Raw genomic sequence first — 115343 nt, 5'->3', positions numbered from 1 at the left:
TTTGATGTATTACATCAATGACAAAAGATTAAATCCAAATCCTATAACCAAGTTTTTGGTTGTAGTGTTACTGGGGTTTACTGTATTACATTCTATAAATCACTATTTGGAAGTAGCTGTTGTATTAACGATATCTATTATGTACTTTATGAATGGGTTTAGAAGAGAGGCAATAAAAAATATACTGGTATTTGGCGTATTGTTCTTTGTACCGAGTTTTAGTGCTTTGGCAAAGCTTCCCATATTTATAATGATGATGCTTTCATTACCTGCTATATTTCGTATGTTTTATCTTCCTTTTGCAGCAGGTGAATTTATGATAAAAACATCTGACGTCGGAAGTATTATCTCATCAATGGATGCTTTAAAAATACCGAAGGAGGTTTCCATCCCTATTGCGGTTATGTTCAGATTTTTTCCGTCTTTTGTAGAGGAGAAAAACAGTATCAAAATGGCAATGAAAATAAGAGGAATAGAAACAAAAAATCCTGTTAAATACCTCGAGTATGTAGCAGTTCCGCTGCTTATTATTTCATCAAATATTGCTGACGATATTTCAAAAGCTGCAGAAACAAGATGTATTGCAAATCCTATAAAGAAAACAAGGTATGTAAGCGTGAGAATACATTTGATCGATTTTATTTATGCCGTAACAATCAGTGTTATAGTAGCAGGAGGAATTATATGCTCACATTAGAAAATTTATCACTGTTTTATGAACAGGACAAAAAGATTCTTGACTGTATAAACTTAACTGTGGCAGACGGTGAATGCATATTGCTTACAGGAGAGAGCGGAAGCGGAAAATCCTCTATTATAAATTCTATAAACGGATTGGCTTTTGAATATGAAAATGCCAAAATTAGCGGCAGCTTAAAGGTTGACAATAGAGAATTAAAGGGAATGGAGCTGTATGAAATATCACTGTTGATATCAAGTGTTTTCCAAAATCCCAAGACACATTTTTTTAATGTTGATACAACACTTGAGCTTTTATTTTATCTTGAAAATATAGGGCTTAGTAAACAGGAAATGGAAAGCCGTATTGAAGATATGCTGAAGCTTTTTCCGATAAAGCATTTGCTTGGACGTAGTATATTTGAACTCTCGGGTGGTGAAAAGCAGATACTTTGTGTGGCGGCCTGCTATATTTCCGGTTGTAAGATAATAGTACTTGATGAACCTTCATCAAATCTTGATGATAAATATATTGATATATTAAAAGAAATGCTGCAGATACTAAAGAATAAGGGAATAACACTTATCATTGCAGAGCATAGGATTTATTATTTGACGGATGTGGCAGATAGAATTATTACGGTAAAAAATGGAAAACTTGGGGTGGAACTTACAAAAACAAACCTGCTAAACAATGAAAGGTTAAGGGAACTGGGACTTCGCTCTGCAACAAAAACAGACTTAAAGGTCCAAAGGAATTCCGTCGGAAATGATTTGACAGTTAAAAAACTCGAGTACAACTTTAAAGACGGTTCCGGGTTAAAGATAGATGATATTTCATTTGGTCTTGGAAATATTTACGGTATTACCGGAAAAAACGGCTGCGGTAAATCTACATTTATAAGAGTAATGACAGGCCTTGATGATAAGGGAAAGAGTGAGATAATATTTAACGGGAAAATCCTAAACAAAAAAGACAGACTGAAAAATTCATCCTTGGTTATGCAGGATGTTAATCACCAGCTTTTCACAGATTCTGTAGAGGAAGAAATAAAACTTGGGGTTAAAGATTTGTCACAGGATAGATTGGATAAGGTGCTATATGGTCTTGAACTTACAGAATTTAAGGACAGACATCCTATGAGTCTTTCAGGTGGACAAAAACAAAGAGTGGCCATTGCTTCAGTTCTATGCAAAAACTCAAAATTTATATTTTTTGATGAGCCTACAAGCGGTATGGATTATAAGAATATGATAAGAATTTCAAAGCTGATAAAGGAGATGAGTACTGAAGATAATATTATATTTATTGTTTCCCACGATATTGAATTTTTAAATGAAACCGCAGACAGTATACTTTGCCTTGAGGAATTTACGACCCCGGCATCCAAAAATGAAAGTAATAGAATCATTTATTATTAAAGAAAACTTTAAGAACTGTAGTTTAATATATGATATAATCAAAAAAAACATCGGAGGATACTTTATGGATCGTTTCAAGAAAGTTTACAGACAGGGAGTAATAGAAGTACTTGAAGTCTGGGTTGATACGGAGACAGGTGTAAACTATTTGTTTAAGGCAAACGGATATGCAGGAGGTCTGACAGCTTTACTTGATAAAGACGGAAAGCCTGTAGTAACACATGACATTAAAGAAGATTTATAAATAAAAACTGTAGCGGAAGGGTAGCTTCTACTACAGTTTTTTGTGTCTATTCCCATATTGTATGCTGTGCTCTCACACCATATTTATCAGGTTTATAAAATGAATCAAAATCAGCTTCTACACTGTATCTTTTCCATATAACATAGTCGGAAGTCTGAATCTTAAGTGTAAATGAAATATCATTCTTTATTTCTTCATATTCAATCGGATGTAGTGAAAAAATATCCGTCAAATCTTTTTCTCTAAAGTCATCTATACTCAGTTTTGACAAGTCGGTATTATTAAATTTAACTTCCGGTAAAGCCTCACTGTCTGCCGGAATCCTGTAATAAGTTATTGTACAGTTTTTTAGTTTATCGCTATCTTTTAATGTAGGAGTGACACTTACAAAACCGTAGGATTTATCATCACGAAATATTTCCAAAAGTTCACCATAATAAAAGTGGTCATTACGATTATTTACTATTTCACTGTCTGCAGACTTTTCCGAGAAGTAAAAGCCGTTAGATAAAAGTGTGGATGCCTTTGTTTCACCTACAATTATATTGCTTGTATTTATTTGTACTACGACCGGCTTTTCGGGAAAACCTATCATAGATATAAAAAGGGTAAGAGTAAAATTTGTTATAAACAGTCCGGCTATAACAGCATTTGAAGCTGAGTAGAGTCGAAATATTTTATTTTTATGATTGCTTATAAGTCCTGAAATAAGCTGAATGAGATGATAAATTATCAAGCTTATTACTGCAAGTCCAAGCTGAAATCTTAAACATCTATAAAGTGACAATGTAAAATTATTCGTCATGTAAAACATAATGCCTATGCAGGAAATATTTGCCAAAATATACACGAAGAAAAATAATAATGCAGCTTTCAACGCAGCAGATTCGGTAATATCATCATAGTCTATATGTATTCTACCTTGAAAGCCCTGTCCGATATTGTACATCCATTTTGGAACTTCCTTACCGGCAGCTACTGCAATTATCAGCCTTAAAAACATATATATTGTTAATATAAAGCATAGTAAAACCAAAAGACCAAAAATTAATGCGAATACAGTAAATCCCATTTTATTCCCCCATTATTCCCAAATAGTATGCTGTGCCCTTACACCATAATGGTGTACTGAGCCATTTTCAAAAAAATCCGCCTCAATGCTATAACTTTTCCACAGTGAGTACCCTACAGTTTGCAGTTTTAAGGTATACAAAGGACTGCGTTTATACTGATGATAATTATAAGGCTTTAGTGAAAAAATATCAGCCATATCTTTGTATTCAAAATCCTGAATGCTCAATTCGGACAGAGTTGCATCACTAACTTTTACCTGAGATAAAACCTCACTGTCACCCGGTATCTCATAATATGTTATAGTGCAATTTTCAAGTTTATCGGAATTCTTAAATGTCGGAGTAATACTCATAAATCCATAAGATTTTCCGTCACGAAGCAATTCTACAAGTTCACCATAGTGAAGTTGGCTGTTTCGTTTATTTACAATTTCACTGTCTGCATCTTTACCGTAAAACTCAAAGCCGTCTGCTAAAATAGAGGAGGCTTTTGTTTCGCCTATTACCACAGTGCTGTTATCTATTTGTATATTTATAGGTTTTTCAGGAAATCCTACCCTGAGCATCCATAGAGTATAGACAAGTGCAGTTACAAATATTCCTGCCATTACAGCATTTGTTGGTGAGTAGAGTGGCCTGTAATTACCCGATATATGAGATACAAAAAATAAAATCAGTTTTACTATAAAGTAGAATAACATTGCTATCAAAACAACAACGACCTGCAAGCCTACACATATATAAAATGCTTTCTTGGAATTTTGTGTTTGATAATACATTACAAAATAGAAAAAAATATTGGTTAAAATAAAAAAAAGGATAAAAAAATTGGTATCCAATAATGCCGCAGGTTCTGTAAAATCCTCGTAATTGATATTGATCTTACTTTTAAATGCCTGTCCAATCTTGTACATCCAATTCGGAACCTCAGTATAAGTACTTACAGCTATTACCAGTTTTATGTACATATAAACTGTAAACGTAAGGAGTATCAATATAAGCATAGCGAGTGCTATGGAAATTATAAAAAAGGCCATTGTAGCTCCCCTTTTCAAATTAAAAGTTGTATACTCGTATTATATCATTTTGTTATAAAATTTACGATATTTAATACTTTTATGGGGAGGAATATGGCTGTTTCATATTTTATTTATGTGACTGATAAAGAAAATACCGGTTTTAATTTGGAGAAGTTTAATAATGACATTAAACAAAGATTTCCAGGAGTCAGTGTAGAAGTTAAAAGCGATGAAAACTGCAAATATAATGTTCACTTTGAATATTATGGGGATGAATGCGAGTTTGAACTTTGGATAAATAGAGACCGGAGTGTTTTAGTGATAGATTATTTTAACTCTGAAAACAGGCTCTATGATTATGCAAAATATATTATATGGCTTAGAAGCTACTTCCCTTATGAGAAGGAAGTTTTATTATGTGATGAGGGATATAATAAAACTATTGTATTAAGTGAGGGAGTAGAGATAGAGGATATTTTGGAGATATTGGAGTAGGAGCATTATTGTTAAAACATACCGGATATATGGAATGTTACATATAGGTTTGTAGTTGAGAAATTCAGATATATAAAGTATGATAGGAATGTAGATTAATATATAAATAAGATTAAATTAATAAATTTATAATGGAGGTAATGGGAATGGAAACAGGCTCTGTAAATGATTTGAAAACTTTTGTTGAGGTGAAATCTTTCGGTGACATTTTACCTAAGAACGGAACGAATATAAGGAGTCCTTATGAGCATCAGAAAAAGGCTATGGAAGCACTTGATAAGATAAATAAAGAAGAATCTTATAGCACTTTGGTAGTTCTGCCGACAGGAGGCGGAAAGACTTATACAGCTTCTATGTGGTTATTAAAAAATGCTATTGATAAGAAAAAGAAAATCCTTTGGATAGCACATCGTCAGATGCTTCTTGATCAGGCTGCGGAGTCATTTCAAAAGTTTGCGTATACGGAAGTTGTACCGCATATTTCTTCTTTCAGATTCAGAATTGTGTCAGGTGCATCAAGTCATGACAGAACAATAGATATCAAGGCGGATGATAATTTATTGATTATAAGTAAGGACAGCATAGGCAGAAATATTGAAAGACTTGATAAGTGGTTGGAAGGAGAGAAAGAGCTGTACCTGGTTGTAGATGAAGCACATCATTCAACTGCAAAAACCTATAGAAAAGTTATCAACTATGTAAAGGACAAGGTTCCGAATTTAAAGTTAATAGGTCTTACAGCAACACCATTCCGTACAGCAGAAGAAGAGCAGGGACTTTTGGGTAAAATCTACTCTGACGGTGTCAGTGACGGTCAGGTTGTACGTGGAGACATAGGAATAACATATCAAATAGGATTAAAAGAACTTATAAACAGACAGATTCTTTCAAAGCCTATTTTTGAAAGCTACTTTACCGAAGAAAATTATGGAGATTCTCTGGGGCTTGAGTCATGGGAAAGGATTCAATATCTTGATAATTTGCCGGATGATATTGCGAGTCAGATGGCGGAGAGTGCCGCACGTAATAAACTGATTGTTGAAACATATAAAGAAAAACAGGATGAATATGGTCAGACAATTGTATTTGCGGTCAATGTAATACATGCTATTCAGCTTAGTGCACTTTTTAATAAAGCGGGAATTAAGTCTGATTTTGTTGTATCTGATATCAGAGACGGTGTTACAGGAGTGACAGTAAGCAGAGAGGATAATGAGAGAAAGCTTGAAGCCTACAGAAAAGGAGAATTACAGGTACTTGTTAATGTAAATATCTTGACTGAGGGTGTGGATTTACCAAAGACAAAAACAGTGTTTTTGGCAAGGCCTACAGTATCATCTATTTTGATGACACAGATGGTAGGTAGAGCATTAAGAGGAACTGCAGCGGGAGGTACATCAAGTGCATATATTGTTTCATTTATAGATCATTGGAATGAACATATTGCATGGGTAAATCCGGAAAGCTTGTTTGCAGGGGATAATGATTTCCAGGATAGTGATGATTCCGAGCGTATCAAGAGAGATATTCAACTGATTGCAATCTCAAAGATTGAGGAGTTTGCAAGAATACTTGATAATTCGGTAGATACAATAGATTTGGAAAGAGTTGCTTTTGAAAAAAGAATTCCTATAGGAATGTACGCATTTAATTATCTGGAAGAAAACGGAATGGACCATTCATATCAGGTAATGGTATATGACAGTACACAGGAAGCTTATAAGAATCTTATGGAGTCACTTCCTTCATTATTCAAGTCATTTGATGTAACAGAGGAGTATTTAACAAAAGAACAGCTTGATGAAATGGAGGCACAGTGCAGGGATTCATTCTTCTGTGGTGAAATGATACCGCCATATGAGAGCAGAGATGTGATAAATATTATAAAATACTATGCACAATATGAGGAAGCACCAAGATTCTATACATTTGAAGAGGTGGATAGAAATAAGCTGGATATATCAAAGATTGCGAGGCATATTTGGGATGAAGATATGGGGGTACGTAAAAAAGCTGAATACATTGATGAGCTATGGAATTCCGGTGATGATAATATGCTTAGATTGTTCTTTGGAAGAAAGATATACTTTTTAAAGCAGCTTGATATTGAATTGATGAAATTATCAGATATTGAAATATATGGTGGTGGGGAAAGAAAACAAGTAGGGTACGGTTCTAAGGAGCTGGAAGATTTACCGCTCCATATAATTCGTAAGATTAACCCTGATTATGAAAAATATTTAAGAGATGAAACCTTTAAAAAGTATACTGATGAAGCCGGTAATTATCGCTGTGCCTGCTGTGGATTTACAGACAGATCCAGAGTTCCTTTCCAAGTAGACCATATTATTGCCATGAATAATGGCGGTAAATCTGTTGTGGAGAATTTACAGATTCTTTGCCGCAGTTGTAATGCAAGGAAGAGTGACAAATAATGTATGGATTGTTTTATTCGGCAATCGATATTGCATTTATCTTACAGGATTTAAAACTTGGTTGTAGAGAGGAAAGTAAAGTTCTTGATTCAATATGGGAAAATGAAAAGAGCTTACTTTCCGAACAGTACAGAGATAATAAGAGAAAATTTTTGCTGGATATATATCAATGGAGTCATTATATATTGGATAAGGATGCAATTGATAAAGAACTTGTTGCTATACAGAGAGATTTGAAGCATTCAGATAGAACATTGCAATTAGAACAGTTAAGTGGTTATTTTTCTGACTTTGATATTTTCTTTAAAAGTTGTCGTATAAAAATATTATATGGCAGTAAAAGTTATGTAAAAATAAAGCTTAGAACTTTATTAGAAAGATATGGCTATAAACGTAGATCATCATTGATCGTTCAGTATATAAAACATTGTTTAACATTTTATAATTTGCAAGTGGCTGTACGTGGTGGTGACATTTGCGATATAGAAACAGTAGGTATTGATGAAATGCTGATGTTTAGAGTAATAAGTTAGTGTATTAAGATAATAAAACAGTCACAAGTTTAGAATAAGCAGGTGAAAAATGATTACAGGTATCGACTACATCTTATATACTGATAAAGATAAGGATGCTTTTATAGAAAAAATAAAAGAAAGTATTACGTTTTGGAAAAATCCATATATTGCCATTGATAATGAAGATGAAACAACGGATATTTTTGTCTCTCGAGATGAAGAGATGTTTCGGTTGATGGACGAAAAGGGCTTTTACGTGGAGGAATTGTCCGGTGAAGGACCATTTTTATTGATTTTTAACAGTGGATATTCATCAAAGGAAAATAGAGTGACTTTGGTGCTTTCTGAAGAAATTTACGAGTCAAAATTCTCCAAGCTGGTATTCAACACGATTAAATCTATTTTATAATGTGGAAGGACGGTGAGTTACATTATGGAGAAAAAAGTAGAATTAAAAGAAATTATAAATAAACAAAGAGATTTCTTTAACACAAATGCAACTAAGTCGGTTAAATACAGGATAAAGATGTTGGAAAGGTTAAAGGAGGCAATCAGAAATAATGAGGTAGCAATTCTTTCCGCTCTATATAAGGATCTTTTAAAGTCTAGAGCTGAGGCATATATGAGTGAACTTGCAATAGTTTATGCGGAGATAAATGAGGCTTTAAAAAATGTAAGAAAGTGGAGCAGACCGGAGAAGGTAAAAGGAACTATATCCACATTTCCGGCAAAGAATTATGTATACTCTGAGCCTTATGGAGTAGTGCTTATTATATCACCTTGGAATTACCCCTTCAATTTGACGATAGCACCGTTGATAGCGGCAATAGCGGCAGGAAACACAGCAATAATCAAATGCTCAAAAGAGAGTGTTTATACTTCAAAAGTTATTAAATACATTATAAATAAAGCTTTCGGTTCAAATTATATTTTCTGTGTGGATGAAGATATAGATTATGATGAGCTTCTACATCAAAGATATGATTATATATTCTTTACAGGAAGTCAAAGAGTAGGAAAGATTGTAATGAATATAGCGAGCAATAACCTTATACCGGTTTCTTTGGAGCTTGGAGGAAAGAGTCCTTGTATTATAGATGAGACAGCCGATATTAAACTTGCTGCAAGGCGAGTACTGTGGGGGAAACTGCTTAATGCCGGACAGACCTGTGTGTCTGTTGATTATGTGTTAATACATAGCAGTGTTAAGGACAGATTTATAAAGTATCTGCAAAAAGAAATAAAGAGAAGATATCCTAATGCATTAAATAATGATACTTATCCGAGAATAATAAATGAGCATCATTATAAAAGACTGATGAATTTAATAAAATCAGAGGAGAGTATAATAGGTGGCAGAGGTGATGATGTAGTTCGTAGATTAGAGCCTACTATTTTACCTGATGTGGATTTCGACCATGAAATTATGAAAGAAGAAATATTTGGGCCGGTGCTTCCAATCATAGAATATGAAGATATAGATAAGGTAATAAGGATAATAAAAGCACATGAGAAGCCTTTGGCATGCTATGTATTTACAAGGGATAAATATATTGCAAAGCATATTATAAAGAGTATTTCGTACGGTTGTGGATGCATAAATGATGTTATTCTGCAAGTATCAAATCATTATATGCCGTTTGGAGGAGTAGGAAGTAGCGGAATGGGTTCGTATCATGGGAAGTTCGGATTCGACACATTCAGCCATAAAAAGAGTATTGTTTGGAGTGAAACAATGATTGATTTGCCGATTAGATATGCACCGTTTAACCAACTAAAATTTAGAATATTGAAAAAAATATTGGAATCATTTAATGATTCAAAAAAATAGAAAGTCGGAGACAAAATATGGCGTATACCAAGGAAAACTTTGAAGAATGGATAATTCTTATAGACTCTAAAATGGAGTATTTTACAGATTCATTTGCAAAAGAAAATAATTTAAAACTTGACTACAGTATAGAGTCATTGGACGAGATTGAAAATTGGATCCTAACTAATTACAGTGAGATAAAGGATTTGATAGGAGATACTAAGACCTTAGACTATTTGACGGTATATATAGGCGAGACTTTCAGGAAACATATAGGTGGAGAGTGGTTTATAGATTTAAAAAATAAAAAGAATGCATACTATTCCATGCCTGTTTTGACAAGTCCTGATTACATAGGAGAGAGATATATAGCACCGATGACATTTGCAACTGCATGTATCAACAGAAAAAAGGGCAATTATATAAGTACGATACTGAAAAACTGTCTGGAAGACATGGGAAAGTAGAGTATAATACTTTAGAAGATATATTGCTACCGGAGCCTTACGTGATCCACATGGGTCGCGTGCGACTCCGGCAGTATTTATATCTTTAATTATCTAATATAGTGCTAAATGAAATTGTATTATTTTTTACAAAGCCCTTTACATCACTGTCTATATCCTTAAGTTCTCCATTTAAATATTGTTTTAAAGTACCTGCTCCTTGTGTTTCGTCATAATCCGTTAAGAAATATGTTTTTTCGAATTTATTCACATATGGTGTATATCCGGAATAATCCTTTATATTTTTTACAATTTCAGTATCCTTACCGTTTTCCCAAATATGATATGTATCATTATCATCTTCATATGAAGTCTGTGATAGAGTATCAGCGTATATTATATAACTCTCAGTACCGATATTTTCTAAATGTGCTGACGGATAATATTTGCCTACATTTTCATTGATAATATTTTTATCCAAGAATAAAGAATAGTAGTCGTTTCCTTCGATTTTTGCTATATACAATAAACTATTATTTTCCTTCTTAGAGTCCTGTGAGTAAGCAAAATCATAAAAAGCACTTATATTTGTATTTAAAAGTTCAATTTTACCTTTTTTACTTCCTTCTAAAACAACCTTCCAAAGCTTCATATTTTCTTCAGAGTAAAAATACCAATGTTTTGATTTGGAAGGCAATGCTTCACTTAGTTTGTCACGGTTTCCCTGTATATCTTCATATTCTCCCAGTATTTTACCGTTTTGTTTAATTGTTAGAATATTTTCACCTTTGGAATTTTTTTCAGTATATGCCAGTAAATCTTCTTCTTTCTTAAATTCTACAAAGTCTACAAATGTATCACTGACTAATTCCTCATTACCGTTAAAGTCAAATCTATAGAGAGATGCAGGCTCATTAGTCTTAGAAGCGTAGATGACTTTATCAGAAGAAAAAGTAATGTAATTATATGGTTTTTCAATACCCTTTACTATTACTTTTGAGTTTCCGTCTTTTAACTGATATAATGTATTATTCTTAATATAGCATATTTTATCAAAATCATAAGAATAATCTAAAGAATTAATGTTAACATCTGAGTACACTGTATTAGTACCTTTATATATATCAATTAAATATACATTTGCCAAGTCCTCTTTGCCATAATTACGACTATTGGGAATAATTAAAAGCTTATCCTGAGCCTTAGAAAGTATGTATCTCGTTTCTTCCTTTTCTTTAAATAGACTGATGGATTTACCTTTTTTATTTAAAAACAACTCTTTATTTGAAATATAGAGTATGTCACCGTTTTTTAAGATATGATGTACTGTGACTTTTTCGGCTACCTTGGTTCGCTTGGTAGGTGATTTTGATGTAGATGTATAAAGTGTATAGGTTTCTCCATCATAATCTGAAAATGAACAGAATAAATCGGTATCTTTACTGTGTGGTGCTATAGAAAACTTTTTCATAACACTTCCGTTAGTTGTACAAGGTCCCAAGTCTATAATTTCAGAGTTATTATAGCGAGCCATATACAAATTGTCTCCCTTTAAATAAAGAGAAAACTTATTGGAACTTGTACTTTTTTGAGATTCCGCCTTGGATTTTTTACCTGATGAGCAGGCTGATGCGAATACAACAAAAAGACATGTTACTAAAAAACAGAAAATAACGGGAAGTTTCGATGTGATTTTTTTGAACATAAATTTCACCTCCATAAATTTTAATTTAATTTTACTATATATTTGTACAAAAATCTATTTATAATTTTGCTAAATATACTTAAAAATTTTGAGTTTATAAATTATATTTACCTTAATCTAATGTATAAGAAATATATTGTATTTACATCTATGTATGATTATACTAAATAGGAATATATATTCAATTATAGAGTATTGAGTGAGTTGGAGAATATTTATATAAATTAAGAAAGTTGGATATAAAAATGGCTTATACCGAGGAAAACTTTGAAGAATGGATTATTCTTATAGACTCTAAAATGGAGTATTTTACAGATACATTTGCAAAAGAAAATAATTTAAAACTCGACTACAGTATAGAGTCGCTGGATGAGATTGAAAATTGGATTCTCACTAATTACAGTGAGATAAAGGACTTGATAGGTGATGCCAAAACTCTGGACTATTTGACAGTATACATCGGCGAGACTTTCAGGAAGTATATAGGAGGAGAATGGTTTATAGATTTGAAAAATAAAAAGAATGCGTACTATTCCATGCCTGTTTTGACAAGTTCCGATTATATAGGAGAAGTATACAAAGCTCCAATGACATATGCGACTGCATGTATCAACAGAAAAAAGGGCAATTATATAAGCACAATACTGAAAAACTGTATGGAAAATATGAATATTATATAATCTGATATAAAAAAGGAAAGCCGCTTAAGCTTTCCCTTTTTTTATTCCCATATAGTATGTTGTGCCATAACATTGTAGTATGAAAGACTGTTATCGGAGTTAAAATCGGCTTCTATACGATAGCGTTTCCACATAGAATAGTCCTGAGTTTGTAATGTTAGTACAAAGTAATAAGGACCTTTCATCTCATCATAATCTATAGGATGCAGTGAAAAAATATCTGTCAAATCTTTATTTTCAAAGTCGTTAAGATCTAAGTCCGACAGCGCTACATTGTTAATCTTCACGGCAGATAAATCCGTATCATCGGGTGTAACCTTAAAGGATGTTACAGTACAGTTTTTAAGTTCATCCGAGTCCTTCCATGTAGGTGTGACACAAACATGACCGAAAGATTTGTCACCAAGATATAATTCCAAATATTCTCCATAGGAAAAGTGGTCACTTCGAGTATTTATGATCTCACTGTCTGCATTTTTGTCTTTAAAGGTAAAGCCGTTATCAAGAAGAGCGGATGCCTTTGTTGTTCCGATAATCACATCAGTTCCTGCTATCTGCACATTTACAGGCTTAGCAGGAATACCTGCTATAGATATAAAAAAAGTAAATGCAAATGAGTAGAAAAACATAAGTACATCCAACGCATTGGTAGTTGAGTAAGAATATTTTGTACGGTATGAGGGTATCAAAAAACGTATAAACGGTCTGATAATTCCGGAAAGTATTATTGCAGCTATAATTACAGCAAACTGCATTTTTAAACAGGAAAAAATTGCTTTTCCAATATTGTGTAATTTGAAATAATTCACACCGGTAACTATTATATTAACTAAAATAATACACACCATAAAAACGCTCGCCTCTATAAGTGCGGGCTTATCGGTGATATTATCAAATTGAACAGACCTCCTTGTAATCTGTATATATTGTCCTAAAGCATATATCCAATTAGGGAGCTTCTTAAAAGTACAAACAGCTATCAGCAGTCTGAAGTATATAAAAACAGCTAAAATAAAGCATAGCAGTGAAAATATACCAAAGACTAATGTAGATATAAAAAATCCCATAATATCCCTCCTGTTTGATTACGGATAAACGGTTATATTATATCATTTTACATAATAATTTGCGATATATTATTGATATTATATATTTAATGGAATAGTATATGATATTAAGGGTAAGAGTATAATAGCTGTTGCAAAAATAATAGGAATCTATAATCAGTTTGCCGGTGAGTCTTAGACGGAAAGGAATTAAAGTATGAATATATTATTACAGGAAAGTGCCGATATTTTAAAAGAGTATTTTGAAGAGAGACTGGATAAAATGGTAGTTGAAAGGGCGGTGTTCGGACTGTTCTTTTCAGGAGTAAAATTAAGTACAGGTCATGGAGGGCTTTGTTTTACTCCTGTTAAGGAGATTCCTGAGGCTGTATGCTGTCCAAGCTCCGCAAAGGCTATGCCTTTATCAGGTAAACTTGGCGGAAGGAGTGTAAAAAGTTATTTGGACGATCTTTCACATGCAAATATTCTCAGAAAGACATTGGCTATTGCAACACTTAATGCACTTTCGGCTTGTTACTGGGAAGAAAATAAGAATTTGGAGTATAAAATAGAGACAGATGTAGATTCTTTTGATGTTATGGAAATCCCTCAGGGTAAAAAAAGTGTTGTAATAGGTGCTTTGGTACCGATGCTTAAAAAGTTACTTGCAGCAGATGCCGATTTTAAAGTTCTGGAGATGGACTCATGTACTCTAAAGGGAAAGGAGCTGGAACATTTTGCACCTGCAAAGGATGCTGATTTGTATCTGCCGGATTCCGACCTTGATGTTATTACAGGTGTTACTATACTTAATGATACATTACCGGATTTACTGGCTATGTGTAAACCCGGTGCCGATGTTTTGGTTACAGGTCCTACAGCAGGTATGATACCTGATGCATTCTTTAAAAGAGGAGTGACTGTAATGGGCGGTATCTTGGTGACAAAACCTGATGAGCTGCTTGATGTTATAAGTGAGGGAGGCTCAGGTTATCATTTCTTCGGCAAGAGCGCCGAAAGAATAGTAATCTACAATAAGCAGGGAATGTAAAAAAAATTTAGATTTATAAGCAGAAAACGATTTTACAGCCTTAAAAGTGTAGTAAATTGCATTTTTATGGCCTTAAAAGTGTAATAAATTACATTTTTACGGCCTTAAAAATATTGACGAAATGCTTTTAAACCTCTAATATATAAAAAAGAGTATTTTTTTATAGAAGTATTTTGGGAGGTAGACCTTATGAAGCGTTTTGCACTTGAAAAACTTATAGAATGGAAGGATAAACAAAATAGAAAGCCTTTGATTATCAGAGGGGCAAGACAGGTTGGAAAAACCTGGCTGATGAAGGAGTTCGGAAGAACATGCTTTGAAAAAGTTGCTTATGTAAATTTTGATAATAATAAAAGGTTGGAGCAGGTATTTGATGGCGATATCAATATAGACAGGATTTTATTGGCAATCAGTATAGAAACAGGAGTTTCTATTGATGCAGAAAATACTTTATTGATATTTGATGAAGTACAAGAGGTACCAAAGGCTCTATCTTCATTGAAATACTTTTGTGAGAATGCACCGGAGTATGCAATAGTAGCAGCAGGTTCATTATTAGGCGTAGCTCTTCATAAAGGAACATCATTTCCTGTAGGCAAGGTTGACTTTATGGATCTTTACCCATTGACCTTTCTTGAGTTTTTATATGCTTTAGGTGAAGAACGTTTTGCAAATGTACTCCAAAGTGATGATACAGATATGATAACAATGTTTAAGACTAAATATATAGAAAGACTTCGTGAATACTACTATGTAGGTGGAATGCCTGAGGTTGCAAAAACTTATGTTGACAGTAAAGATTTTAAACAAGTGAGAGAAATACAGAAAAACCTTTTGAATTATTATCAACAAGACTTTTCAAAGCATGCAGAAGTTTCACTTGTTCCAAGACTGAATCTTGTGTGGGATTCTATTCCAATGCAGTTGGCAAAAGAAAATAAAAAATACATCTATGGACAAGTCAGAAAGGGTTCAAGAGCAAAGGACTTTGAACTTGCATTACAGTGGCTTTTAGATTGCGGGTTGATCCATAAGGTACAAAGAGTTGGAAAAGTAGCGCTTCCATTGAAAGCTTATCTTGACCTTGATGCATTTAAAGTGTATCTGCTTGATATCGGTTTGTTGATAGCTATGACAGATTTGAATGCTCAAGTGATTATTGACGGCAACAGAATTTTTACTGAATTTAAGGGAGCATTGACAGAGCAGTATGTTTTGCAGCAACTTATTGCATCGGAAGGTATAGAGCCTTATTATTATTCCGCATCTAATTCAGGTGGTGAGATAGATTTTATGATTCAAGGCAAAACATCTATAATTCCACTGGAGGTTAAGGCGGAAGAAAATTTGAGAGCAAAGAGTCTTAAAGCTTTTTGTGAAAAGTATCATCCAAAGTATGCTGTTCGTACATCTATGTCAGATTATCGTGAGCAGGATTGGATGACAAATATTCCTTTGTATAATATTTATAAAATTAGAGAATACGCAGATAAATAGAAATGAGGAGAGTAAAAATATGGGCTATACTAGGGAAAACTTTGAAGAGTGGATAATTCTTATACCTTTTAAAATGGAATATTTTACAGACACATTTGCTAAAGAAAATAACTTGAAACTTGACTACAGTATGGGGTCATTGGATGAACTGGAAAAATGGATCTTAGCTAATTATAAAGATGCCGAAGGGCTGATAAAAGATAAGAAAACGCTTGATTACTTGACAGTATATATTGGAGAGACTTTCAGAAAATATATAGGTGGTAAGTGGTTTATAGATTTGGAGAATAAAAAGAATGTATTCTATAGTATGCCTGTTTTAAAAAGTCCTGAATATAAGGGAGTTACATCCAAATCACCCTTGACATATGCGACAGCATGCATAAGCAGGAATAAGGGGGATTATATAAGTACAATCCTAAGGAATAATATGGAACATTAGATATATAATTTAAAACATATATGTATTTTTGACATAAGAATTTCAAGCTTATAATATGTTTGATTTTTGTATACATAAGTATTGTACACCATATTTTGTCTGTGCTATCATAAAATTACATAGTTCTAAGAGTAAATACTCAATTTTTTAGGACTTAAGGGAGGAAATGTGGACTTAAGTTATATAAGACCCAAGATTTTTGAAGCATTAAAAGGTTATACCGGAGAGCAGTTTGTAAAGGACTTGATTTCAGGTATCATAGTTGCAATTATTGCAATGCCGCTGTCGATAGCGCTGGCGATTGCATCAGGTGTAAATCCCGAGCAGGGGCTTTATACGGCAGTGGTTGCAGGATTTTTTATCTCATTTTTAGGTGGAAGTATAGTACAAATAGGTGGACCGACTGCGGCATTTGTTATAATAATCTATGGTATAGTGGCTCAGTATGGAATGGCAGGACTTACAGTTGCCACCATAATGGCAGGATTTATGCTGATACTTATGGGAATCTTTAGACTTGGAGATTTGATAAAGTTTATACCGAAGACTATTACGGTAGGATTCACCTTTGGAATTGCTGTGAGCATAGTGGCAGGACAGATAAAAGACTTTTTCGGACTTGATATGGGAGCGGTGCCGGCAGAATTTGTGGAGAAGATGATTGCTCTTTTTAAGAACTTTCACACATTAAATATCGCAACCTTTTTAATAGGTCTTTTGGCGCTTCTTATTCAGATATTCTGGCCAAAGGTATCAAAAAAGATTCCCGGCTCTTTGATTGCAATTATAATTACAACTCTAATTGTAAAGTTCGGAAATCTCCCTGTAAAAACTATAGGGGATTTATATACCATAAAAGCCGGACTTCCAAAGTTCAGTGTGCCTCATATATCACCTGAGCTTATCTCCTTGATGGTTTCACCGGCATTTACCATAGCAATATTGGCTGCCATAGAATCTCTTTTGTCCTGTGTGGTTTCAGACACAATGACGGAGAGTCACCACAGTCCCAATGCAGAGCTTATAGGACAGGGAGTCGGTAATATAATGTCGGCGCTTTTTGGAGGAATACCTGCTACAGGAGCTATTGCAAGAACCGCTGCAAATGTTAAAAACGGTGGAAGAACACCGATTGCAGGTATGATTCATGCAATTACACTTATGCTGATATTGTTATTCTTGATGCCATATGCATCTCTTATTCCTATGAGCTGTCTGGCTGCAATTCTTATTATAGTCGGCTACAATATGAGCGGATGGAGAAATGTGTTACATATAATAAAAACAGCGCCTAAAAGTGATATTGCGGTTTTATTGATTACTTTATTTTTAACGGTACTTTTTGACCTTGTAGTGGCTATAAAGTTCGGTATGATTCTTGCGGCATTTCTTTTCCTAAAGCGTATGTCCGATATTACAAATGTACGCCAATGGGTGGATAAATCAGACTCGGATGAGTATGCACTGAATTCCGACCTTAAGGCTGTACCTGAAAATACAATAGTCTATGAGATTTTCGGAGCATTATTTTTTGGTGCTACAAAAGATTTACTTAATATATCAAATGAAGCCGAAAAAAATGTACTGGTTCTTCGTATGAGAAATGTACCGGCAATGGATATTTCAGGACTTGAAGCTTTGGAAGAATTACTTGGGATTTGCAAAAAAAGAAATATGACTTTGATATTATCCCATGTAAATGAGCAACCGATGAAAGTAATGGAAAAGGCAGGATTTATAGAAAAAGCGGGAAGAGAAAACTTCTGTGAGAATATAGATAAGGCACTTGAGAGAGCAAGGACCTTGGATAAGTAGAAAAAATCAATGCTCAAATATATTGATTGAAATTAAGTAAGAGGAGAATATATGAACGAGAACTTAAAAAAGAGAAATGAAGTGTTGGCAGATACCGTAATCAAGGGTCTTAAATCCAGAAATATGACAGGGTATTATGCAAAGGATAAGGAAGAAGCACTTAAGATTGCTCTTGAGCTTATCCCTGAAAACAGTAAGATTGCAATGGGCGGATGTATGAGTGCGCATGAAATCGGTTTGATTTGTGCACTTGAGCATGGCAACTATAATTATATGGACAGAGCCAAAATGGAACCTAGAGAAGCTCTTTTGGCAGCTTACGATGCGGATATATTTCTTTCAAGCGCCAATGCTATGACAGATGACGGAGTGCTTGTAAATATTGACGGGAACTCAAACCGCGTATCATGTATCGCACAGGGACCGAAAAAGGTTGTGTTTATAGTGGGAATCAATAAGATATGTTCAGACATCGACAGTGCTATGAAGCGTGCCAGAAATGTTGCGGCTACAGCAAATACGCAGAGATTTGATATAAAGACTCCTTGCAAGATTACAGGAAAATGCTCAGACTGTAAATCACCTGATACTATCTGCTGCCAGTTTTTGGTAACAAGATACTCTCGTCACGAGGGAAGAATACATGTTATTTTGGTAAATGACAATCTGGGATTCTAAAAAAGAAAATCGGTATTAAAAATCCATACCGGAATTACAATAGATATATATGACTGATGACTACAGGTTATCAGTCTTTTTATTTTAGTGCAAAATAGACAAAGATAACTGTGAAATATTATATTGACATTTTTATTGTATATGATAAAATACATTTAAAGATATGGAACGCGTTCCACAAATGAGTTTCAGGAAAAAAAGTAGTATTTTATGTAAATATTTCAGGAGGTATATTCATGAAAAAAGTTTTGAGAACTTTAGGTGTTTTGGCACTTGGAGGTATGTTGGCGGCTTGCGGAAACAGTGCCGGTACAACAAAGCAGGCAGACTCAAGCAGTGCAGGTGATGGAAGCTCACAGGCTGCAGAAAGTAAGAGTGCAGACGGAGTTACCAACGTAACAATTTGGAGCCCTACAGATACGGCGGCTATCGAGGCATGGTGGGTAGAGAAGATCGATCAGTGGAACAAAGAAAATCCTGATATTCAGGTTAAGAGAGAAGCTATCGACAGAGCCGATTCATATGCATATGAGAACAAGATTACTACAGCTACCACATCCGGAAATCTTCCTGATATTTTGTATGTAGACGGACCTATGGTTTCATACTATGCGGCAAACGGAATCACAGTTCCTCTTGACAGCTACTTTACTGCGGATGATTTAAAGGACTTTATGCCAAGTACTGTTCAGGCTGATACATATGACGGAAAGCTTTATGCAATAGCTCCAACAGAGTCTTCAGTTGCACTGTTCTACAATAAGGATTATCTTGATAAGGCCGGAATAGAATATCCTTCAGACACAGATATAAAGAAAGCATGGACATGGAGTCAGTTCCTTGACAATGCAAAGAAGCTTACAACAGATGATTATGTAGGAACAAATATAATCATGGATAAGGGCGAGGGAATCATTTATGCTCTCGGACAGTTCTTTACAGAGGGCGGAGCCGAGTTTGTAAATGAAGACGGTTCAAAAGCTGACGGATATGTAAACTCTGATGCAAGTATAAAGACAGCAGAGTATTTAAACGAGTTTATAAAGAACGGTTATGCAAATCTTGATCCTGTAAAGGATGAGTTCCTTAACGGAAAAGCTGCTACATTACTTGGCGGTTCATGGAATATTGCAGATCTTGAGAAGTCAAATCTTAACTGGGGAGTATCATATTTCCCTGTAGCCGATGACGGCAAGGCCGCATCACCGACAGGTGACTGGGCTGCAGCTATTACAAGAGATTCAAAGAATCCTGATGCTGCAGGAAAGTTCTTACAGTGGGCAATGAACAGTGACAATATTGCATCTTATGCAAGTGCGGTTGCCAAGCCTGCATCAAGAACATCATCTTATGAGAAGATGGAAGGCTGGGACAGCGGTGCAAGAGCTCTTATGAAGTGGCAGTTACAAAATACAGGTGTTTCAAGACCTAGAACACCTTCATACTCAGTACTTTCAACTGATTTCTCAACAGCTATGTTAAATATCTTTGCCGGAGCGGATGCAAAGGAAGAGCTTGATAATGTAGCTAAGAACTTTGATGAAAATTACGAGATGTATTATAAGAAATAATTTTTAATAACGGTATGGTTTGAAAGGCTTGGCAAATTGCCAGGCCTTTTGTAGAAAGGATGTAATATGGCTACATTACAAAGAGTAAATAAGAAAGGCAAAAAAGAATACAGTGACAATCTTGCGGGATTTATAATGTCGTCACCGGCTATTATTCTTTTGGTTGCCTTTTTGATAATTCCTATAATATATACTATATACTACTCATTTTTCACATATCAGGTGGTGCGTCCGGACAATATAAAATTCAATGCAATAGGTAATTATGTAAAACTGTTTCATGATGAGAATTTCTATGTGGCATTGAAAAACACAGTGTATTTTACGGTGATAGTTGTGCCGGTACAGTGTACATTGGCATTGGTACTTGCACTGATGGTATCAAGTAAGAAAAAAGGTGTAGCTATATTCAGAACACTTTATTACAGTCCTCAGATAACTTCAATGGTAATTATCGCTGTACTCTGGACAATTCTTTATAATTCCAATGCCAATACAGGACTTATAAATGCCTTTTTAAAGAGTATAGGTATGCAGCCTATTGATTTTTTAAATAATCCGAAGACTGCCATGAATTCAATAATATTTATGTCGGCATGGCAGGGTGCAGGTTATCAGATGATGATTTTTATTGCAGGATTAAATGCAATACCTACAGAGCAGTATGAAGCCGCAAGTGTGGACGGAGCAGACTGGTTTGCAAAACTTATATATGTGACTATACCGGGACTTATAAATACAATTAAGTATGTACTTATGATAACACTGATACAGGCTATGAAGCTCTTTACCCAGCCGTATATTATGACAAAGGGCGGACCGAGAAATGCAACAAAAACACTGGTTTTCTATATCTATGAACAGGGCTTTCAGAAAGGAAACTTCGGTTATGCCTGCAGTATAGCCACAGTATTCTTCATTATAGTTGTTGCATTGTCAATTATAGTTAAAAAGATAAGCAAGACAAATTAGGAGGGATTATGAATAATAAGAAGATAAATAAAGTGCTTGGTAATGTTATTTTTTATCTTGGAAATATTATAGTAGGTCTTATATTTGTATCTCCACTTTTGTGGATGCTTGCTTCATCGTTTAAGCCTGAACTTGAGATATTTTCAAATCTGAACTCATTGTCTACATTTATTCCGAAGAACTTTACTTTGGCGAATTATGCAGAAGTATTTCAAAGAATAAAAGTATTTACCATATTAAAAAATACATTGATCTATATAGGCATTGTACTTATAGGTGATTTGCTTTTAGGGTCCATGTTCGGTTATGCACTTGCTAAGATGAAATACAGATTCAGAGGAATAAGTCTTACCATTGTAATAGCACTCATGTCAATGCCTGTAGAGGCAATAATTTTACCATTATACATAGAAATGGCTCAGTTAAACTGGGTGAACACAATGCTCGGACTTACAATTCCTTTTATGATGAATTGTTTTTCAATTTACATGTTCTATTCATACTTTATAGGAATTCCCGATGAGCTTATAGAAGCTGCCAAGGTGGACGGTTGCGGGCCTATAAGAACATATTTTAAAATAATTATGCCGATTTCAAAGACTGTTTTCGCAACGGTACTTATACTTGATTTCGTATCAAGATGGAATGACTTTATGTGGCCTTTCCTTATAACTACAGGAGAAGAAAAGAGAACGGTACAGCTTGCGGTACAGATATTTGTAGGAGTAAGCCCTATACATTACGGTGTTATTATGGCGGTTCTTACATTTGCATCCATACCTATGATACTTATGTATATATTTATGCAAAAATTCTACGTAGAAGGTATTGCATCTACAGGAATAAAAGGTTAGATTAACTGTAGTAATTTAGGCGGAGGGGTATATGTCGAGTATACAAGAGGTTGCTAAAAAAGCCGGAGTAGGAGTGGGTACTGTTTCCAGAGTAATAAATGACAGCGGATATGTTTCCGAAAAAACCAGAAAAAAAGTTGAAGAAGTAATTGAAGAGTTAAATTATAAACCGAATGAGCTTGCCAGAAATTTGTTCAGAAACAGGACAAATATAGTTGCGGTAATCACACCGGCTATAGGTAACCCATATTATGCTACACTTTACAGTGAAGTGGAAAAAAGGCTTAGAAAATACGGCTATAAAACAATGCTTTGCAATACTATAGGTGAAGCGACAAATGAAGAGGCTTATCTTGAGATGCTTGAGAGAAATATGGTGGACGGAATAATAACCGGTACACATACTTTGGATTACAGCAGTTATAAAAAGATAAAAGGACCGATTGTAGGATTTGATACTCCGAAACTCAATGATGATATTTTGATTGTAACTGTAGATCATGAGAAGGGTGGAATTCTTGCGGCAAAAGCGTTGATAGAGAGTGGATGCAAGGAAGTTTTGCAATTTACCGATGCGACTACAAAAAATTATCCTTTTATAAAGAGGCATAAGGCATTTGCAAAAGAAATAAAAAAAGCAGGGATTATATGTCGTGAGTATAAACCTAATATGGATAATTTTGAAGAAAAATTCATTCAGGAAAATATAGAGGAAGCTTTCAGCATGTATCCTAATGTGGACGGTGTTTTTGCAACGGATACCCATGCCTTATTATATATGAAAAAGGCTTTGAGTATGGGAAAGAGAGTGCCACAGGATTTAAAAGTGGTTGCATACGACGGAACCTTCATATTAAATACGGCATATCCGAGCCCAAGTGCTATAGTACAGCCTATCGATAAATTGGCAAAGGTTGCTGTTGACAGTCTGCATGCCATTATAAACGGTGAGAAGGTGGACAGAAAGACAAAGGTACTTGATATAGAATTCAGACAGGGCATGACTACAAATTAGAAAGACAAGTGGTAATAATATGAACAACAAAGAAAAAGCAAATGAATATTTCAGAGAGAACAAATCAACAATAAAAGATAGTGAAAGACCGGTCTATCATTTTACTCCGAATATGGGATGGATGAACGATCCGAACGGTTTTTCGTTCTTTGACGGTGAATATCATTTGTTTTATCAATATAACCCATATGATATAAAATGGGGTCCGATGCACTGGGGACATGCAAAGAGCAAAGATTTTGTAAACTGGGACAGATTACCTGTAGCATTGGCACCGGATGATGAAATAATGGGACAGTGCTTCTCCGGTACGGCACTTTGTGACGGAGATAAACATATACTTATTTATACAGTACATAATGACGGAAAAGAGGAGCAGGCTGTAGAAATCGGTGACGGTGTGGATTACAAGAGTATATCTAAAGAGTCTGTTATAAGGGTGGAACATTTACCGAAGGGATTTAGCGGTATAGACTTTAGGGATCCCAAAATTTGGAAGGAAGACGGCATATATTATTGTATAGTAAGTGCAAAGAATGAAAGAGGACTTGGCAGTATATTGCTCTTTGCTTCAAATAATCTGATTGACTGGGAATATAAGAATATTCTTTTTGAAAACAACGGTGATTACGGCAAGATGTGGGAGTGTCCGGATTTCTTTAAACTTAATGATAAGTATATATTGGTAGTCTCGGTAATGGAGATGCAGGCAAAGGGCAGAGAATACTTTAACGGACATCAGGTGTTGTATTTTATAGGTGATTATGACAAGAAAAATTATAGATTTGAACCGATTGATAATGCAAGAACTTTGGATTTCGGGTTTGACTATTACGCACCTCAAAGTCTGAGTGTTAATGAGAGAACACTTTCGGTTGCATGGCTGCATGATTGGGGAAATGATTTAACTCCTGACGGAGCAAAATGGTGTGGGCAGATGACCTACCCAAGGGAGCTTGAATTAAGGAAAAATATTATTTATCAAATGCCTGCAAAAGAGCTTGAAAAACATTATACAAACGAGTATAAAACAAGCTTTTGTTTGGAGAAGGATTATAAATTTCAAGATACAGAGTTAAATTCAAGAGTTGCAAGACTTGATTTGGATATTGAAAAGATTGATGCAAAGGAATGTATTATATATTTGGCGTCAGATCATAGATACAATTCTTTTATAAAGATAAATTTTAAAAAGAAAACTTTGAAGTTCTCAAGAAGATTTTCAGGGCTGATTAAGGATGCTGTTGATGAGAGAAAGATAGATGTGGATATCAAGTCCGGAAAGTTAAGTCTAAGTATATTACTTGACAGATTCAGCGTAGAGATATTTGTAAACGGTGGAAAAGAGGTGTTAAGTTCAAGAATCTATACTCCTGCCGAGGCAAATGAAATCAGTTTTATTGCCGATGGTGAAGTAAGGATAGATGCCTGCAAAAGAGATATAGTGGAATAATTTATTATACTTGAATATACAGAAACAAAAATGTTAATATATAACATAATAGTATTAAAGCCACTTTATAATGTTGGAGGTGTTTATGAATTTATTCAAAAGGTTAATGTGTTCCGTATCGGCAGTGGCGGTTTCAGCTTTTTTAGTGATACCTGTTATGGCTGCAAATGAAGCACAGTGGAAGAGGAATGATAAGGGATGGTGGTATGAAGAGGCGGACGGTTCATACCCTACAAATGCATGGAAGCTTATTAAGGATAAATGGTATTATTTTGACGGTATAGGCTATATGGTTGAAAACCGTTGGATAGGAAATTATTATCTCGGTGCTGACGGAGCTATGCTTGTAAATACTTCTACACCGGACGGCTACTATGTGGATGCCACAGGTAAATGGGTGGAAGGAGTAAGAAATACAGTTAATATAAGTAAAACAAGCGGATCAGGCACAAAGAGAAGCTCTTCAGTTGCCGGAAGCTCAAGGAGCGGAGGCTCCGGTGGTTCAGGCGGAAGCAGAAGAAGCGGCGGAGGCTCAGGCGGAAGCGGAAGAAGCAGCGGCGGTTCAGGCGGAAGCGGAAGAAGCGGCGGAGGCTCAGGTGGAAGCGGAAGAACCGGCAGAGGCGGAAGCGGTTCAGGTTCTTCATCGGGTAGTGGTGTAGGAACTGCAGGTACAACGGGAAATACAACAGCTTCAAATAACACAGCTTCAAACAATACTGCGGTAAACAATAATAATACAACACATTCAGTAAATAATAATGTTACCGTTCCTTCAGGAAACAACACTGTGGTGATACCTTCAGGAAATACCGGAAATAATACGGTAACGACTCCAAATACAACAACTCCGGCAGTTTCTACTCAGGAGACCCAGATAATTGAAGCATTAAAGGCAATGGGACTGACTGAGAAAGAGGCAAAGCTTTACTATAAGATCAATGCATATAGAGAAAGCCTTGGATTACCGAAGTTGTCATTCTCAAAATCTCTTACAGAAGTTGCAAGAGCACATGTACGTGATTCAAATACATACACACCTGAGAATCAGGTAGATTCCAGAGGTGAGCAGGGAAATCTTCACAGCTGGTCAGGAAACGGAAGTTGGACACGTTTAGTTTACACGGATGATCACCACTATGGAAACGGTATGTGGAGTAAGCCAAGAGAAATCACCAATTACACAGGAAACGGATATGAGATTTCTGCCAAATACAGTGGTATGATAAGCCCTGAGACAGCACTCAATCTTTGGAAGAATTCTCCGGGACATAATCAGGTAATGTCTACGCAGGGAATGTGGTCTGATTTAAAAACCATGGGTGTTTCAATAGACGGACATTATGCACATGTGTGGTTCGGCAGTGATGCGGATCCTGACGGATACTATGATGTAGCTAACTATGATGTAATTCATCCATAATAAAAATTAAAATACCTTTATGATTGTAGACAGGCTTTTCGCTGATGCGGAAGGTCTGTTTTTAAATATTAAAAGTATGATATAATCAGCATAGTTATTAAAAAAAGGAGACACAGGTATGAACAAAAATAAACAGATACTTCTTATTAATGATTTGGCAGGATATGGTAAAGTGGCACTTTCAGCTATGATGCCTATATTTTCAAATATGGGGTTTGAGATATTTACGCTTCCTACAGCATTGGTATCTAATACTCTTGATTACGGTAAGTTTGAAATTCTTGATACTAAGGATTATATTCTAAATACTGTAAATGTATGGGAGCAGCTTGGATTTACATTTGAATCTATAGCCCTCGGATTTATAGCTTCTGATGAAGAGGCAAGTGTTTTGGCGGATTTTTGTGCCAAGCAAAAAGAAAAAGGAAGTTTTATATTTGTGGATCCTATAATGGGAGATGACGGAAGCCTTTATAACGGTATATCAAAAGATGCTATAGAAAGTCGTAGAAAATTACTGAAATTTGCGGACCTTATAAAGCCTAATTATACAGAAGCCTGCCTTCTTACGGAAATGGAGTATAAAGACAGAGGGATTACAAATGAAGAAGAAGAACAATTACTTAGGAAATTGAGCGGAGAAAATAATGCTTCTGTGATTATTACCTCCGTACCCTTTAATGATAAGAAATGCTGTGTCGGATTTGACAGTAAAAATGGGACGAGCTTCAGAATTGAATATGATGAGATAGATGTTCGTTTTCCTGGAACCGGAGATATATTCTCGGCTATTTTGGTAGGAGATATATTGAACGGAAAATCACTTCCGGATGCAACATCACATTCAATGGAAGTTGTAAAGAAAATGATTGAATTAAATATAGATAAGGCAGATAAGTATCGTGGTATACCGGTGGAACAGTATTTGGAATTAATATAGTATGAATATATTTGATGAAGTAGATGAAAATCTGTTCAGACCTCTGACAGGCACAAATAAAAGAAAATATGTAGATATTCTTGCTCTTATTTGGGAAAAGTGCAAGCGAATGCCTATGTATGCTATAGAAAAAAGTACAATATTTGATATGGCGGAGGAATATCTCTTGGGACTTGATGAGAAGGTTGAACCGGATATGGAAGAGCAGGAATATACAAGTGGAAATATAGCAGATATGAGGACTATTTCCGGAAGCTTTTTAAAATATATTCCATGTTTGAACATATATCGAAACAAGGCAGCCCTTATGAGGGAGTCTGAAAAGAAGCTAGTTAAATCCGGAAACAGAAATGCAATGCAAATAGATATAAAAAAGAATTATCCGGCATATGTAGACAGATATGATCACAATGCGTATAAGGATATGATTGAGAAAAACAGAGAAAATCTTAAAGAGTATTCAGAGGTATTGGATTTTATGCTTTTAAATAATTGTAAGGTGGAGCAGGAGTCATTAAGGGCTGTACGATTACTTGAAAACAGTTAAAATATTACTTTAAATAAAAGTAGTATATAATTTTGCTGTCAAGTCTGAATTCTTAGATTTAAGAAGAAACAGCAAAGTGCATAAATTTTATGTTTTAAAAGACTTGTCAACATTATCCACATTTTTATCCACAAAAATAGTGGGTTTTACAGGTCTTAGAAAGCTGTTAAATAGGCTGTTTTCAAGTTATAAACGAAGTTATCCACAATTTAAGTATTTTATCCCCATAGAGTAAAGACTGCATTTGAGATAAATTTGTAGATTTTATGAGCTAAAATATATAAAAGTGCAATTTTGCTCGGAAAATACAATTGGATAAAAATTTAATAAAAATCATATTAGTTGAAAAATTTAATCAAATTGACAATACAATTATAAATTTAAATTGAATTTTTGTTGACAAAGTGGTATACTATAGACAAATAAAAAAGAAAAGGAGCTTATACATATGCGTTATACAATTACTGGAAGAAATATTGAAATTACTGATGGTTTGAAGAAGGCGGTAGAGGAGAAGCTTCAGAAATTAGAAAAGTATTTTACAGCTGAGACAGAGGCAAGAATTACATTAAGTGTGCAAAAGGAAGCACATAAGATCGAGGTTACCATTCCTACAAAGCAGGGGCTTATAAGAGCCGAGGAAGTCAGCCAAGATATGTATGTCAGCATAGATAAAGTTCAAGACATAATAGAAAAGCAGATTAAAAAGTTTAAAAATAAGCTTATAGATAAAAAACAGGCTGCAATGTCATTCTCGGATTTCTTTATAAACGATGAAGCTGCCTATGGAGAGGATGAAGACGAGATAAAAATCGTAAAGACAAAGCGATTCAGTATCAAGCCTATGGATCCTGAAGAGGCATGTTTGCAGATGGAACTTTTGGGACATGATTTCTATGTTTTCAGAAATGCAATCAGCGATGAGGTGTGCGTAGTTTATAAGAGAAAAGACGGAAAATACGGTATTATAGAGCCGGAAGTTTAAATTGGTTGCTAAGCTATTTTCCTTTTTAGCTTTTCAAACATACAATAGTTACAGGGAGTCTTAAGACTCCCTGTTTTTGTATAAAAAAATATTTTGAAAACATACACAACTTTTTTAATATATACTATAATATAGACGGGTGTTGAGGTAAATTTATTTGTTGAATTTACCATGATGTGGAAAGAGCGGAAATGAGTTTTCTATAAGGAGGAGAATGAGGCATAGAGATATTATTGAAAAAATGACATTAGAGGAAAAGTGTGCCTATCTTTCAGGTAAAAATGCTTGGGATACGAGGTCGTTTTCTTCTATAGGGGTTGATGTTCTTCACCATGCTGACGGACCTACAGGTGTAAGAAAACAGGCGGGAAAAGGTGACCATCTCGGATTGAATGCTTCCGTACCTGCAACATGTTTTCCGACTGCGGCTACTTTGGCAAACAGCTGGGATGTAAGGCTTCTTGAAAAAGTGGGAGAAGGACTGGGGCTTGAAGCGGCGGCAGAGGATGTAAATGTACTTTTAGGACCGGGAATAAATATCAAGAGAAATCCGCTGTGCGGAAGAAATTTTGAGTACTATTCTGAGGATCCGTATCTTAGCGGAAAACTTGCGGCTGCTATGATAAAGGGGATACAAAGTAACGGGATAGCCGCCTGTGTAAAGCATTTTGCTGTAAATTCGCAGGAGCTTCGCAGAATGGCCATGGACTCGGTACTTGATGAGAGAACACTTAGAGAAATCTATATCACCGCCTTTGAAATAGCTATAAAAGAGGGCAAACCGAAATCTTTAATGACAAGTTACAATATGGTCAACGGGGTATATGCCAATGAGAATGAGCACCTTCTTATGGAAATTCTAAGAAAAGATATCGGATTTGACGGTATGGTGGTTACCGATTGGGGAGCTTCTAATGACCATGCTTTAGGAGTAAAGAACGGTTCAAGCCTTGAAATGCCGGCTCCGGGACTTGACAGTGCAAGAGAGCTTATAGAGGCATTAAAGACCGGTAAGATAAGTGAAAGTGATATTGATGCAAGAGTGGATGAGTTGATAGATATCACATTGTCAACAAAGAATAAAAAAAAGCCTGATGATAGGGCAAAGATGTTTGAAGATAATAATGCACTTGCAAGAGAAGCTGCAAGAAAAAGTATTGTTCTTTTAAAGAATGAGGAAAACATTTTGCCGCTTGATAAGAGTAAAAAGGTAGCGATTATCGGTGACTTTGCTTTTAGTCCGAGATATCAGGGAGCGGGATCTTCCATGGTGAATGCAACAATAGTGGAGGATGCACAAAAGATTATAAAGAAGCTTGATCTTGATTCCGAAAAAGAGAAAAAGATTGAGTCTGCCATAGGAAATATTGAGGAAAAGCTTGAAAAATTGGATATTAATCCGACATATGAGGGAGCAGGGATTACGAATGTAAATGCGACCAATGTTGATACTGTGGAAAAAGTTATATCACAGTTTGATTTAAATATAATCGGTATGGCGCATGGTTATTCAAGAGCGGATAAAGAGGATGAGTCCCTTGTAAATGAGGCCATAGAGCTTGCAAAGCAGGCGGATATTGTACTTTATTTCTTCGGGCTTAATGAGGCGAGTGAATCGGAAGGACTTGACAGAACTCATCTTGGAATTCCAAACAATCAGATAACATTACTGGAAAAGCTTTCAAAGGCCAATGATAATATAGTCGGTGTAATCAGTGCCGGCTCATGTATTGAAATGCCTTGGGAAAATAATTTAAAGGGAATATTACACGGATATCTCTTCGGTCAGGCAGGTATGGGTGCTGTATTTGAACTGTTAAACGGTGAGTACAGTCCAAGTGGCAAGCTTTCTGAAAGTATTGTAAAAAAGTATGAGGATGTTCCGAATATAAGGTATTATCCTTCAAAAGAGAGGACTTCGGAATATAGAGAGAGTATATTTGTAGGCTACAGATATTTTACTACAGCAAGTGTACCTGTAATGTATCCTTTCGGATATGGACTTTCCTATACGGAATTTAAGTACAGTGATATGGAAGCAGACAGAGATAAGGTGAGCTTTTATATTGAAAATACGGGTAAGTTTGCAGGTGAGGAGATTGCACAGCTTTATATAGGATTGAAGGAGTCGAATATATTCAGGTCAAAGTTTGAATTAAAGGGATTTGAAAAGGTATATTTAAATCCGGGTGAAAGGAAAAAAGTTACTATTTTATTTGATGATAAATCATTCAGGTTTTATAATGTAGCGACAAATGCCTTTGAGATTGAGAGCGGAGAATATGATATATATATCGGAAGCAGTTGTGTAGATATCAGATTGCAGTCTGAAGTAAGTGTTGAAGGTAATGCAACAGTTTTTCCTTATAATAAGAATGATTTGCCTTCATACTTTGAAGGAAATGTAGAAAATGTAAGTGATGAAGAGTACAGAACTTTGCTTGGAAGGGAAATACCTGACGGACGCTGGAACGGTGAACTTGGTATCAATGATGCATTATGTCAAATGTATTATGCAAAAAGCTTTATTGCAAGACATGCCTATAAGGTGCTTGATAAAAGGCTGAAAAAGTCGCTTGAAGCAGGAGTACCGGATCTTAATACTCTTTTCCAGTTTAATATGCCTTTTAGAGCTATCGGAAAGATGAGCAACGGACAGGTAAGTATGGAGATGGTGGATGCCATATTACTGTTGGTAAACGGACGTTTTTTTAAGGGGCTTACAGGTATTATAAAGGGGTATTTCAAAAACAGAAAGGCCAATAAGATATATAAGGAAAAGTTTCTTCAAAGAGAAGATAGAGAGTAGTTATGAATGTAGTAAAAGAATGGATAGAAGCGCATCCGAATCTATGGGAGTTTATTAAATTTAATATTCTCTCAAATGTGGCAACGATTGTAAATTTTATAGTTATGTGGATCGGAACGGCTACATTTACAGGTTTTGGATGGCATCATATGCCGTTTAAATTTTTGATTTTTAATTATGCGGAAAATATTGAGCAAAATCTTGGAATGGCAGGTTTTTTAAGTTTTCTTGTGGCTACCGCACTTGCTCAGACTGTAAATTTCTTCGTTCAAAAACAGTTTGTATTTAAGTCTAATGCGGCATTTAAGGATGCTATACCGAAATATATTATGCTTGCCTGTGCATTGATCATTATTTCTGCGGCACTGCCTGCATACTCACAGAAATTTTTCAGAGATATAGGGGTTGGTGCAAGTCTTGTACCTACACTGGCTAATGCGGTAAATATCATTGTTCAGGTGGTTATCAGCTATCCGACAATGAAATACATTGTAATGCCGGAGAAAAAATAAATAGGAGGAGTATTATGTTAGCTGTTAATATGGCGGATGTAATAAGTGTTATCAAATCTATAGCTCCACATCTTGTGGCTATAGTGACACTTTTTGTGGCGGCCCTTGTGGTCATGTTTATCACAAGAAAGGAGAAGCCTGCACGTAAGAATCTTACAAGATCGGCTTCATGGCTTGTTTTCGGACTGGGAACACTTTTAAGTATCAATCTTATGATAAACGGTCCTTTAAAGACTATGATAACACTTGCTACAGGAAGGGGAGTTATAACCGAACAGTCTTTAAATGAGGCAAAGTCTTTAGGTGAGGAAATTTCAAGTGAGGGTATTGTACTTTTAAAGAATGACTCAACACTTCCACTTCAAAAGGGGTCAAAACTCAATCTCTTCGGGTGGTCGTCAACCAATCCTCTATACGGAGGTACAGGTTCGGGAGGACTTAACGATTCATTCCCTACGGTATCACTTATTGAAGGATTACAGAATGCGGGATTTGAGGTAAATGAGGAACTTGTAAAATTTTATACGGATTTCAGGCAGACAAGGCCTACAGTAGGAATGTGGGGCCAGGACTGGACCATACCTGAGCCTTCAATTGAACAATATAACGAGGCAAATATTCTTGATAATGCAAGAAATTATTCCGATAAAGCGGTAGTCGTTATTGCAAGATCCGGCGGTGAGGGCGCAGATTTGCCGAGAAGCCTTGATCCAAGTGTTGAAGATACATTTGTGGACGGAGGTACTTTCGGGTCAAAGGGTATCAGATACAGTGATCAAAAGGATGATCTGGATGCCGATAAGAGCTATTTGGAACTTTCAAACAGAGAAACAGCAATGCTTGATGCGGTAAATAAGAAGTTTAAAAACATTGTTGTAATCATAAACGCTTCAAATCCTATGGAACTTGGTTTTGTAAATGAATATGAGAATATAACAAGTGTGGTTTGGTGCCCGGGAGCAGGACAGACAGGATTTAATGCCCTTGGCAAGATTCTTGACGGAGAGGTAAATCCTTCAGGTAAGACAAGCGATATTTTTGTATATGACTTAAAAACAACACCAAGCTATAATAACTTCGGAGATTTCCGTTATACAAACATGGATGAGTTTGCCGTAGAGGACAGAGGAGTATCATATAACCCGAGTTTTGTAAACTACGCTGAAGGTATTTATGTAGGATACAGATTCTATGAGACTGCAGCTAAAGAAGGTGCTATAAATTATGCCGGATATGTACAGTATCCGTTCGGTTACGGACTTTCTTATACCAACTTCACAAAGGAAATGGGAGAGATAGTTGCAAATAACGGTAAGATAAGTATCGATGTCTTGGTGACAAATACGGGAAATGTTGCAGGAAAAGATGTTGTACAGTTATACTTTAATCCGCCTTATACAAACGGAGGTATTGAAAAGGCAAGTACAAATCTTGTAGGCTTTGCCAAAACAAAGCTTTTACAACCGGGTGAGAGTGAGACTGTAAAGATTACTTTTGCGGTTGAAGATATGGCTTCATTTGATGAAAAAATCAAAAAGGCTTATGTACTTGAAAAGGGTGTGTATGAAATCAGCTTACAGGAAGATTCTCATAATATACTTGATACAAGAACATTCCCTCTTGAAGATGATATAGTTTATGGTGATACAAATAAGAGAAGCAGTGATGATACTGTTGCTACAAGTAAGCTTGACGATATGAGAGGCGATTTTACAGTCCTTTCAAGAAAGGATAAATTTGCAAATCTTGAGGAAGCAACAAAGGCACCTACAAATTTTGTGCTTCCGGCAGATAAAAAGGCTGAATTCTTAAATAACAGTAATTATGACGGCAAAAAATTTGATATTGAATCAGATGAGATGCCGAAGACAGATGCAAATAATAAAATAAAACTTGCGGATCTTCGAGGACTTGACTATGATGATGAGGCATGGGATAGTCTTCTGGACAACATGAGCTTTGATGATATGTCAAAACTTGTAGCTTTGGGAGGATATCAGACCACAACAATAGGAAAAATAGGTAAAGTGCAGACAGTTGACTGTGACGGACCTTCTTCAATAAACAATAACTTTACAAAGAAGGGTTCAATAGGACTTCCTGCAACTATAATGCTTGCAAACACCTTCAATACGGACCTTGCACATTCATTCGGAGACAGTATCGGTAAAATGGCGGATGAGATGGAAGTTTCAGGCTGGTATGCACCGGCTATGAATACACATAGAAGTGCATTTGCAGGAAGAAACTTTGAGTATTTCTCGGAAGATCCTTTGCTTGCAGGAAAGATTGCTTCAGAGGCTGTAAAGGGAGCCGAAGAACATGGAGTATATGCATATATTAAGCATTTTGCTCTAAATGATCAGGAGACCAACAGAAACTATCAGCTCATGACTTGGGCCGATGAGCAAACTGTAAGAGAGATATATCTTCGTCCTTTTGAAATATGTGTAAAAGACGGAAAAGCAAAAGCTGTAATGAGCTCATTCAACCACTACGGAATAACACCTGCAGCCGCTTCAAATGAAGTTCTCAATAAGATTCTAAGAGATGAGTGGGGCTTTAGAGGTATGGTACTTACCGATTATTTCGGCGCAGGCGGATATGGTTATATGAATGCCGACAGATATATTAGAAACGGTAATGATTTCTGCCTAACAGCAATTGATACAGGTTATAATTATGTAAAGGATAAGAGCGCTACAGCAGTGATTGCACTCAGAAAAGCATCACATAATATATTGTATACAACTGTAAACAGTAGGGCATATGCACCTGAAAACCTGAACTTAGGTATGATGGGATGGCAGATTGCGACTATAGTGATAGATATTATATGTATAGTAGCGGCTGTACTTTTAGCTTTGAAGGCTTGGAAAAACTACGTAGCAAGAAAAGATACAGATAATGAATAAAAATTTTTTAGCATATAAATTAAAAGAATATGTCAGCTCCGGTATATTGCCTATGCATATGCCGGGGCATAAAAGAAGAGCGCCCAAAGAAATAGAAGAGATGATGACAGATATCTACGGTATGGACTTGACGGAGGTAGAGGGCACCGATAATTTACATGATGCCACAGGCATTATAAAAGACTCTATGGAGTTTACAAAAAATATATATAAAACTAATAAAACATACTACTTAATAAATGGTTCAAGCTGTGGTATACTTGCGAGTATAAGAGCCTGTGCATTTACAGGTGATTATAAAAATAAAAAATCATATATAATAGTAGCGGATAATGCACACTTTAGTGTATATAATGCTATTGAATTGTTAGATTTGATACCAATATATGTGAATATAGGGTATAATGATTTAGGCATTGCAAAAGAATGTGATGCAAAGAGTGTGAAAGCGCTTTTAGAAGCAAATAAGGAAAAAAATATAGTGGCAGCTCTGTTTACTTCACCTACATATGAGGGAGTTGTATCCGATATACAAGTGATTGCAAAAACTTTGCATGAGTATAATATCCCGGTTATAGTGGATGAAGCACATGGTGCCCACCTTACTTATATAGAAAAAACAACAGAAAAATACGCCGATTTGATAAATGCATATGATATGGAGTTTCCTTCATCGGCAGTAAGTTTGGGAGCGGATATTGTGGTACAAAGTCTGCATAAAACATTGCCTTCACTTACTCAAACGGCACTTTGTCATTTAAAGTCAAAGCTTATTGATGAAAAATGCCTGGAAGAGTCACTCCATATATTTGAAACCAGCTCGCCTTCATATGTTTTTATGTCAGGTATTGATGCCTGTATAAGGTATATGAGTGAAAGTTCTGCATATGTATCTCAGTATTTAAAGAGTCTGAAAGACTTCAGAGAAAAAGTTTCAAGCTGTAAAAGTATTCATTTATGGGAGGAAAATACAGGACTTGGATATGACTTTACAAAGCTTGTAATTTACTCCGATAATATTGACGGGGTTACATTGGCAAATATACTCAGAGAATCCTACAATATTGAAACTGAGATGAGCAGACCGGGATTTGTACTGGCTTACAGTACGGTTTGTGACGGCGAAGATGATTTTGACAGGCTTTATAGGGCCTTAAGTGATATTGATAAAAATTTCGTTTATATAGAACATGAGTCTACATCAAATCTTGATGAAAAATATCTAAATAAGATTGCGAAAAAAAACATATATATATATCCGCCCGGTGTGCCGGTTATAAAGAAGGGGGATATAATAGATCGAGCCGGTTTTGAGTTGTTGCAAGAATATATTAAAAGAGGAAAAAGGGTCTATGGACTGGACCCATAAGTAAAATGGGAAAAATTTATTATGTAATGGGAAAGAGTGCATCCGGAAAAGATACTATCTTTAAAAGACTGTATAAGGAGTGCCCGAGAACAAAGAGACTTATAACATATACCACAAGACCTATAAGGGACGGGGAAGAAAATGGTGTTGATTACCATTTTGTAGAGGAATCCGTTATAGAAGAATATAGAAAACAGGGTAAGCTTATAGAGATGAGGACCTATAATACAGTTAAAGGTCCGTGGATATATGCAACTATTGATGACGGATCATTGCATCTGGAAAGTAAAAACTATCTTATAATAGGAACTCTGGATTCTTATAAAAAAATAAAAGAGTACTATGGTGCGGAAAATGTCGTACCTATATTTATAGAGCTCAGTGACGGTATCAGACTGCAGAGAGCTATAAACAGAGAGATGGTGCAATCAGAGCCACAGTATGCCGAGCTTTGCAGAAGATTTTTGGCGGATGAGGAGGATTTCTCACCTATGAGACTTGAAGCTGCCGGAATCACAAAAAAGTATGTCAATGAAGATTTAAATAAGTGCATACTGGAAATAAAAAAAGATATGGGAATAAAGATACAGGATGAGTGATTTTATTCTTGGAAATGAAAAGATAAGGCATCATTTAAGGGAGTCAATAATAAAAAAGTCGATATCACATGCATATATCCTTGCAGGGGACAAGGGGATAGGAAAGTCTAAAATTGCAAGAGAGTTTGCTATGGAACTTATATGTGAGAAGCATACAGGATGTGGAGAGTGTCCTGCATGCAGGCAGTTTTTGGCGGATGCATACCCCGACTTTTTTTATATGGATGCCGATGGCAAAGAAAGTATCGGAATCGACAGGATTCGAGAAAATATAGTTAATGATGTTTCAATCAGACCGTATCATGGAAAAGTAAAGATATATATAATAGACGAGGCGGATAAGATGACTGTGGGGGCGCAGAATGCACTGTTAAAGACTATAGAAGAGCCGCCCGAGTATGTAGTTATCTTACTTTTGGTAAGAAATATGAGTTTACTTCTTGAAACAATAAGGAGTAGATGTATAAAACTTTTGTTGAGTGCGGTAAGTAATGACAGAATAAAGAGTTGGCTTGTTGAAAAGGGTATAAGTGAAGATGTGGCTACTGTGGTAGCTTCGTATTCAAACGGTGCACCCGGTATTGCAAAAGTAATGGCTGAATCTGAGGATTTTGCCGGTATGTATAATCAAAATGTAGAGTTTTTGAAAAAGATTTCAGAAGCATCTATAAATGATATACTTTTATTTATAGAAGAATTGAAAAAAAGAACCGGAGGATTTAAGGATTTTATAAATTTTCTAAGACTCTGGTATAGAGATATATGTATCTTAAAGCTTACAAAAAAGATAGATAAACTTGTATTTATAAGGGAGGAAAGCATTATACTAAGGCTTTCCAGAGAATATACACTTAAAAAGATTAACAGTATAATAGACTTAATAGATGAAACGGAGACTAGGCTAAACTCCAATGTAAGCGGAGATACGGTGATGGAATTGCTTTTTATTGGCCTTAGAAAATAGGAGAAAAAGATGAGAGTAATAGGCGTTAGGTTTAGAGATGTAGGTAACATCTGCTACTATGATCCTGATGATATTGATATAGATGTAAATGATAGAGTAATAGTGGAGACTGATAGGGGCATTGAATGCGGCAGAGTCATATTGGGTGCAAGAGAATTAAGTGAAGCTTATGATAACCCTCTAAAAAAGATAATAAGAAAGGCAAGTCCTGAGGATATTTGTATCTGTGAGGAAAACTGCAAGAAGGAAAAAGAGGCTTTTGATATTTGCAAGTCAAAGATTATTGAACTTAATTTGCCTATGAAACTAATTTCTGCAGAGTATACATTTGATAATGCAAAGGTTTTATTTTATTTTACCGCAGAATGCAGAGTTGACTTCAGAGAGCTGGTAAAGATACTTGCATCTATTTTCAGAGTAAGAATAGAACTCAGACAGGTAGGAGTAAGAGATGAAACCAAGATGGTAGGCGGCATGGGTTCATGTGGAAGAGCGCTTTGCTGTCACAGTTATCTGTCCGACTTTGTACCTGTGTCCATAAAGATGGCAAAGGAACAAAGCCTGTCTTTAAATCCTGCAAAAATCAGCGGTGTATGTGGAAGATTGATGTGTTGTTTGAAAAACGAATCCGATACATATGAGTATTTAAATAAAAAGATGCCGAGAGAAGGTGTTACGGTTTCCACACCTGCCGGAGAGACCGGTGTGATAGTTTCAACCAGTGTACTAAGGCAGACTGTAAAAGTGCTTGTTACAAAATCAGAGGATGCAAAGGAAATTGAAGAGTATTCTTTAAAAGAGATAAGGATACAAGCTTAAAATCATGAAAGATGAATTGATAAGGGAAGAATCGGGAGAGAGACTTGACGATTTGCAATGTGAGAATCTCTTCCTTATACAAAATCCGGACAAATTTTGCTTCGGTATAGATGCGGTGCTTTTGGCAAATTTTGTTAAAGTAAAAAGAGGCGGTTATGCTGTGGACCTTTGTACTGGAAGCGGCATTGTACCGGTGCTTCTGAGTGCGAAAACTCAGGCAAAAAAAATAACAGGTATTGAAATACAGGAATATATTGCCGATATGGCAAATAGGAGTGTAAAGTACAATTCTCTGGAAGAAAAAATTGATATTATAAATGATGATATTGCCAATGCTTTAAAATATATAAAGCATGGCAGTGTGGATACCGTCAGTGTGAATCCGCCATATATGAAGGATACAACAGCTATAAAAAATCCCGATTTACCGCTTGCAATAGCAAGGCATGAACTTCTTACAGATCTTGATAAAGTGGTGGAGATTGCAGGTAAGCTGTTAAAAGAAAACGGTAAGTTTTTTATGATACACAGGCCGAGTAGGCTTTCTGAAATATTTGCCGCATTAAAGAAAAACAGAATAGAACCTAAGAAAATAAGATTTGTACATCCCTATATGGAAAGTAAGGCAAATCTTGTTTTGATAGAGGGGGTAAAAGGATCCGGAGTATGGCTGGATGTGGAGCCGCCTTTGGCAGTTTATAAGGATAAAAATGTATATACGGATGAGGTGCTTAGAATATATGGCAGGTAAAATATATCTGGTGGCTACACCTATAGGAAATCTTTCCGATATCAGTATGAGGGCGATAGAAACATTGAAAAATGCAGATATTATTGCCTGTGAAGATACAAGAAATACTATTAGGCTTTTGAATCATTTTGAAATAAAAGGACATTTGACCTCATACCATGAATATAATAAAATAGATAAGGCATATGAGCTTTGTGAAAAAGTAAAAGAAGGTAAGAATATTGCCTTTGTTTCAGATGCAGGAATGCCTGCAATATCAGACCCGGGTTATGAGCTGGTGGAAATCGCATATAAAGAGGGACTGGAGGTTACCGTTGTTCCGGGAGCCAGTGCGGTAGTATCTGCGCTTGCAATAAGCGGTATAAGTTCAAGAAGGTTTGCCTTTGAAGGATTTTTGCCTGCGGATAAGAATGAGAAAAAGGAAATACTGACTGAACTTTCACAGGAAAGCAGAACTCTTATTTTATATGAAGCGCCACATAGATTGCTAAAGACCTTAAAGGAACTCTTTGAGTATATGGGGAATAGAAATATTGCCATAGTAAGAGAAATTACAAAGTTGCATGAAGAGGTTTTAAGAGGAAAACTGGCGGATATAATAGCTGATTATGAGTCTGAAAAGATTGCAATCAGAGGCGAATATGTACTGGTGATAGAGGGGAAGAGCCTTTTGGAGAAGAGGGAAGAGAGACAAAAGTCCTTTGAAGAAATCAGTATCAGAGAGCATTATGAAAAATATATAGCCGAGGGCATGGACAAAAAAGAGGCAATGAAGGCAGTGGCAAAAGATAGAGGAATACAAAAGAGAGATGTTTATAAGGAACTCTTGTAAATATAAGGAGGAAATATGAGAATCGGAATAGGAAATGACCATACGGCAGTTGAGCTGAAGGATATTATTACAGAGCATTTAACAGCGGCAGGCTTTGAAGTTGTGGATTTTGGAGCAAAGGCGGGGGAGAGATGTGACTATCCTGTACCGGGAAGAGATGTTGCGGAGGCTATAGTTTCGGGAGAAGTGGATAAAGGAGTACTTATTTGCGGTACAGGTATCGGAATATCTTTGGCTGCAAACAAGGTACCGGGAATCAGAGCGGCAGTTTGTTCAGAACCTTATTCCGCAAAGATGGCGGCACTTCACAATAATGCTCAGATTATTGCATTCGGTGCGAGAGTGGTCGGCTCTGAAATGGCTAAGATGATTGTTGACAGTTTCTTTGAGACTGAGTTTGAAGGCGGCAGACATCAAAACAGAATTGATATTATCAGTGAAATAGAAGAAAAGTACTCAAGGTAAAGACATGGGAATAGCAGATTGGTTCAGTTTTGAAACGGCAAAGCAGAAAAAGAAGAAGATGGATAGATATTATAAAAAACTCTATCCTTTCGGCGAAGAGCAAAAGAACTGGGAACAGGACAGGCTCAATGAAACCTTTCCCAATAATAAAAAGACAAAAAGTTATCATTTTGAACTTTTGATTTTGCGTGAAGGTATTGCAAATCTTTCAGACCCTGATGTATATGATGAGGATGAGGAGCGTCCAAGCGTTGAGGAAGTAATAAAAAACTGGAGAGACAAAGAGACGGTTTACAGATTAAAACCTGAAGAAAAGCAGCAGTTAATTGAAATTGCACTTGAAGAAATAGAAAAATTCAGTAAATAAAAATATATTTGTTGAGGTGGGTTTATGAATAAAAAAGTGTTAACGGTACAGGATATTTCATGTTTCGGACAGTGTTCCACAACGGTGGCATTGCCGATACTTTCAGCTTGCGGAGTGGAGACGGCTATAATGCCGTCTGCAATACTTTCCACCCATACAGGCGGTTTTAGCGGATTTACTTTCAGAGATTTGACAGAGGATTTGCCTAAGATTATGGAGCATTGGAAAAAAGAAGGTATAAACTTTGATGCAATATATACGGGTTATCTCGGAAGTAAGAGGCAGATTGAGATTGTAATTGATTTGTTTAACAATCTTTTAAAAGAAGACGGAATGAGAATAGTCGATCCCGCTATGGCGGACAACGGAAAATTGTATACAGGATTTGATGAAGATTTCGTAAAAGAAATGAGAAATCTTGTAGGTGCAAGTGATATTGTACTTCCGAATATGACTGAAGCCGCTTTACTTACAGGCAGTGAGATAGTACTTGATAATCAAAGCGGCGAATATATTATGAGCATTATATATAAGCTTAGGGATCTCGGTGCAAAAAATATAATATTAAAAGGTATCAGAAATATTGAAGGTAAGCTGGGAATAGCTGTATTTGAAGGAGATACTGAAAGTATTGAGATTTTTTACATTGACAGAATAGAAAAAGATGCACATGGTACAGGAGATTGCTATGCGGCGGCATTTACAGGCGGATTGATGCATGGGAAGAGCTTTAGAGAGGCTGCAAAGATTGCTGCCGAATTTGTTTCGGAAGCTATAACAAAGACAATTGACGATGATAATCATTGGTACGGAGTGAAATTTGAAAAAGCCTTACCGGTTTTAGTGAGAGAGTTGAATAAATGATACAAATAGATGTAGGAGATATACTTACATTGAAAAAGCCACATCCGTGCGGTTCTCATGAGTGGGAAGTGCTTAGGGTCGGTCAGGATTTGAGACTTAAATGTGTAGGTTGCGGACATCAGATGATGATTGCAAGAAAGAGTATAGAAAAAAATATTAAGGCAAAAGGAAAAGATGTATAATGAGTATTTTGAATGTGGAAAATTTGAGCCACGGTTTTGGTGATAGAGCTATTTTTGACAATGTTTCCTTCAGAATGCTAAAAGGTGAGCATATAGGACTTGTTGGTGCCAACGGAGAGGGTAAGTCTACATTCATGAGTGTAGTTACAGGAAAGCTGATGCCTGATGAGGGCAAGATAGAATGGGCGAAAAATGTGCAGATAGGATATTTGGATCAGCATTCTGTATTGGAAGAGGGAACCAGTATAAGAGATGCATTAAAGGGAGCCTATGATCATCTTTTTGATATGGAAAAAAGGATGAATGAGATCTGTGACTTGCTTACTACAGCTGATGAAAGCGTAATGGATGAGCTTATGGAAGAGCTCGGTACTATTCAGGAACTTTTGATGGCACATGATTTCTATACTATTGATGCCAAGGTCGAAGATGTGGCAAATGCGCTGGGACTTACAGATATCGGACTTGAAAGAGATGTAACGGAACTTAGCGGCGGACAAAGAACAAAAATCCTTTTGGCAAAGCTTCTATTACAAAAACCGGATATTTTACTTTTAGATGAGCCTACAAACTATTTGGATGTTGAACATATTGAGTGGCTGAAAAGATATTTACAGGATTATGAGAACGCATTTGTACTTATTTCGCATGATATACCTTTCCTTAATTCTGTGGTAAATATCATATATCATATGGAAAATCAGGAACTCAACAGATATGTAGGAGATTATAATAAATTCCTTGAGGTACATGAGGTAAAGAAAAAACAGCTGGAGGCGGCATATAATCGTCAACAGAAGGAAAGAGAAGAGCTTGCGGATTTTGTTGCCAGAAATAAGGCGAGGGTTGCTACAAGAAATATGGCAATGAGTAGACAAAAAAAGCTGGATAAGATGGATATCATAGAGCTTGCGGCGGAAAAGCCGAAGCCTGAGTTCAATTTTAAAGAGGCCAGAACACCGGGTAAGACTATTTTTGAAACTACAGATCTTGTAATAGGTTATGACTCACCGCTTTCAAAACCTATAAATGTAAGGATGGAAAGAGGAGAAAAGATAGCAATGTTCGGTGCAAACGGTATAGGAAAGTCAACTCTCTTAAAGAGTATACTTGGTCTTACACCGGCATTGTCAGGAAAAACTGTTCTGGGAGACTATCTTGAGATAGGCTATTTTGAGCAGGAAAGCGACAATAAGTCAAAAAATACCTGCATTGAGGAATTGTGGAGTGAATTTCCGGGGTACAGTCAATACGAGGTAAGATCAGCGCTGGCAAAATGCGGTCTCACTACAAAACATATAGAGAGTCTTTTCAGAGTACTCTCCGGTGGAGAGCAGGCAAAGGTGAGACTTTGTAAGCTTATTAACAGGCCTACAAATATTCTTTTTTTGGATGAGCCGACAAATCATTTGGATGTGGATGCAAAGGACGAATTGAAAAGAGCGCTGAAGGCATATAAGGGAAGTATACTGCTGATTTGCCATGAGCCTGTTTTTTACGAAGACTTTATAACAAGAACCATTGACTGCAGAGAGTGGTCACTGAGGGTATAAGATTTTATATGAATTTTTATGATTTAAGAGTAGAAGCGGCTGACGGAAGTACGGTCTCTATGAGTGATTTTAAAGGGAAGGTTGTGCTGGTAGTAAATACTGCTACAGGTTGTGGCTTTACACCACAATATAAATCGCTTGAAGAGATGTATGAAAGGTACAATGAGAAAGGTTTTGAAATAATTGATGTACCCTGTAATCAATTTCGTGATCAGACACCGGGTACAGATGAAGAGATACATGAGTTTTGCACATTAAACTATAATACAAAATTCCCACAGATGAAAAAGTCAGATGTAAACGGTGAAAATGAAATAGAACTTTTCAAATACTTAAAATCACAAAAGAGATTTGAAAGTTTTGGAACGGGCATTAAAGCTTTGGGTATGGCTGCAATGTTAAAGATTATGGATAAGGACTACAAGAATAACCCTGATATCAAATGGAATTTTACAAAGTTTGTTATTGATAGAGAAGGTCAAGTGGTAGCAAGATTTGAGCCTACTATAGATATGAAAAAGGTAGAAGAGTTTGTGGCATCTTTAATATAGAAAATTTAAAAAAACATAAAACAAAGGTTGACAGGACAGTGTGTAAGGTGTAGAATGATACCACTGTCCTAAAAAGATAGAAAAAATAAAATCAAATGTTTCTAAAAACAATAGAAAATACTCTTGACATGATTTAGAAAGTTTGATACTATATCAAAGTTGCTCAAAAAGAGCAAAGAAAGTTCAGAAAAACTTTTCAAAACAACTTAAAAAGTTATTGACAAGATAAAATGAACTTGATATAATGGCTAAGCTGTTTCAAACAGCGAAGCAAATGAACCTTGATAATTTAAGATTAAACAGTACATACAACCCTGAAAATAACTTAATTATTTATAAAATAATTGATGAGATTTCAGTAAAAAACAACGTTTAGATTCGAACAGAATTTAAAACCTTTAAAAAACAGTAGATCTGTGAAAACAGATGCAAGCTAGCGAGAAGGCTAGATTAAACTTTTATATGAGAGTTTGATCCTGGCTCAGGATGAACGCTGGCGGCGTGCTTAACACATGCAAGTCGAACGAAGCTGCCCAAAGGAAGTTTTCGGATGGAATTTAGGTAGACTTAGTGGCGGACGGGTGAGTAACGCGTGGATAACCTGCCTTATACAGGGGGATAACGGAGAGAAATTTCCGCTAAGACCGCATAAGACCACAGCACCGCATGGTGCAGGGGTAAAATATTTATAGGTATAAGATGGATCCGCGTCCGATTAGCTAGTTGGTGAGGTAAAGGCCCACCAAGGCGACGATCGGTAGCCGGCCTGAGAGGGTGAACGGCCACATTGGGACTGAGACACGGCCCAAACTCCTACGGGAGGCAGCAGTGGGGAATATTGGACAATGGGGGAAACCCTGATCCAGCGACGCCGCGTGAGTGAAGAAGTATTTCGGTATGTAAAGCTCTATCAGCAGGGAAGAAAATGACGGTACCTGACTAAGAAGCCCCGGCTAACTACGTGCCAGCAGCCGCGGTAATACGTAGGGGGCAAGCGTTATCCGGATTTACTGGGTGTAAAGGGAGCGCAGACGGCAATGCAAGTCTGAAGTGAAAGGCGTGGGCTTAACCCATGAACTGCTTTGGAAACTGTATAGCTTGAGTGTCGGAGGGGTAAGCGGAATTCCTAGTGTAGCGGTGAAATGCGTAGATATTAGGAGGAACACCGGAGGCGAAGGCGGCTTACTGGACGACAACTGACGTTGAGGCTCGAAGGCGTGGGGAGCAAACAGGATTAGATACCCTGGTAGTCCACGCAGTAAACGATGAATACTTGGTGTCGGGGAGGTAAACTCTTCGGTGCCGCAAGCTAACGCATTAAGTATTCCACCTGGGGAGTACGTTCGCAAGAATGAAACTCAAAGGAATTGACGGGGACCCGCACAAGCGGTGGAGCATGTGGTTTAATTCGAAGCAACGCGAAGAACCTTACCAAATCTTGACATACTCTTGAATAGCTTTGTAATGAAGCTAGTCTTTCGGGACAAGGGATACAGGTGGTGCATGGTTGTCGTCAGCTCGTGTCGTGAGATGTTGGGTTAAGTCCCGCAACGAGCGCAACCCTTGTCGTCAGTAGCCAGCAGTAAGATGGGCACTCTGACGAGACAGCCGGAGATAATCCGGAGGAAGGTGGGGATGACGTCAAATCATCATGCCCCTTATGATTTGGGCTACACACGTGCTACAATGGCGTAAACAAAGTGAAGCAAAGCCGCGAGGTCAAGCAAATCACAAAAATAACGTCTCAGTTCGGATTGTAGTCTGCAACTCGACTATATGAAGCTGGAATCGCTAGTAATCGCAGATCAGAATGCTGCGGTGAATACGTTCCCGGGTCTTGTACACACCGCCCGTCACACCATGGGAGTCATCAATGCCCGAAGTCAGTGACCTAACCGTAAGGAAGGAGCTGCCGAAGGCAGGGAGGATAACTGGGGTGAAGTCGTAACAAGGTAGCCGTATCGGAAGGTGCGGCTGGATCACCTCCTTTCTAAGGATAAAGTAGGGGTTGTGAGTACTGTTTAGTTTTGAATGATCAAGGCTAAAAAAAACTTAGCGGTGTCGATGCGTCCAGGGGACACACCCGTTCCCATTCCGAACACGATGGTTAAGACCTGGTCGGCCGATGGTACTATACTGGAGACGGTATGGGAGAGTAGGTGGATGCCGCTGCATTTTTAACTTAATATAAGGGCTTATAGCTCAGCCGGTTAGAGCGCACGCCTGATAAGCGTGAGGTCGGTGGTTCGAGTCCACTTAAGCCCATGCATTGTTTTCTTAGCGAAGACGAGAGAAAGCGAAGTTTGAGGTTAGAAAACAAGCACACCTTGCATAGCGAAGCGGAGCAATGGTGTTTCCATAAAGAGAGACTACATCAGATATTCCTTTGGAAAGGATGAAAGATGTTGAAGTTCGAATCTTTAAGTCTCATTTGCAGAGAAGTTCTCTGCATGATGTACCTTGAAAACTGCATACCAAACGAGAAATTATATAAATATTTTATAATTAGACATCCGAGGTACTAATTACTAAGTATAATTAGTGATTAGTATTTAATAACAAAAATAAATTTTTAAACATAGTGTATGATACACGCTAGTGTCATACATAACACTAAATCTAAATGATTTAAGAGGTTAAACATAAAGAGCGTAGGGTGGATGCCTAGGCACTGACAGCCGAAGAAAGACGTGACAAGCTGCGAAAAGCTGCGGGGAGAAGCACATATTCAATGATCTGCAGATGTCTGAATGGGGAAACCCACTTGGAAGAACTCCAAGTATCTGTACGCCAATACATAACGTACAGAGGGGAACCCGGTGAACTGAAACATCTAAGTAGCCGGAGGAAAAGAAAACAACAGTGATTGCGAAAGTAGCGGCGAGCGAAATCGTAAGAGCCCAAACCGTGGTGCGTGCACTGCGGGGTAGAGGACTGCAATACGAGTAAGATATATTACCTGAACCGTTTTGGAAAAGCGGGCCAAAGAGCGTGAGAGCCGTGTAAGGGAAAGTATATTGAATCCAGCAGTATCCGGAGTACCACGAGACACGAGAAACCTTGTGGGAAGCAGGGGGGACCACCCCCCAAGGCTAAATACTAGTCAGTGACCGATAGCGTATAGTACTGTGAAGGAAAGGTGAAAAGAACCCCGGGAGGGGAGTGAAAAAGAACCTGAAACCCTATGTTTACAAACTGTGGAACACCGAAAGGTGAACCGCGTACTTTTTGTAGAACGGTCCGGCGAGTTACATGTACAGGCGAGGTTAAGTATTAAAGATACGGAGCCGAAGGGAAACCAAGTCTTAATAGGGCGATAATAGTCAGTATGTGTAGACCCGAAACCGGGTGATCTATCCATGTCCAGGTTGAAGTTCGCGTAAAAGTGAATGGAGGATCGAACGCACATCCGTTGAAAAGGGTGGCGATGAGGTGTGGATAGGGGAGAAATTCCAATCGAACCCGGAGATAGCTGGTTCTCCTCGAAATAGTTTTAGGACTAGCCTCGTTATTAGTCTACCGGAGGTAGAGCACTGAATTTTTGCGGGGGCGTCAAAGCCTACCAAGAGATATCAAACTCCGAATGCCGGCTAGATGATTGACGGGAGTCAGACTACACGAGATAAGTTGGGTAGTCAAAAGGGAAAGAGCCCAGACCTACGGCTAAGGTCCCAAAGTGTGTGTTAAGTGGAAAAGGATGTGGGATTTCGAAGACAGCTAGGATGTTGGCTTAGAAGCAGCCATACATTAAAAGAGTGCGTAACAGCTCACTAGTCGAGAGGTCCTGCGCCGAAAATGTCCGGGGCTAAACACAACACCGAAGCCTAGGAATGTATTATATACATTGGTAGAGGAGCATTCTTAGAGGCGTAGAAGCCATACCGGAAGGAATGGTGGAGTAATAAGAAGAGAGAATGCCGGAATGAGTAGCGAGAAAGAGGTGAGAATCCTCTTGGCCGAATATCTAAGGTTTCCTGAGTAAAGCTGATCTACTCAGGGTAAGTCGGGGCCTAAGGCAAGGTCGAAAGACGTAGTCGATGGATAACAGGTACAGATTCCTGTACTACATATAATCAGAACTGTGGGGACATGGAGACTGAAACCGAACCCGGGAGGACAAAAACCGGGGCAAGCGAAGTACCTGTATGGGAGGAAAAACCACCATACAAGGGGAAAACGTGATGCGTACCGAAAATTAGTAGGGAAGTCGGTTAGGGAGCCGTCAAGAAAAGCCGCTATTGTGTTATATGTACCCGTACCGCAAACCGACACAGGTAGATGAGGAGAGAATCCTAAGGCCGGCGGGAGAAGCATTGTTAAGGAACTCGGCAAAATGACCCCGTAACTTCGGGAGAAGGGGTGCCACTAGCAATAGTGGTCGCAGAAAAAAGGCTCAAGCAACTGTTTAGCAAAAACACAGGTCTATGCGAAACCGCAAGGTGAAGTATATGGGCTGACGCCTGCCCGGTGCCGGAAGGTTAAGAGGAGAAGTCAGGAAACGAAGCTTTGAATTGAAGCCCCGGTAAACGGCGGCCGTAACTATAACGGTCCTAAGGTAGCGAAATTCCTTGTCGGGTAAGTTCCGACCCGCACGAAAGGCGTAATGATTTGAGCGCTGTCTCAACAATGCACCCGGTGAAATTGAAGTACCAGTGAAGATGCTGGTTACCCGCGCCAGGACGGAAAGACCCCATGGAGCTTTACTCCAGTTTGGTACTGGGATTCGGTAATACTCGTACAGGATAGGTGGGAGACTAAGAAGCATGGACGCCAGTTTATGCAGAGTCGCCGTTGGGATACCACCCCTGTATTGCTGGATTTCTAACCTGCGGCCGTTATCCGGCCGGGGGACAATGCCAGACGGGGAGTTTGACTGGGGCGGTCGCCTCCGAAAGAGTATCGGAGGCGCTCGAAGGTTCCCTCAGAATGGTCGGAAACCATTCAAAGAGTGCAAAGGCAGAAGGGAGCTTGACTGCGACACCGACGGGTGGAGCAGGTACGAAAGTAGGACTTAGTGATCCGGTGGCATAAAGTGGGATTGCCATCGCTCAACGGATAAAAGCTACCCTGGGGATAACAGGCTTATCACTCCCAAGAGTTCACATCGACGGAGTGGTTTGGCACCTCGATGTCGGCTCATCGCATCCTGGGGCTGTAGCAGGTCCCAAGGGTTGGGCTGTTCGCCCATTAAAGCGGTACGCGAGCTGGGTTCAGAACGTCGTGAGACAGTTCGGTCCCTATCCGGCGTGGGCGTAAGATATTTGAGAGGAGCCGTCCTTAGTACGAGAGGACCGGGACGGACTGACCGCTGGTGTACCTGTTGGAGAGTAACTCCATGGCAGGGTAGCTATGTCGGGACGGGATAAACGCTGAAGGCATCTAAGCGTGAAGCCCCCCTCAAGATGGGATATCTCATGTGAAAACAGTAAGACCCCTTGAAGACTACGAGGTAGATAGGGCCAAGATGTAAGTACAGTAATGTATTAAGTTGATGGTTACTAATAGGTCGAGGGTTTAACCAAAAGATAGGAAAAAATTTATAATAACTCGGAATTGGTAGGCAGTTTTGAAGGTATATGCGCGAGTGGCTCAGTTGGTGGAGTACGACCTTGCCAAGGTCGGGGTCGCGGGTTCGAGTCCCGTCTCGCGCTCTGAAAGAAGTCTTATTTTAAGGCTTCTTTTTTATTTTGTATACGATTGCTACTGAAAGATTTGCTGACTTTTTGAAAATAGAATACATGAATATGTATAAAAAAGCATACACTATATATTAAATGATATTTTTTCTTGACAATATATTATTAGATGCTATACTTAAACAGTAATGATTCTTATTTTTAGAAAGGGATATACATGAAGGATCTAAAATACAGTAGACAAAGGGAGGCTATCTTAGACAACTTGAGGTCTAGAGTCGATCATCCTACAGCTGATATGCTCTTTCAGTCACTACGAAAAGATGATCCTAAGATTAGCTTAGGCACTGTTTATCGAAATCTCGGCTTGCTCGCCGATCTTGGTCGTATAAACAAGATTTCCGCTCAAAACGGAATCGAAAGGTATGATTATAATACCAATGAACATTATCATTTTTCATGTAAGGCATGTTCAAAGCTCATTGACTTGCCGGCCGATATCGCAAAAGATTTAAATGACAAGGCAGTGCATAATGATATTGGAATGGTAGAAAATCATTCACTTATTTTTTATGGCTATTGTAAGGAATGCTATCAAAAAATGATTTATATGGATTCGAAAAAGGCTGTTTAGCCTTTGAATCTTTTAAGTCGGCATTTCATATCAATATAGTAATTTTTGATATTTATAAGGAGGAAATTTTTATGTCAAAGTACGCAGGAACAAAAACAGAGAAGAACTTAATGGATGCATTTGCAGGTGAGTCACAGGCTAGAAATAAGTATACATATTACGCTTCAGTAGCTAAGAAAGCAGGATATGAGCAGATGGCAGCTCTTTACCTTGAGACAGCAGAGCAGGAGAAGGAGCATGCAAAGATGTGGTTTAAGGAGTTCCACGGAATCGGAACACCTGAGGAGAACCTTGTAGATGCTGCAGCAGGTGAGAACTTTGAGTGGACAGATATGTATGCTCGTATGGCAAGAGAAGCAAGAGAAGAAGGATTTGAGGCTCTTGCAAAGAAATTTGAACTTGTAGCAAAGGTTGAGGCAAGCCACGAGAAGAGATATCTTCAGCTCCTTGAGCATTTAAAGAATGAAGGAACTTTCAAGGGAGACGCTCCTCTTGGTTGGAAGTGCCGTAACTGTGGATATATCCACGAGGGTGCTGACGCTCCTGCAGTATGTCCATGTTGTGCTCATCCACAGGCATACTTTGAGAGAATGACTGTAAACTATTAATATTTAGATTTACAAAACATCTTCACAATAGTGTAAAATCTTAAATTAGGTATATACTCCCCGACAGCTCAATCGGGGAGCTTTTTAATATTTACCGCAGCTATAGTCAAATGCGGTGAAGATGTGATATAATAATATCTATTGTTTTATGATAGAAAGAAAGCAAGGTTAAATTGCTATTATTAAAACGAAATAAAATATTTTGGAGGTCAACATGGCAGAAGAGACAATGAAGGATTTTGAGAAGGAGCTTGAAGAGTCATATAAAACTATGGATACAAAAGAAGATCCGGATGCAGGAAAGTGGGATGTCTTTGAAAAGATGTTAGCTGAGAAGACAGTTGCAAAGGTTAAGATTACAGAGGTTGTTAAGGGTGGATGTATCGCATTCTTAGAGGAAGTAAGAGCATTTATTCCGGCAAGTCAGTTATCAACACAGTATGTAGAGAATCTTGACGAGTTCCTCAGTAAGAGCCTTGAGGTTGTTGTAATCACATCCGAGCCTGCTAAGAAGAAACTTGTTCTCAGCCACAGAGCAATTGAGAAGGAAGAGGCTAAGAAGGAGAGACAGGCTAAGCTTGACAGTGTTAAGGTTGGCGATGTTCTTGAGGGTAAGGTTGATTCAATCAAGGATTACGGCGCTTTCATCGATCTTGGAGACGGAATCTCAGGATTACTTCATGTATCACAGATTTCAAACCAGAGAGTAAAGAACCCTGCAGCAGTACTCAAAGAGGGTGAGACTGTAAAGGTTAAAGTAACAGGTATTAAAGATGGAAAGATTTCACTTTCAAAGAAAGCACTTGAGGAGAATGTAGAACCTAAGGATCCTTCAAAGGGCTTTAAATATGTAGAAAAGGGAGTTGCATCTACATCTTTAGCAGGATTATTAAAGGATATTAAATTAGACTAAAGGAGTGTTCGTATGGCAGAAAGTAAAGCAAAAGCTCTGCAAAAAGAACTTTCATTTGAATATCCTCATATAGCAAAAGAGTCTCCTGAGCAAATTTCAAAAGCTCAGGAGTTTGCTGAAGGCTATAAGAAATTTTTAGATAAGTCAAAGACCGAGAGAGAAGTGGTAAAAGAAGCTGTCAGCTTACTTGAGGCAAACGGATATACAGTTTTTGACCCTAAAAAGAGCTATAAAGCCGGGGATAAGGTATATAAAGTAAACAGAAAAAAAGCAATACTTGCATCTACAATAGGTAGTGAGCCTATCACTGAAGGTTTAAGGATTAACGGAGCGCATATTGATTCTCCAAGACTTGATCTCAGACCTAATCCGCTCTATGAAAAGAGTGAGATATCATATTTCAAAACTCATTACTATGGTGGAATAAGAAAGTATCAGTGGGCAACCATACCGCTTTCAATGCATGGTGTTATATTTAGAAAAGACGGCAGTTTTGTTGAGATAAACCTTGGTGAAAAAGAAGAGGATCCGGTATTTTATATAAGTGATCTGCTTCCACATCTTTCAAGCAAGCAAGATCAAAGAAAACTGTCGGAAGGTATCAAAGGTGAGGAATTAAATATTTTCCTCGGAACATTGCCGTTTGATGATACCGATGATGTAAAAGAGGCTGTAAAGCTTAAGACACTTGAAATATTAAATAATATGTACGGTGTTACAGAGAGAGATTTTGCGAGAGCGGAGATAGAATTTGTCCCTGCAACAAAGGCAAGAGATATCGGCCTTGATCGTTCACTTGTAGGAGGATACGGTCATGATGACAGAGTCTGTGCTTATCCTGCGCTTATAGCGGAGATTGAAGCGAAGAATCCGAAGTATACAACACTTACAATACTTGCAGACAAAGAGGAGATAGGTTCAGCAGGAAATACAGGACTTCATTCTCACTTTGTGTATGATTATATAGAGTATTTGTCACAGAGCTTCGGTGCTGATGTAAAAGAAGTATGTGAGAAATCATCATGTCTTTCATCAGATGTAAATGCCGCATTTGATCCTACTTTCCCTGATGTGTTTGAGCCTAACAACTCATCATATCTGAACAGAGGTTGTGTACTTACAAAGTATACAGGTTCCAGAGGAAAGTATTCTTCATCAGATGCAAGTGCAGAGTTTATGAATAAAGTTATATCAATAATGGAAGAAAACAATGTACATTGGCAGATAGGAGAATTGGGCGCCCTTGACGTTGGTGGTGGCGGTACCATTGCTCAGTATGTCGCAATGATGAATATAGATGTAGTAGATTTGGGAGTTCCCGTAATCTCTATGCATTCACCATATGAGGTGATATCAAAATTAGATTTATATAATACATATCTTGCATTTAAGGCATTTTATTTATAATGTCGGATGCAGGGTGAGAGGTTTTTATTTATGAAATTAAAAAAGTTAGCTTTGATAGGAATGGTTGTTGTAGCTACAATGAGTGCATGTGGTATACAAAAAAAAGAGGCTACCGAGACTCAGACAACAGCAGAGGGAGAATCAAAGGCAAATGCAGATGTGAAAAGACCAAGTGATTACGGTACAGCCGAGCTTGGAAAGTATGTCGGTGTGGAAATACCTAATATCGATACAAGTGTAAGTGATCAGGATGTGGAAGCACAGATAAATACTGAATTAACGCAGGATCCTGATGTGGTTGAAGTAACAGACAGAGCCGTACAGGAAGGTGATACGGTAAATATTGATTACACAGGTACAAAGGACGGAGTTGCCTTTGACGGAGGATCTGCAACAGGTTATAATTTGGTAATCGGAAGCAACAGCTTTATCGAAGGATTTGAGGCAGGACTTATAGGTCACAGCATCGGAGAAGATGTAAAACTTGATCTTACATTCCCTAAGGATTACAATAATGCAGATTTAGCCGGAGCCGCAGTGGTATTTGACGTAAAAATAAATTCAATATCTGTGTCAACTCCTGCAACTCTTACGGATGAGTGGGTAAATAAGCATACAAACGGCGAGCAGAAAACAGTAGATGAGTTTAGAGCTGCCGTAAAGGCAAAACTTGAGGAACAAAGAAGTAAGAGCGCAAAGTCACAGGATCAGTACAATGCGATTGCTGCCGTAATTGCAGACTCAAAATTTGAAATGAAGGATGAGGCTATTGACTTTGAATATAACAATATCTACAAGCCTATCGATAATATGATTACACAGTACGGTATGGATCTTGATCAGTATGCTTCAGCTTACGGCATGAGTGCGGATGAACTCAAAACACAGATCAGAAATCAGGCTGAAAGCTATGTTAAGCAGGTTATTGTCACAAGAGAAATCTATAAGAAAGAGAAAATGTCTCTTACAGATGAGGATTACCAGGTAGTTGTAGATTTAAACGGTGGTTCTTTGACAAAAGATGAGCTTATACAGCAGTATGGTAAAGATGAAGTTGAAGAAACAGCCAAGACATATAAAGTTGTAAACTTTATCCTTGACAATGCCAAGAGAACAGATGTTACAGTAAACATCAACGGTGAGACTATGGGCAGTGAAGAGGGCGCAAGCGCTGAAGGTGCAAATGAAGAGACTACAGCTAAGGGAGAAAGCGAAGCTTCCGAGAGTGCAGCTGCTGAAGGCAGTGAGGCGGCACAATAATGAAAGCACTGTTCTTTGATATAGATGGTACCTTAATTGACAATGATACTAAACAGGTGCCGAAATCCGCATTAAAAGCCATAGAAGAAGCGAGAGCTGCCGGACATTTGACATTTATAAATACCGGAAGAGTAGAATGTATAATAGGAAATATTAAAAACAGATTTAATATGGACGGTTATATTTGTGGATGCGGAACACAGATAGTTGTCGGAGACAAGACCATCTTTGAGAAGAGGATAGATCATAACAGAGGCATTGAAATAAAAAAACTGTTAAAGAAATTTAATGTTGAAGGTATGCTTGAGGCGAGGCAGGGAATTTATTTTCCTGCCAAACCTTTTGCATATCCTGAGATTACAGAGAATATATTTGATGCGATATGTTCCACTGTAGAACCGTCTGTGGGAGAATTTGAAAAGGATGATTATGACTTTGATAAATTCTGTATTATAGACGATCCGAGATTTTCAAGGAGTGATCTGAAATCATTTTTTGCTGAATGCGATGATTTTGATATAATAGATCGAGGCGCAGGATTTTATGAATGTGTGCCATATCCTTGTTCAAAGGGAAAAGCTGTACTTCAAGTGCTGGATTATTACAATATAGCATTGGAAGATGCTTATGTATTTGGGGATAGTATGAATGATTTGCCGATGTTTACATGCGGAGCCGGGAACAGAATACTTCTTGGGGAGCATGATACCGCATTGGAAGAATATGCTACATACTTTGCAAAAAAAGTATCAGAAGATGGGATATATTTATCAATGAAAGAGCTTGGACTTATATAGTAACTTTCATTGACATTAGTATTTGGAGAGATTATGTTTTTCAAAGATGTTTGGAAAGATGTACAGGCTGTAAAGGACAGGGATCCGGCAGCCAGAAGTGCGTTTGAAGTTTTATTTTTATATCAAGGCGTACATGCATTGATTATGCATAGAATTGCACATTGGTTCTATAAAAAGCACATGTTTTTTATAGCAAGATGGATATCACAGATTTCAAGATTTTTTACAATGATAGAGATACATCCGGGGGCTGAAATAGGCAGCGGAGTACTTATAGATCATGGTGCAGGTATTGTAATCGGAGAAACAGCGGTAGTTGGTGACAACTGTACACTGTATCAAGGAGTGACTCTTGGAGGTGTAGGAACCGCCAAAGGGAAAAGACATCCTACACTTGGAAAGAATGTAATGGTCGGTGCCGGTGCGAAAATACTGGGATCATTTGAGGTTGGAGACAATGCATCTATAGGAGCAAATTCGGTTTTATTAAAACCTCTTGAAAGTGATTCTACAGCAGTGGGTATTCCCGCAAAGCCTGTAAGATTAAACGGTCAGGTTGTTGAAAAGAAGCATAAACTGGCACAGGTAAATGCGGATATTTCAAAGCTTGCCGAGACCATAGATATAATGAATGAGAGAATAAGAAAAATGGAAGAACTGCTGAATCAAAACGGTATTGATACAAGCTGTCTGGAAGACGGTAGAGATACCACAGAGTTTGCCGATTGGGTAATCTAATGAAAGCAGAATTAAATACAGTAAGCAGACGATTGGGAGTCGGTTATTCGACTTTCGATTTGTCTGCTTTTTTAGAAGAAAAAGCATTTGTATATCTTTTGCGCTGCAATGATAACAGTTTATATTGCGGATGGACATCCGATATACCAAAAAGAATCAAAGCTCATAATGCCGGAAAAGGTGCTAAATATACCAGAGCAAAATTGCCCGTGGAATTGGTATATTTTGAGGTATATGCAGATAAAGTAGCGGCAATGCAAAGAGAATATGAAATAAAACAGTTAACGAAGCTTGAAAAGGAAATGTTGATAGATGAATCTGAAGATATTGTATGAAGATAAAGATGTAATAGTGACAGTAAAGCCAAGGGGAATATCGAGTCAATCAAGTAACAGTTTTGAAGAGGATATGGTCAGTCTGTTAAAAAAGCATATGGGAAAAGACGCCTATGTAGGAGTGATACATAGATTGGATAAGCCGGTATACGGAATAATGGTATACGGTAAGAATAAAAAAGCCACAGAAATCCTTTGCAATGAGCTTAGAAAAAAGAATATAGAAAAGACCTATGAAGCTTTGGTAGACGGCTTTCCTGAAAGTGATGAAGGAGAGCTTATAGACTTTATAAAGAAACTTGATAACAATGTAAGTAAGGTTGTTGAAAAGAGCACTGCAGGAGCTAAAGAAGCTGTATTAAAGTATAAAGTACTGGAGTCGTATAAGAAGGACGACAGATATATTACAAGACTTAGAATAAATCTTATAACCGGAAGACATCATCAGATAAGACTTCAATGTGCAAGTCACGGTTTTCCACTGTATGGGGATCACAAGTATAATAAAAGACTTACAAATGTTAAGCTGGATGAGGATAAAGTACTCTCTTTGGCGGCTGTAAACTTAAGCTTTAAGCACCCTAAAACAGGTATGGAATTAAATTATAAAATTAATGCAGATTTCTGAAAAAAAGTATTGACAAAGAACGTATAAAATGATAAAGTTAGGGAGTACTAACCAAGGGAAATAAATTTTCTTTAAGAATAAAGAAAACGGAGGTAGGTATGCCCGTTGATATAGTAAAAAGGCTTGCATCAAGCAGTGATGACAGTGTGGAGCTGAGACTCATCATTCAAAATGCGGCGGTATTGAAGGGGAAAAGAATTTCCGGGATGCTCTTTTTAAATGACAAAGAGTTAGCCATAATAAGTGAGAAACTAAGGAAAACAAGTATCAGCTTGATGATTCTTTGCACTTGTAAGAAGAGACATTTGGTTTTGATATACAGAGCAAAAGAACTTGAAGAGTATCTTAAAAGATCAGAGGTTAGTGACTATTTAAGAGGGTTTGGATATAGGAGAGATGATTTCATATCAAATCTTATCAGACTGCATCAGAGGATGAACGGTTTTTATAATAAAATTAAAGAGTTTCCTCATGAGGTGGGAGTATTTTTAGGATATCCTATATGTGATATAAAGGGCTTCCTTGAAAACAAAGGAGAGAGGTATCTACATAGCGGGTATTGGAAAATATATGGCAACTTGGAAGAGACCAGGGAAAAGTTTTTAAGCTATGATGAGGCTAGAGAGATTGCTATTGACGAGTTTTTAGCCGGAAACAGGCTTGAGAATATAGCTTGTTGATAATGATTTATATGCCTATAAAAATATTCTTTTAAGGAGTAAAAATATGGAAAAAGCAATTATCGTTTATTGGAGTTCAACAGGAAACACAGAAGCTATGGCAAATGTGATAGCTGAAGGAGTAAAGGCAGCAGGCGGAACACCTGAGCTTGTATTTGTAGACAGTGTTAATGTAGATGAATTACTTACACAGCCTGCATTTGCTATCGGATGTCCTGCAATGGGTGCAGAGGAGCTTGACGAGTCAGTTGAGAGCTTTGTATCAGAGATAGAAGGCAAGGTATCAGGTAAAAACATTCTTTTATTCGGTTCATATGACTGGGGCGATGGAGAGTGGATGAGATTATGGGTTGAGCGTATGCAAAATGCCGGAGCAAATATTATCGGTGGAGAAGGCATTATAGCAAACCTTGAACCTGATGATGATGCAAAAGCTGCATTGGAAGCTGCAGGAAAGCAGTTAGCTGCATTTTAATTTTTTTTGGTCTTACATTAGGACAACCTAATTTAAGATATGACAGTGAAAGCTGTCATAATATATAGTGTTGTGACGAAAGTCATCACACAAACAATATGGTGGTGAAAACTATCATATACTATCAAGTAAGACTTGAGCAACCTTATTTGATAATATACAGTGTTACACATATTGAAATTTCCTCTTACTTAAAAGACAGGCCTTGAGCAAGCCTGTCTTTTTCTTTGGTAAAATATATCATAGTATAAATTTATTGCCTTCAATTAAAGTGTTTTCGCTTGACATAAACGGTATGTCATAGTATAATCTCACGGAACTAGTTAGATTAAGTATTGAATTCGCCACATACGCCGGTATAGTGGTTTTTTTCTAATCTTAAAGTTTGATTGAAGTTGAAGTTTTGGCTTCAAAAATGAAAAATTAAGGACGGTTTTACTTAGTAAGAGTGAAATAGAAGTCAAAATGGAGGAAATATGGCAGAAAAAAAGCATATATTAACTTATGAGGGACTTAAGAACTTAGAGGATGAGTTACAGGATTTAAAGGTAAATAAGAGAAAAGAAATTGCTGAAAAGATAAAAGAGGCAAGAGAACAGGGTGATCTCTCAGAGAATGCAGAATACGATGCCGCAAAAGATGAGCAAAGAGATATAGAGGCAAGAATAGAGCAACTTGAGAACCTTTTAAAGAATGCTGAAGTTGTTGTAGAGGATGAAGTAGATCTGGATACAATCGGTATCGGATGTATGGTAAAGATTCTTGATAAAGAATTTGATGATGAACTTGATTTTAAGATTGTAGGTTCTACAGAGGCCGATTCACTTGCCGGTAAGATAAGCAATGAGTCACCACTCGGTAAAGCATTACTCGGTAAAAAAATCGGAGAAACAGCAGTTGTAGAAACACAGGCAGGTGTTTCGGAATATATGGTATTAGGAATACAAAGAGTATCTTAAGGAGGAAATATGGCAAATAGCAATGAACCAATGACAACAGAGGACCTGAATCATATTTTAAAGGCAAGAAGAGACAAACTTGCAGAGTTACAGGCGGCAAACAACGACCCTTTCTTTATCACAAAGTATGATGTAGAAAAGCATAGTGCAGATATAAAGGACAACTTTGAGGAATTAGACGGAAAAAGTGTCAAGATTGCAGGTAGACTTATGTCAAAGCGTGTCATGGGTAAGGCGTCATTTTGTCATGTACAGGATTTAAAGGGAAGAATACAGGCATATGTAGCAAGAGATTCTGTAGGAGAGGACGAATACAAGGCATTCAAGAAGCTTGATATCGGTGATATCGTAGGTGTTACAGGTGAAGTTTTCAAGACACAGACAGGTGAGATAAGCTTGCACGCTACAAAGGTAGAGTTGCTTTCAAAGAGCTTAAAGCCACTTCCTGAGAAATTCCACGGACTTACAGATACAGATACAAGATATCGTCAAAGATATGTGGATCTTATAATGAATGAGGATGTAAAAGACACATTTATAAAGAGATCAAAAATAATAACAGAGATTAGAAAGTTCCTTGACGGTCAGGGATTCATTGAAGTTGAGACACCTATGCTTGTAAGCAATGCAGGTGGTGCTGCCGCAAGACCTTTCAATACACATTTCAATGCTTTAAATGAAGATGTAAAGCTTCGTATTTCACTTGAGCTTTACCTTAAGAGACTTATTGTCGGTGGACTTGAGAGAGTATATGAGATAGGTAGAGTATTTAGAAACGAGGGCGTTGATACAAGACATAACCCTGAGTTCACACTTATGGAGCTTTACCAGGCATATACAGATTACCACGGTATGATGGATCTTACTGAAAATATGTTCAGATACCTTGCAGAAAAAGTTTGCGGTACTACTACAATACCTTATGCCGAGGCAATGATTGACCTTGGAAAGCCTTTTGAGAGAATTACAATGGTTGAGGCTATAAAGAAGTACTCAGGCATTGATTTTGACAGTATAGAGACAACAGAGGAAGCAAAAGCACTTGCAAAGGAAAAAGGTATTGAGTTTGAAGAGCGTCACTCAAGAGGTGATATCATCAATCTCTTCTTTGAGGAGTTTGTAGAGGAGAAACTCATACAGCCTACATTTGTAATGGATCATCCTATAGAGGTGTCACCGCTTACAAAGAAAAAGCCAAGCGATCCGAGATATGTAGAAAGATTTGAGCTCTTTATTTACGGTAGAGAGATGGCAAATGCGTACTCTGAGCTTAACGATCCGATTGACCAAAGAGAGAGATTCCAGGCACAGGAAGAAGCATTTGCAGCAGGAGATGAGGAAGCAAATCATACAGATGAAGACTTCTTAAATGCTCTTGAGATAGGAATGCCGCCTACAGGAGGTATCGGATACGGTATCGACAGACTTGTAATGTTGCTTACAAACTCACCTGCTATCAGAGATGTATTGCTCTTCCCCACGATGAAGTCTTTAGAGAAGAAAGATGAGGGAAATAGGGCATCTAAGGGTAATGGAAACGGAATTTGCGACCAAGTTGCGACCGTTCCAGAAAAGATTGATTTTTCAAACGTGAAGATTGAACCTCTCTTCGAAGAACAGGTTGACTTTGAGACTTTCAGTAAGTCTGACTTCCGTGCGGTAAAGGTAAAGGATTGCTTTGCCGTTCCAAAGAGTAAGAAGCTCTTACAGTTTACCTTGGACGACGGAACCGGTACGGACAGAACGATTCTTTCCGGCATTCATGACTTTTATGAGCCGGAAGAGCTGATTGGAAAGACCTTGATTGCTATCACAAATCTTCCCCCAAGAGCAATGATGGGCGTAGAGTCCCGCGGTATGCTACTTTCCGCTATTAATCAGAAGAAGGATAGTGATGAGGAAGAATTGCATTTGCTGATGGCAGATAACCATATCCCGGCAGGAGCAAAGTTGTATTAGTATTTTGTTTGTTATTGAAATATTTTGAAGACAAAGAGATTATGCCTTATGGCGGATGAAGTTAACTTCATCCGCCATTTTATATAAAAAAAGAATTGATGATTTACAAAGACTTGTTTCATCCCGTGTGCTATTATAAACTTAGTAATCGTATGTAGATGAATAGATAGTTAATTAAAGAAAAGAGGTTGCCTATGAGAATACTATTTAAGCTTGTCTTGTTTCCTATTAGTCTTCTATTATCGGTTAGCACCGCTTTTCTAACATTTTTGCTAAGTATAGGAACGGCTATCTTGTATTTATTGATGATTCTTTGCATTTTTGTAGCAATAGGTTCTTTTCTATTCTTTCAGGACGGAAAAGTTGCATTGGAGGCATTAATTGTTGGCTTTATCCTCAGTCCCTATGGATTACCTATGATAGGTGCAACAATTATTGCTTTCCTGGAAGTGCTAAATCAGAGAATACGATCTTTTTAAGAAAAGAGAAGTGAAGTTATATGAAGAAGGCGATAGAAAGTTCTATCGTCTTTTTTTATACCTAAAATTATGTAAAAAATAAAAAGGAGAGAAGATGTGGAGTTTGATTATTTTTATAACCGAGATGGTGAGCGATTTAGTTACTATATGCTTCCTAAGATTCTTGTGACTGATAGAAAGTTTCAATCCTTATCTTCAGATGCCAAGATTCTTTATGCCTGTTTACTTGAGAGAACGGCTTTGTCCTTCAAAAATAAATGGATTGATCAAGAGAATAGAATATACATCATTTTTACGTTGGAAGAGGTTATGGAAGTATTAGGTAGATCTAATAAAACAGCTGTAAAAGTTTTAAATGAATTAGATAACAGTACAGGAGGACTAGGGCTCATAGAGAGAAAGAAACAGGGTTTAGGAAAGCCAAATATCATTTATGTAAAGGATTTTCTTAGTATCATTTCTTCCGGAGGTAAAAACTACAGTTCAGAAGTGAAGAATATACATACAAGAAGTGAAGAACCTACACTTCAGGAAGTGAAGAAAATACACGGAACTAATTCTAATATTAATAAACATGAGGGTAATTATCCTGATTTTAGTTTTGGAAAAAAATCATATGGGATTTTTCAAAACGTTTATTTAAGAGATGAGGAAATAAAAGAATTGAAAGAAGTTCTAGTTAAGGATTTTTCAAACTATGTGGAAAGGTTGTCAGCATATCTTAAGAGTACGGGAAAGACTTACAAAGACCATAAGGCAACTATCCTTTCATGGTTTTATAAAGATCAGGGAAATCGGAGGGGAATAAAAGCTTCCAACATTCCCAGTTTGGAAGAATACGATAAAGGAGAGCATTTATAATGAGTGAAATGAAAAGGACTTGGATTGAGGGCGTGGAGTATTCCTACGATGCAAATGAAGAATATGAAAAGGATGGACATGTTTACTGTAAGACTTGTCATGAAAGAAAAGACGGAAAGATTTTGGAGTTCTTTGGTGGGAAGATGATTTGTCGTGTATCTTGTCATTGCGACAAACAGAGAGAAGAAAAAGAAGCTAAGAGACAGAAGCAATTGGAAATAGAACGTCTCAAGAGTAGTTGTTTTAGTTCCAGAGCTGAATGGGAGTACAGCTTTGAGAATTATCAAGGAGAAGAAAATCAAAGTCTTCTTATTGCCAAGAACTTTGTGAAGGATTATCAGCAAATGAAGAAGGAAAATATAGGACTTCTTTTTTATGGTTCTGTTGGAAGTGGAAAGACTTATCTTGCCTGTTCTATTGCCAACGCTCTAATAGAGCAATATCAAATTACGGTGAAGATTCGGAACTTTTCGCAGATTATGAATGAAATGCAAAAGTGTGGTTTTGACTTTGATAAGAATGCCTACATTGAATCTTTGGTTAATACTTCCGTACTGATTTTAGATGACTTGGGAATTGAAAGGGACACAAGCTATGCAAAGGAGCAGGTGTACAACATTGTGAACAGCCGGTACTTAAGAAGGAAGCCGACCATATTTACCACAAATCTATCTTATGACACTATTCAAAACTGTATAGAAAGTGTGGAGTATCAAAGAATTTACTCAAGAATTATAGAGATGTGTATTCCGGTTATGGTTGTAGGGCATGATTACAGGAAGCAAATTCAAAAAGAGAAGCTTTCTCGAAACAAAGAGCGATTATTGAGCGGAGGTGAAGGAACATGATCAATGAAGAAGTATCCGATAAAACCCTTAACTTAGAAATAAAGGCAGCTAAAATCACTGCAAAACTGATTATTCAGCAGATAAAGAAATTACTAAAAGAAGCTAAAAAATTTGGGGGAATGGAGAAATTTGTCAGTGAAAAGGGTAATGAAGTGAAGCTGAAGGACTTGGTTCAGAAAGGACAACTGGAAGAAATTGCTATTAGAGAAGAAGAGCTTAAAAGCCTGAAAAAAGAATTGAATAAATATGGTGTTAAGTTTTCTGTTATGAAAGATAAGAAGACAAAGCAGTATTCCCTATTTTTTCAAGCGAAAGATGTAAAAATCATGGATAAAGCATTTAAAAAGGTCCTGGCAGACTTGGAGAAAAAAACAGAAAGGAAGGAGTCTATCCATAAGAACCTTGAGAAGTTCAAAGAATTGGTTAAAAATACTATTTTCAAAGATAAAATCAAGAATAAGCAAAAGGAGCAAAGCCTATGATTGAGGAGATACTAAAGGATATCAGAGGCTTATTTAAGGTGCAGGATAAGGCAATATTTGTAAAGCAAAATATTCCCTATCTTGCATTTTTCTATTTAGGGAATATTTTTTCTCATCATATCAGAAGCTATACCGGCGGTGATGTGATAGATAAAACCTTGCAAGGATTATTGGAGCTTAACAGAATGAGCTTTTTCCCAAGTCTTTATCTTATTGACATTATCATGGGAATAGGGACGGCAGTTTTAATCAAATTTATTGTCTATACCAAAGGCAAAAATGCAAAAAAGTTTAGACAGGGGAAAGAGTACGGATCAGCTCGCTGGGGAAATAGGAAAGACATTGAACCGTACATGGACGAAAAATTTCAAAACAATATATTGCTTACCAAAACAGAGAGATTAAGCATGAATGGAAGACCAAGCAATCCAAAGTATGCAAGAAATAAAAATGTTCTTGTGATTGGTGGATCAGGATCCGGGAAGACAAGGTTTTATGTTAAGCCTAATCTTATGCAAATGCATTCTTCCTATTGCGTAACAGACCCGAAAGGGACGATAGTTCTTGAGTGTGGCAAAATGCTGGAAGATAATGGGTATGAAATTCGGATATTAAATACCATTAACTTCAAAAAAAGTATGAAATACAATCCTTTTAGCTATATCCATTCAGAAAAAGATATTCTGAAATTGGTGCAGACCATTATTGCCAATACCAAAGGAGAAGGAGAAAAGGCAGGGGAAGATTTCTGGGTGAAAGCCGAGAAGCTTTATTACACGGCTCTGATTGCCTATATCTACTATGAAGCGCCAAAAGAAGAAAAGAATTTTGCAACACTGCTGGACATGATAGATGCTTCAGAAGTCAGAGAAGACGATGAAAATTATAAAAATCCGATAGATAGGCTTTTTGAGGCATTGGAAAAGAAAGAACCAAGGCATTTTGCAGTGAAGCAATATAAGAAATATAAGCTTGCAGCCGGAAAAACAGCAAAGTCCATTCTTATCTCTTGTGGAGCAAGGCTTGCTCCCTTCGATATACAAGAACTAAGGGACTTAATGAGCGAAGATGAATTGGAGCTGGATTGCCTTGGAGAGAGAAAAACGGCACTCTTTGTCATTATCTCTGATACAGATGATACCTTTAACTTTGTGGTCTCCATTATGTACTCTCAGCTTTTTAATCTTCTATGTGACAAGGCAGATGATGTCTATGGAGGACGATTACCTGTTCATGTCAGGTTTCTCCTAGATGAGTTTGCAAATATCGGCTTAATCCCAAAGTTTGAGAAGCTTATAGCCACAATTCGTTCCAGAGAAATTTCTGCAAGTATTATTCTACAGGCACAATCTCAGCTGAAAGCTATTTACAAGGATAATGCGGATACGATTATTGGAAACTGCGATAGTACTTTATTCCTGGGAGGGAAGGAAAAGACTACATTAAAAGAATTTTCAGAAACTTTGGGAAAGGAAACCATTGACTTATACAATATCTCGGAAACCAAGTCCAATCAGAACAGCTTTGCCATGAACTATCAAAAGACTGGAAAAGATCTGATGAGTCAAGATGAGATAACAGTGATGGACGGTGGAAAATGTATCTTTCAACTTAGAGGTGTCAGACCTTTTTTCTCTGATAAATTTGATATAACAAAACATAAGAACTATAGGTTATTAGAGGACTATGATAAGAAAAATAGGTTTGATATAGAGAGGTATGTAAAGAGGAGAGGAAAGGTAAAGCTATGTCGATTAACACCTATTATTCATTTATAGTTTTTGATATAATTAAATACAAGTTATTAGAAACAGAAGTAATATTTATCACGGAGGTTTATGATGGGGGGGCGTCTACAATGGATGGAAAAGAAGAATATGATAAAGGGTTAGAACTGTTTTATTCTAATGATGTGGAAAAACAAAGAGAAGCATTAAATCATTTTTGTTTAGCAGCAGAAAAGAACCATGATGAAGCAATGCTATATGCTGGATGCATATTATACTATGGATGGCATGGAAGCTTACAAAATACTTCGAAGGCATTTAATTATTTTAAGAAAGCAGTCGACTGTGGCATAGATGGAGCTAAATATTATTTAGCAGAATGTTATTATAAGGGAAAAGGTGTTGAACCAAATATAGAATTAGCTGTTCAACTATTCGAAGAAGTAGCTGCACTGGGGAATCCCATTGCTGCTTATGCTGCTAATACATTAAGTGCTATATATACAAATGGTTATGGCAATATTACAAAAGACGAAAATAAAGCAATGATGTACAATGCCCAAGCACTACAAGCAAACGTTCCGGGTGCTGAGATTCAGTTTTTAAATGATTTTCCATCACAATCCTAATTCCAATTTGTAGTATTAAAATTCCCTATATCTTACAAGGTGATAGATTTTTTCCTATCGCCTTTTTTATTACCTAAAAGGAGGAAAAATGATAAGGAATAGAAGCCCTACCTAAAAAAATAAATATTAAGTTGATGAGCGATTGGAAAGAAACACTTCCAGTCGCTTTTTTTATTTTAAGCAAGTATCGCTCGTAAAACGTGCGGTATCTCATAGAAAAGGAGAATTTCTAAATGAAGGAAGAAATGATTAACATTAATGCCAATCTGCTCGATGAACCAAGCTTTACAAGTTTTGAAAGAGATAGCGAGAGAGTAGAGGCTGTCAATTTCACGCTTGTAAAAAAGTATGGGAAGGGTAAGGAATACATCAATTGCTCAGCCTACGGTGACAAGGTGGAGAAAGCAAGAGATTTTCAGAAAGGCGATCTGATTCATGTCTTTGGCTATTTTAAGGAGCGTGAAAAAGAAGGAAAGAAATACAGGAATTTTCTTGTAAAGTCTTACAACAAGATTGAAAAGAAGGAAGAAAACGAGGAGGATTAAATATGGATTTTTTTGTTCAGGCAGTCAATGTATTACAGATTTTGGTTATGGCAGTAGGAGCAGGACTTGGGGCATGGGGAGTCATTAACCTTATGGAGGGATATGGAAATGATAATCCAGGAGCAAAATCCCAAGGCATTAAGCAGCTTATGGCAGGGGGAGGCATTGCCCTTATCGGATTAAAACTAATTCCGCTTCTTGCCAATGTGATTAAGTAAAAGGGAGAGAGTATGTTTGAGATATTAGACAAGATAGAAGAGTTTTTCAGAGAGCTTCTACTGGGCAGTATCCAAGCAAACTTAGAGTCTATGTTCCTTGATCTAAACGATAAGGTTGGGTCAGTGGCAACAGATGTAGGACAAACGCCAATGGGCTGGAATAGTGATGTGTTTCAATTCATTAAAAGCATTAACGATACCGTCATTATTCCGATAGCCGGGCTAATCATAACAGCAATCCTATGTATTGAACTTATCAACATGGTTATGCAGAAAAATAATATGCAGGATACCGATACCTTTGAGTTTTTCAAATACATTATCAAGATGTGGATTGCTGTTTGGTTAGTGTCTCATTCCTTTGAGTTTTCCATGGCGGTTTTTGATGTGGCACAAAATATGGTCAATAAGGCAGCGGGAGTCATCAATACAACTGCTGTTGTATCAGGAGATGAAATTATCGCTATGGTGGATTCCATAAAGGGAAAAACGCTAGGGGAGCTTATAACGATTCTTTTTGAAATCTCTTTAATCAAAGTTGCCATGCAAGCAATCTCTATATTAGTCATGGTCATTGTCTACGGGAGAATGTTTGAAATCTATGTTTATGCTTCTGTCTCGGCAATTCCCTTTGCCACTATGGGAAATAAGGAATGGGGACAGATTGGAACGAACTACATTAAAGGCTTGTTTGCCTTGGGACTACAAGGACTCTTTATTATGGTTTGCCTTGGAATATACGCAGTGCTGGTAAAAACGATAGAAATCACGGATATGCACAAAAGCACGATGATGATTCTTTGCTATGCAGTTTTACTCGGGCTCATGATGCTAAAGAGCGGAACATTAGCAAAGAGTGTATTGAATGCACATTAGGAAAGAGAGGGAAGAAGATGAACAAAAGAAAAACTGGATTTTTAGTAGGAACAATGGTTTTGGCAGGTTTGGCAGTTATCAAATGGATTAGCCTAAATCAAAGACTGGAAGATTTAGAGGAGGTGAAGGAGAGTCTAATTGCTTCTCAAAATAATCTCCAGCTAACGCAGGAAAGACACAATAGAAGGACGGAAGGGGATATTGCAAGAATTCAGGAAGAAATTGGAGCAGTATATGAGCATATGGAAGAATTATCCAAGGAAAGAGCAGAGAGGATCTAAGCCATGGCGTATGTACCGATTCCAAAGGATTTAAAGAGAGTGAAAACAAAAGTTGCCTTTAATCTTACGAAAAGACAGCTTATCGGCTTTTCCATTGCAGGATTGTTGGGCTTTTCAGCCTATATCTTTGTACGGAAACTGGTGCCAAACGATATTGCCGTCCTGTTTTTGATTACCGCCACCCTTCCGGTATTTTTTATTACGCTTTTTGAAAAAGACGGCTTGGTTTTCGAACAGTATTTTAAGCTCATATATCTTCATAGGTTTTATCAGCCGGGGAAAAGGGTGAGAAAGGAGGTTTACCTTGCAGAACAAAAGAAGATTGCAAACAATCATGCTAAAGAAAAATAAAAGGGCATTAAAAAGAAGGCTACAGGAGAAAGACCATAGTAAGTTGACAGTTTCTAAAGCGAGCAAAGGATTTTTAACGTCGGTTCTTAAGAAAGAGCCAAAGCGTTACACCGTAGAAGATACATTGCCCTATATCAGACTTCTAAAAAATGGCATTTGCCAGCTTGATGAAAGGCATTTTAGTAAGACTATTTCCTTTCAGGATATTAACTACCAGCTTGCCTTAGATGAGGACAGAGACTTGATTTTTAATCAGTTTGCCAATTTCCTAAATTCCTTTGATCCAAGTGTTGCCATAGAGTTTTCCTATATCAATCAGATTGGAAGAAATGAGGAAGTTCAAGCGTCTATGCAGATACCGGATCAGCATGATGGATTTGATGCCTTAAGACTGGAGTTTAGGGAAATGCTAAAAAGCCAGATTGTAAAAGGAAATAATGGACTGAAAAAGGCAAAGTACATCAGCTTTACCGTAGAAGCCGATAATTTGGAACAGGCAAGTGCCATGCTGGAAAGACTGGAAATTGACATTTTATCAGGCTTTAAAAATATGGGAGTTCGGGCAGAAAGCCTAAATGGAGAAGAGAGACTGAAGATTTTACATGATATGCTAAATCCGGATAAGAACTTTTCCTTTTCTTACAAGGATTTAAAGAAAAAGGAAAGCACGAAGTCCTATATAGTTCCCGATATGTTTAACTTTACACCGAACAGGTATTTTAAGTTTGGTAAGTTTATTGGGGCAACAAGCCATTTTCAAATCCTTGCCAGTGAGCTTTCTGACCGTATGCTTTCTGAATTTTTGGATATTGATGACAATATCACTGTATCATTCCACATTCAGGCGATTGATCAGTCGGAAGCAATCAAGATGGTAAAAAGAAAGAATACTGACCTTGATAAAATGCGAATTGAAGAAAATAAAAAGGCAGTAAGAAGTGGTTATGATATGGATATTTTGCCATCAGACCTAGTCACTTATGGGGAAGATGTAAAGAGCCTTTTAAAAGATTTACAGACAAGAGATGAGAGAATGTTTGTGGTAAGCATTGTCTTTTTTAATTTCGGAAAAACAGTGCAGAAGCTTGAGAATACAATCGCAAAGATTAGTTCCATTGCCAACAAACATAACTGTAAGATTAAGAGACTGGATCATGCTCAAGAACAGGGCTTAGTGAGTGTCCTTCCTCTTGGGCTAAATCAGATGGAAATCAATAGGAGCTTAACTTCTTCTTCCACGGCAGTATTTATTCCTTTTACAACGGAGGAGCTTTTTATCAATTCTGAAAATAGTCTTTATTATGGGCTGAACGCCCTTAGTCATAACCTGATTATGGCAGACAGAAAAAAGCTGAAGAACCCTAATGGACTTATCTTAGGAACACCGGGTAGCGGTAAATCCTTCAGTGCCAAAAGAGAAATGGCAAATGCCATTTTGATTACCAATGATGATGTGATTATTTGTGATCCTGAGGGAGAGTATGGAAATCTTGTGAAACAGTTTCATGGAGAGGTGATTAAGGTAAGCAGTAAGTCTAAAGACTATCTGAATCCCCTGGATATTAACATGAACTATGGAGACGGAGATGCACCATTAAAGGATAAGGCAAACTTCATTATGTCTATGCTGGAGCTTGTGGTAGGAGGGAGCGGGCTTACGGCAGAGGAAAAGTCGGTTATTGACCGTTGTCTTCCGAAAATCTATGAAAAGTATTTTGAAAATCCGTGTGCAGAGAATATGCCGATTTTACAAGACCTTTACGATATGCTGAAAGGGCAGGAAGAAAAAGTAGGAAAGAAACTGGCAACGGAAATGGAAATCTATGTATCAGGAAGCCTGAATGTCTTTAACCATAGATCCAATGTAGACTTAAACAAAAAGCTTCTTTGCTTTGATATTAAAGAGCTTGGCAGCCAATTAAAGAAAATCGGTATGCTGGTTATTCAGGATCAGGTCTGGAACAAAGTTTCTTTGAACAGAGGAAATAAGGCCACAAGATATTATATTGATGAGTTTCATTTACTGCTAAAAGAAGAGCAGACTGCTTCCTATTCTGTAGAGATTTGGAAGAGGTTTCGTAAGTGGGGCGGTATTCCGACAGGCATTACGCAGAATGTGAAAGATTTACTGATGAGTAAGGAAATAGAGAATATTTTCGATAATACAGATTTTGTTCTCATGCTTAATCAGGCTTCGGGAGATTTTAGCGAAGAAACTGAAAATTTCTGTACCGCAACTTCGTTATGTCACGAATTCCAATGAAGGAGAGGGGCTTCTTTTCTTTGGAAATACTATTGTGCCGTTTCTGGATAAGTTTCCAAAAGATACGGTTCTTTATAAGAAGATGACCACTAAGCCGGAAGAGCAGGGGTAGCCTATGAGGAAAAGAGCCGAAAAGGATTTTCGGGAGAAGATTCTTCATAATCATGAACGCTTTCAAGATAAGGTACGAAGAAAAGATAGTAAGTTGGTTTTAGGGAAGGATATTCCTAAAAAAGATAATCCAAAAGCTGAGGGAAGTTCCAATAAAAAGAAGTTAATTAAAGGTATTGGGAAAGAAAGACAAAAAAGAGCAGAGCATAAAAGGCGGAACTTTACCGAGAATCTCTATACAAGAAACAGGGAAGCAACGACAGGAGAAAAGCTTCCTTCTAAAGAAAAAGAAGACTCTGAGGCACTGAATGCAGTTAAAGAGAAACTTACAAAGACAGGGAAAAAACAAGTTTCGAAAAAGCCAAAGGCTGCAAAAAAGAAAAAGAATTTATCATATCTTAAAAGTTTTTCCAAGGGAAGTGAGGTGGTAAGAGACTACTTATCCCAGGGGAGTGAGGACAATCAAGGCGTTGAAACAGGAGAAAAGACAGCTGATTTTAGTGCAAAGCTCATTCGGGGGACAAGGCGATATGCAGAGAAGAAAAGAGATAGGAAAGCCTTTCGACTTGAAAAGTACAATAGGAAGACCAAAGAACGAAATTCCAAGCTTATTTTTGAAGAAAGTGAAGGTGCAAGGAAAGCTTCAGATGATTCTCAAAGGATAAATGCCTATAAGCGTTTTCAAAAGAAAAGGCAAATGAAAGAAAGCATACAGAGTAAATATAAGACAAGACTTAGGGATAGGCTGAAAGAAGGACTGCTCGGAGCGATTAAAAGCTCAAAAGAGGTCATGATAAGAAATGCCAAGGGCTTCATGCTTATCTTTTTAAGTCTTATTATTTTGGGGACATTCCTTATGAATTTTTCCGTAATGTCCTTGTCCGGCATGATGAATTCTTCCAGTGGTGTACTTAGTACAAGCTATTTATCGGATCCGAATGTCCTTACGGAAGTCAATCAGCAATTTGAAAGCATGGAAGAAGGATTGCAGGACGAGATGAATTCCGTGCAGAAGAATCACCCAGGCTACGATGAGTATATTATTCAGAAAGATAAAGAGATCGGGCACAATGTGCATGAGCTTTTATCCTATGTTACTTCACGATATGGAGAGGTAAAAAAGGCAAGAGATGTTGAAGATATCCTGAAGGATCTTTTTCAAAGAATATACAGTCTATCGTATCGGGAAAAGATAGAAATCAGATACAAAACAGTTAAGGAGACTTATGTAGACAGGGAAGGAAAAATACGAAGTAGAAGCAGGTTAGTGCCTTATGAGTATAAAAAGCTGTTTATAAGCTTAAAGAAAAAAGAGATGGATACTGTCATTAGGGAGATATTTGAAAAGCATCCGAATAATGTAAGCCACTATGAATCCTTACTTTCTGCAAAAGGAAATATGGAATCCTTTTTTGGCAGTGGAAATGCAAATACTTCCGAGTTGATTTTAAATCCTGATTTCGAAAATCCGGGAATTGCTTTCAATGAAGAGTCTATTAAAGCCTTATTTAGTGAAGCAGAGAAACATATCGGAAAGAAATATGTCTTTGGAGCAAATGGGCCGAACAACTTTGACTGTTCGTCCTTTGTGTGCTGGAGCTTTACCCATTCCGGGGTAAAAAATATGCCTAGGACAACGGCTTACGATATTTACAAATCCTACTGTAAGCCCATTTCCAAAAGTGAAGCAAAGGCCGGAGATATCATTTTCTTTAAAAACACCTATAAAAGCGGTACGCCCATTTCCCATGTCGGAATCTATGCAGGAGACGGCATGATGATTCATGCCGGAAACCCGATACGCTTTGTTAGTATCAATACACCATACTGGAAGGAGCATTTTTTTGGTTTTGGAAGAGTTCGTTAAGTGGAGAAAGGACGGATAAAGTGAATAAGGAACTTATTTTAGTGAAAAATAAAATACAAAGATTAAAGGATAAAAGGGCTCTAATTGATGAAAAATTAGAGCCTTTATTAATGGACTTTAGCCAGTATCGGAGCTGACATTTGAAAAATGTTAGCTCTGATACAAAAAACCACCCGCTATGCGGGTGGGAAACACTTGTTATACAAAAATCACCTTTCCTAATACAATAAAGTTGTTCAAGCTATATTGCAGAAAAGGAAGGTGATTTTATGGCGAAGAAAGAATATGCATTAGCACATACGAAATGGATGTGTAAATATCATATTGTCTTCACACCGAAGTATAGGCGAAAAATAATATATTATCAATATAAGTCAGATATTCGGGATATTATCAAGCAACTCTGCGCCTTTAAAGGAGTGGAGATTATAGAAGGGCATTTAATGCCGGACCATGTACACATTCTGGTTAGTATTCCACCTAAGATAAGCGTTTCTTCTTTTATGGGCTATTTAAAGGGAAAAAGTGCTTTGATGATATTTGATAAACACGCAAATCTTAAATACAAATTTGGGAACAGACATTTCTGGGCCGAAGGCTATTATGTCAGTACAGTAGGTCTAAATGAAGCCACAATAAAAAAGTATATCCAAGATCAAGAAAAACACGATATAGCTTTGGATAAACTAAGTGTTAAAGAATATGAAGACCCTTTTAAGGGTTAAAGTGCAGTAGTACCAATACCCCTTTATGGGGTAGCGACGAGTCAAACGCAATATGGCTTGAATGGAGCTGTGGGAAGGTGCAAAGCAAACTTCCCATAGCCCAAAATGAAAGCCAGCGCCTTTAGACGCTGGCCAGTAGCAGGGGCTTATAGCCTCGAGCAAACCACCCGTTTGACGGGTGGTAGTGATTTATTCGGGAAGAGGAACTTGAAAATGAAGAAATTATTGCGATATGCAGAAGCAATAAGATTACGATTGCTGACTTGATGGAAAAGCTAAGAAAAGAAAGAAGTGACGGGAAAATGCAAAGCGAAGAAAGAATGCAAAGTGAGATGTTTAAGGAAAGAATAAAGGAGAATGGCGATGAAAACTAAAAAGTGGAGAAGACTTATTGTGGCTACTGTACTTTCTACCATGCTGACCATGCATGGATTTTCCATGCTGTCCTATGCTCAGGTTAATGAGCAGGAGGCTACAGAGGGAAGCGTAGCTGCAGAGGGAAATAATGCAGAGACTACAGTCACCCAGGAAGTAAAGGAAGAAATAGAGAGAGAAGTACGCTTTCCCAACAAACTGGAGGCAAAAGATCCTGAAAATGGAAAGCAGGGGAGCAACGAAGAAAAAAGTACCAATAAAGGGATTGCCACCTTACCGGGAGAGGCTAGGGCAACAGTTACGGAGGATGTTGATAATGCCAACAATGCCTATCCGATTCATCATGGAAACGAAACAGAAGCGAATGACCAATTTTCTGCTGATGCCAGACAGTTTATTAGCTTTAAGACTAAGAGCGGAAAAGTATTTCATCTGATTATTAACCATGATGAGCAAGATCAAAATGTAATGCTTCTTACGGAAGTTTCGGAAGATGATTTGTTAAATATGGTAGAACAGAAAGAAAGCAAGCCGGCGATTACAAAAGAGGATCCGGAAAAAGAGGAAAGTAAGGAAGAGCAAAAGCCAAAGACAATGGAAGAAAACGGGAGCATGGGAAGCTATGTTTTACTGATTTTTGTAGTGGTTTTAGTTATGGCAGTTGCCTATTACTTTAAGGTAGTAAAAAAGAAAGAAGCAGAGGCGGTAGAAAGCCTTGAGGAAGAAGATGACTTCTTCTCAGAAGCAGATAGTAATGAAGAAAGCGAAATAGAGGATAGAGAAGGAGGAGTAATGGAAACAGAGTTAGAAGACATGGATAAGGAAGAAGCAGAGACGGAAGACTATGAGGAAGAGGAGTAAAACTTGGAACTTTAGTCGATACGTTTAGAAAGAATGTTTTATGGATTACAGGGTGGAAGAATAATCATACTTCCACCCTATTTTTTTGAAAAAAGGAGTAAGAAAAGATATGAAATTAGTGATTGCAGAGAAGCCTTCAGTTGCCCTGTCCATTGCCAAAGTCTTAGGAGTGAATGATAAAAAAGATGGTTATGTGGAGGGAAATGGATACAAAGTTTCCTGGTGTGTTGGGCATTTAATCCAAATGGCAAATCCTGATGCCTATGATAGTAGGTATGCAAAATGGAATATGGAAGATTTACCGATTTTCCCCCAAAATTATAAATATGAGGTCACAAAGACGACTAAGAAACAGTTTTCCATTTTGAAAAAGCTGATGAATGAAAGCAGTGTTGACACGATTATCAATGCCTGCGATGCTGGACGAGAGGGAGAAGCCATTTTCAGATTGGTTTACATTGAAGCGACTTGCAAAAAGAAGGTGGAAAGACTTTGGATTTCTTCCATGGAAGACAGTGCTGTTAGAGAGGGCTTTGCAAATCTAAGAAAGGGAGAGGGCTATGATTTCCTTTTTGCTTCAGCTCAGGCAAGAGCCATTGCGGATTGGCTGGTGGGCATGAATATCAGTAGACTGTATTCCTGCCTTTATCAGCAAAACTATTCCGTAGGACGTGTTCAGACACCAACCCTTGCCATGATTGTAAAACGAGACGATGAAATCGCTCATTTCAAAAAAGAAAAGTACTATACCGTGGAGCTTCTAGTCGATGGCTTTTCTTTGTCAAGCGAAAGAATAGATGATGTAGAGACTGCAAAGCGACTAAAAAACAAGGTCGGAAATACAATTCAAGTGAGTGATGTTACGCAGAAAGAAAAAATCACTAATCCGGAATTGCCATTTGATCTTACGACTTTGCAAAGAGAGTGTAACAAGTTCTTTGGATACAGTGCAAAACAAAGCCTTGACTATGCACAAAGCCTTTATGAGAAGAAGTTTATCACTTATCCAAGAACAGACAGCAGATGCCTTACAGAAGATATGATTACAAGTACCGTCAATAACATTTTGGGCAAAAACGATTTTGATGCAGGTCGTATCAAGACGGTATTTAACTCTAAAAAGGTTACGGATCACCACGCTATTATTCCAACTATTAGTTCCTTGCAAAAGGATTTATCGAAACTTCCTGAAAGTGAAGCAAAGGTATACCGGCTTATCCTAAACAAGCTTCATGCGAGCTTAGGATATCCCCTTAAAGAAAGTCTCACCAAAGTAGTAGCGGAAGTAGAAGGATTTTCCTTTAGCTGTACAGGGAAGGTAATTATAGAAGAAGGCTTTACGAAGTATCTGAAAGAATATAAGGCGAAGAAGAGCGAGGAACTTGTCTTACCAAGTGTTTCGAGTGGAGACATTTTACATCTTGAAAGTTCAGAGCTTAGAGAAAAATATACTGCAGCACCGAAGCATTATACGGAAGATACCCTTTTAAAGGCAATGGAACTTGCAGGGACGGAAATGATAGACAAGGCTGTAGAAGTAGAACGAAGAGGCTTAGGAACACCAGCAACAAGAGCAGGAGTTATTGAAAACCTAATTTATAAAGGTTTTGTGGAAAGAGATAAAAAGAACTTACTGGCTACGCATAAAGGCATTAACCTAATCACGATTGTTGCGGAAAAGTTCAAATCGGCAGAAACCACTGCGAAGTGGGAATTGGAGCTTTCAGACATTGCTTCCGGGAAAGAGAGTAAGGAAGAATTTCTTCGGAGAATTGAAAAAGAGATTCAAAGTCTGGTGGAACAATATAGAAACAGCATTTAGGGGAACGAGAGAAAATCTTGTTCCCTTTTTTATTGGAGGTGATGAAGATAGAAACATTGAATGTATTGGAGCTATTCGGAGGCATCGGAGCTATTCGAAAGGCATTGATTCGGCAAAAAATACCGCATAAAGTTATAGACTATGTGGAAATTGATAAGAATTGCGTGAAAAGCTATAACGCCTTGTATAATGCAGATTTTAAGCCAAAGAGCATTATTGGCTACAATCCCTCGAAGCAAAGAATTGATTTACTCATGCATGGAAGTCCATGCCAGGATTTTAGCAGAGCCGGTTTAAAGCAAGGAGGAAAAAAGGGGAGTGGCACAAGAAGCAGTCTTTTATTTGAGACGATACGGATTATTGAAGAAATGAATAGTAGACCTCGGATAGTCATCTGGGAAAATGTAAAGGGAGTTCTCGATAAGAATTTGAGGGCTTCCTTTTTTCATTATTTAACAGAAATGGAAAGTCTGGGCTATGAAAATATATATGCAATCCTAAATGCTATGGATTTTGGAATCCCTCAAAAAAGAGAGCGAATCTTTGTGGTAAGTATGTTCGGAAAAAATGATTTTGATTTTTCCAAGCTGAAGTCCGTTCCTACAAGAGATATATCCGAATTTTTGGAAGAAGGTGTTTCAGAGAAATATGAGGTAAGACAGGAGTCCATGCTTTGCTACTTAAGAGGACAGCCTAAAAATAAGAACTTCAAGGGTAAGCTTAATGTGATAGATAAATATGCTTATACCATCACTACAAAGCAGGTAAGAATCCCTAATTCCGGGATTGTAGATTTAAAGAATGGAAAGTATCGCTATCTTACAGAAAAGGAATGCTTCAGACTTATGGGCTTTGATGAAGAAGACTTTGAAAAGCTTAGGACGGTATTTCCTGAGAGAAAAGGTATGACTTCATCTATCCTATATAAACAGGCAGGAAATAGTATTGTGGTGAATGTGTTGGAGGGGATTATAAGATTGATTTTGCACAATTAAACTGCTATTATATATACACGCTTTGATATAAAATAGGAGAATACGAAATGTCAAATATTAATAATGACCCAAGGAAATCAGAAGCAGATTATCCTAATTGGAATGCAGAAATGATTTATCTGAAATACAGAGAAAAGTATAATCAAATAGTTAGCGATGGTCAAAAACAAAGTGGAAAATCATTTATAGAGACTGTCATTAGATTCATAGGAAAAATAATTAAATGTACTTTCGGGAAAATCCCTAAATGTTTACAAAAATATTTTTTTGGAGATTTTTTTTGTTGTATTTTTGTTACCTTATCTATAGTTTGTTTACTTGAAATGAACCTTGAGGATGAAACAAACAGAGAAATTATTATTTTCTGGTTACTTCTAATTGTTTGGAGAGTTTTGAGGCGTTATTTCAAAACTTTTGATCTAAAGAAGAAAAAAATAGCAAATGAGGCTTTAGACAACATGTTTGGTCAGCCGAAGAATGTTCTTACAGATCGTGCTATTAGCGAAATTTATGACTTCAGTATGACATTCGAAGATGAACTGGCATCAGATTTAAAACAATTTGGAAAGTCTATTGTTCTTATTTTTTCTATTGCTATTCTACCCAATATACTCCCTATGATAAGTAGTGGATTAAAGACAAATACGGTAGGGAACATATTTGTGGCTAAACCTGAAGAAAAGTTTCAAATGTTTTTATTATTAATTGATATTGGCCTATATTTGTATAATCTATTCTATTGGCAGTATAAGAGCCTTAATCAGAATTTGGATCTTTACAAAGAGGTGTTAAAAGAAAAAAAATTAACGTTAGTTTTAAAGAATGAAGGAATTACTCAGTTATAATCTCAAAAAAGGCGATACTCCATCGCCCTTTTTTATTGCAAAAAAAGGAGGAAAAATGAGAACGAACGATTTTTATGCTCTGATTGAGCTTGTAAAAAGAGAAGTTTTAGGTTCTGAAACAGAGTATCTAAAACTCCTGAAAGTTATTGGCAATAATCAGAGATATGATTTTTTAAGTCAGTTAAGCATTTACGATAGAAACTTTAAAGCAGTAGCTTGTGCAGGCTTTGATATGTGGCGGGAAAGGTTTCATCGAACGGTTATGCGTGGGGAGAAGGGGATTCCGATTCTGTATGAAAGTGAAGGGAAACAAAAAATAGCTTATGTTTTTGATATCAGTCAAACTGTCTCTATAGACCGTAATGTCAACGAAGTAGTACTCTGGTCTTTTGATAAAGAGAAAGATACGGATACATTGAAAGAAATGATTCGGCTTGAGGGCTATACACCTCAGGATAGTTTATTAGAAAATCTTTACTTTCTTAGCAGAATATATGCAGATCAGGATATCCATGAACTTGCCAATAATTTGCGAGTTCCGGCTGAGGATAGGAATTCTTTTGTGCATTTTATGAGAGAGTCTATTAGCTACGCCTTATCTAGCCGATTTCATGTGAACTATCCGATAGATATGGAAAAGGGCAAGGAAAACTTTCTTTACTTAGATAGTGTGTCCTTAATGTTTGCAGGAAATTGTATTTCTAATGCTTGTAATAGGATTTTAGAGGCAACTATTGAACGCACAAAGAAATTATCCCTAAGTCATGGGCTGACAAAAAACAGAGGTGCAGAATATAATAAGAACAATCCTGAAGAAATAAGATTTGAGACTGAAAGAAATGGTGAAGCAGAACAAGGAGGTATGGAAGATGCTGTTCGATCAAATGACGAAAGAGATGATGATAGAGGAGAACGAGTTTTCTCAGATGGAGAATACGGACGAAATAGTGAAGATAATCAAGAAGAAAACTTTAGACAGTCTGGAAGAGGAGACGAGCTTTCTGTCGGAATTTCCGAATCCGACTTACGCCGTAATGAGACTGGAGTACATGGCAGAGAGTCAGAACGAGATGAATTATCAAATGCTGCTCGAGCTATACAAGGAGAAGAAGCTGGTCAATCACTTAATGGAAGTGCAGAAGAGAGCAATTCAATTTATGAGGGAAGAGAAACCTCAAATGATGAAGGAGCTGAATATAGCGAGCGAGGAAGATCCGAAGTACCAGACCATGATTTCAGCATTGAAAGAGATGGTGATAAAGGAAGTAGTCGAAGTTTAGCACCGGCTTCCAATTTCAAAATACGGCAAGAGATTTTCCATGATAAACTCACACCAAGTGAAAGACTAAACTATAACCTGGAAGCCATTTCTATGCTAAACAGAGTAGAAAAGGGGGAAAGAGTACTTGATGAATCAGCCCAAGAAGTACTGGCAAGATATGTCGGCTGGGGAGGGCTTTCCGAAGTATTTGATGAAGAACGGACCGGGCAATGGTCGGAAGCCAGAAATTTCCTAAAGAAAAACCTAAGTTTAGAAGAATATGAAGCAGCTAAGGAATCTACCTTAACTGCTTTTTTTACGCCTAAAACAGTGATTGACAGCGTATATAAGACAGTTCTGGATATCGGATTTAAACAGGGAAATATCTTAGAGCCAAGCATGGGTATCGGGCACTTTATCGGAAGCCTTCCGGAGCAAATGAATCAGTCCAAGTTTTATGGAGTGGAGCTTGACCAAGTAAGTGGCCGTATTGGAAGGCTACTTTATCCTAATAGTGATATTCAGGTTAAGGGATTTGAGGAAACGAGCTTTTCCAACAATTTCTTTGATCTTGTCATTGGAAATGTGCCTTTTGGGGATTTTACGGTTAATGACAGAGCGTATAACCAAAACAACTTTTTGATCCATGATTATTTCTTTGCCAAGTCTATAGATAAAGTTAGGAATGGTGGCGTGATTGCCTTTATCACCTCTTCCGGCACAATGGATAAGAAAGATGAAAGTATCAGGAAGTATATCAATGCCAGGGCTGAGTTTTTAGGAGCGATAAGGCTTCCCAACGATACTTTTAAGGGTGTTGCCGGTACAGAAGTAACAAGTGATATTATTTTTCTAAAGAAGAGAGACAGTGTTCTGGAACGAGATGATAGCTGGGTACATTTGGAAGAGGATGAAAACGGACTTACTTACAATAAATACTTTGTGGATCACCCGGAAATGGTACTTGGCAAGATGGAAGAAGTTTCAGGGCGATTTGGAAATACTCTCGCTTGCTTATCAAAGGAAAATGCAGATTTAAAAGAAATGTTGGAACGTGCCGGAAAACAAATTTCTGCAAACACAAGATATGAAGAGATAGAACTTCTTGATGATGAGATTAGCTTTATTCCGGCAACAGATGATGTGAAGAACTTTTCTTATACAATCCTTAACAATGAGGTGTATTACAGGGAAAACTCCCTTTTCATCAAGAAAGAAATTTCGGATAAGAATAAAGAAAAGATCAAGGACTATCTCACATTAAAGGAAGCGTTAAAAGATGTTATATACAAACAAAAGGAAGATTTTAGCGATGCAGAAATCAAGGCTTCTCAAGAAATTTTAAATGAAGTCTATGACAGGTTCTCTAAAAAGCATGGCTTTGTTAATACTCTTTCGAATACTAGAGCATTAAGGGAAGACAGTAACTTTCCATTGGTATCGTCTATTGAAATTCTTGACGAAGAGGAGAATTTTAAGGCAAAGGGAGATATTTTTTCGAAACGCACGATCAGTAAGGCAAAGGTGATAAATCATGTGGATACCTCTCTGGAAGCCTTGGTACTTTCCATTTCCCAAAAAGGCTATGTGGATTTTGATTACATGCAGGGTCTTACAGATAAGGATAGAAGCACCATTATTTCGGAGCTAAAAGGAGAGATATTCCTAAATATTCGTGAAGAAAACGTAAAGAGCAATCAAAAGTTTTCTTTTAATCTTGAAGACGGAGACTTGCCCTTTAGTTGTAGTGATGATAGGAGCACCTTTAAGTATACCTATGTAACAAAGGACGAATATCTGAGTGGAAATATTCGGGAAAAGATAGGGGCAATCGATAGCTATATCTTTCGAATCAGCCAGGCTAAAAGAATCTTGTCTGATGATAGGGAAACAGAAAAAGAACTACTGGATATGGAACTAAATCGATTGGAATATCAAAAAGCAGAGCTTCAAAAAGTGATGCCAAAAGAACTTGAAGCCAGTGAAATCAATATTCGACTAGGAGCAACATGGATTCCTGTAAAGGATATAGAACGCTTTATTTTTGAGACTTTAAAGACACCGGGCTATGCCAGATGGAATATCCATGTGAAATTCTCTAGCCTTACCAGTGAGTGGAATATTGAAGGAAAGAGTCAAGATAGGGGGAATGATTTAGCGGAAATGACCTACGGTACTTCCAGAGTAAGTGCTTATAAGCTTATTGAAGATGCCCTCAATCTAAAAGAAACCAAGGTATTTGACCAAATAGAAAATGCAGATGGCTCTAAAACTTCTGTACTGAATAAGAAAGAGACCATGCTTGCCGGACAGAAACAGGAACTTCTTAAAGAAGAGTTTCAGAACTGGATTTTTGACGATCAGGAACGGAGAAACAGGCTGGTAAAGACCTATAATGAGAGATTCAATTCCATTCGAAATCGTGAATATGATGGCAGTAACCTAAGCTTTGAAGGCATGGGAGAAGGAATTGCTCTTTATGAACATCAGAAAAATGCCATCGCAAGAATTCTCTATGGGGGAAATTCGCTTCTTGCCCATGTGGTCGGTGCAGGGAAGACTTTTGAAATGGTAGCAAGTTCTATGGAGGCGAAAAGACTTGGAATGTGTACAAAATCCCTTTTTGTTGTACCGAATCATTTGACAGGGCAGATCGGGAGAGAGTTTATGCAGCTCTATCCTTCGGCGAACATTATGGTGGCAGATAAAAAAGATTTTGAGCCCAAAAACAGAAAACGCTTTATCGGAAAGATTGCAACAGGTGAGTACGATGCAGTTATTATCGGCCATAGCCAGTTTGAGAAAATTCCCATGAGTAAAGAGTATCAAGAGAAGCATATTAAAGACCAGATTGACGAGATTATCAATTATGTGGAGGAATACAAGCATGATAGAAACCAGAACTTTACCGTGAAGGAGTTGCAAAAGACAAGAAAAAAACTGGAGACTAGGCTGGAAAAGCTAAACGATGATTTCAAGAAAGATGATGTCATTACCTTTGAAGAACTTGGTGTAGATAAACTAATCGTAGACGAAGCCCATAATTACAAAAACCTTTACCTTTACACGAAGATGAGGAATGTAGCAGGCATTGGACAGACGGAAGCATTTAAGTCTTCAGATATGTTCATGAAGTGTCGCTATATGGACGAAATGACCAATGGAAAGGGCATTGTCTTTGCTACGGGAACGCCTGTAAGCAATTCCATGACGGAACTTTATACCATGCAGAGATATTTACAGTATGAGGAATTAAAGAAAAATGGTTTGGAGCATTTTGACTCCTGGGCTTCCACTTTTGGAGAGACTCAATCTGCCTTTGAATTATCGCCTGAGGGGACAGGATATAGAGTAAAGACGAGATTTTCTAAATTTTATAATCTTCCTGAACTTATGAGTCTGTTTAAAGAAGTGGCAGATATTCAGACGGCTGATATGTTAAATCTTCCAGTCCCGGAAGCTCACTTTGAAGTTGTTAAGACCATGCCCAGTGATGAACAGAAAGAAATTTTAAAAGGCTTATCAGAGCGGGCAGATAAGGTGCGGAACAGAGCGGTAGAGCCTGACGAAGACAATATGCTAAAAATCACCAATGATGGAAAAAAGCTTGCTTTAGATCAGCGTTTAATCAATCCATTATTGCCTGATAATCCGGACAGTAAGGTAAATGTATGTGTAAAGAATGTATTTTCCATCTGGGATAAAACAAAAGAAGATAAGTCTACGCAACTAATCTTCTCCGATATGTCAACACCAAAGGGAGATGACAGCTTTAATATCTATGATGATATCCGGGAAAAGCTTGTGGAAATGGGAATCCCTAAAGAAGAGATTGCCTTTATACACGAGGCAAATTCCGATAAGCAAAAGGACGAGATGTTTGCTAAGGTGAGAAACGGAGAAATCCGAATCTTAATGGGATCCACACAAAAAATGGGAGCAGGTACAAATGTGCAAAAGAAACTGATTGCCCTACATGACTTAGATGTTCCCTGGAGACCTGCAGACCTGGAGCAAAGGGCAGGAAGAATTATCCGACAGGGAAATGAAAATAAGGACAAAGGCGGTGTATATATTTACCGTTATATTACAGAAAATACCTTTGATGCCTACCTTTGGCAAACTATTGAAAACAAGCAAAAGTTTATTTCCCAGATAATGACCAGTAAGACTCCGGTTAGAGTTGCGGAAGATGTAGACGAAAGTTCTTTGAACTATGCTGAAATCAAGGCTTTGGCTACAGGAGATCCAAAAATCAAAGAGAAAATGGACTTGGACAATGAAGTTACTAAGCTGAAAATGTTAGAAGCAAACTATAAGTCCAATCGTTACAGGTTAGAGGACAAAGTGGCGAAAACTTACCCTGAAGAAATCGCTAGGATAGAAAAGCTTATTGAAGCAGTTAAGAAGGACATTTCCTTAGTAGAACCGCAAGGAGAAGGAGAGAACAGATTTACTTCCTTAATCCTACATGGTGAAAAAATCATGGATAAAAAAGAAGCCGGAGAGAGACTGCTGGAAGCAATCAAGAATGTCAAAGTAAATGAAAGTAAAGTGATTGGCCAGTATCGAAATTTAGACTTGGAGGTGAGTTACAATATCTTTACGAATGAGCGAGCTTTCAGTCTGAATGGGGCATCTAAAACCGTTGGGGAGCTAGGGGTAAGTGCAGATGGCAATATCACAAGATTAGATAATGCTATCGATAAATTACCCGAAAAGTTAAGTTACCTGGAGGAAAAGCTTGTAAGTACCAAAGAACAGCTACAAAATGCCCTGGAAGAACTTGAAAAGCCTTTTGAGAAGGCAGAAGAGTTAAAGATGAAAGTACTAAGACTTGCTGAACTGAATAAGCTTTTAGATATGGGAGAGGTCGAGGAACAAGAAAACACCAATCCTTTACTGGAAGATGTGAAAAAAGCAATTATTGACTTCTGCAACAGAGAGTATGAAGAAAAGCACAGTTATGATGAATTTGACACGCTGTATCCTGATTTAAAGCATATCGGGATTGCCTATACCAATACACCGGATGAAAGGCATGGGATTCAGTACGAACTGAATTTAGAGGATTACACATGGACACAGTACATTGATGATACGGTGGTAAAAACCGAGAGCTTTGATTATGAAAACAAGGGAGAAAATGAAGCTCTAAGGAATATGAAAAATGAGATTGAGCTATCCTCTTTTGAAGATTTAGTCTATGTGGACTCGGAAGATTTAAGGGCAGCAACGGGACTTGACATTGATGATGAGGGAAATTTCTATGATCCGCTTGCAAAAGACCTCGATAATGACAGTATCATCGATAGATATGACAATGATTTCAGGGATAGCGATTACTTTGAATCAACCTATGATGTGGAAGATAATCTTCATACAAAAGAGGAAACTTCTCAAAGAACGGAAGATAAACCGTCTATTTTAGGACAGATCAGAGCTTATCAAAGTGAAAGCAAAACGGAAGATAAACAAACTACAAAAGAACAGGAATATGCAAGATAAGGGGGCTTATAAGCTCCCTTTTACCATGAAAGGAGATATAAAAACATGGATTACAAAACAATAAGGGATAGGATTGAAGATATGGCAAAGGATAACCACAAAGATTTTGTGAAGGCGGTTATCAGCATGGAAAAAGGCATCAATGATGAGAGTGCCTTGGATAAGATCTATGATGCTTATATGGCAAATGATACCATCAATCTGCTTCATGAAGATTTTGACTATATGATTGAAGATTTAAGAGAACAGGGGCAGATAAAAGACCTACCCTATGTTCAGCAGGAGAAAGATGACCTTGTAAATATTGTCGGAAATGTTGTAGGCAATGTAGATGTAATCGAAAGAGAAAATAAGAACGGAGAAGCCTTTAAGGTGGCAAATTTCTTCGTAGTTTCCAAAGATGATGAGGGAAATAAGGTGTATCATAATTGCTCCGCCTACGGAGAAAAGAGTGATATTCCAAAGGACTTTAAACAGGGAGATTTTGTAAAGTTATTCGGACAGCTTAGAATCTCTATTGATGATAACGGCAAGGAGCATAGCAATGTAAGGATATTATCCTCAAAGCTCTTAAAGGCGAAAGAACAGATGAAAGGACAGGATAAGAGTCAAGAGATTGCTAAACTGAAAAGCGAGATAGAAGAAAGAGAAAAAGACTTATTTTATGCAGATTCTTGGGAGCAATCAGGACAGATTAGAGCAGATATTGAAAAAATGAAAGCTAAGTTAAATACTTTGCTCAAATCTGAAAAAGGTCAAGAAAACGGTAAAAAATCCATACTTGGTGCTATCAAAGAATATCAGGCGGAAGATAAGCAAAAGTCAAAAGTAAAGCAGGAATCGTCAAAAGAAGCAGAAAGATAATGATGGCTAGTGTGGTCTTAGGACTGCACCGGCTCTTTTTTTTGAATATTGACTTTTATTCTTATAAATACTATAATTTAAGAACAAAAAGGCGGTGATAGAAATGAGTAAACGGGAACTGCTGCTAAAAAAAATAAAAGAAAATAATGGGATTATAACTACCAGAGAAGCCTTAAATCTTGGTATTCATAAGGATATCCTAAAAGAATTAACCATAAAAGAAGAACTTGAAAAAATAGCCAACGGACTCTATGCACTTCCGGATGAGAATATTGATGAGTATCTTTATTTCTCATACAGAATACCCAAAGGTATTTTTTCTCACGAAACAGCGGCATATTTACAAGGATTATCAACACGAATGCCCCTTATTTATGTGATGACTGTAAAGGTAGGAGATAATGTCAGCAGAGTTAAGTCAGCAAGAGATAATATTGTTTTTAAGTATGTAAAAAAAGATTATTACGATATTGGGAAAATAACTATAACCAGTCCCTTTGGCAGAGAAATATCAGTGTATGACAAAGAAAGAACCATACTTGATATTATCAAAGATAAGGACAGAATAGATGCACAAGTATTTAGCGAAGCAATAAAATCTTACTTTGCAGGTAAGGAGAAAAATTTATTAAAACTGTCGAAATATGCTATTAAGATGAATATGGAGCAAGCTTTAAAACGATATACGGAGGTGCTATTATGAAAACATCGGAACAGATAAAAGGAGCGATTAGGAACATATCTAAGAAAACGGGAGTTAATCCGAACTCTCTACTTCAGATGTGCTTGTTTGAAGGAATACTTGAAAAACTCTCCAAATCAAAATATAGTGAGAATTTTATATTAAAAGGAGGACTTCTTATCTCCTCTCTTATCGGTGTTGATATGCGTAGTACGATGGATATGGATACCACGCTTAGAGGTATTCCGCTAAATGAAGTCTCTATAACAAAAATCTTAAATGAAATATTAGCGATTGAAATTGACGCAGATATTGAATATAAGCTGATTAAATTATCGCCAATAAGACAGGAAGATGTGTATGAAGATTTTTGTGCAAGCATATCCTGCATTTTTGGGAAAATAAATGCAACCTTAAATATAGATATAACGACAGGAGATGTTATTACTCCAAGAGAAATGAATTATTCCTATTCAAAAATCTTAGAGGAAGGTACAATACCAATTATGACCTATACCATAGAAACTATACTCGCTGAAAAATTTGAAACCATTTCAAGCAGAAATATTACCACAACAAGAGCAAGGGATTTCTATGATTTGTATATGATATACAGCATTTATAAAGATAAAATTGATAAAGGCATATTAAGAAAAGCAATAGAAAGAACGAGTAAATACAGAGGTTCTTTTGAAACAGCTTTACAGTACAAGGAAATAGTAGAGTTGTTCCGGGAAAGTGAAACACCAAAAAAACTATGGAAAAAATACATACAGAATAACCCATATGCTAAAGATGTTGATTTCTTAGATACTATATCAGTCTATGAAGAAATAGGTACTGTATTAAATGTGAATGATGATACTAAATAGTATTATGGTCGGTGTGGTCTTGGGACTGCACCGACTCTTTTTTTATTTGCGAAAATAGAGTAAAGATTTTATTTCTTTATCAACTGACAAAATCTTTACTCTATTAATAATGAATGAGTGATAGTCTAAAGCGCATATCTTGTGTTATAGTAGCTATAGCGGAAGCCCTCCTTATGTTTGTTATTTTGTGGTGATCTAACTTTAACACAAGACAGGTGCTTCCGTTTTATTATTTAGTTGTGATGTAACAAATGTATTGTAATCCTACATTTATGGAGAAACTCTATCGAGAAAGTTGATTGACATTTTAGACTAAACGGTTTATAATTTAAAAATCTAGAGGTGCATACATGAGAAAAGAAGAAAAAACAAGACTGCGAAGAGAGAAAATCATTACCGCTGCTTTGTTCGAATTTGCTACAAAAGGCTATAAAGGTTTTGTCATCAATGAACTTTGTAAAGTGGATGGTATTTCCAAAGGAGTTTTGTATCATAATTTTTCAGGGAAATCAGACCTCTATCTAACTTGTGTTCAGGAGAGTTTTGAGAAAGCTTTGGCAGTGCTTCTGGGGGGTGGAAGGTCAAGTACCCTCCTTAGCTGATTATATGGAAAGACGTCACCAATTTTATCAGCAATACCCGGAACATAGCCACATTTTCTTTGAGGCAATGATTGCGACGCCAAAAGAATTGGAAGCAGACATCGCACCACAGAAAGCTATTTTTTGGACTTGAATGAACAAGTTTGTCAAAAACTTATATCAGAATCCAAACTGAAAGAGCATATTGATGAGAAGCGAGCTATGGCCTATCTGCGATTGATTCAGAATATGTTTCGTTCCTATTATTTAACTGTTTCATCAGATAGCAGTTTGCCTGACTTGGTTTCAGGATATGAACGTCAATTATCACAGGTTTTGGATATGATGATTTATGGAATACTAGAGGAAGATTCCTCTAAAAAAGGAGAAAAATAATGTCGAAAATTGGGAAGTGGTTGTTACTAATTGCGGGTATTTTTGCAGTTTTTGTAGGTTTTAAAATGCTTGCACATCCTGTTGCTACTTTGGCTTCCATGACTTTCTTGTTTGCACTTGTATTTGCAGTTCAAGGGATTTCTGAGATTGTACAATACTTCAAATCAGAAGAAAAGCATGGCTGGAATTTATTTGGAGGAATTGTTACCCTCATCCTCGCTCTTTCCTTGTTCTCAGGTAGCTTTATTGAAATGGTAACTTTTGTGCCATTTATCATTTCTTTCTGGGCATTGACAAATGGTATTACAAAAACTATCGTTGGTTTCAAGGTTCGTAAGACGGATAAATCGGTAGGTACTCCTCTAGTTTGGATGGGGATTTTAGGAATCGTAGCAGGTTTAATCATGATGGGACACCCATTGATGACCGGTCTCTTCGTTAGTTACACCACTGCCTTTGTCTTTATTTATCAAGGTATTGTGTCGATTGTTCAATTCTTCAAGATTAAATAAGAAAAAAGGCTCTTTATCAACTGTAGTGGGTTGATAAAAACTCACAACCAGGAGAGGACCAAATTGATTTTCTCCTTTTTGATATGCAAAGCAATGAGAATTCTCGTTTTAAAATTTTCAAAGTTCCGGAAGCCAAAAGCATTTTGCTTAATGACTTTGATGAGGTTATTTGTGGCCTCAAGTTTTGCGTTTGAGTAGGGAAGTTCAAGTGCATTAATGATCTTATCCGGATCCCTCTAAAAGGTCCTAAAAATGGTCTGGAAGATAGGATTCACAAACAAATTATTAACTCTGTGGTCATCAATTTATATAATTGACTTGATGGTCAATTATTGAGGTATGAGATGAGACAGGAAGAAAGAAAAATACAAGCAAGAAGAAAAATTATGGACAATGCGTTGCTTGAATTTGCTACACGAGGATATAGTGCAAGCTCTGTGAACAACATTTATGATTCTGAACAGGGAATTTCAAAGGGACTGATCTATCATTATTTCAAATCAAAAGATGAGTTGTTCCTTGCTTGTGTGGAGGAATGCTTTGAACAGTTAAAAGAATACATCCAAAATCATATATTCATTGAAACAGAATCAAGCTCTTTGAAGGAATGTCTTTCACAGTACTATAAGACCAGAATGATATTCTTTCATGAAAATCCGCTGTATCAGAAAATTTTCTGTGAAGCTGTGATTATGGATATTTTTTTGTTTGGCGTTGTGAAGAAGGAGACTATTTAAATGTTTGAAATGTTAATTCGTTTATTGACGGTTGTGCTATTGGCAGTAATCGCCGGGAAGGTGGCAGCAAAATTTAAAATGCCCGCTGTTTTAGGTTTTTTAATTGCGGGAATGCTCTTAGGGCCCTATGCAGTAAATCTTCTGACACAAGATATTTTAGATAACTCGATGTATCATACACTGATTGAGCTCATGGAATGCGGTATGGGGCTGATGCTGGGCAGTGAAATGATCTGGCGAAAGATGCGTTCTTCCGGTAAACAGATTGTTGTGATTACTTTGGCGCAGTCACTCATGACTTTTGCTGTTGTCAGTCTTGCGTTTTCTGCTATTTTTTATTTTATGGATATCCCTGTTTTCCTTGGCTTGATTTTTGGCGGTATTGCCTTAGCTACCGCACCTGCACCGGCGTTATCCATTGTGTCAGAATATAAAACAGACGGACCTGTTACAAGGACACTGATACCTTTGGCGGTAATTGACGATGTGTTGGCAATCTGCGTATTTTTGCTTGTTATGAGTTTCATCCTTCCGATTACCTCGGGAGGCTCTGTACCAAAATATCTGATTATACTGATCGTTATTTTCCCGGTTTTGATTGGTCTTATAACCGGAGGCATCACAGCCTTTATTATGAAAAAAATCAGGTCAGAAAAAGTCTGTGCAATCACGGTGTTTGCCGGTGTGCTTGTTACAGCGGCTATGACCGCACTTGCCAACCATTACCTTATGCCTGTTCCAGTCCTTAATTTTATGCTGAGCGGTATGGTTTATTCCGCAACCTTTGCAAATATCCTGGATGAAAAAAAGCTGGAAGATATTATGAAATATTGCACTCCGAGCATCAGCGCTTGCTTTGCATTGATTGTTCTGAATCTGGGTGCTCCGCTGGATTATCATCTCATTTTAGGGGCAGGAATTTTTACAGCAGTATACATTATTGCCCGCGCAGCAGGAAAAATAGGCGGAGCGGCTCTCGGTGCACAGCTTTCGCACGCCCCTGCTACGGTAAAAAAATATCTCGGGCTGGTCATTTTGCCTCATTCCGGCGTATCTCTTGTCATGACAGGTATTGCTATTTCGGCATTAAAGGGAGATTTCGGACAATATGGAAACATTGTTCGAGGTACAATTGCGGCTGCAGCAGTCATTAATGAAATTATAGCTGTTTTCTTAGCTCGTAAGGGATTTAAGGCGGCCGGAGAGATGGGAAAGGCTATCAAATGCAAATAAAAATGATATAATGAAACGAAATAAGGTGTTTGTGCAATGAATAAGAAAGAACTTATGCGATGCCTATTGTTGCCTTGGCATTGAATTTATGCTGGGAGAGTTTGTATGCTTATGTGTACCTAAACAGAAATATTGCAGATATACAAGCTTGTATTACCATAGGGCTCCGAAAGGAGCCTATCTGTGTATTCAAAACAACAAAAAGAAATCGCACTTAAACTACATCATCAGACAGAATCTGTATCAGAGACAGTAAGGATATTGGGATATCCTACTAGACAGAATCTTTATAACTGGATTTATGAAGAAAAACATCCTACTAAGGTTCGGGAGGATTATCAGCTAACATCATTTGTAGAAAGGGTCTCCATGTTTTCGCTCATCTTTGGTTTTAAACATTTATTTCGAATCATCCGTCAGGTTTTTCAAAGCGAAGAGGGGCAGGCGATTTTAGCCAGTTTAGCCTCCCTCTTGGTTTTGGGTACGGTTTTCTATACGATGGTGGAAAAGTTAGCCGTGCTGGACTCCCTTTATTTATCCTTTACGACCTTGACCACCATTGGCTATGGGGATTTTACGCCCAAGACCGCCTTGGGAAAGATTTTTACCATGATCTACGGTCTTTTGGGACTAGGTATTGTCAGCCTCAGCCTTGGTATTATTGCTAAAGAAGCGCTGGCACTTCAGAAACAGCGCAAAAAACAACGCCGAACTAAGCAAAAATAGAGAGTCTGAAATTTTATATGTCCTTTTATATGAGTTTTTGAATTATCTGCATAAACACTACATCTATAAGCAATTTCATAATTGCAAAGACATTCATTTTACCATGCATTTACCACGATTGAATGAGCCTTGATATGACAATAAAACCGATAAGGGAGATAGCACATGAAAAGCTGTGTATCTCCCTTTGTTCATGCTAAATGACTACTTTACTCTGATTTCAAACTTCAAGCTTTCATCATTTACGCATGGATTTCTCCCTTTAGTTCTTCATCAACTTGCATATGCACAGTACCATTTGCATGATAGCATGGTCGTAAGCATACTTTGAAGATATAGGCGTTATAAAAATCTAATATTTCTTTGACTGCCTTTTCCTCTCCGCTAGTCGCTCTGCAAATGAGTTCATAAGAGGGATAAGCATAATCTTTTTTCATTCGTTCTACTTCCTTTCGCTCAATAATTTTTGTAATTTCTTTAGCCCTCTATCCCGTCTGCTATTGATAGTGGAACGTGATACATGATACAATTCTGAAATTTCTCTGTCGTTCATGCCTCGAAAGAAATGCAACAAGATAGCAGTACGCTGTTTTTCGGTCAATTCTTGTAAAGCTGTACCTAGTTCTTCATCAGATACACGGATTGTAAAATTCATAACTTGAAACGATACAAAATCGGAAAAATATTCATCATTTGTACCATTTTCCATACGTTTCATTTCAGACAATTCACAAAACAAGACTTCATGTTTAGAACGTCTTGCACTTTGTCTTCTATGACTTGACAATGTACCTTTAATCACAATCATCATTAAAGCATTAAACTGTAAACAGACAGATTTCTCAAAAGAAGATGCTTCCATGATTTCACCTCCTTTCTGCTGAAAGCTAACTTATATAAACAACATAAAAAATGATGTTTATACCGTTGATAAAAAACAAAAGGCTCGTATCAAACAAAATGTTTGTACGAACCTCTTTTGACGATATAATTGTTATTTTGATAATTATTACTGTTTCTCTTGTTCAGATTTTTAGGAGTTTTCCCGTTATTCAAAATCCATAGAAACAACGACTTTCCCTTGTGCGTGAGAAGTTATAATATAACGAATGGCTTCTTTTGTATCCTTGACAGAATAGATTTTGTCTATATAAGGTATCAATTTACCCGTTTCTGCCAGTTCTTTTGCATAAGATAAATAATCTTTTTGGGGCATCATAGGACCAGCAAAATAAGAAAAATTCCTTGATGTAAACGAACGAAAAAGTGCTTTAGTTACTTGTTTTACATTTCCTACACCTATAAAAATTCCATTTGGTTTCAAAATCTGTTTATAGTCTTTCATGGAATTACAGCCATTCACACCTATGATTACATCAAACTTTGTCCGCACTTTCGTAAAATCTTCTTTTTTATAGTCAATTACGTAATCACACCCCATTTGTTTTGCTAGCTCAAGATTACGGGTACTACATACACCTGTAACAGTTGCTCCCATGATTTTAGCTAATTGTACTGCATATAAACCAACGCCACCCGAAGAACCGTAAATCATAACTTGCTGACCTGCTTTTACATTCCCTTTACGAAGTGCCCCTAATGCAGTTTCAAAAGAAATAGGAATAGCAGACGCTTGTTCAAAGCTTAGATTTTGAGGTTTTACAAAAACACGGTCTTTATCCATAAGAGCGTATTTCGCAAAACCTCCGCAACATATTTTCAAACTTTTTGAAGATAAGGAACTGTCAGTCAAAGCACTTTTGGGAGAATATGGGAATATCCGATTTTTACAACTAAAAAAGGAGATAAAGATTATCTCTCCATCTCCTTACCCATATAAATTCCGTAATTTTTTCGTATCTTATAAAGCTCGTCCATAGTGGATTTTGAGGAAGAATACTCTTGCATAAGGTTGTTCTTTTTTTCTTGTAATTTATCAAGCTCAGCTAAAATATCCTTTGAATTTGGGAGCTTGGAATAGGATTTTTTAAGCTCTGAGAGAGCATTTTCATATAGGGTAATCTGAGCTTTGTACTCTTCAAAAAATGCCTTGTCAGATGGATTAGAACGATATTCTTTGTAGTATCCTCGATATTTTTTAACGGTATGAACTTGCTCCATAGTGGTGGAAAGCTTCTGCATTTCCTTATCAATAGTCTTGATTTTCTCTTGTATATTTTGCGTTTCATCGGCTGCTTTTTGAATATACTCGTCAAGCTGTTTAACGGATTTAATGCCATGTTCTCTGATATAAATAACAGACTCAGCCATTGTATGAAGGTTATGTTTGGTTGCCCAATATTCGTAGCCTTTGCTTTCCTTTACCTTTGCATTGGAGTTCATGTCAATAACATTGCCGATGCGTTTTTTGACGTCGGGAGTCTTGATAAACTCTCTTTCTGCAATTCGTTCTTTTAATCTTTCTTCGGTATAATCTTCTCCGATTGTTTTAGTCCTTGTAAATCTCGCCTTATCTTTTGGCTTAAAAGCAATGTGCTTACCGTATTTGATTTCATAGCCAAGCTCAGCCATTTTCTTTAGAAATTCGTCCCAATCCTTAGACTGTTTTACCATTCTGTCAATATCAAATTGCAACCTGCTTTTCCAAGAAGTTCCACGCTTTGCCTGTTCATTCTCATACCAAGATTTACCGTTAGTCTTATATTTTTTCTTATAGTTTTCGTAGTGTTTATCAATGACGGAAAGGTTATTTTCCTTGCAGAGCTTATCACTTTGGTAACGGATCTTATGATAGCTTTTCTTATTGGATTGATAGCACTTGCCGGTAACCATATTTACATTATTGAAGATGATATGATTATGGATATGCCCTTTATCTATGTGCGTCGATAGTACAAACTCATATTCATCTTTCAGAATCTTTTTACATAACTCAAGACCGATCTGATGTGCCATTTCAGGCGTGGCTTCTCCCGGTAAAAAAGATTGAATGAGATGTCTTGCAAGAACAGTTCCTTTTGTTCCTGCATTTTCTCTTGTCCTTAAAAACTGGGTATGGGCGGTTAACTGGTGGCATTTATTGGTACTGACTAAAAGCTGTTCATCTGTTTTATCTCCATTAACAATGTAGTCGATAGCAAGATGAAGGGTTGATTTTATAGGGTGTATTTTTGTAATCGCCATTGTCATTCCCCTTCAGTTTCAGAAGTTCTTTTCATAAGCAGGGAGTGAATTTGCCACAACTCTTTTGAAAAATGTTCAATCTCTTTCTTCATATCTTGGATGTCATCTTTATAGATGATACCTGTCTGATTTACTCTCTTTGCAATCTGATTGATATTATTTGTAGCATTGGAAAGTAAGCCTTGCAAATCCCGAAAAGGATCTAAATCTACTTGATAAATCTCCTTTTCTAAAACGCATTTGCGGATAAAGCGGCTCATATTTCTGCACTTTGCAAGTTTTCTTTTCTCCTCAAAAAGAGCCTTTTCTTCTTTGGTCAACTTAATTTCAAGTCGTTCATTTCGTATCCTATTTGCCATAGATAGTTCCTCCTTTAGATGTATTTCGGGGTTTTAGGGTCTCCCTAACAAGCTAAAAATTGATAAAAAAAGAAGCAGTTCCCAAAGGGCTGCTTCATCAATTTTCCGTAAGTGTACGTACACTTACTGTGCTTGCTACATAAGAATGATTTGTAGAATAAGCATTAAGCGAGTATTTATTTTGTAATAGTTATATCCTGAAGGATAGAGTTTGTCAGCTCATTATTGGACTTCACTACAATTTATAGGATTATAGTCCTTTAAGAAATCAGCTTTTGGTCTTTCAATGGTGCAGGGAGAAGAGCCGAGCTTTCCCATTTTGTACAGTTCGGATATTTTAAGATTCACAAGATTAATTTCCACACCTAATTCATCGGCAAGAGAACGATCTGAAACAAATCCATTTTCTAAAAGCCGGATAATTTCCTTATCGTCAATCAGAAGATGGGCTGCAAAGATATTTGCTTCAATTTCGTAGTGGTTTAATTCTCTAAATATTGAAACTTCGTGAAAGGCATTTTGCTTAGCATATTTTCTATGAAGCTGGTCATGACCAATCTCGTGAGCTAAAACAACTTTTCTGATATTGGGGTGCAAATTTGAAGAAAGAAAGATAAAACGATTCCTTTGAATGATTTGATACATACCAAGTAGAACAGTTGTATTATTTATTTCTTCAAGATGTATATTTAAAATTTGAGTAAGCTCCAGAGGATCACGAGTAAAATATTTTTTTACCAAAGCATTTGCTTTTTCGTATATCCAATCGTTTGCCATTATTCTCCTTTATCATTCTTCCTTTTTCCGAATTTCTTATTCATATCTTTTGCTTTCCAATAAGCCTGGGTAATAGCTTGAAAGGCTGATTCAATGTCTTCTTCCGGAAGCGTTCCACCGGCAAACATACTGCTTACTCCATCTGCCAGAGCTCTGACTTTTGCGACCTCTCCAGTGCCATATCTATTGGAAACTTCTTCTAAAAACAGGTCTTCTTCGCCCATTAGAAAATTATAGTCGCAGTTCATAAGCTCTGCAATTTTCTCATAAACTTCCTTCTGTTTAGGAAATCTCTTTCCTTGTTCGTACAGAAGAAGAGTTCTTTTGCTTACACCGATAAGCTTGGCAAACTCATCTTGCGTATAGTCATTCTCCATTCTATAGTTCTTTATTTTCTCTCCAAAGTTCATTTCAACCTCCATATAGTACTAAAGTTTACTTCTGAAAGCATTATGTGAATTTTAGTACTTGTAATTCTTGAGTTCCTTTTATATAATTTAATAGAACTTAAGTGCACTTATTATACCACCTAAGAAACTTAAATTCAATGTTAAATCTGCGAGTTGATTAAAGGAAATAGCTAAAAAAGGGGTGATGTTAAATTGGCAAAAGGAAAAATGTTAAGAGAGTTAGAAAAGATGTATGAGAACCATGAGCTTCCTTTTTTACCGACTATGATGAAAGCAAAAGCAGTACTTTCCATATACCGAAATGTTGTTTGGGCGGTAAAGAATACAGCACAATGTCTTGTTTGCGAGCAGGAAGTAACTTATGGCAGTGATTTGGGAACAGCACTTTCTTACCTTGAAAACTTTGCTCCGGATAGAGTCTTGGAAGATTTTGAGTCTCGGGTTAGAAACATTTTTGAAACAAAGTGGTTGATTGAAATTATTGACAATGCTTTAGCGAGAATAAAGGAATATCCTGTGTATGGGAAATGCTACTACACTATACTTCATTTTTCCTATTTAAGTTGCGACAAACATTCCAATGAAGAGATTATGAGAAAAGTTGCATTGGAAAAGACAGCATTTTACCAGAGAAAAAACGAGGCTATTGCGATTATGGGAATAGCACTTTGGGGCTATGCACTTCCAACACTTCTAAAAGAACTTAGTGATGAAAAGAAAAAAGAGTTTTGCTATAGAGAGCATATTTACGCATAGATAAGGAGGAGGAATTTTGAAAATAATGGAATCATTGCGAACGGATTGCGGAGTATTATCGGACATATTGTGGATAAAGAGAGGACAGTGTATGAACTAACTTTATAGTAAGGTAGATATGCTGGAGAAAAACTGAATATTTATTTTGGGGCAAAGACCGTAGGAAAAACCTATGGTCTTTTTTTATGCCCATTTTTGGGAGGACTATGAAAAGAATTAGAAGCCCTCCGAAGTCTTTTGGATTTTTGAGCAAACACATTTCAAAAGATAACGGAGGAAAACATGAACAAGAAATATTACATTTTCGTTGGAAACGAGAAGATAGAAGTGGATCAGAAGATTTATCAAAATTATTGGCAAATTACAAATCGAGAAAATTATTTGGAGCGACTTGACCGAAAAAGCAAGTTGCTCTTTTTTTCTAATTTAAGTAGCGAGTATCCATGCGAGGAAAGTTTGGTGGACGAGACTGTCAATGTAGAGAAAATCGTGGAAACCCAGATGATGTTACAGGCAGTGAGAGAGGCGATTTCTGAACTAAATGATGAGGAACGGGAAATCATTTTCCGTCTATTTTATGAGGAAGAATCCCTTCGTTCGATTGCCAAAGATAAGGAAATATCTGCACCGGCTCTTCTAAAGAGAAGGAATAAGATATTCGAAAAGCTAAAGAAATTATTGAAAGATATTATCTAGGATTTGCAGGAGCAGGCAGAAGGATTTCTGTCTGCTCTATTTTCAATTGATTTTTATAGGCGATTGTTTTGGCTTTCTAAAGGCAGGGGATGTAGAACCTCGTTTTTGGGTAATTCTACTTATGGCTTGAAAAATTTTGAAAAAAATTCCGCATTTGGTTAACAGAGAGTTTGAATTTTCACTTTGTATATTGAAGGGCATTTACACCTTGTATATAGGAATGAATTTTCTATGTGAAGATGCAAGCAAAGCCCTTTATAGCGAAAGCGATTTGTTCTTTGACAACTGAATAGACCAAGGTAGGACTTTATTCACTTATTGAGAGTTATGACCTACGCCAAGATCTTTCTGCTGATTCTATCTATTTAATGATGGAATTAGTTCCAATGGACACCGGTATAGACCGGAAACATAAGAAAGGGAGCGAACAATAGGATTACATAAAGATAAGGGTGGCATCTTATTTCCATGACATAAGTGATGATAATGATACTTCAATAGTTTAAGCCGGCTCGTCTAAACAAGAGGCGGAGGTGAGATTCCTATGTTGCTGCCAAGCACCTACTAATGTCAAAAAACTTTAAATTTAATTAGGGAGATAGATTTTAAAAATGAATAATAAGTTAGTCCCTATATGGGAAAAAGTAAATCTTACACTTGAGGAAGCTGCCATTTATTTTGGTATTGGACAGAATAAGCTTAGAGAATTAACCAACAGTGATAACTGTCCTTATGTAATTTGGTGTGGAAATAAACGACTTATAAAGAGAAGATTGTTTACAGAATACTTAGAGAAGATGTATTCAATATAAAAAAATTGAGATATCTTTCGTTAGACAAAGAGATGTGAGTATCGGTATAATGTAGATGAGCATATTCTCTTTGTTGTTATGGAAGGAGCACAAAACATGGCAGTAGAGAGACGCAAAGATAATAAAAGAAGAGTTTTGAAAGAAGGTGAATATCAAAGAAGTAGTGGAACATATGAATTCAAATGGAGAGATAAAAGAGGTAACAGGCATTCTATTAGTGCTGTCACATTAGAAGAATTGAGAGAGAAGGAGCTGGATGTTCTTCGAGATGTATTAGATGGTGTAAAAGTTGATAAGAACAATCTTACAGTTAATGATTTGTATAATAGTTGGATTCAACTAAAAAGGGGATTGAAAGAAAATACTTTCTCCAATTACAAGTACATGTATAAGATGTTTGTCGAACCAGATTTTGGAAAAAATCGGATTACAGACTTAAAGCGTTCTGATGTGAGAGGATTTTATAACTTTTTAGCTGAAGAAAAACATGTTCAGATTAATACAATTGATAGTATTCATACAGTTCTTCATCAAGTCTTAGAAATTGCTGTTGAAGATGACTACCTTAGATATAACCCTTCTGATAATGCACTTAAAGAACTCAAAAAAGCTGTTAACTTTGAAGTAGAAAAGAGGCGTGCATTAACAGTTTCAGAGCAGGAAATATTCGAAGCATTTCTGCGCAAGAAGGGACAATATCATAGGTGGTATCCAGTATTTACTGTAATGCTATGGACAGGAATGCGTGTAGGAGAAATTACAGGTCTTAGATGGTGCGATATTGATCTAGAAGAAGGAAGTATCAATGTTAATCATACTTTAGTGTATTTTGACAAAAGAGCAGAAGAGCGTTGCACTTTTGCTATTAATACGACAAAGACTAAGGCCGGTGAGAGAAGTATACCAATGCTACCAAAAGTAAAGGAAGCATTTCTCATGGAAAAAGAATATCAAAGAGAATGTGGCGTTAAGAGTGAATCTGTTGTTGATGGTTATCGCGATTTCATTTTTGTAAACCGTTTTGGTAATGTTCAACATCAGGGGACACTAAACAAAGCCCTTAGGAGAATAATCAGAGATTGTAATTTTGAGATACTTGATAAGAACAAACAGAATGATGTGATTATCCTTCCGAAGTTTAGTAATCATTCTTTGAGACATACTTTTACCACTAGAATGTGCGAAGCAGGAGTAAACATAAAAGCAATGCAAGAGATTTTAGGGCATGCAGATGCTGAAACCACCATGGATATATATGCCGAAGCAACAAAGGAATTAAAAAAATCTGAGTTGATCAATTTCGAAGAGTTTTTTGCAAGACATAGTAAAGAAAAACTAATAGTTTAATATAATATGTCTTGCGACCAGTATGCGACTGATTTGCGACTACTTATGTAGATAAGTGTAGAATAATAAAATTAGAGACATAAATCGATTGTTTGAAAATATAGATATAATCACTTATAAAGATTTAGACTGCTTTAGTTTTTGTGTTCCCAACAATGAAGAGCCTTGACAAGCCGGCTAATGCAGGAAATGAAGAGTCTGCGGATTCAAATACAGGCTTCTTTACACCTAATGAGAAGATAGATTTTTCAAATGTAAAGATTGAGCCGTTATTTGAAGAGAGTGTAGACTTTGAGACATTCTCAAAATCAGACTTCAGAGCGGTAAAGGTAAAGAACTGTGTTGCAGTTCCAAAGAGCAAGAAGCTTTTACAGTTCACTCTTGATGACGGAACAGGCAAGGACAGAACAATTCTTTCAGGCATCCATGAGTTCTATGAGCCTGAGGAGCTTGTAGGAAAGACACTTATAGCTATAACAAACCTTCCGCCAAGAGCAATGATGGGAATTGAATCATGCGGTATGCTCTTAAGTGCTGTAAATGAGCTTAAAGAGGGCGAAGGCGAAGAGCTCCACCTTATAATGGTAGATAATCATATACCGGCAGGAGCTAAGCTGTACTAATTAAAGAAAATATGATTAAATAAAAATGTATAAATGAAGCGGATGGGAGGATACTTCCATCTTTTTTTAGTGTGATTTTATAATTATATGTTTAGTCAAGTCGTATATATTATCGGTAGAAATGGGATATGGCTTCTATCATTCTAAAATTAAGAGATAACGTCATTTGATAAAAAATCTCGACTGAGCAGTATGCGTGTGTTAAACTAAAAATACTAAAAGTAGAAAAAATAACTTTTTGGGATAGTATGGTGAAGTTTATGTGGCAGAAAGTAAAAGTAAAAAAGAAGTATACTCTTAGAAAAGAAATGACAAGTCTCATGTTACGAACATCAGCATTTACTCTGTTATCAGCTGTACTTGCTATTCTTTATGTGTTCTTTTCATTCTTTTTTCAAAAAACGCAAGAAGACATAGAGTACGTTTTAAAAAGTACAACTCAACAGTATCAGTCTCACATGCAGTTTATAGCAGATGGAGCAATATCTATTCGACATAACATATTACTGGATGATTTCTTTGAAAATAATGGATTTGATAGAAAAGTGGTGGAAGAACAACTTTCGTACAGTATGGAATTATTTGCAGATAGAAATAGAGTAAATCAACAACTTCCTTTTGTTACAAGTTTATATTTGTTTAATAATAATGATCAATGTATTAATGAGCATTATTATGCCACAACACTGGCTTTTGAAATGGAAGAAGAAAACAAATACCGAAGTATGCAAAGATGGTTTAAAGCAGATGGTAATAGATATGCTTCGGTAACAGATAAAGAGAATCTGAATGTACTTTTTAGAATTTATGATGACGAAATGGAAGAAAAAGGAATCGGTATAGCTCAAATTAGTTTGGAAGCAATAGATGCTGTATTTGAAAATGTAAATAATTATAAAGCCGGTTCATGGATGCTTTTATCAGGCAATGATTTTCTGCTTTTTCCGGAGGAAAAAGCAGAAAGAATGTATAAGCTAAGTAAAACAGAAGCAGTTTGGTCGGGAAGGCGAAATATTGGAGGCGAGAAAGTTATAGGATATGCAGATGTCTGCGGTTTTGACATTCGATTAATTACAACTGTAGATCAAAGCAATATTTTTTCAATACTTCGTCCTACATTGATTATTTTTTTGATCGGATTGGGAATAGTTCTGGCACTTACATTTATTGTGGCATATGGAGTCAGTTATCGATTTACGAAGCCTGTCACAAAAATGATTTCAAGTATACAGGCATTTGGTAAGCAGGAACTTAATGCAAGAATAGAGGATTCATCCATTCAGGAATTTCATGATATAGGAACTGTGTTTAATGAGATGGCAGACAGGATAGAATATTTGATTACAGAAGTATATGAAAAGCAATTAATAGCAACCCAATCCAAAGTGAAGTATCTTCAATCACAGATCAATCCTCATTTTCAATTTAACATATTGGCAATGCTTAGCCTTAAGGCAAAGATGGCGGGAAATGAGGAGCTGTATCAAAGTTTGAATGCCTTTTCAAAGCTAATGCAAGGGAAAATCTTTCGTGAAAAAGAAATAAAGATTAAAGTGAAAGAGGAATTAGATATTGTTAAATTTTATCTTCTTTTACAGAAAGAAAGGTATCAGGAAAAGTTGTCTTATGATATTTATGTGGAAGATGACAGAATATATGAAGATATGATTCCAAGATTGTTGATAGAACCACTGGTTGAGAATGCGGTATCTCATGGCTTAGAGCCAAAAAAAGAAAAAGGCAGTATTGTTGTTAGACTATATGAAGAATTTACAGAAAAAGAAAATAGAAGTTTAATGCTTCATATTTGTGTAGAAGATAATGGAGTGGGGATGGGAGAAAAGGAAATTGGAGTAAATACTCAGGATGAGCCATATAAAGTGGAGCATACACATACGGGATTTGAGAACGCAAAGAGAATGCTTCAGATATTGTATGGGGATAATTATGAATTCAAAATATGGAGTGAAAAAGGCAAGGGAACTAAGATTGAAATTATAATTCCGGTAGAAAGAGGCATAAATTATGTGGAAAGTAGTAGCGGCAGATGATGAAGCATACATTAGAGAAGCGCTGAAAAAATTAATAAATTGGGAAAAAATGGATTGTGTTCTGATAGATGTTGTTGATGACGGGCAAGAGTTAATAAATAAAATAGAAGAGGAGGAACCGGATATTGTAATTACTGATATTCAAATGCCGGAAGTAAATGGTATGGATGTATGTAAATATTTATATGAAACATATCCGGAAACTCAAGTTATTATCCTGACTGCATATTCGGATTTTTCATATGCAAAAACTGCAATTAAATATAGTATATGTGATTATGTTTTAAAGGTTTCAATCATGGATGAACTTCCAGATGCAATTGAAAAGGCTATAGGAAATCTAAATCAGTTGAAAAGAGAGATAGAAAAAAATGAAAAAGACCTATTGGAGCAGCTATCATTAATACAACAGATAGATCATTATATAGAACAGAATTATAAAAAAAAATTATCACTGGATGATATTGCAGAGGACTTACATATTAACAGCAGTTACTTGAGTAGAGTATATAAGTTGAAGAAGGGAAAAAACTTATTTGATACAATTCTTAATCTACGTATAGAAGCGGCAAAAGATTATTTGATAAATACAGATAAGAGAACTTATGAAATCTCAGAATTGGTTGGTGTAGAAGATGCCAGCTATTTTTCAAAGATGTTTAAAAAAATTACAGGTCTGTCACCAAAAGAATACAGAAGGCAGGAAGGAAATGAAGAATAAGGTAAAAAAGCTTCTTTTATTAATGTGGATACTGCTAATCTGTTGCATGTTAAGCAGTTGTGAAAAAGAGAAGAAAAAAGTAATAATCACTGTAATACATTCATGGGGTGGAACAGAAACTGATCATGTTGCAATGAGACAAATATATGAACAGTTTCAAAATGAGAATCCGGATATTAACCTTAGATTGATTTCTATGCCGACAAGAAATGAAACATTACGCAAAGTTGAGGATATGATTATGGTGGGAGATACTCCGGATATAATTGCCTTTAGCGGAATGGGAGAAAACAGCATATATAATTTTATGGTCGAAAATAATATGGCATTGGATATTCAACCATATTTAGAAGAAGATTCGGAATTTGACAGAGATGTTTCTGAAACAAATAAAAAATATTGGACAACGGGAGCGGGTGATCTTTATACGGTAGTTGATGTACTTTCTTTGAGCGGTGGATATTGGTACAATGAAGAAATTCTAGAAAAAGCCGGAATTAAGCAACTACCGGAGACATGGAATGAATTTATTGATATGTGCAATCGAATCAATGAATGGTCGAAAGAAGAGAGTACTGAAGTAAAGCCATTAAGGCCGTCTGCAGAAGGTTATCTATACTTTATGGATCATATGTTATTTAGTGAGAAAGATTCCGTAAGTGAAATTAGTGATGAGGATTTTGTAGACACCTTAAAAAAGATGGAAAGTATTTATCATTTTTCAAAATTTGAAAATACATCGTATAGCTATAGAGATGAAACAAGACTTTTTAATGAAGGTAGAATTGCTATTTATGTGAATGGTGTATGGGGAGCACCTATGATTTCAGAAAAAATACATGCAAAATATGCATTATTGCCCACTAACGACGGGATATCGATGTCCTGTGAATCGGCAAGTTTGGGGTATGTGCTGGGAAAGAGTGGCAGTAAAGAGCGAGAGGATGCTTCTGTAAGGTTTTTGAAATATATTCTCAGTAAAAAAGTACAGACGCAGATATTGGAACGAACAGAGCAATTTCCAGCGAATCCAAATATTTCTTTGGAAAAGTATAAGAATAAAAAAAAGCGAATGTATCAGGCATCAACATTGGTGCTGGATGCAGAAAGAAAAATTGAGATACCTGATAATGTTTGGTCGGCATCACAAAAAGAATACTTTACAGATAATATTTTTAAAGTGTTGACAAATGAGATGGATAAGCAGGAGTTGGTGGATAATATAGATAAAAGAATCAGATGATTAAAAGAACATGTAAAATATTGCTGTCATAGTAAATATTTTACATGTTCTTTTTGTTTATATGTAAAGATAATACACGATTAAGTAAATTTACTTCATTTAAAATATGCAAAGAAGATAATAAAATAAAAGCATAAAATACCGAAAAACATTAAATACAAAATAAGGAGGATGGTATGAAAAGAAAATTAGTGAGTGTATTATTGGTTGCCGCAATGGGCTTATCTGTTCTTACCGGATGTGGAGGCAGTAACTCGGGAAAAACAGATGAAGACAAAAAGACAGCAGTAAGCGATGAAAATGTACTTGAGTTTTATCACGGATATTATCAGGATAAAAGTGAATGGGCTGCAGCACAGGTAATGCGTGATATTTACGACGAATTTGCAAAGGCACATTCAGATGGAACAGTGACATTTAAACCTATTCCTGTAGAAAACAGAGATGATATTGTTAGCGCAAAGGTTGCAGGTGGATCTTTTCCGGACATGGTTGATGTTGGTGGAGCCGGAGTTCCTCAGTCAGCAATTTCACAGAACCTCGTATATGATTTGAAACCGTATATTGATGAAAATAAACTTCAAGATGCTGTGGGGCTTAATTATACACAGCATGATATGGACGGACATATATATGCAGTACATGATCAGATTGAGAGTCGTGGGCTTTGGTATAATTCCTCAATTTTTGAAAAGGCAGGGGTATCTGTAGATGCATTGAAAGATTGGAATTCTTTTGGAGAAGCAATGACAAAAATATCAGCTTTGGATGATGGAACCTATGGCTATATCGGTGGTCAGGGATCAAGCTATATAGTAAACAGCATAATGGCTTCAACAGAAAATGGAAAGAAGATGTTGGAATCTGAACTTACAGAAGAAATAATTAACTCGGATGAGTTTGCAAATGCATTTAAGACAGCGGCAAAATTGGATCAGGCAAACGGATCCGATCATACAACAGATGATAATGGAAATTTAATGGCTGAATTCAACACAAATGGCAAGGTAGGTGTTTTGTTTAACGGTGTATGGAATGCAAGCGGAATAGACGCATCACTTGTTGATTCTATCGAACCTTCATTGTTCCCGGGTAATATAGCTATTGCATCAGCAGGTGGCGGACTTGCTGTTTCCAATAAGATGAGCGATGAAAAAACAAAATTGGCTCTTGAATTTATCAAGTATATGACAAGCAAAGAGGTACAGGAAAAGATATTTACAGAAGTACAGGCTAATCCTTGTAATACAACTGTAGATCTTAATGCATTAGCCCAGAAGAATGGTGATGCGGCAACAATTAAACTTGCAAAAGCATGCTCAGAGGTTAATTCAGCAGATACAGTTGTGATTGATATGAATTATACATGGGGACCTGATGTTGATAAGGCAATTATAAATGCTTTAATGGAATGTGCAGTATCAGGAACTGATGTGGATACGAGATTCGAATCTCTTAAGAAAGAATTGCTTGCATTGATAGGTTAAGTTATCTGAAAAAAGACTACATAAAAAGGGAGGGGAGCAGTCCCTTCCCATTTTTAATTAATGAGAAAACATTATTGTGGGGCTTTTATAATAGGAGGTAGGAAATTGGAGATGGTAAACAGACCTAAAAAGAAAAAAAGTAAATTAGGTATAAGGAGAACAGGGTTTATTATTGCGTTTTTGGCACCAACACTTTTTGTTTTTTGTGTGTTCTATTTATATCCGATTATTACAGTATTTGTAACATCATTTTGTAAGTGGGATTATACCAACATTACAAGTCCTGAATTTTTTGGATGGAATGATTTGTGGAATAATTATGATTATATTTTTAACAAGTACCCATTTTTCTGGGAGGCACTTAAAAACTCAACAAAATGGGCGATAGTAGGTGCAGTTGTACAAATTCCGATTGCGACATTAATTGCTTTAGCCTTATCCAGAAATGTAAAAGGAATAAAATTTGTAAGGGTTGTTTATATTATTCCGAATATGATATCAACAGCTGCTATGGGTGTGATTTTTTTACAATTATACAATCCGTCTTATGGAATTATCAATCCTATAATTCGTTTGTTTAATAAAAACTTTTCTGACAGCATACTCTTATTAAAAGGACCTGCATTTGTTGCTATGACATGTGCCTATATATTCTTTACAGGTACTACGACTTTAATGATTCTTGGTAATATTATGGCTGTACCGGAGGAGATAAGAGAAGCTGCCATGCTGGATGGAGCAAGTGGTTTAAAACAGGACCTGCATATTACAATTCCAATGATTAAAGGAACACTAAAAACAGTATCAGTCCTTGCAGCAACATCAGGATTCCTTCTCTATAATGAAGTTTATTTTTTAACGAAGGGAGCGGCAGGAACTTATAGTATAAGCTATGTGATACGTGAACTTGCCATTACGAGTCCGAGAACTCAGTTTGGAAGAGCAAATGCAGTTGCAATGATACAGATACTGGCAGGAATGGTCATCATTCTTGTAGTTAGCTTTGTATACAGTTTGTCACCTAAAAAAGAAAAACATTAGAGAGGAGTAAGGACATTGAAAAAATTTAAACAAGAAAAAACAGTTAAAGATATGCCGATTGGAACAAAGATTTTTACATATTTATGCCTTATATGGGCATTAACTGTATCATTAGTTCCATTGATTTGGCTTGTGCTTTCAAGTTTGAAAAAGGATCCTATGGCAAGACCGGGATTTCAACTTCCAGATTCTATTTGTATAGACGGATATATTTTGACATTCCGAGACCTTCATGTGCTTAGATATTTTGGTAACAGTTTATTTGTAGCGGGAATTTCTGTATTAATAAGTGTAGTTATGATATCTATGTCTGCATATGTAGTAGCAAGAATGGAATTCAGAGGCAAAGCATTGGTAAATATTTTACTGTACTCAACAATGTTTATTCCCGCAACAGCCTTGACATATCCTGTATACAATTTGATCAATAATCTTCACTTGTATGATACAAGGGCGGCATTGATTCTGATTTATTCATGCAGTGGAATAGCGGTAAGTTTTTTTGTCATTAAAAATTATTACAATAATATTCCGAGAGAGTTGGAAGAAGCAGCCAGAATTGACGGATGCGGGTATTTTAAAACATGGCTGATGGTTATTTTTCCAATTGCAAGACCGGGAATTATGACAGCGGCAGTACTGGCATTTTTGAATAACTGGAACGAATACTATTGGGCGTCACTTGTACTGATTACAAGAGAAAAGTTGACTGTTCCGGCATTACTTTCTACTTTTACGACATCATTTAATACAAATTACAATGGTTTGTTTTCTGCAATGGTAGTAATTATTTTTCCGCCGGTGGTATTGTATTGTATTTTCAGTAAGTTCTTTTTGGAAGCATTATCAGGTGGAGCAGTAAAAGGATAGGAGATAAGATTAATGAATAAAGAGATTAGAGAAAGAACAAAATGGTTTATGGATGCCAGATTCGGAATGTTTATACATTGGGGATTATATTCTATTCCTGCATGTGGAGAGTGGGTAATGTCACAGAAGGAAATGACAGTTGAAGAGTATAGGACATATTTTGAACAGTTCGATCCGGTAGATTATGATCCGAAAAAATGGGTTAAACTTGCAAAAGAAGCCGGAATGAAGTATGCAGTATTGACAGCCAAGCATCATGACGGTTTTTGTCTGTTTGATTCCAAACTTACAGACTATAAGGCAACAAATACGAAGGCAGGCAGAGATCTTGTAAGAGAGTTTGTAGACGCCTGCAGAGAAGAAGGCTTGAGAGTAGGTTTATATTTTTCAATTATTGATTGGCATCATCCGGACTTCCCAAAATACAGAGATCGTCAGCATCCAATGAGAAACAATAAGGCTTATGAAAATGAAGAAATAGATTTTGAACGCTATTTGGAGTACATGCATGGACAGGTGAAAGAACTCGTGACAGGATATGGAAAACTGGATCTTCTTTGGTTTGATTTCTCTTATGATGACATGACAGGAGAAAAATGGAAAGCAACAGAATTAATAAAAATGGTACGTTCATATCAGCCGGATGTAATTATTGATAATCGATTAGAGGGTTCAGGAGAAAGCCATGGAAGTATTGCAACAGAACATCCGCTAATTTACAGTGGTGATTTTGCAAGTCCGGAACAGATTATACCTCCAAACGGAGTATGCGATGAAAAAGGTGAACCTATACCATGGGAACTTTGTGCAACAATGAATAATCATTGGGGGTATTGTAAATTTGATCATCAGTACAAAACTCCACAGATGCTCGTAAGAAAGCTCGTAGAATGCGTAAGCAAAGGTGGAAATATGATTTTGAACGTGGGACCTGATGCGAATGGAAATATCCCACAGGAAAGTATAAATATTCTAACGGATTTGGGAAAATGGATGAGTAAAAATAAAGAAAGTATATATGGATGCGGTATATCAGAGTTAGAAAAACCGGATTGGGGAAGATATACACAGAAGGGGAATACAATCTATGCGCATGTGTATGAAACTCCATTGGGAGCATTGCCTTTGTACGGAATTGTACCGGACAAATTGGACAAAATAACTTATTTGGCAGATGGAAGTGAGGTGAGACGTGGAGAAGCGTGGAATACCGCTCTTTATCCTGATATAGCATTTGTTTCATTTGGAGAAGATCCTGTATTTACATATCCGTTACCTGATGACAAAGATACCGTACTTAAAATTGAATTAAAAGAATAATAGGCAGTTATAGTTAGCCAAAATTAAAAATATTTAATGGAGAAAGTATCTTGACTTAAAACAAGATACTTTCACGTAAAAATGGAGGAAAGAGATGAAACAGGTAACATGTATCTTAATAGGAGCAGGATTAAGAGGTGGATATGTGTATTCTCAATATGCATTGGATCATCCAAATGAATTTAAGGTAGTAGCTGTTGCAGAACCGGATCCGGATAGGAGAGAAGCCTTTTCAAAAAAACATAATATTCCACAGGGAATGCAGTTTGAATCATATAAAGAAATATTAAAAAGAGATAAAATAGCAGACTGTGCAATGATATGTACTCAGGACAGAATGCATTATGAACCGGTGGTGATGGCGCTGAAAAAAGGATACCATGTACTATGTGAAAAACCAATGTCACCCGATAAAGAGGAAATAATAAAAATGGGGATGATGGCAAAACAATATGATAGGATTTTATCAGTATGTCATGTTTTACGTTATTCTCCTTTTTTTTCTAAGATAAAATCTTTATTAGATGAAAAAAAGATAGGTCAATTAATGACAATACAGCATATTGAAGAAGTAGGATATTGGCATCATGCTCATAGCTTTGTCAGAGGAAATTGGAGAAACGAAAAAGAGTCAAGTCCAATGATTTTGCAAAAATGTTGTCATGATATGGATATTTTACTATGGCTTGCAGACAGCTCTTGTAATAAGATAAATTCTTTTGGCAGATTAACATATTTTTCAGAGGGAAATGCACCTGAGGGAGCACCAAGATATTGCATGGACGGATGCAGTCACCATGATGAATGTCCGTTCTATGCACCAAGATTTTATCTGGAGCATTCAAAAGCGGTAGAAGATGGGCTTGTATATGCTGTTACCGATTATGCAGATTCAGAACATATACTGGAGGCATTGAAGAAAGGTCCATATGGAAGATGTGTTTTTCATTCAGACAATACGGTTGTAGATCGTCAGACAGTAGAAATTGAATTTGAAAACCAGGTAACAGCATCATTTTTGATGACGGCATTTACAAATCAATGTGCAAGAAGAATTCGCTTGATGGGAACCAAAGGTGAAATAAAAGGAGATATGGAAGCCGGAATAATCGAAGTAACAGAGTTTGTAAGTGGTACAAAAGAAATTATAAAATTGCATACTCCAACAAAGGGACATAGCGGAAGTGATATGAGTATGATGAAGGACTTTGTCAGAATGGTGAGAGAAGGTAAAAAGGGAAAAACAAATGCTGATATTTCGGTGGAAAGCCACTTAATGGCTCTTGCAGCAGAGGAGTCAAGAGTTAATGCAGTGGTTATTAATTTCAAGCAGTACACAAAGCAAAATACTGAATGAGTATGGTTTATTTATAATAATCAAAGTATAGGAAAGAGAGCAAAAGAATGGCTATATCATATAATAAAAAGAACCGAATATTTAAACTTGATACAAAGAGTACATCATATTTGATTGGGATAACACCGGAAGGGTATGTAGGACATGTATATTATGGCGAAAGACTAAAGGGTGATGATGCTTATTATTTGCTTCGAACACAGGAGTCACCATATACGCCATCAAAAAATGAGAGAGAAAAATTATCATTCCTTGACCGCTTTCCTATGGAATATTCATCAGGTGGAATAGGGGATTTTCGTGAAAGCTGTATTAATATTCGCAATGCGGCAGGATGTATGGCAAGCGAGTTCTTCTATAAATCTTATAAAATTACTAAAGGAAAAGCGAAATTGGAAGGGTTGCCGGCATCATTTGCTGATAAAGAAGATGTGACAACACTTACTGTTAAATGTGTAGATCCTGTCTTGGAGATTGAATTATTTCTTTCTTATTCGGTGTTTGAAAAAGTAGATATCATTACCAGAAGTGTGAAAGTAATAAATAAAGGAGAAGAGAATATAAGATTGGAAAAAATTTACAGTGCCTGTTTGGATATGGATAATGAAAATTTTGAACTGCTTACACTCTGTGGTGCATGGGCAAGAGAAAGACACATCCGGCGTAGACCGATATGTTATGGAAAGCAATTGGTAAGCTCTGCAAAGGGAGAATCAGGTCATCAGGAGCATCCATTTATTGCACTTGTGACACCGGGAGCAACTCAACAGCATGGAAGAGTCTATGGAATGCATTTTGTCTATTCCGGCAATTTTATCGGACAGATAGAATTAACACAGTTTGATACGGTTCGCATGGTAATGGGAATCAATCAGGAAGAGTTTTGCCGGAATCTGCATGCAGGAGAATTTTTCCAAGCACCGGAAGTTGTACTCACGTTCTCAGGAGAAGGACTTGGAAAAATGACACGCTCATTGCATGATTTCTATCGTCAACATATGATAAGAAGCCCTTATAAAAACATGAAGCGTCCGATTTTGATAAATAACTGGGAAGCAACATATTTTGACTTTAATACTGAGAAGCTATTGGATATTGCAAGAGTTGCAAAGCAAGACGGTATTGAGATGCTTGTTATGGATGATGGATGGTTTGGTAAACGTGATAATGACAGTTGCTCACTCGGGGATTGGGTTGTAAATGAGAATAAAATTACCAGAGGGCTGAAATATCTTGTAAATGAGGTAAAAAAGCTGGGGCTAAAATTTGGGATTTGGTTTGAGCCTGAAATGGTTTCACCGGATTCTGAACTTTACAGAAAGCATCCTGATTGGGTAATCCATATTAAAGGAAGAAAAGCAACGCAAAGCCGTCAGCAATATGTACTCGATTTATCAAACCCGAAAGTGATAGATTATGCCTATGAATCAGTGGCAAAAATCCTAAGGAGTGCGGCAATTGATTATGTGAAATGGGATATGAACCGTCTGCTGAGTGACTTGGGAAGCAGTTATCTTGATAAAGATTCACAACAAGAATTATTTCATCGCTATGTACTGGGTGTATACCGGATGCAGGAGCGTTTGATTACAGAATTTCCCAATTTATTGCTTGAAAATTGTTCAAGCGGAGGTGCCAGATTTGATCCGGGAATGCTTTATTACAGTCCACAAATTTGGTGTTCGGATGATACGGATGCAATAGAACGGTTGGAAATCCAAGAAGGAACAGCATTGATTTACCCTTTGTCAACAATTGGATCACATGTTAGCGCGTGTCCAAATCATGCTGTTGGAAGAATAACACCATTAGAGACAAGAGGACATGTAGCACTTGCAGGCACATTTGGCTATGAATTGGATATTACAAAACTTTCGGAAAAGGAACATGAGTTGGTTATACAGCAGACAAAGATGTATCACAAATACAATGATTTAGTTAGAGAAGGGGATTACTATAGAATTGCATCTTTTTCTGAAAACGGTTATTATGACTGCTATATGGAAGTATCAAAAGACAAAAAAGAAGCGCTTGTAACTTATGTTCAGGTACGTGGTATTCCAAACAGTCACAGCAGAAGATTAAAACTGCAAGGTTTAGATGAAGATAAGATATATTGTTTGGAAGGAACCAATGAACAATATACAGGAGAGATGTTGATGAAATGTGGATTCTTATTTAAAGATTTTTGGGGAGATTTCGAGAGCAGGCTCTACTATTTTAAATAAATATGAGCTACTTTGGGAAAGGAGCCCATATTAAATCCGGCTGACCTATATTCTTTAATGTTATTCCTTAACAATATCTTTTAAATTTCCGGTATAGTCAAAAATCAGTTGAAGTTTTTCACCTTCATTATCAGGAAGCTTAAAGTCACCATATTCATCCTTCTGTGGTGATGAAGCCTGAGCAGTGAAATTATGATTTACAGTTGCCGGAATAGATATGGAATAAGCAATATCTCTTGGGAAGTCATCCTCCTCAGGATTATCTGACAGCGGACGATAAAGCAGAGTGCTTTCTCCGGTTTTCCAGACCTCAGCATTTTGCTTAAATGCACTGCCTGACCACTGTTCAAAAACCTTAGGCTTATTGCTACCCTTTCTGACAACTATATACTCTGTGTTTAATCTATTATAGCTCATTCTCCATCCTATATCTTGATATGGGGTATATATTTGGGTGAAGACCATCAATAATAAATCTCCGTCAACCAATTCCGCTTTGCCGATTGATTGACCGGTCTGACTGTCCGGATCAACTTTAAAAAGTTCTGAAATCAGAGGCTGTCTGCCCCCTTGATTGATTTGATAAACCGACCCCTCATCAATATCAAGTTCACCGTCAGATCCACCGCCTACAATATCGATTTTTCCGTTATTTGCAAAAATGAGTGGAATATTGGGAATCATCTCCTCTTGTGTATCCATACCTTGCTGTATGAGCTGAAGGCTGTTTTCTTCTAAACGGGCCTTATAAATTTCCACACTTTCCAAAAAATGCGCTGTTCCGCCATAATACCCGAAGGTAAGATAATACTCCTTACCATCCGCAGTAAGTCCCTTAAATTCCGGAGAGGAATATGATTCTTCATTTACATTAAGATCGCCTATAATAATATCTTTATCAGGCTGTTCAAAACTTCTTCCAAAAATCTGTCTTGAAGTAACATTATACCCGTCTGTGGAATAATTATCACCTTCTATGAGGAAACCGCCGTTTACAAAACCTAGAAATACCACAGAAGAACCTTCTTCACTTGCCCAAATATATGGTGTTTCTTTAGAACTTAAATCTATGACACCGGCAGAACCCCAATCTCCCTTAGCCAGATACTGACCATTCTCACTTATTCCAAGTATCACACCTGCTCCAAGCTCTTCCCTGTCTTCTCCCTCCATATTTACACTATAACTTTTTGATGTTCCGTCATCAGTCATTTCTGACAGATAAAACCTTTGATTACTATAGTACAATTTACCATAGCCACTATCTTTAAAGAGCTCCTCTACCTTACCGTCTTCTTTTAGACGGCAAATCCATGAGATACCGGTGGAAGTAGGATATTCTAAAAACTCACCGAATAATGCATTTTTCTCCAATGCATATTCACCGTATTTTCTAAAATATATATCAGAACCGATTTTAACAAAATAAGCACCGTTATTTATAATATTCTCATTTTGTATTTTACTGTTATCCTTATTTTCACCTTGATTTTTGCCGTCACTTTTTTCTGATTTAGCGGTACTTTCTGAGCTTTGCTCTGTTTTAGTATCGGATTCTGCTTTTTGTGAGAGCGTGCAGGAACAAAGAATCATTCCCATACAAAGCATTACAAAAACGGATCTTATTTTTTTTATCATATCTCCTCCTTATAAAAAAATCATAGTTGTAAGACTGATTATTTTTAAATGTGACAGTTCCTTTTTAGAATCATTAACTGTTCCAATATAAAAGCAATAATATCGTATATGTTTAACTTTATTGAGTTAAACCAAGTAATAATTCCAAATGAATGATATGGAATACGGCATATTTTATATGTCTTATTATAGCATTTACGATAGTTTCGGTATACATATAAAACCAAATTATTTATTGGAGGATTTGTTGATGAAGTATATATAATACAGATGTTGTAAGATTTTCTTACGTGATTTTAAATCTATATACAGGTAAAAGTTGAATTGCTTGCATGTTTTTAGAGAAGATAATACACTATATTTAGAGAATTGTTGATTGGGACAAAAATGTTAAAGGGTACTGTTACAGAATTTATTATGCCCAAAGAGAATAAAAAGTTTAACTTGATAAAGTTCTGTATGAAAGAAACAGATAAAAATATGTTTAGAACGGAGAAAATAATGATTGTTTTAATAACCGGTGCATCACATACAGGTA

Annotated in this window: 105 protein-coding genes, 2 tRNA genes, 3 rRNA genes and 6 pseudogenes (2 of these 116 only partly in view); 103 read left to right on the top strand and 13 right to left on the bottom strand. The window is 36.8% G+C overall.

Going from position 1 to position 115343, the window contains the following annotated elements; all coding sequences use genetic code 11:
- From HMPREF1135_RS08495 to HMPREF1135_RS08480, 4 genes are all read left to right on the top strand, one after another.
- Nucleotides 1–5, top strand: the end of a protein-coding gene (locus tag HMPREF1135_RS08495; RefSeq protein WP_007594184.1) for an MptD family putative ECF transporter S component. 577 nt of this gene lie to the left of the window's left edge; only the last 5 of its 582 coding nucleotides appear in the window; the start codon falls outside the window, past its left edge; the stop codon is at nucleotides 3–5.
- Nucleotides 5–697, top strand: coding sequence for an energy-coupling factor transporter transmembrane component T family protein (locus tag HMPREF1135_RS08490; RefSeq protein ID WP_007594175.1), 693 nt, complete (start codon nucleotides 5–7; stop codon nucleotides 695–697). Before HMPREF1135_RS08495 ends, HMPREF1135_RS08490 begins: the two co-directional genes overlap by 1 nt.
- Nucleotides 685–2100 (top strand): ABC transporter ATP-binding protein, encoded by a 1416-nt coding sequence (locus HMPREF1135_RS08485; RefSeq protein ID WP_007594174.1) that lies wholly within the window; start codon nucleotides 685–687, stop codon nucleotides 2098–2100. Before HMPREF1135_RS08490 ends, HMPREF1135_RS08485 begins: the two co-directional genes overlap by 13 nt.
- Before the next feature lie 64 nt (nucleotides 2101–2164).
- On the top strand, nucleotides 2165–2344 hold the full coding sequence (locus tag HMPREF1135_RS08480; RefSeq protein WP_007594173.1) for a DUF6440 family protein: 180 nt from the start codon (nucleotides 2165–2167) through the stop codon (nucleotides 2342–2344).
- A 46-nt stretch (nucleotides 2345–2390) separates the two neighbouring features.
- Here HMPREF1135_RS08480 and HMPREF1135_RS08475 read toward each other — a convergent pair whose 3' ends face one another.
- Nucleotides 2391–3416 (bottom strand): hypothetical protein, encoded by a 1026-nt coding sequence (locus HMPREF1135_RS08475; RefSeq protein ID WP_007594170.1) that lies wholly within the window; start codon nucleotides 3414–3416, stop codon nucleotides 2391–2393.
- A gap of 12 nt (nucleotides 3417–3428) precedes the next feature.
- Nucleotides 3429–4454 (bottom strand): hypothetical protein, encoded by a 1026-nt coding sequence (locus HMPREF1135_RS08470; RefSeq protein ID WP_007594168.1) that lies wholly within the window; start codon nucleotides 4452–4454, stop codon nucleotides 3429–3431.
- Between the two features lie 93 nt (nucleotides 4455–4547).
- On the opposite strand from HMPREF1135_RS08470, the gene HMPREF1135_RS08465 reads away from it, so the two are divergent.
- From HMPREF1135_RS08465 to HMPREF1135_RS08440, 6 genes are all read left to right on the top strand, one after another.
- Complete coding sequence (locus HMPREF1135_RS08465; protein WP_007594166.1) at nucleotides 4548–4931, top strand: hypothetical protein; 384 nt, start codon at nucleotides 4548–4550, stop codon at nucleotides 4929–4931.
- 140 nt (nucleotides 4932–5071) lie between these two features.
- Nucleotides 5072–7366: a DEAD/DEAH box helicase family protein gene (locus tag HMPREF1135_RS08460; RefSeq protein ID WP_330369995.1), complete on the top strand. Its 2295-nt coding sequence runs from the start codon at nucleotides 5072–5074 to the stop codon at nucleotides 7364–7366.
- Nucleotides 7366–7899 (top strand): hypothetical protein, encoded by a 534-nt coding sequence (locus HMPREF1135_RS08455; protein ID WP_007594163.1) that lies wholly within the window; start codon nucleotides 7366–7368, stop codon nucleotides 7897–7899. Before HMPREF1135_RS08460 ends, HMPREF1135_RS08455 begins: the two co-directional genes overlap by 1 nt.
- Before the next feature lie 49 nt (nucleotides 7900–7948).
- The gene (locus HMPREF1135_RS08450) at nucleotides 7949–8290 is read left to right on the top strand and encodes a hypothetical protein (protein ID WP_007594162.1); all 342 of its coding nucleotides are present in this window, start codon (nucleotides 7949–7951) and stop codon (nucleotides 8288–8290) included.
- A 24-nt stretch (nucleotides 8291–8314) separates the two neighbouring features.
- Entirely contained in the window at nucleotides 8315–9712 is a 1398-nt protein-coding gene (locus tag HMPREF1135_RS08445; protein ID WP_007594161.1) for an aldehyde dehydrogenase family protein, read from the top strand.
- Between the two features lie 17 nt (nucleotides 9713–9729).
- The gene (locus HMPREF1135_RS08440) at nucleotides 9730–10161 is read left to right on the top strand and encodes a hypothetical protein (protein ID WP_007594160.1); all 432 of its coding nucleotides are present in this window, start codon (nucleotides 9730–9732) and stop codon (nucleotides 10159–10161) included.
- A gap of 85 nt (nucleotides 10162–10246) precedes the next feature.
- Here the strand turns inward: HMPREF1135_RS08440 and HMPREF1135_RS08435 are convergent, their stop codons facing one another.
- Nucleotides 10247–11845, bottom strand: a complete 1599-nt coding sequence (locus tag HMPREF1135_RS08435) for a hypothetical protein (RefSeq protein ID WP_007594158.1) — start codon at nucleotides 11843–11845, stop codon at nucleotides 10247–10249.
- A 245-nt stretch (nucleotides 11846–12090) separates the two neighbouring features.
- On the opposite strand from HMPREF1135_RS08435, the gene HMPREF1135_RS08430 reads away from it, so the two are divergent.
- The gene (locus tag HMPREF1135_RS08430) at nucleotides 12091–12525 is read left to right on the top strand and encodes a hypothetical protein (RefSeq protein WP_007594156.1); all 435 of its coding nucleotides are present in this window, start codon (nucleotides 12091–12093) and stop codon (nucleotides 12523–12525) included.
- Between the two features lie 41 nt (nucleotides 12526–12566).
- On the opposite strand, the gene HMPREF1135_RS08425 is transcribed toward HMPREF1135_RS08430, so the two are convergent.
- Nucleotides 12567–13592, bottom strand: a complete 1026-nt coding sequence (locus tag HMPREF1135_RS08425; RefSeq protein ID WP_007594155.1) for a hypothetical protein — start codon at nucleotides 13590–13592, stop codon at nucleotides 12567–12569.
- Nucleotides 13593–13788: 196 nt separating this feature from the next.
- On the opposite strand from HMPREF1135_RS08425, the gene HMPREF1135_RS08420 reads away from it, so the two are divergent.
- From HMPREF1135_RS08420 to HMPREF1135_RS08065, 74 genes and pseudogenes are all read left to right on the top strand, one after another.
- Nucleotides 13789–14622, top strand: a complete 834-nt coding sequence (locus HMPREF1135_RS08420; protein WP_007594154.1) for a DUF364 domain-containing protein — start codon at nucleotides 13789–13791, stop codon at nucleotides 14620–14622.
- A gap of 189 nt (nucleotides 14623–14811) precedes the next feature.
- The gene (locus HMPREF1135_RS08415) at nucleotides 14812–16119 is read left to right on the top strand and encodes an ATP-binding protein (RefSeq protein WP_007594153.1); all 1308 of its coding nucleotides are present in this window, start codon (nucleotides 14812–14814) and stop codon (nucleotides 16117–16119) included.
- A 19-nt stretch (nucleotides 16120–16138) separates the two neighbouring features.
- Nucleotides 16139–16561, top strand: a complete 423-nt coding sequence (locus HMPREF1135_RS08410) for a hypothetical protein (protein ID WP_007594152.1) — start codon at nucleotides 16139–16141, stop codon at nucleotides 16559–16561.
- Between the two features lie 168 nt (nucleotides 16562–16729).
- Nucleotides 16730–18376 (top strand): SulP family inorganic anion transporter, encoded by a 1647-nt coding sequence (locus HMPREF1135_RS08405; RefSeq protein ID WP_007594151.1) that lies wholly within the window; start codon nucleotides 16730–16732, stop codon nucleotides 18374–18376.
- Between the two features lie 51 nt (nucleotides 18377–18427).
- A complete protein-coding gene (locus tag HMPREF1135_RS08400; protein WP_007594149.1) occupies nucleotides 18428–19054 on the top strand; it encodes a lactate utilization protein in 627 nt (208 codons plus the stop codon).
- A 236-nt stretch (nucleotides 19055–19290) separates the two neighbouring features.
- Entirely contained in the window at nucleotides 19291–20625 is a 1335-nt protein-coding gene (locus HMPREF1135_RS08395) for an ABC transporter substrate-binding protein (protein WP_007594147.1), read from the top strand.
- A 66-nt stretch (nucleotides 20626–20691) separates the two neighbouring features.
- Entirely contained in the window at nucleotides 20692–21597 is a 906-nt protein-coding gene (locus tag HMPREF1135_RS08390; RefSeq protein ID WP_007594146.1) for a carbohydrate ABC transporter permease, read from the top strand.
- An 8-nt stretch (nucleotides 21598–21605) separates the two neighbouring features.
- Nucleotides 21606–22451: a carbohydrate ABC transporter permease gene (locus HMPREF1135_RS08385; RefSeq protein ID WP_007594145.1), complete on the top strand. Its 846-nt coding sequence runs from the start codon at nucleotides 21606–21608 to the stop codon at nucleotides 22449–22451.
- 31 nt (nucleotides 22452–22482) lie between these two features.
- Nucleotides 22483–23466 carry a LacI family DNA-binding transcriptional regulator gene (locus HMPREF1135_RS08380; protein WP_007594144.1) on the top strand — a complete coding sequence of 328 codons (984 nt, stop codon included), beginning with the start codon at nucleotides 22483–22485 and terminating at the stop codon, nucleotides 23464–23466.
- Nucleotides 23467–23485: 19 nt separating this feature from the next.
- Nucleotides 23486–24919: a glycoside hydrolase family 32 protein gene (locus HMPREF1135_RS08375; protein WP_007594143.1), complete on the top strand. Its 1434-nt coding sequence runs from the start codon at nucleotides 23486–23488 to the stop codon at nucleotides 24917–24919.
- A gap of 85 nt (nucleotides 24920–25004) precedes the next feature.
- Nucleotides 25005–26339, top strand: coding sequence for a CAP domain-containing protein (locus tag HMPREF1135_RS08370; RefSeq protein WP_007594141.1), 1335 nt, complete (start codon nucleotides 25005–25007; stop codon nucleotides 26337–26339).
- A gap of 118 nt (nucleotides 26340–26457) precedes the next feature.
- A complete protein-coding gene (locus HMPREF1135_RS08365; RefSeq protein ID WP_007594139.1) occupies nucleotides 26458–27279 on the top strand; it encodes a pyridoxamine kinase in 822 nt (273 codons plus the stop codon).
- A 1-nt stretch (nucleotide 27280) separates the two neighbouring features.
- On the top strand, nucleotides 27281–27826 hold the full coding sequence (locus tag HMPREF1135_RS14175) for a hypothetical protein (RefSeq protein WP_007594138.1): 546 nt from the start codon (nucleotides 27281–27283) through the stop codon (nucleotides 27824–27826).
- Between the two features lie 448 nt (nucleotides 27827–28274).
- The gene (gene hpf, locus HMPREF1135_RS08355; RefSeq protein WP_007594137.1) at nucleotides 28275–28811 is read left to right on the top strand and encodes a ribosome hibernation-promoting factor, HPF/YfiA family; all 537 of its coding nucleotides are present in this window, start codon (nucleotides 28275–28277) and stop codon (nucleotides 28809–28811) included.
- Between the two features lie 214 nt (nucleotides 28812–29025).
- The gene (locus HMPREF1135_RS08350) at nucleotides 29026–31620 is read left to right on the top strand and encodes a beta-glucosidase (protein WP_007594136.1); all 2595 of its coding nucleotides are present in this window, start codon (nucleotides 29026–29028) and stop codon (nucleotides 31618–31620) included.
- 2 nt (nucleotides 31621–31622) lie between these two features.
- Complete coding sequence (locus HMPREF1135_RS08345) at nucleotides 31623–32132, top strand: GtrA family protein (RefSeq protein ID WP_007594135.1); 510 nt, start codon at nucleotides 31623–31625, stop codon at nucleotides 32130–32132.
- Between the two features lie 14 nt (nucleotides 32133–32146).
- On the top strand, nucleotides 32147–35047 hold the full coding sequence (locus tag HMPREF1135_RS08340; protein WP_007594134.1) for a glycoside hydrolase family 3 N-terminal domain-containing protein: 2901 nt from the start codon (nucleotides 32147–32149) through the stop codon (nucleotides 35045–35047).
- Complete coding sequence (locus HMPREF1135_RS08335; protein ID WP_007594133.1) at nucleotides 35040–36416, top strand: aminotransferase class I/II-fold pyridoxal phosphate-dependent enzyme; 1377 nt, start codon at nucleotides 35040–35042, stop codon at nucleotides 36414–36416. Before HMPREF1135_RS08340 ends, HMPREF1135_RS08335 begins: the two co-directional genes overlap by 8 nt.
- A 5-nt stretch (nucleotides 36417–36421) precedes the next feature.
- On the top strand, nucleotides 36422–37015 hold the full coding sequence (locus HMPREF1135_RS08330) for a guanylate kinase (RefSeq protein WP_007594131.1): 594 nt from the start codon (nucleotides 36422–36424) through the stop codon (nucleotides 37013–37015).
- Entirely contained in the window at nucleotides 37008–37979 is a 972-nt protein-coding gene (holB, locus tag HMPREF1135_RS08325) for a DNA polymerase III subunit delta' (protein ID WP_007594129.1), read from the top strand. The genes HMPREF1135_RS08330 and holB overlap by 8 nt, the downstream gene beginning before the upstream one ends.
- 9 nt (nucleotides 37980–37988) lie before the next feature.
- Nucleotides 37989–38798, top strand: a complete 810-nt coding sequence (locus HMPREF1135_RS08320) for a PSP1 domain-containing protein (RefSeq protein WP_007594127.1) — start codon at nucleotides 37989–37991, stop codon at nucleotides 38796–38798.
- 4 nt (nucleotides 38799–38802) lie between these two features.
- Nucleotides 38803–39549 carry a tRNA1(Val) (adenine(37)-N6)-methyltransferase gene (locus HMPREF1135_RS08315; RefSeq protein ID WP_007594126.1) on the top strand — a complete coding sequence of 249 codons (747 nt, stop codon included), beginning with the start codon at nucleotides 38803–38805 and terminating at the stop codon, nucleotides 39547–39549.
- Nucleotides 39539–40381 (top strand): 16S rRNA (cytidine(1402)-2'-O)-methyltransferase, encoded by an 843-nt coding sequence (rsmI, locus tag HMPREF1135_RS08310; protein ID WP_007594125.1) that lies wholly within the window; start codon nucleotides 39539–39541, stop codon nucleotides 40379–40381. The genes HMPREF1135_RS08315 and rsmI overlap by 11 nt, the downstream gene beginning before the upstream one ends.
- Before the next feature lie 15 nt (nucleotides 40382–40396).
- A complete protein-coding gene (rpiB, locus tag HMPREF1135_RS08305) occupies nucleotides 40397–40846 on the top strand; it encodes a ribose 5-phosphate isomerase B (protein WP_007594124.1) in 450 nt (149 codons plus the stop codon).
- Between the two features lie 4 nt (nucleotides 40847–40850).
- The gene (locus HMPREF1135_RS08300) at nucleotides 40851–41213 is read left to right on the top strand and encodes a hypothetical protein (RefSeq protein ID WP_007594123.1); all 363 of its coding nucleotides are present in this window, start codon (nucleotides 40851–40853) and stop codon (nucleotides 41211–41213) included.
- 24 nt (nucleotides 41214–41237) lie between these two features.
- Entirely contained in the window at nucleotides 41238–42077 is an 840-nt protein-coding gene (locus tag HMPREF1135_RS08295) for a pyridoxamine kinase (protein WP_007594122.1), read from the top strand.
- On the top strand, nucleotides 42074–42259 hold the full coding sequence (locus HMPREF1135_RS08290) for a DUF951 domain-containing protein (protein ID WP_007594120.1): 186 nt from the start codon (nucleotides 42074–42076) through the stop codon (nucleotides 42257–42259). Before HMPREF1135_RS08295 ends, HMPREF1135_RS08290 begins: the two co-directional genes overlap by 4 nt.
- Nucleotides 42259–43812, top strand: a complete 1554-nt coding sequence (locus HMPREF1135_RS08285; RefSeq protein ID WP_007594118.1) for an ABC-F family ATP-binding cassette domain-containing protein — start codon at nucleotides 42259–42261, stop codon at nucleotides 43810–43812. The genes HMPREF1135_RS08290 and HMPREF1135_RS08285 overlap by 1 nt, the downstream gene beginning before the upstream one ends.
- An 8-nt stretch (nucleotides 43813–43820) precedes the next feature.
- On the top strand, nucleotides 43821–44363 hold the full coding sequence (locus HMPREF1135_RS08280; RefSeq protein WP_007594116.1) for a glutathione peroxidase: 543 nt from the start codon (nucleotides 43821–43823) through the stop codon (nucleotides 44361–44363).
- Between the two features lie 458 nt (nucleotides 44364–44821).
- A 16S ribosomal RNA gene (locus HMPREF1135_RS08275) occupies nucleotides 44822–46353 on the top strand.
- A gap of 64 nt (nucleotides 46354–46417) precedes the next feature.
- A 5S ribosomal RNA gene (gene rrf, locus HMPREF1135_RS08270) occupies nucleotides 46418–46535 on the top strand.
- Between the two features lie 19 nt (nucleotides 46536–46554).
- Nucleotides 46555–46628, top strand: a tRNA-Ile gene (locus tag HMPREF1135_RS08265).
- A 369-nt stretch (nucleotides 46629–46997) separates the two neighbouring features.
- A 23S ribosomal RNA gene (locus HMPREF1135_RS08260) occupies nucleotides 46998–49885 on the top strand.
- Together the 16S, 23S and 5S rRNA genes with 2 tRNA genes alongside form the textbook arrangement of a ribosomal RNA operon.
- Nucleotides 49886–49941: 56 nt before the next feature.
- Nucleotides 49942–50014: transfer RNA gene (locus HMPREF1135_RS08255), tRNA-Gly, on the top strand.
- A 202-nt stretch (nucleotides 50015–50216) separates the two neighbouring features.
- Nucleotides 50217–50633, top strand: coding sequence for a Fur family transcriptional regulator (locus HMPREF1135_RS08250; protein ID WP_007594114.1), 417 nt, complete (start codon nucleotides 50217–50219; stop codon nucleotides 50631–50633).
- Between the two features lie 71 nt (nucleotides 50634–50704).
- Nucleotides 50705–51241: a rubrerythrin gene (gene rbr / locus HMPREF1135_RS08245; RefSeq protein WP_007594112.1), complete on the top strand. Its 537-nt coding sequence runs from the start codon at nucleotides 50705–50707 to the stop codon at nucleotides 51239–51241.
- Nucleotides 51242–51455: 214 nt separating this feature from the next.
- Nucleotides 51456–52154 (top strand): S1 RNA-binding domain-containing protein, encoded by a 699-nt coding sequence (locus HMPREF1135_RS08240; protein WP_007594110.1) that lies wholly within the window; start codon nucleotides 51456–51458, stop codon nucleotides 52152–52154.
- A 12-nt stretch (nucleotides 52155–52166) separates the two neighbouring features.
- Nucleotides 52167–53561: an aminopeptidase gene (locus HMPREF1135_RS08235; RefSeq protein WP_007594108.1), complete on the top strand. Its 1395-nt coding sequence runs from the start codon at nucleotides 52167–52169 to the stop codon at nucleotides 53559–53561.
- 30 nt (nucleotides 53562–53591) lie between these two features.
- Nucleotides 53592–54821, top strand: a complete 1230-nt coding sequence (gene tig / locus HMPREF1135_RS08230; RefSeq protein ID WP_007594106.1) for a trigger factor — start codon at nucleotides 53592–53594, stop codon at nucleotides 54819–54821.
- Entirely contained in the window at nucleotides 54821–55618 is a 798-nt protein-coding gene (locus tag HMPREF1135_RS08225) for an HAD family hydrolase (protein ID WP_007594103.1), read from the top strand. The genes tig and HMPREF1135_RS08225 overlap by 1 nt, the downstream gene beginning before the upstream one ends.
- Nucleotides 55619–55651: 33 nt before the next feature.
- Nucleotides 55652–56356, top strand: a complete 705-nt coding sequence (cysE, locus tag HMPREF1135_RS08220; protein ID WP_007594101.1) for a serine O-acetyltransferase — start codon at nucleotides 55652–55654, stop codon at nucleotides 56354–56356.
- Nucleotides 56356–56691, top strand: a complete 336-nt coding sequence (locus tag HMPREF1135_RS08215; protein WP_007594099.1) for a GIY-YIG nuclease family protein — start codon at nucleotides 56356–56358, stop codon at nucleotides 56689–56691. Before cysE ends, HMPREF1135_RS08215 begins: the two co-directional genes overlap by 1 nt.
- The gene (locus tag HMPREF1135_RS08210; RefSeq protein ID WP_007594096.1) at nucleotides 56669–57319 is read left to right on the top strand and encodes an RluA family pseudouridine synthase; all 651 of its coding nucleotides are present in this window, start codon (nucleotides 56669–56671) and stop codon (nucleotides 57317–57319) included. Before HMPREF1135_RS08215 ends, HMPREF1135_RS08210 begins: the two co-directional genes overlap by 23 nt.
- Before the next feature lie 98 nt (nucleotides 57320–57417).
- A complete protein-coding gene (locus HMPREF1135_RS08205) occupies nucleotides 57418–57999 on the top strand; it encodes a DUF3793 family protein (RefSeq protein WP_007594085.1) in 582 nt (193 codons plus the stop codon).
- Nucleotides 58000–58045: 46 nt separating this feature from the next.
- Nucleotides 58046–58474, top strand: a complete 429-nt coding sequence (locus tag HMPREF1135_RS08200) for a flavodoxin (RefSeq protein ID WP_007594084.1) — start codon at nucleotides 58046–58048, stop codon at nucleotides 58472–58474.
- Nucleotides 58475–58950: 476 nt separating this feature from the next.
- The gene (greA, locus tag HMPREF1135_RS08195) at nucleotides 58951–59433 is read left to right on the top strand and encodes a transcription elongation factor GreA (RefSeq protein WP_007594083.1); all 483 of its coding nucleotides are present in this window, start codon (nucleotides 58951–58953) and stop codon (nucleotides 59431–59433) included.
- 9 nt (nucleotides 59434–59442) lie between these two features.
- The gene (gene lysS / locus HMPREF1135_RS08190) at nucleotides 59443–61392 is read left to right on the top strand and encodes a lysine--tRNA ligase (protein WP_007594082.1); all 1950 of its coding nucleotides are present in this window, start codon (nucleotides 59443–59445) and stop codon (nucleotides 61390–61392) included.
- Between the two features lie 194 nt (nucleotides 61393–61586).
- Nucleotides 61587–61871 carry a CD1845 family protein gene (locus tag HMPREF1135_RS14170; RefSeq protein WP_007594081.1) on the top strand — a complete coding sequence of 95 codons (285 nt, stop codon included), beginning with the start codon at nucleotides 61587–61589 and terminating at the stop codon, nucleotides 61869–61871.
- Between the two features lie 147 nt (nucleotides 61872–62018).
- On the top strand, nucleotides 62019–62732 hold the full coding sequence (locus HMPREF1135_RS08180; protein WP_442852204.1) for a replication initiator protein A: 714 nt from the start codon (nucleotides 62019–62021) through the stop codon (nucleotides 62730–62732).
- Complete coding sequence (locus HMPREF1135_RS08175) at nucleotides 62732–63580, top strand: ATP-binding protein (RefSeq protein WP_007594079.1); 849 nt, start codon at nucleotides 62732–62734, stop codon at nucleotides 63578–63580. The genes HMPREF1135_RS08180 and HMPREF1135_RS08175 overlap by 1 nt, the downstream gene beginning before the upstream one ends.
- Nucleotides 63577–64062: a PcfB family protein gene (locus HMPREF1135_RS08170; RefSeq protein ID WP_007594077.1), complete on the top strand. Its 486-nt coding sequence runs from the start codon at nucleotides 63577–63579 to the stop codon at nucleotides 64060–64062. Before HMPREF1135_RS08175 ends, HMPREF1135_RS08170 begins: the two co-directional genes overlap by 4 nt.
- The gene (locus HMPREF1135_RS08165; protein WP_007594074.1) at nucleotides 64059–65840 is read left to right on the top strand and encodes a VirD4-like conjugal transfer protein, CD1115 family; all 1782 of its coding nucleotides are present in this window, start codon (nucleotides 64059–64061) and stop codon (nucleotides 65838–65840) included. The genes HMPREF1135_RS08170 and HMPREF1135_RS08165 overlap by 4 nt, the downstream gene beginning before the upstream one ends.
- 80 nt (nucleotides 65841–65920) lie before the next feature.
- The gene (locus HMPREF1135_RS08160; protein ID WP_242824848.1) at nucleotides 65921–66418 is read left to right on the top strand and encodes a tetratricopeptide repeat protein; all 498 of its coding nucleotides are present in this window, start codon (nucleotides 65921–65923) and stop codon (nucleotides 66416–66418) included.
- Between the two features lie 233 nt (nucleotides 66419–66651).
- Nucleotides 66652–66963: a hypothetical protein gene (locus HMPREF1135_RS08155; RefSeq protein WP_007594070.1), complete on the top strand. Its 312-nt coding sequence runs from the start codon at nucleotides 66652–66654 to the stop codon at nucleotides 66961–66963.
- Between the two features lie 2 nt (nucleotides 66964–66965).
- Nucleotides 66966–67181 (top strand): Maff2 family mobile element protein, encoded by a 216-nt coding sequence (locus HMPREF1135_RS08150; protein WP_007594068.1) that lies wholly within the window; start codon nucleotides 66966–66968, stop codon nucleotides 67179–67181.
- A 12-nt stretch (nucleotides 67182–67193) separates the two neighbouring features.
- Entirely contained in the window at nucleotides 67194–68057 is an 864-nt protein-coding gene (locus HMPREF1135_RS08145) for a VirB6/TrbL-like conjugal transfer protein, CD1112 family (protein WP_007594066.1), read from the top strand.
- Nucleotides 68058–68074: 17 nt separating this feature from the next.
- Entirely contained in the window at nucleotides 68075–68338 is a 264-nt protein-coding gene (locus tag HMPREF1135_RS08140) for a hypothetical protein (protein WP_007594064.1), read from the top strand.
- A gap of 3 nt (nucleotides 68339–68341) precedes the next feature.
- Complete coding sequence (locus HMPREF1135_RS08135) at nucleotides 68342–68689, top strand: PrgI family protein (RefSeq protein WP_007594062.1); 348 nt, start codon at nucleotides 68342–68344, stop codon at nucleotides 68687–68689.
- A pseudogene (locus tag HMPREF1135_RS08130) lies at nucleotides 68673–71064 on the top strand (VirB4-like conjugal transfer ATPase, CD1110 family). The gene HMPREF1135_RS08135 and the pseudogene HMPREF1135_RS08130 overlap by 17 nt, the downstream one beginning before the upstream one ends.
- A gap of 3 nt (nucleotides 71065–71067) precedes the next feature.
- The gene (locus HMPREF1135_RS08125; RefSeq protein ID WP_007594057.1) at nucleotides 71068–72930 is read left to right on the top strand and encodes a C40 family peptidase; all 1863 of its coding nucleotides are present in this window, start codon (nucleotides 71068–71070) and stop codon (nucleotides 72928–72930) included.
- Between the two features lie 20 nt (nucleotides 72931–72950).
- A pseudogene (locus HMPREF1135_RS14165) lies at nucleotides 72951–73043 on the top strand (conjugal transfer protein); the annotation flags it as partial.
- A 156-nt stretch (nucleotides 73044–73199) separates the two neighbouring features.
- Nucleotides 73200–73655, top strand: coding sequence for an IS200/IS605 family transposase (tnpA, locus tag HMPREF1135_RS08120; protein ID WP_007156859.1), 456 nt, complete (start codon nucleotides 73200–73202; stop codon nucleotides 73653–73655).
- A gap of 188 nt (nucleotides 73656–73843) precedes the next feature.
- Nucleotides 73844–74029 (top strand): annotated as a pseudogene (locus HMPREF1135_RS08115) (conjugal transfer protein); the annotation flags it as partial.
- Nucleotides 74019–74891, top strand: a complete 873-nt coding sequence (locus HMPREF1135_RS08110) for a CD1107 family mobile element protein (RefSeq protein WP_007594044.1) — start codon at nucleotides 74019–74021, stop codon at nucleotides 74889–74891. The pseudogene HMPREF1135_RS08115 and the gene HMPREF1135_RS08110, both read left to right, overlap by 11 nt.
- Nucleotides 74892–75000: 109 nt before the next feature.
- On the top strand, nucleotides 75001–76713 hold the full coding sequence (locus HMPREF1135_RS08105) for a DNA topoisomerase 3 (RefSeq protein WP_007594042.1): 1713 nt from the start codon (nucleotides 75001–75003) through the stop codon (nucleotides 76711–76713).
- A gap of 41 nt (nucleotides 76714–76754) precedes the next feature.
- A complete protein-coding gene (locus HMPREF1135_RS08100) occupies nucleotides 76755–77708 on the top strand; it encodes a DNA cytosine methyltransferase (protein WP_051007201.1) in 954 nt (317 codons plus the stop codon).
- Between the two features lie 47 nt (nucleotides 77709–77755).
- A complete protein-coding gene (locus tag HMPREF1135_RS08095) occupies nucleotides 77756–78553 on the top strand; it encodes a hypothetical protein (RefSeq protein ID WP_007594031.1) in 798 nt (265 codons plus the stop codon).
- Nucleotides 78554–78608: 55 nt separating this feature from the next.
- Entirely contained in the window at nucleotides 78609–85322 is a 6714-nt protein-coding gene (locus HMPREF1135_RS08090) for a helicase-related protein (RefSeq protein ID WP_007594029.1), read from the top strand.
- 45 nt (nucleotides 85323–85367) lie between these two features.
- Nucleotides 85368–85913: pseudogene (locus HMPREF1135_RS08085) on the top strand (single-stranded DNA-binding protein); the annotation flags it as partial.
- 376 nt (nucleotides 85914–86289) lie between these two features.
- A complete protein-coding gene (locus HMPREF1135_RS08080) occupies nucleotides 86290–86889 on the top strand; it encodes a type IV toxin-antitoxin system AbiEi family antitoxin domain-containing protein (RefSeq protein WP_007594025.1) in 600 nt (199 codons plus the stop codon).
- On the top strand, nucleotides 86886–87740 hold the full coding sequence (locus tag HMPREF1135_RS08075) for a nucleotidyl transferase AbiEii/AbiGii toxin family protein (RefSeq protein ID WP_007594023.1): 855 nt from the start codon (nucleotides 86886–86888) through the stop codon (nucleotides 87738–87740). The genes HMPREF1135_RS08080 and HMPREF1135_RS08075 overlap by 4 nt, the downstream gene beginning before the upstream one ends.
- A gap of 350 nt (nucleotides 87741–88090) precedes the next feature.
- Nucleotides 88091–88342: a TetR/AcrR family transcriptional regulator gene (locus HMPREF1135_RS14040; RefSeq protein ID WP_007594021.1), complete on the top strand. Its 252-nt coding sequence runs from the start codon at nucleotides 88091–88093 to the stop codon at nucleotides 88340–88342.
- Between the two features lie 123 nt (nucleotides 88343–88465).
- On the top strand, nucleotides 88466–88717 hold the full coding sequence (locus HMPREF1135_RS14035) for a hypothetical protein (protein WP_198006708.1): 252 nt from the start codon (nucleotides 88466–88468) through the stop codon (nucleotides 88715–88717).
- Nucleotides 88717–89229 carry an HdeD family acid-resistance protein gene (locus HMPREF1135_RS08065; protein ID WP_007594012.1) on the top strand — a complete coding sequence of 171 codons (513 nt, stop codon included), beginning with the start codon at nucleotides 88717–88719 and terminating at the stop codon, nucleotides 89227–89229. The genes HMPREF1135_RS14035 and HMPREF1135_RS08065 overlap by 1 nt, the downstream gene beginning before the upstream one ends.
- A gap of 41 nt (nucleotides 89230–89270) precedes the next feature.
- Here the strand turns inward: HMPREF1135_RS08065 and HMPREF1135_RS13750 are convergent.
- Nucleotides 89271–89501, bottom strand: a pseudogene (locus HMPREF1135_RS13750) (transposase); the annotation flags it as partial.
- 72 nt (nucleotides 89502–89573) lie between these two features.
- Here HMPREF1135_RS13750 and HMPREF1135_RS08060 point away from each other — a divergent pair.
- The 3 genes from HMPREF1135_RS08060 (at nucleotide 89574) to HMPREF1135_RS08050 (ending at nucleotide 91925) form a co-directional block, all read left to right on the top strand.
- Nucleotides 89574–89966 (top strand): TetR/AcrR family transcriptional regulator, encoded by a 393-nt coding sequence (locus tag HMPREF1135_RS08060; RefSeq protein WP_007594011.1) that lies wholly within the window; start codon nucleotides 89574–89576, stop codon nucleotides 89964–89966.
- Nucleotides 89967–91199, top strand: a complete 1233-nt coding sequence (locus tag HMPREF1135_RS08055) for a cation:proton antiporter (protein ID WP_007594010.1) — start codon at nucleotides 89967–89969, stop codon at nucleotides 91197–91199.
- A 183-nt stretch (nucleotides 91200–91382) separates the two neighbouring features.
- Entirely contained in the window at nucleotides 91383–91925 is a 543-nt protein-coding gene (locus tag HMPREF1135_RS08050; RefSeq protein WP_007594008.1) for a potassium channel family protein, read from the top strand.
- Between the two features lie 242 nt (nucleotides 91926–92167).
- Here HMPREF1135_RS08050 and HMPREF1135_RS08045 read toward each other — a convergent pair whose 3' ends face one another.
- The 7 genes from HMPREF1135_RS08045 to HMPREF1135_RS08015 form a co-directional block, all read right to left on the bottom strand.
- Nucleotides 92168–92362 (bottom strand): helix-turn-helix domain-containing protein, encoded by a 195-nt coding sequence (locus HMPREF1135_RS08045; RefSeq protein WP_007594005.1) that lies wholly within the window; start codon nucleotides 92360–92362, stop codon nucleotides 92168–92170.
- Nucleotides 92363–92367: 5 nt separating this feature from the next.
- On the bottom strand, nucleotides 92368–92787 hold the full coding sequence (locus HMPREF1135_RS08040; RefSeq protein ID WP_007593998.1) for a sigma-70 family RNA polymerase sigma factor: 420 nt from the start codon (nucleotides 92785–92787) through the stop codon (nucleotides 92368–92370).
- A 186-nt stretch (nucleotides 92788–92973) separates the two neighbouring features.
- Entirely contained in the window at nucleotides 92974–93609 is a 636-nt protein-coding gene (locus HMPREF1135_RS08035; RefSeq protein ID WP_007593996.1) for an NAD(P)-dependent alcohol dehydrogenase, read from the bottom strand.
- Nucleotides 93610–93737: 128 nt separating this feature from the next.
- Nucleotides 93738–95069, bottom strand: a complete 1332-nt coding sequence (locus HMPREF1135_RS08030) for a relaxase/mobilization nuclease domain-containing protein (RefSeq protein ID WP_034243045.1) — start codon at nucleotides 95067–95069, stop codon at nucleotides 93738–93740.
- Between the two features lie 2 nt (nucleotides 95070–95071).
- The gene (locus tag HMPREF1135_RS08025) at nucleotides 95072–95428 is read right to left on the bottom strand and encodes a plasmid mobilization protein (protein ID WP_007593992.1); all 357 of its coding nucleotides are present in this window, start codon (nucleotides 95426–95428) and stop codon (nucleotides 95072–95074) included.
- Between the two features lie 222 nt (nucleotides 95429–95650).
- Complete coding sequence (locus tag HMPREF1135_RS08020; RefSeq protein WP_007593990.1) at nucleotides 95651–96205, bottom strand: ImmA/IrrE family metallo-endopeptidase; 555 nt, start codon at nucleotides 96203–96205, stop codon at nucleotides 95651–95653.
- On the bottom strand, nucleotides 96205–96615 hold the full coding sequence (locus HMPREF1135_RS08015; RefSeq protein ID WP_007593988.1) for a helix-turn-helix transcriptional regulator: 411 nt from the start codon (nucleotides 96613–96615) through the stop codon (nucleotides 96205–96207). The genes HMPREF1135_RS08020 and HMPREF1135_RS08015 overlap by 1 nt, the downstream gene beginning before the upstream one ends.
- 192 nt (nucleotides 96616–96807) lie before the next feature.
- On the opposite strand from HMPREF1135_RS08015, the gene HMPREF1135_RS08010 reads away from it, so the two are divergent.
- The 14 genes and pseudogenes from HMPREF1135_RS08010 (at nucleotide 96808) to HMPREF1135_RS07945 (ending at nucleotide 113167) form a co-directional block, all read left to right on the top strand.
- Nucleotides 96808–97371 (top strand): hypothetical protein, encoded by a 564-nt coding sequence (locus HMPREF1135_RS08010; RefSeq protein ID WP_198006707.1) that lies wholly within the window; start codon nucleotides 96808–96810, stop codon nucleotides 97369–97371.
- Between the two features lie 282 nt (nucleotides 97372–97653).
- Nucleotides 97654–98067, top strand: coding sequence for an RNA polymerase sigma factor (locus HMPREF1135_RS08005; protein ID WP_007593983.1), 414 nt, complete (start codon nucleotides 97654–97656; stop codon nucleotides 98065–98067).
- 611 nt (nucleotides 98068–98678) lie between these two features.
- Nucleotides 98679–98879: an excisionase gene (locus tag HMPREF1135_RS08000; protein ID WP_007593981.1), complete on the top strand. Its 201-nt coding sequence runs from the start codon at nucleotides 98679–98681 to the stop codon at nucleotides 98877–98879.
- A 96-nt stretch (nucleotides 98880–98975) separates the two neighbouring features.
- The gene (locus HMPREF1135_RS07995; RefSeq protein ID WP_007593978.1) at nucleotides 98976–100226 is read left to right on the top strand and encodes a site-specific integrase; all 1251 of its coding nucleotides are present in this window, start codon (nucleotides 98976–98978) and stop codon (nucleotides 100224–100226) included.
- A 137-nt stretch (nucleotides 100227–100363) separates the two neighbouring features.
- Nucleotides 100364–100849, top strand: a pseudogene (locus tag HMPREF1135_RS07990) (lysine--tRNA ligase); the annotation flags it as partial.
- Between the two features lie 260 nt (nucleotides 100850–101109).
- Nucleotides 101110–102900: a sensor histidine kinase gene (locus tag HMPREF1135_RS07985; protein WP_034243040.1), complete on the top strand. Its 1791-nt coding sequence runs from the start codon at nucleotides 101110–101112 to the stop codon at nucleotides 102898–102900.
- Nucleotides 102875–103621 carry a response regulator transcription factor gene (locus HMPREF1135_RS07980; RefSeq protein WP_007593973.1) on the top strand — a complete coding sequence of 249 codons (747 nt, stop codon included), beginning with the start codon at nucleotides 102875–102877 and terminating at the stop codon, nucleotides 103619–103621. Before HMPREF1135_RS07985 ends, HMPREF1135_RS07980 begins: the two co-directional genes overlap by 26 nt.
- Entirely contained in the window at nucleotides 103611–104864 is a 1254-nt protein-coding gene (locus HMPREF1135_RS07975; RefSeq protein ID WP_007593971.1) for an extracellular solute-binding protein, read from the top strand. The genes HMPREF1135_RS07980 and HMPREF1135_RS07975 overlap by 11 nt, the downstream gene beginning before the upstream one ends.
- 176 nt (nucleotides 104865–105040) lie before the next feature.
- Nucleotides 105041–106351 (top strand): ABC transporter substrate-binding protein, encoded by a 1311-nt coding sequence (locus HMPREF1135_RS07970; RefSeq protein ID WP_007593969.1) that lies wholly within the window; start codon nucleotides 105041–105043, stop codon nucleotides 106349–106351.
- Between the two features lie 111 nt (nucleotides 106352–106462).
- Complete coding sequence (locus tag HMPREF1135_RS07965; RefSeq protein WP_007593967.1) at nucleotides 106463–107392, top strand: carbohydrate ABC transporter permease; 930 nt, start codon at nucleotides 106463–106465, stop codon at nucleotides 107390–107392.
- A 15-nt stretch (nucleotides 107393–107407) separates the two neighbouring features.
- Nucleotides 107408–108262, top strand: a complete 855-nt coding sequence (locus tag HMPREF1135_RS07960) for a carbohydrate ABC transporter permease (RefSeq protein ID WP_007593956.1) — start codon at nucleotides 107408–107410, stop codon at nucleotides 108260–108262.
- 12 nt (nucleotides 108263–108274) lie between these two features.
- Nucleotides 108275–109582, top strand: coding sequence for an alpha-L-fucosidase (locus tag HMPREF1135_RS07955; protein ID WP_007593953.1), 1308 nt, complete (start codon nucleotides 108275–108277; stop codon nucleotides 109580–109582).
- A 94-nt stretch (nucleotides 109583–109676) separates the two neighbouring features.
- Nucleotides 109677–110939, top strand: coding sequence for a Gfo/Idh/MocA family protein (locus tag HMPREF1135_RS07950; RefSeq protein ID WP_007593951.1), 1263 nt, complete (start codon nucleotides 109677–109679; stop codon nucleotides 110937–110939).
- Between the two features lie 47 nt (nucleotides 110940–110986).
- Nucleotides 110987–113167 (top strand): alpha-galactosidase, encoded by a 2181-nt coding sequence (locus HMPREF1135_RS07945; RefSeq protein WP_007593948.1) that lies wholly within the window; start codon nucleotides 110987–110989, stop codon nucleotides 113165–113167.
- 60 nt (nucleotides 113168–113227) lie between these two features.
- On the opposite strand, the gene HMPREF1135_RS07940 is transcribed toward HMPREF1135_RS07945, so the two are convergent.
- Nucleotides 113228–114805 carry a hypothetical protein gene (locus HMPREF1135_RS07940; RefSeq protein ID WP_007593946.1) on the bottom strand — a complete coding sequence of 526 codons (1578 nt, stop codon included), beginning with the start codon at nucleotides 114803–114805 and terminating at the stop codon, nucleotides 113228–113230.
- A gap of 459 nt (nucleotides 114806–115264) precedes the next feature.
- Between HMPREF1135_RS07940 and HMPREF1135_RS07935 the strand changes: the two genes are divergently transcribed.
- Nucleotides 115265–115343: the start of a zeta toxin family protein gene (locus tag HMPREF1135_RS07935; protein WP_084761731.1), read on the top strand. Its footprint extends 476 nt past the window's final position; the window shows 79 of its 555 coding nt (coding positions 1–79); it begins with the start codon at nucleotides 115265–115267; its stop codon lies beyond the right edge, outside the window.

Origin of the sequence: Lachnoanaerobaculum sp. OBRC5-5, assembly GCF_000296385.1 — a bacterium.
Classification (GTDB): Bacteria; Bacillota; Clostridia; order Lachnospirales; family Lachnospiraceae; genus Lachnoanaerobaculum.
This window is presented reverse-complemented; position numbering and strand designations above follow the sequence as displayed.

Coding starts and splice junctions, on each gene's coding strand:
- HMPREF1135_RS08490 (WP_007594175.1), top strand. CDS start 5: ATGTATTACATCAATGACAAAAGATTAAATCCAAATCCTATAACCAAG.
- HMPREF1135_RS08485 (WP_007594174.1), top strand. CDS start 685: ATGCTCACATTAGAAAATTTATCACTGTTTTATGAACAGGACAAAAAG.
- HMPREF1135_RS08480 (WP_007594173.1), top strand. CDS start 2,165: ATGGATCGTTTCAAGAAAGTTTACAGACAGGGAGTAATAGAAGTACTT.
- HMPREF1135_RS08475 (WP_007594170.1), bottom strand. CDS start 3,416: ATGGGATTTACTGTATTCGCATTAATTTTTGGTCTTTTGGTTTTACTA.
- HMPREF1135_RS08470 (WP_007594168.1), bottom strand. CDS start 4,454: ATGGCCTTTTTTATAATTTCCATAGCACTCGCTATGCTTATATTGATA.
- HMPREF1135_RS08465 (WP_007594166.1), top strand. CDS start 4,548: ATGGCTGTTTCATATTTTATTTATGTGACTGATAAAGAAAATACCGGT.
- HMPREF1135_RS08460 (WP_330369995.1), top strand. CDS start 5,072: ATGGGAATGGAAACAGGCTCTGTAAATGATTTGAAAACTTTTGTTGAG.
- HMPREF1135_RS08455 (WP_007594163.1), top strand. CDS start 7,366: ATGTATGGATTGTTTTATTCGGCAATCGATATTGCATTTATCTTACAG.
- HMPREF1135_RS08450 (WP_007594162.1), top strand. CDS start 7,949: ATGATTACAGGTATCGACTACATCTTATATACTGATAAAGATAAGGAT.
- HMPREF1135_RS08445 (WP_007594161.1), top strand. CDS start 8,315: ATGGAGAAAAAAGTAGAATTAAAAGAAATTATAAATAAACAAAGAGAT.
- HMPREF1135_RS08440 (WP_007594160.1), top strand. CDS start 9,730: ATGGCGTATACCAAGGAAAACTTTGAAGAATGGATAATTCTTATAGAC.
- HMPREF1135_RS08435 (WP_007594158.1), bottom strand. CDS start 11,845: ATGTTCAAAAAAATCACATCGAAACTTCCCGTTATTTTCTGTTTTTTA.
- HMPREF1135_RS08430 (WP_007594156.1), top strand. CDS start 12,091: ATGGCTTATACCGAGGAAAACTTTGAAGAATGGATTATTCTTATAGAC.
- HMPREF1135_RS08425 (WP_007594155.1), bottom strand. CDS start 13,592: ATGGGATTTTTTATATCTACATTAGTCTTTGGTATATTTTCACTGCTA.
- HMPREF1135_RS08420 (WP_007594154.1), top strand. CDS start 13,789: ATGAATATATTATTACAGGAAAGTGCCGATATTTTAAAAGAGTATTTT.
- HMPREF1135_RS08415 (WP_007594153.1), top strand. CDS start 14,812: ATGAAGCGTTTTGCACTTGAAAAACTTATAGAATGGAAGGATAAACAA.
- HMPREF1135_RS08410 (WP_007594152.1), top strand. CDS start 16,139: ATGGGCTATACTAGGGAAAACTTTGAAGAGTGGATAATTCTTATACCT.
- HMPREF1135_RS08400 (WP_007594149.1), top strand. CDS start 18,428: ATGAACGAGAACTTAAAAAAGAGAAATGAAGTGTTGGCAGATACCGTA.
- HMPREF1135_RS08395 (WP_007594147.1), top strand. CDS start 19,291: ATGAAAAAAGTTTTGAGAACTTTAGGTGTTTTGGCACTTGGAGGTATG.
- HMPREF1135_RS08390 (WP_007594146.1), top strand. CDS start 20,692: ATGGCTACATTACAAAGAGTAAATAAGAAAGGCAAAAAAGAATACAGT.
- HMPREF1135_RS08385 (WP_007594145.1), top strand. CDS start 21,606: ATGAATAATAAGAAGATAAATAAAGTGCTTGGTAATGTTATTTTTTAT.
- HMPREF1135_RS08380 (WP_007594144.1), top strand. CDS start 22,483: ATGTCGAGTATACAAGAGGTTGCTAAAAAAGCCGGAGTAGGAGTGGGT.
- HMPREF1135_RS08375 (WP_007594143.1), top strand. CDS start 23,486: ATGAACAACAAAGAAAAAGCAAATGAATATTTCAGAGAGAACAAATCA.
- HMPREF1135_RS08370 (WP_007594141.1), top strand. CDS start 25,005: ATGAATTTATTCAAAAGGTTAATGTGTTCCGTATCGGCAGTGGCGGTT.
- HMPREF1135_RS08365 (WP_007594139.1), top strand. CDS start 26,458: ATGAACAAAAATAAACAGATACTTCTTATTAATGATTTGGCAGGATAT.
- HMPREF1135_RS14175 (WP_007594138.1), top strand. CDS start 27,281: ATGAATATATTTGATGAAGTAGATGAAAATCTGTTCAGACCTCTGACA.
- hpf (WP_007594137.1), top strand. CDS start 28,275: ATGCGTTATACAATTACTGGAAGAAATATTGAAATTACTGATGGTTTG.
- HMPREF1135_RS08350 (WP_007594136.1), top strand. CDS start 29,026: ATGAGGCATAGAGATATTATTGAAAAAATGACATTAGAGGAAAAGTGT.
- HMPREF1135_RS08345 (WP_007594135.1), top strand. CDS start 31,623: ATGAATGTAGTAAAAGAATGGATAGAAGCGCATCCGAATCTATGGGAG.
- HMPREF1135_RS08340 (WP_007594134.1), top strand. CDS start 32,147: ATGTTAGCTGTTAATATGGCGGATGTAATAAGTGTTATCAAATCTATA.
- HMPREF1135_RS08335 (WP_007594133.1), top strand. CDS start 35,040: ATGAATAAAAATTTTTTAGCATATAAATTAAAAGAATATGTCAGCTCC.
- HMPREF1135_RS08330 (WP_007594131.1), top strand. CDS start 36,422: ATGGGAAAAATTTATTATGTAATGGGAAAGAGTGCATCCGGAAAAGAT.
- holB (WP_007594129.1), top strand. CDS start 37,008: ATGAGTGATTTTATTCTTGGAAATGAAAAGATAAGGCATCATTTAAGG.
- HMPREF1135_RS08320 (WP_007594127.1), top strand. CDS start 37,989: ATGAGAGTAATAGGCGTTAGGTTTAGAGATGTAGGTAACATCTGCTAC.
- HMPREF1135_RS08315 (WP_007594126.1), top strand. CDS start 38,803: ATGAAAGATGAATTGATAAGGGAAGAATCGGGAGAGAGACTTGACGAT.
- rsmI (WP_007594125.1), top strand. CDS start 39,539: ATGGCAGGTAAAATATATCTGGTGGCTACACCTATAGGAAATCTTTCC.
- rpiB (WP_007594124.1), top strand. CDS start 40,397: ATGAGAATCGGAATAGGAAATGACCATACGGCAGTTGAGCTGAAGGAT.
- HMPREF1135_RS08300 (WP_007594123.1), top strand. CDS start 40,851: ATGGGAATAGCAGATTGGTTCAGTTTTGAAACGGCAAAGCAGAAAAAG.
- HMPREF1135_RS08295 (WP_007594122.1), top strand. CDS start 41,238: ATGAATAAAAAAGTGTTAACGGTACAGGATATTTCATGTTTCGGACAG.
- HMPREF1135_RS08290 (WP_007594120.1), top strand. CDS start 42,074: ATGATACAAATAGATGTAGGAGATATACTTACATTGAAAAAGCCACAT.
- HMPREF1135_RS08285 (WP_007594118.1), top strand. CDS start 42,259: ATGAGTATTTTGAATGTGGAAAATTTGAGCCACGGTTTTGGTGATAGA.
- HMPREF1135_RS08280 (WP_007594116.1), top strand. CDS start 43,821: ATGAATTTTTATGATTTAAGAGTAGAAGCGGCTGACGGAAGTACGGTC.
- HMPREF1135_RS08250 (WP_007594114.1), top strand. CDS start 50,217: ATGAAGGATCTAAAATACAGTAGACAAAGGGAGGCTATCTTAGACAAC.
- rbr (WP_007594112.1), top strand. CDS start 50,705: ATGTCAAAGTACGCAGGAACAAAAACAGAGAAGAACTTAATGGATGCA.
- HMPREF1135_RS08240 (WP_007594110.1), top strand. CDS start 51,456: ATGGCAGAAGAGACAATGAAGGATTTTGAGAAGGAGCTTGAAGAGTCA.
- HMPREF1135_RS08235 (WP_007594108.1), top strand. CDS start 52,167: ATGGCAGAAAGTAAAGCAAAAGCTCTGCAAAAAGAACTTTCATTTGAA.
- tig (WP_007594106.1), top strand. CDS start 53,592: ATGAAATTAAAAAAGTTAGCTTTGATAGGAATGGTTGTTGTAGCTACA.
- HMPREF1135_RS08225 (WP_007594103.1), top strand. CDS start 54,821: ATGAAAGCACTGTTCTTTGATATAGATGGTACCTTAATTGACAATGAT.
- cysE (WP_007594101.1), top strand. CDS start 55,652: ATGTTTTTCAAAGATGTTTGGAAAGATGTACAGGCTGTAAAGGACAGG.
- HMPREF1135_RS08215 (WP_007594099.1), top strand. CDS start 56,356: ATGAAAGCAGAATTAAATACAGTAAGCAGACGATTGGGAGTCGGTTAT.
- HMPREF1135_RS08210 (WP_007594096.1), top strand. CDS start 56,669: ATGAATCTGAAGATATTGTATGAAGATAAAGATGTAATAGTGACAGTA.
- HMPREF1135_RS08205 (WP_007594085.1), top strand. CDS start 57,418: ATGCCCGTTGATATAGTAAAAAGGCTTGCATCAAGCAGTGATGACAGT.
- HMPREF1135_RS08200 (WP_007594084.1), top strand. CDS start 58,046: ATGGAAAAAGCAATTATCGTTTATTGGAGTTCAACAGGAAACACAGAA.
- greA (WP_007594083.1), top strand. CDS start 58,951: ATGGCAGAAAAAAAGCATATATTAACTTATGAGGGACTTAAGAACTTA.
- lysS (WP_007594082.1), top strand. CDS start 59,443: ATGGCAAATAGCAATGAACCAATGACAACAGAGGACCTGAATCATATT.
- HMPREF1135_RS14170 (WP_007594081.1), top strand. CDS start 61,587: ATGAGAATACTATTTAAGCTTGTCTTGTTTCCTATTAGTCTTCTATTA.
- HMPREF1135_RS08180 (WP_442852204.1), top strand. CDS start 62,019: ATGCTTCCTAAGATTCTTGTGACTGATAGAAAGTTTCAATCCTTATCT.
- HMPREF1135_RS08175 (WP_007594079.1), top strand. CDS start 62,732: ATGAGTGAAATGAAAAGGACTTGGATTGAGGGCGTGGAGTATTCCTAC.
- HMPREF1135_RS08170 (WP_007594077.1), top strand. CDS start 63,577: ATGATCAATGAAGAAGTATCCGATAAAACCCTTAACTTAGAAATAAAG.
- HMPREF1135_RS08165 (WP_007594074.1), top strand. CDS start 64,059: ATGATTGAGGAGATACTAAAGGATATCAGAGGCTTATTTAAGGTGCAG.
- HMPREF1135_RS08160 (WP_242824848.1), top strand. CDS start 65,921: ATGGATGGAAAAGAAGAATATGATAAAGGGTTAGAACTGTTTTATTCT.
- HMPREF1135_RS08155 (WP_007594070.1), top strand. CDS start 66,652: ATGAAGGAAGAAATGATTAACATTAATGCCAATCTGCTCGATGAACCA.
- HMPREF1135_RS08150 (WP_007594068.1), top strand. CDS start 66,966: ATGGATTTTTTTGTTCAGGCAGTCAATGTATTACAGATTTTGGTTATG.
- HMPREF1135_RS08145 (WP_007594066.1), top strand. CDS start 67,194: ATGTTTGAGATATTAGACAAGATAGAAGAGTTTTTCAGAGAGCTTCTA.
- HMPREF1135_RS08140 (WP_007594064.1), top strand. CDS start 68,075: ATGAACAAAAGAAAAACTGGATTTTTAGTAGGAACAATGGTTTTGGCA.
- HMPREF1135_RS08135 (WP_007594062.1), top strand. CDS start 68,342: ATGGCGTATGTACCGATTCCAAAGGATTTAAAGAGAGTGAAAACAAAA.
- HMPREF1135_RS08125 (WP_007594057.1), top strand. CDS start 71,068: ATGAGGAAAAGAGCCGAAAAGGATTTTCGGGAGAAGATTCTTCATAAT.
- tnpA (WP_007156859.1), top strand. CDS start 73,200: ATGGCGAAGAAAGAATATGCATTAGCACATACGAAATGGATGTGTAAA.
- HMPREF1135_RS08110 (WP_007594044.1), top strand. CDS start 74,019: ATGAAAACTAAAAAGTGGAGAAGACTTATTGTGGCTACTGTACTTTCT.
- HMPREF1135_RS08105 (WP_007594042.1), top strand. CDS start 75,001: ATGAAATTAGTGATTGCAGAGAAGCCTTCAGTTGCCCTGTCCATTGCC.
- HMPREF1135_RS08100 (WP_051007201.1), top strand. CDS start 76,755: ATGAAGATAGAAACATTGAATGTATTGGAGCTATTCGGAGGCATCGGA.
- HMPREF1135_RS08095 (WP_007594031.1), top strand. CDS start 77,756: ATGTCAAATATTAATAATGACCCAAGGAAATCAGAAGCAGATTATCCT.
- HMPREF1135_RS08090 (WP_007594029.1), top strand. CDS start 78,609: ATGAGAACGAACGATTTTTATGCTCTGATTGAGCTTGTAAAAAGAGAA.
- HMPREF1135_RS08080 (WP_007594025.1), top strand. CDS start 86,290: ATGAGTAAACGGGAACTGCTGCTAAAAAAAATAAAAGAAAATAATGGG.
- HMPREF1135_RS08075 (WP_007594023.1), top strand. CDS start 86,886: ATGAAAACATCGGAACAGATAAAAGGAGCGATTAGGAACATATCTAAG.
- HMPREF1135_RS14040 (WP_007594021.1), top strand. CDS start 88,091: ATGAGAAAAGAAGAAAAAACAAGACTGCGAAGAGAGAAAATCATTACC.
- HMPREF1135_RS08065 (WP_007594012.1), top strand. CDS start 88,717: ATGTCGAAAATTGGGAAGTGGTTGTTACTAATTGCGGGTATTTTTGCA.
- HMPREF1135_RS08060 (WP_007594011.1), top strand. CDS start 89,574: ATGAGACAGGAAGAAAGAAAAATACAAGCAAGAAGAAAAATTATGGAC.
- HMPREF1135_RS08055 (WP_007594010.1), top strand. CDS start 89,967: ATGTTTGAAATGTTAATTCGTTTATTGACGGTTGTGCTATTGGCAGTA.
- HMPREF1135_RS08045 (WP_007594005.1), bottom strand. CDS start 92,362: ATGAAAAAAGATTATGCTTATCCCTCTTATGAACTCATTTGCAGAGCG.
- HMPREF1135_RS08040 (WP_007593998.1), bottom strand. CDS start 92,787: ATGGAAGCATCTTCTTTTGAGAAATCTGTCTGTTTACAGTTTAATGCT.
- HMPREF1135_RS08035 (WP_007593996.1), bottom strand. CDS start 93,609: ATGGATAAAGACCGTGTTTTTGTAAAACCTCAAAATCTAAGCTTTGAA.
- HMPREF1135_RS08030 (WP_034243045.1), bottom strand. CDS start 95,069: ATGGCGATTACAAAAATACACCCTATAAAATCAACCCTTCATCTTGCT.
- HMPREF1135_RS08025 (WP_007593992.1), bottom strand. CDS start 95,428: ATGGCAAATAGGATACGAAATGAACGACTTGAAATTAAGTTGACCAAA.
- HMPREF1135_RS08020 (WP_007593990.1), bottom strand. CDS start 96,205: ATGGCAAACGATTGGATATACGAAAAAGCAAATGCTTTGGTAAAAAAA.
- HMPREF1135_RS08015 (WP_007593988.1), bottom strand. CDS start 96,615: ATGAACTTTGGAGAGAAAATAAAGAACTATAGAATGGAGAATGACTAT.
- HMPREF1135_RS08005 (WP_007593983.1), top strand. CDS start 97,654: ATGAACAAGAAATATTACATTTTCGTTGGAAACGAGAAGATAGAAGTG.
- HMPREF1135_RS08000 (WP_007593981.1), top strand. CDS start 98,679: ATGAATAATAAGTTAGTCCCTATATGGGAAAAAGTAAATCTTACACTT.
- HMPREF1135_RS07995 (WP_007593978.1), top strand. CDS start 98,976: ATGGCAGTAGAGAGACGCAAAGATAATAAAAGAAGAGTTTTGAAAGAA.
- HMPREF1135_RS07985 (WP_034243040.1), top strand. CDS start 101,110: ATGTGGCAGAAAGTAAAAGTAAAAAAGAAGTATACTCTTAGAAAAGAA.
- HMPREF1135_RS07980 (WP_007593973.1), top strand. CDS start 102,875: ATGTGGAAAGTAGTAGCGGCAGATGATGAAGCATACATTAGAGAAGCG.
- HMPREF1135_RS07975 (WP_007593971.1), top strand. CDS start 103,611: ATGAAGAATAAGGTAAAAAAGCTTCTTTTATTAATGTGGATACTGCTA.
- HMPREF1135_RS07970 (WP_007593969.1), top strand. CDS start 105,041: ATGAAAAGAAAATTAGTGAGTGTATTATTGGTTGCCGCAATGGGCTTA.
- HMPREF1135_RS07965 (WP_007593967.1), top strand. CDS start 106,463: ATGGTAAACAGACCTAAAAAGAAAAAAAGTAAATTAGGTATAAGGAGA.
- HMPREF1135_RS07955 (WP_007593953.1), top strand. CDS start 108,275: ATGAATAAAGAGATTAGAGAAAGAACAAAATGGTTTATGGATGCCAGA.
- HMPREF1135_RS07950 (WP_007593951.1), top strand. CDS start 109,677: ATGAAACAGGTAACATGTATCTTAATAGGAGCAGGATTAAGAGGTGGA.
- HMPREF1135_RS07945 (WP_007593948.1), top strand. CDS start 110,987: ATGGCTATATCATATAATAAAAAGAACCGAATATTTAAACTTGATACA.
- HMPREF1135_RS07940 (WP_007593946.1), bottom strand. CDS start 114,805: ATGATAAAAAAAATAAGATCCGTTTTTGTAATGCTTTGTATGGGAATG.